Source organism: Labilibacter marinus, assembly GCF_001659685.2.
In the GTDB taxonomy this organism is placed as follows: Bacteria; Bacteroidota; Bacteroidia; order Bacteroidales; family Marinilabiliaceae; genus Saccharicrinis; species Saccharicrinis marinus.
Genome location: NZ_LXYE02000049.1, coordinates 1 through 114,704, shown reverse-complemented (window position 1 = coordinate 114,704; position 114,704 = coordinate 1). Strand labels below are relative to the sequence as shown.

At 35.5% G+C, this 114,704-nt stretch carries 78 protein-coding genes and 1 tRNA gene; 34 read left to right on the top strand and 45 right to left on the bottom strand.

Annotation, left to right across the window (positions count from 1 at the left end):
* Positions 1 to 39: 39 nt before the first annotated feature.
* From A8L32_RS19830 to A8L32_RS19810, 5 genes are all read right to left on the bottom strand, one after another.
* Positions 40 to 309 (bottom strand): helix-turn-helix domain-containing protein, encoded by a 270-nt coding sequence (locus A8L32_RS19830; RefSeq protein WP_075591327.1) that lies wholly within the window; start codon positions 307 to 309, stop codon positions 40 to 42.
* Positions 310 to 459: 150 nt separating this feature from the next.
* Positions 460 to 1,575, bottom strand: coding sequence for a hypothetical protein (locus tag A8L32_RS19825; RefSeq protein WP_143525177.1), 1,116 nt, complete (start codon positions 1,573 to 1,575; stop codon positions 460 to 462).
* A gap of 124 nt (positions 1,576 to 1,699) precedes the next feature.
* Positions 1,700 to 2,959: a site-specific integrase gene (locus A8L32_RS19820; RefSeq protein WP_075591325.1), complete on the bottom strand. Its 1,260-nt coding sequence runs from the start codon at positions 2,957 to 2,959 to the stop codon at positions 1,700 to 1,702.
* A 305-nt stretch (positions 2,960 to 3,264) separates the two neighbouring features.
* A tRNA-Arg gene (locus A8L32_RS19815) sits at positions 3,265 to 3,336 on the bottom strand.
* An 85-nt stretch (positions 3,337 to 3,421) separates the two neighbouring features.
* Positions 3,422 to 4,141, bottom strand: coding sequence for a beta propeller repeat protein (locus A8L32_RS19810; protein WP_075591324.1), 720 nt, complete (start codon positions 4,139 to 4,141; stop codon positions 3,422 to 3,424).
* A 311-nt stretch (positions 4,142 to 4,452) separates the two neighbouring features.
* On the opposite strand from A8L32_RS19810, the gene A8L32_RS19805 reads away from it, so the two are divergent.
* Positions 4,453 to 5,217 carry a sulfite exporter TauE/SafE family protein gene (locus tag A8L32_RS19805; RefSeq protein WP_075591323.1) on the top strand — a complete coding sequence of 255 codons (765 nt, stop codon included), beginning with the start codon at positions 4,453 to 4,455 and terminating at the stop codon, positions 5,215 to 5,217.
* A gap of 37 nt (positions 5,218 to 5,254) precedes the next feature.
* Here the strand turns inward: A8L32_RS19805 and A8L32_RS19800 are convergent, their stop codons facing one another.
* Positions 5,255 to 5,923: an NAD(P)H-binding protein gene (locus A8L32_RS19800; RefSeq protein ID WP_075591322.1), complete on the bottom strand. Its 669-nt coding sequence runs from the start codon at positions 5,921 to 5,923 to the stop codon at positions 5,255 to 5,257.
* 184 nt (positions 5,924 to 6,107) lie between these two features.
* Between A8L32_RS19800 and pyrH the strand changes: the two genes are divergently transcribed.
* From pyrH to A8L32_RS19770, 6 genes are all read left to right on the top strand, one after another.
* Positions 6,108 to 6,812 carry a UMP kinase gene (pyrH, locus tag A8L32_RS19795; protein WP_075591321.1) on the top strand — a complete coding sequence of 235 codons (705 nt, stop codon included), beginning with the start codon at positions 6,108 to 6,110 and terminating at the stop codon, positions 6,810 to 6,812.
* Positions 6,813 to 6,891: 79 nt separating this feature from the next.
* Complete coding sequence (gene tsaA / locus A8L32_RS19790; protein ID WP_143525176.1) at positions 6,892 to 7,377, top strand: tRNA (N6-threonylcarbamoyladenosine(37)-N6)-methyltransferase TrmO; 486 nt, start codon at positions 6,892 to 6,894, stop codon at positions 7,375 to 7,377.
* Between the two features lie 193 nt (positions 7,378 to 7,570).
* The gene (locus tag A8L32_RS19785; RefSeq protein ID WP_075591319.1) at positions 7,571 to 8,056 is read left to right on the top strand and encodes an RNA polymerase sigma factor; all 486 of its coding nucleotides are present in this window, start codon (positions 7,571 to 7,573) and stop codon (positions 8,054 to 8,056) included.
* A gap of 3 nt (positions 8,057 to 8,059) precedes the next feature.
* The gene (locus A8L32_RS19780; RefSeq protein ID WP_075591318.1) at positions 8,060 to 9,103 is read left to right on the top strand and encodes a hypothetical protein; all 1,044 of its coding nucleotides are present in this window, start codon (positions 8,060 to 8,062) and stop codon (positions 9,101 to 9,103) included.
* Between the two features lie 82 nt (positions 9,104 to 9,185).
* Positions 9,186 to 10,061 (top strand): porin family protein, encoded by an 876-nt coding sequence (locus A8L32_RS19775; protein ID WP_075591317.1) that lies wholly within the window; start codon positions 9,186 to 9,188, stop codon positions 10,059 to 10,061.
* A gap of 195 nt (positions 10,062 to 10,256) precedes the next feature.
* Positions 10,257 to 11,798, top strand: coding sequence for a WG repeat-containing protein (locus A8L32_RS19770; protein ID WP_075591316.1), 1,542 nt, complete (start codon positions 10,257 to 10,259; stop codon positions 11,796 to 11,798).
* A gap of 72 nt (positions 11,799 to 11,870) precedes the next feature.
* Here the strand turns inward: A8L32_RS19770 and A8L32_RS19765 are convergent, their stop codons facing one another.
* Positions 11,871 to 13,160, bottom strand: coding sequence for an MFS transporter (locus tag A8L32_RS19765; protein ID WP_075591315.1), 1,290 nt, complete (start codon positions 13,158 to 13,160; stop codon positions 11,871 to 11,873).
* Positions 13,161 to 13,297: 137 nt separating this feature from the next.
* On the opposite strand from A8L32_RS19765, the gene A8L32_RS19760 reads away from it, so the two are divergent.
* Complete coding sequence (locus A8L32_RS19760) at positions 13,298 to 13,726, top strand: hypothetical protein (protein ID WP_075591314.1); 429 nt, start codon at positions 13,298 to 13,300, stop codon at positions 13,724 to 13,726.
* A gap of 84 nt (positions 13,727 to 13,810) precedes the next feature.
* Here A8L32_RS19760 and A8L32_RS19755 read toward each other — a convergent pair whose 3' ends face one another.
* Positions 13,811 to 15,223, bottom strand: coding sequence for a glutamate synthase-related protein (locus A8L32_RS19755; protein WP_075591313.1), 1,413 nt, complete (start codon positions 15,221 to 15,223; stop codon positions 13,811 to 13,813).
* A gap of 201 nt (positions 15,224 to 15,424) precedes the next feature.
* Here A8L32_RS19755 and A8L32_RS19750 point away from each other — a divergent pair, with 201 nt between their 5' ends.
* The gene (locus A8L32_RS19750; RefSeq protein ID WP_075591312.1) at positions 15,425 to 16,399 is read left to right on the top strand and encodes a polyprenyl synthetase family protein; all 975 of its coding nucleotides are present in this window, start codon (positions 15,425 to 15,427) and stop codon (positions 16,397 to 16,399) included.
* Between the two features lie 76 nt (positions 16,400 to 16,475).
* Positions 16,476 to 19,250 (top strand): DNA polymerase I, encoded by a 2,775-nt coding sequence (polA, locus tag A8L32_RS19745; protein WP_075591311.1) that lies wholly within the window; start codon positions 16,476 to 16,478, stop codon positions 19,248 to 19,250.
* Positions 19,251 to 19,392: 142 nt separating this feature from the next.
* On the opposite strand, the gene A8L32_RS19740 is transcribed toward polA, so the two are convergent.
* Positions 19,393 to 21,018 (bottom strand): T9SS type A sorting domain-containing protein, encoded by a 1,626-nt coding sequence (locus A8L32_RS19740; protein WP_158027266.1) that lies wholly within the window; start codon positions 21,016 to 21,018, stop codon positions 19,393 to 19,395.
* A gap of 507 nt (positions 21,019 to 21,525) precedes the next feature.
* Positions 21,526 to 22,644, bottom strand: a complete 1,119-nt coding sequence (locus A8L32_RS19735; RefSeq protein WP_083631424.1) for a methyl-accepting chemotaxis protein — start codon at positions 22,642 to 22,644, stop codon at positions 21,526 to 21,528.
* A gap of 215 nt (positions 22,645 to 22,859) precedes the next feature.
* Between A8L32_RS19735 and A8L32_RS19730 the strand changes: the two genes are divergently transcribed.
* Positions 22,860 to 23,090: a VF530 family protein gene (locus tag A8L32_RS19730; RefSeq protein WP_075591308.1), complete on the top strand. Its 231-nt coding sequence runs from the start codon at positions 22,860 to 22,862 to the stop codon at positions 23,088 to 23,090.
* A 23-nt stretch (positions 23,091 to 23,113) separates the two neighbouring features.
* Here A8L32_RS19730 and A8L32_RS19725 read toward each other — a convergent pair whose 3' ends face one another.
* From A8L32_RS19725 to A8L32_RS19715, 3 genes are all read right to left on the bottom strand, one after another.
* Positions 23,114 to 23,983 carry a DMT family transporter gene (locus tag A8L32_RS19725; RefSeq protein WP_075591307.1) on the bottom strand — a complete coding sequence of 290 codons (870 nt, stop codon included), beginning with the start codon at positions 23,981 to 23,983 and terminating at the stop codon, positions 23,114 to 23,116.
* A gap of 123 nt (positions 23,984 to 24,106) precedes the next feature.
* Positions 24,107 to 27,943: a translocation/assembly module TamB domain-containing protein gene (locus A8L32_RS19720; protein ID WP_075591306.1), complete on the bottom strand. Its 3,837-nt coding sequence runs from the start codon at positions 27,941 to 27,943 to the stop codon at positions 24,107 to 24,109.
* 1 nt (position 27,944) lies between these two features.
* Positions 27,945 to 29,765, bottom strand: a complete 1,821-nt coding sequence (locus tag A8L32_RS19715) for a BamA/OMP85 family outer membrane protein (protein ID WP_143525175.1) — start codon at positions 29,763 to 29,765, stop codon at positions 27,945 to 27,947.
* 340 nt (positions 29,766 to 30,105) lie between these two features.
* On the opposite strand from A8L32_RS19715, the gene A8L32_RS19710 reads away from it, so the two are divergent.
* Together A8L32_RS19710 and A8L32_RS19705 are read left to right on the top strand one after the other, a co-directional pair.
* A complete protein-coding gene (locus A8L32_RS19710; RefSeq protein ID WP_075591304.1) occupies positions 30,106 to 31,977 on the top strand; it encodes a T9SS type A sorting domain-containing protein in 1,872 nt (623 codons plus the stop codon).
* A 265-nt stretch (positions 31,978 to 32,242) separates the two neighbouring features.
* A complete protein-coding gene (locus A8L32_RS19705; protein WP_143525174.1) occupies positions 32,243 to 33,253 on the top strand; it encodes a carbohydrate-binding domain-containing protein in 1,011 nt (336 codons plus the stop codon).
* 347 nt (positions 33,254 to 33,600) lie between these two features.
* Here A8L32_RS19705 and A8L32_RS19700 read toward each other — a convergent pair whose 3' ends face one another.
* A complete protein-coding gene (locus A8L32_RS19700) occupies positions 33,601 to 34,248 on the bottom strand; it encodes a hypothetical protein (RefSeq protein WP_075591302.1) in 648 nt (215 codons plus the stop codon).
* A gap of 568 nt (positions 34,249 to 34,816) precedes the next feature.
* Between A8L32_RS19700 and avs2 the strand changes: the two genes are divergently transcribed.
* Positions 34,817 to 39,037, top strand: a complete 4,221-nt coding sequence (avs2, locus tag A8L32_RS19695) for an AVAST type 2 anti-phage system protein Avs2 (RefSeq protein ID WP_198931823.1) — start codon at positions 34,817 to 34,819, stop codon at positions 39,035 to 39,037.
* 278 nt (positions 39,038 to 39,315) lie between these two features.
* Here the strand turns inward: avs2 and bglX are convergent, their stop codons facing one another.
* The 17 genes from bglX to A8L32_RS19610 all read right to left on the bottom strand — a co-directional run bounded on the left by bglX (position 39,316) and on the right by A8L32_RS19610 (position 68,260).
* Complete coding sequence (bglX, locus tag A8L32_RS19690; protein WP_075591334.1) at positions 39,316 to 41,583, bottom strand: beta-glucosidase BglX; 2,268 nt, start codon at positions 41,581 to 41,583, stop codon at positions 39,316 to 39,318.
* A gap of 187 nt (positions 41,584 to 41,770) precedes the next feature.
* Positions 41,771 to 43,207 (bottom strand): glycoside hydrolase family 30 protein, encoded by a 1,437-nt coding sequence (locus tag A8L32_RS19685; protein ID WP_075591333.1) that lies wholly within the window; start codon positions 43,205 to 43,207, stop codon positions 41,771 to 41,773.
* Between the two features lie 225 nt (positions 43,208 to 43,432).
* Positions 43,433 to 44,857: an MFS transporter gene (locus A8L32_RS19680; RefSeq protein ID WP_075591301.1), complete on the bottom strand. Its 1,425-nt coding sequence runs from the start codon at positions 44,855 to 44,857 to the stop codon at positions 43,433 to 43,435.
* 67 nt (positions 44,858 to 44,924) lie between these two features.
* Complete coding sequence (locus A8L32_RS19675) at positions 44,925 to 45,989, bottom strand: glycosyl hydrolase family 17 protein (protein ID WP_083631420.1); 1,065 nt, start codon at positions 45,987 to 45,989, stop codon at positions 44,925 to 44,927.
* A gap of 341 nt (positions 45,990 to 46,330) precedes the next feature.
* Positions 46,331 to 47,251 (bottom strand): glycoside hydrolase family 17 protein, encoded by a 921-nt coding sequence (locus A8L32_RS19670; protein WP_198931822.1) that lies wholly within the window; start codon positions 47,249 to 47,251, stop codon positions 46,331 to 46,333.
* A 174-nt stretch (positions 47,252 to 47,425) separates the two neighbouring features.
* Positions 47,426 to 48,313 (bottom strand): glycoside hydrolase family 17 protein, encoded by an 888-nt coding sequence (locus A8L32_RS19665; protein ID WP_075591300.1) that lies wholly within the window; start codon positions 48,311 to 48,313, stop codon positions 47,426 to 47,428.
* Between the two features lie 139 nt (positions 48,314 to 48,452).
* Positions 48,453 to 51,896: a hypothetical protein gene (locus A8L32_RS19660; protein ID WP_075591299.1), complete on the bottom strand. Its 3,444-nt coding sequence runs from the start codon at positions 51,894 to 51,896 to the stop codon at positions 48,453 to 48,455.
* A 462-nt stretch (positions 51,897 to 52,358) separates the two neighbouring features.
* On the bottom strand, positions 52,359 to 53,111 hold the full coding sequence (locus A8L32_RS19655) for a glycoside hydrolase family 16 protein (protein ID WP_233145511.1): 753 nt from the start codon (positions 53,109 to 53,111) through the stop codon (positions 52,359 to 52,361).
* 81 nt (positions 53,112 to 53,192) lie between these two features.
* The gene (locus A8L32_RS19650) at positions 53,193 to 54,299 is read right to left on the bottom strand and encodes a glycoside hydrolase family 16 protein (protein ID WP_083631419.1); all 1,107 of its coding nucleotides are present in this window, start codon (positions 54,297 to 54,299) and stop codon (positions 53,193 to 53,195) included.
* 256 nt (positions 54,300 to 54,555) lie between these two features.
* A complete protein-coding gene (locus A8L32_RS19645) occupies positions 54,556 to 56,046 on the bottom strand; it encodes a PKD domain-containing protein (RefSeq protein ID WP_075591297.1) in 1,491 nt (496 codons plus the stop codon).
* A gap of 28 nt (positions 56,047 to 56,074) precedes the next feature.
* Positions 56,075 to 57,598, bottom strand: coding sequence for a RagB/SusD family nutrient uptake outer membrane protein (locus A8L32_RS19640; protein ID WP_075591296.1), 1,524 nt, complete (start codon positions 57,596 to 57,598; stop codon positions 56,075 to 56,077).
* 19 nt (positions 57,599 to 57,617) lie between these two features.
* Positions 57,618 to 60,752 carry a SusC/RagA family TonB-linked outer membrane protein gene (locus tag A8L32_RS19635; protein ID WP_075591295.1) on the bottom strand — a complete coding sequence of 1,045 codons (3,135 nt, stop codon included), beginning with the start codon at positions 60,750 to 60,752 and terminating at the stop codon, positions 57,618 to 57,620.
* Between the two features lie 284 nt (positions 60,753 to 61,036).
* Complete coding sequence (locus tag A8L32_RS19630) at positions 61,037 to 63,928, bottom strand: ligand-binding sensor domain-containing protein (protein ID WP_075591294.1); 2,892 nt, start codon at positions 63,926 to 63,928, stop codon at positions 61,037 to 61,039.
* A 244-nt stretch (positions 63,929 to 64,172) separates the two neighbouring features.
* On the bottom strand, positions 64,173 to 65,195 hold the full coding sequence (locus tag A8L32_RS19625) for a DUF481 domain-containing protein (RefSeq protein ID WP_075591293.1): 1,023 nt from the start codon (positions 65,193 to 65,195) through the stop codon (positions 64,173 to 64,175).
* 69 nt (positions 65,196 to 65,264) lie between these two features.
* On the bottom strand, positions 65,265 to 66,383 hold the full coding sequence (locus A8L32_RS19620; protein WP_075591292.1) for a BamA/TamA family outer membrane protein: 1,119 nt from the start codon (positions 66,381 to 66,383) through the stop codon (positions 65,265 to 65,267).
* Between the two features lie 254 nt (positions 66,384 to 66,637).
* Complete coding sequence (locus tag A8L32_RS19615; protein ID WP_075591291.1) at positions 66,638 to 67,285, bottom strand: hypothetical protein; 648 nt, start codon at positions 67,283 to 67,285, stop codon at positions 66,638 to 66,640.
* 234 nt (positions 67,286 to 67,519) lie between these two features.
* A complete protein-coding gene (locus A8L32_RS19610; protein ID WP_075591290.1) occupies positions 67,520 to 68,260 on the bottom strand; it encodes a hypothetical protein in 741 nt (246 codons plus the stop codon).
* Between the two features lie 1,186 nt (positions 68,261 to 69,446).
* Here A8L32_RS19610 and A8L32_RS19605 point away from each other — a divergent pair.
* The 18 genes from A8L32_RS19605 (at position 69,447) to A8L32_RS19520 (ending at position 94,245) form a co-directional block, all read left to right on the top strand.
* Positions 69,447 to 70,955, top strand: a complete 1,509-nt coding sequence (locus A8L32_RS19605; RefSeq protein WP_075591289.1) for an arylsulfatase — start codon at positions 69,447 to 69,449, stop codon at positions 70,953 to 70,955.
* A 166-nt stretch (positions 70,956 to 71,121) separates the two neighbouring features.
* Entirely contained in the window at positions 71,122 to 72,153 is a 1,032-nt protein-coding gene (locus A8L32_RS19600) for an HAD family hydrolase (protein ID WP_075591288.1), read from the top strand.
* A gap of 37 nt (positions 72,154 to 72,190) precedes the next feature.
* Positions 72,191 to 73,159, top strand: a complete 969-nt coding sequence (locus tag A8L32_RS19595) for an AAA family ATPase (RefSeq protein ID WP_075591287.1) — start codon at positions 72,191 to 72,193, stop codon at positions 73,157 to 73,159.
* An 11-nt stretch (positions 73,160 to 73,170) separates the two neighbouring features.
* Positions 73,171 to 74,109, top strand: a complete 939-nt coding sequence (locus A8L32_RS19590) for a DUF58 domain-containing protein (RefSeq protein WP_075591286.1) — start codon at positions 73,171 to 73,173, stop codon at positions 74,107 to 74,109.
* A 13-nt stretch (positions 74,110 to 74,122) separates the two neighbouring features.
* Entirely contained in the window at positions 74,123 to 74,590 is a 468-nt protein-coding gene (locus A8L32_RS19585; protein ID WP_075591285.1) for a DUF4381 domain-containing protein, read from the top strand.
* Positions 74,583 to 75,572, top strand: coding sequence for a VWA domain-containing protein (locus tag A8L32_RS19580; RefSeq protein ID WP_075591284.1), 990 nt, complete (start codon positions 74,583 to 74,585; stop codon positions 75,570 to 75,572). Before A8L32_RS19585 ends, A8L32_RS19580 begins: the two co-directional genes overlap by 8 nt.
* Complete coding sequence (locus A8L32_RS19575) at positions 75,572 to 77,275, top strand: vWA domain-containing protein (RefSeq protein ID WP_075591283.1); 1,704 nt, start codon at positions 75,572 to 75,574, stop codon at positions 77,273 to 77,275. The genes A8L32_RS19580 and A8L32_RS19575 overlap by 1 nt, the downstream gene beginning before the upstream one ends.
* On the top strand, positions 77,269 to 78,624 hold the full coding sequence (locus A8L32_RS19570) for a BatD family protein (RefSeq protein ID WP_075591282.1): 1,356 nt from the start codon (positions 77,269 to 77,271) through the stop codon (positions 78,622 to 78,624). Before A8L32_RS19575 ends, A8L32_RS19570 begins: the two co-directional genes overlap by 7 nt.
* Positions 78,625 to 78,718: 94 nt before the next feature.
* Positions 78,719 to 79,981 (top strand): threonine ammonia-lyase IlvA, encoded by a 1,263-nt coding sequence (gene ilvA / locus A8L32_RS19565; RefSeq protein ID WP_075591281.1) that lies wholly within the window; start codon positions 78,719 to 78,721, stop codon positions 79,979 to 79,981.
* 62 nt (positions 79,982 to 80,043) lie between these two features.
* On the top strand, positions 80,044 to 81,645 hold the full coding sequence (locus A8L32_RS19560) for a L,D-transpeptidase family protein (protein ID WP_075591280.1): 1,602 nt from the start codon (positions 80,044 to 80,046) through the stop codon (positions 81,643 to 81,645).
* Positions 81,646 to 81,798: 153 nt separating this feature from the next.
* Positions 81,799 to 85,542, top strand: a complete 3,744-nt coding sequence (locus tag A8L32_RS19555) for a hybrid sensor histidine kinase/response regulator (RefSeq protein WP_083631418.1) — start codon at positions 81,799 to 81,801, stop codon at positions 85,540 to 85,542.
* A 132-nt stretch (positions 85,543 to 85,674) separates the two neighbouring features.
* Positions 85,675 to 86,127 carry a GyrI-like domain-containing protein gene (locus A8L32_RS19550; RefSeq protein WP_075591278.1) on the top strand — a complete coding sequence of 151 codons (453 nt, stop codon included), beginning with the start codon at positions 85,675 to 85,677 and terminating at the stop codon, positions 86,125 to 86,127.
* Positions 86,128 to 86,293: 166 nt separating this feature from the next.
* Complete coding sequence (locus A8L32_RS19545) at positions 86,294 to 86,656, top strand: DUF3795 domain-containing protein (protein ID WP_075591277.1); 363 nt, start codon at positions 86,294 to 86,296, stop codon at positions 86,654 to 86,656.
* A gap of 2 nt (positions 86,657 to 86,658) precedes the next feature.
* Complete coding sequence (locus A8L32_RS19540; RefSeq protein ID WP_075591276.1) at positions 86,659 to 87,609, top strand: helix-turn-helix transcriptional regulator; 951 nt, start codon at positions 86,659 to 86,661, stop codon at positions 87,607 to 87,609.
* Positions 87,610 to 87,714: 105 nt separating this feature from the next.
* A complete protein-coding gene (locus tag A8L32_RS19535) occupies positions 87,715 to 88,140 on the top strand; it encodes a hypothetical protein (RefSeq protein WP_143525173.1) in 426 nt (141 codons plus the stop codon).
* Positions 88,141 to 88,317: 177 nt separating this feature from the next.
* Positions 88,318 to 89,823, top strand: coding sequence for an efflux RND transporter periplasmic adaptor subunit (locus tag A8L32_RS19530; RefSeq protein WP_075591274.1), 1,506 nt, complete (start codon positions 88,318 to 88,320; stop codon positions 89,821 to 89,823).
* Between the two features lie 70 nt (positions 89,824 to 89,893).
* Entirely contained in the window at positions 89,894 to 92,980 is a 3,087-nt protein-coding gene (locus A8L32_RS19525; protein ID WP_075591273.1) for an efflux RND transporter permease subunit, read from the top strand.
* Between the two features lie 62 nt (positions 92,981 to 93,042).
* Entirely contained in the window at positions 93,043 to 94,245 is a 1,203-nt protein-coding gene (locus A8L32_RS19520; protein WP_083631417.1) for a TolC family protein, read from the top strand.
* A gap of 73 nt (positions 94,246 to 94,318) precedes the next feature.
* Here A8L32_RS19520 and A8L32_RS19515 read toward each other — a convergent pair whose 3' ends face one another.
* The 9 genes from A8L32_RS19515 to A8L32_RS19475 form a co-directional block, all read right to left on the bottom strand.
* Positions 94,319 to 95,338: a TRM11 family SAM-dependent methyltransferase gene (locus A8L32_RS19515; RefSeq protein ID WP_075591271.1), complete on the bottom strand. Its 1,020-nt coding sequence runs from the start codon at positions 95,336 to 95,338 to the stop codon at positions 94,319 to 94,321.
* 100 nt (positions 95,339 to 95,438) lie between these two features.
* On the bottom strand, positions 95,439 to 95,915 hold the full coding sequence (locus A8L32_RS19510) for an MEKHLA domain-containing protein (RefSeq protein ID WP_075591270.1): 477 nt from the start codon (positions 95,913 to 95,915) through the stop codon (positions 95,439 to 95,441).
* A gap of 2 nt (positions 95,916 to 95,917) precedes the next feature.
* The gene (locus tag A8L32_RS23340; RefSeq protein ID WP_083631416.1) at positions 95,918 to 96,766 is read right to left on the bottom strand and encodes a hypothetical protein; all 849 of its coding nucleotides are present in this window, start codon (positions 96,764 to 96,766) and stop codon (positions 95,918 to 95,920) included.
* A gap of 39 nt (positions 96,767 to 96,805) precedes the next feature.
* Entirely contained in the window at positions 96,806 to 97,417 is a 612-nt protein-coding gene (locus tag A8L32_RS19500; protein WP_075591269.1) for a 2-oxoacid:acceptor oxidoreductase family protein, read from the bottom strand.
* A gap of 2 nt (positions 97,418 to 97,419) precedes the next feature.
* Positions 97,420 to 99,225 carry a thiamine pyrophosphate-dependent enzyme gene (locus tag A8L32_RS19495; protein ID WP_075591268.1) on the bottom strand — a complete coding sequence of 602 codons (1,806 nt, stop codon included), beginning with the start codon at positions 99,223 to 99,225 and terminating at the stop codon, positions 97,420 to 97,422.
* A gap of 1,121 nt (positions 99,226 to 100,346) precedes the next feature.
* On the bottom strand, positions 100,347 to 100,898 hold the full coding sequence (locus tag A8L32_RS19490; RefSeq protein WP_075591267.1) for a YIP1 family protein: 552 nt from the start codon (positions 100,896 to 100,898) through the stop codon (positions 100,347 to 100,349).
* Positions 100,899 to 100,983: 85 nt separating this feature from the next.
* Positions 100,984 to 103,302 carry a glucosamine-6-phosphate isomerase gene (locus A8L32_RS19485; protein ID WP_075591266.1) on the bottom strand — a complete coding sequence of 773 codons (2,319 nt, stop codon included), beginning with the start codon at positions 103,300 to 103,302 and terminating at the stop codon, positions 100,984 to 100,986.
* 1 nt (position 103,303) lies between these two features.
* A complete protein-coding gene (locus tag A8L32_RS19480) occupies positions 103,304 to 104,845 on the bottom strand; it encodes a family 20 glycosylhydrolase (RefSeq protein WP_075591265.1) in 1,542 nt (513 codons plus the stop codon).
* Between the two features lie 10 nt (positions 104,846 to 104,855).
* Positions 104,856 to 106,343: an alpha-L-fucosidase gene (locus A8L32_RS19475; RefSeq protein ID WP_075591264.1), complete on the bottom strand. Its 1,488-nt coding sequence runs from the start codon at positions 106,341 to 106,343 to the stop codon at positions 104,856 to 104,858.
* Positions 106,344 to 106,502: 159 nt separating this feature from the next.
* On the opposite strand from A8L32_RS19475, the gene A8L32_RS19470 reads away from it, so the two are divergent.
* Both A8L32_RS19470 and A8L32_RS19465 read left to right on the top strand, forming a co-directional pair.
* Positions 106,503 to 107,732 carry a hypothetical protein gene (locus tag A8L32_RS19470; RefSeq protein ID WP_075591263.1) on the top strand — a complete coding sequence of 410 codons (1,230 nt, stop codon included), beginning with the start codon at positions 106,503 to 106,505 and terminating at the stop codon, positions 107,730 to 107,732.
* Positions 107,733 to 108,031: 299 nt separating this feature from the next.
* Positions 108,032 to 110,275 carry a carbohydrate-binding protein gene (locus A8L32_RS19465; RefSeq protein ID WP_075591262.1) on the top strand — a complete coding sequence of 748 codons (2,244 nt, stop codon included), beginning with the start codon at positions 108,032 to 108,034 and terminating at the stop codon, positions 110,273 to 110,275.
* A gap of 374 nt (positions 110,276 to 110,649) precedes the next feature.
* Here A8L32_RS19465 and A8L32_RS19460 read toward each other — a convergent pair whose 3' ends face one another.
* The 5 genes from A8L32_RS19460 to A8L32_RS23670 all read right to left on the bottom strand — a co-directional run.
* Positions 110,650 to 111,168 (bottom strand): hypothetical protein, encoded by a 519-nt coding sequence (locus A8L32_RS19460; protein ID WP_075591261.1) that lies wholly within the window; start codon positions 111,166 to 111,168, stop codon positions 110,650 to 110,652.
* A 436-nt stretch (positions 111,169 to 111,604) separates the two neighbouring features.
* On the bottom strand, positions 111,605 to 112,297 hold the full coding sequence (locus tag A8L32_RS19450; RefSeq protein ID WP_075591259.1) for a hypothetical protein: 693 nt from the start codon (positions 112,295 to 112,297) through the stop codon (positions 111,605 to 111,607).
* Positions 112,290 to 112,811 (bottom strand): hypothetical protein, encoded by a 522-nt coding sequence (locus tag A8L32_RS19445; protein WP_075591258.1) that lies wholly within the window; start codon positions 112,809 to 112,811, stop codon positions 112,290 to 112,292. The genes A8L32_RS19450 and A8L32_RS19445 overlap by 8 nt, the downstream gene beginning before the upstream one ends.
* Positions 112,812 to 112,865: 54 nt before the next feature.
* Positions 112,866 to 113,525: a metallophosphoesterase family protein gene (locus A8L32_RS19440; RefSeq protein ID WP_075591257.1), complete on the bottom strand. Its 660-nt coding sequence runs from the start codon at positions 113,523 to 113,525 to the stop codon at positions 112,866 to 112,868.
* Between the two features lie 372 nt (positions 113,526 to 113,897).
* On the bottom strand, positions 113,898 to 114,704 hold an 807-nt coding region (locus tag A8L32_RS23670; RefSeq protein WP_233145510.1), incomplete at its 5' end, for a DUF7079 family protein.

Here is a 114,704-nt window from a genome sequence, read left to right as displayed (position 1 = left end):
CGCTGGTTGACCGTTCTGATTCCATTTTAAGCGGCTTAGTTACTGAACCTTATTATCGGCTATCATTTTTTGAATGTCGCTGTAGTCGTAGTAAATAGTACCTCCTATTTTGGTATAAGGAAGTGTTCCGGAAACGCGTAAATGTTGTAAGGTTCCTGGAGAAATATTTAATAATTTCTTGACCTCATAGGATTTTAGCCACTTTTTAGTTTTGGAACCTGAACTTTGCTTCAATAGCTGTTCAATATCTGCTAATAGTTCAATTTTAAACTCTCTTAAATCGTCTGTTGTAATGATCTCCGCTGCCATAATTTTTGATTGATATTGATATGACACAAAGGAAAGTATAAAGGCAATACAAAAACAGTGGTTAGGGGTTGAACCACCCCAAACCACCCCATAGATTATCAATACGTTACAGCGATAATTATTTTTTTGCCGTATGAATTAATGTGATATTTAATTGCGAATTGACTTAAAAAGATCTAAGAATAATTGCTTAGTCGTTTCAGCAGCTTTATCATCAATGTTAAAGAATTTATTAATGAGGCTTTTCTCAGAAATTGAGTCACTATTTTTAGATGTAAATACCGTAGAAAACATTTTTATTGTTTCTTTTTTATTATCCGTTTCAATAATATTCGTTTCTATGAGCTGATGGACAAAGCAGGCCATTTGCCCTACAGTTATGTTGGTTTTTACTTTAATCGTTTCCGGAGGGGATTGCACTGATATTTCAGGGATTTTAGCTGAATCAGCCACATGAAAGCTATACTTGTAATAGTTTAGTTCTTGTTTAATCCAGTTGATTAATACTTGTTTTAAACTGATTTTGGAGGATCTACTTTCGGCCACTTGATTAATCTCTTTACTCAAGTACTTTAATTGTTTGATGGCTAAACTAGGATTATTAATCGTTTTGATTTCACTGGAGAACTCTTTAATGATAAAGTTGAAAATGGAGTCTGCATAAAGACATTTAGCTACCAGGGTTTTTACTATAACCAGGAAACTATCTTCGGTTTTTTGGAATTTATCAGTCTGATTATAAATGATATTGATTATTTCTTTTAAAGAGTCGCATTCACAAAAAGAATACTCTCTTGTATTTACGTCAGTAATGAATATTTCAAGCAGGTTTGTTGCAGAAGAAGATTCTAACTGCTTAATTACTGTCTGGAGCCTATGTGAGTATATAATTCGACACTTTCGGAATAATGGTAAAGGAATTAATGCTTCATTATCAAAATAGTGAGGAAACTGCTCTTTCAGAAACATCAGGAACTCCATATGAAAGTTTATCTTGGGAACTATTATATGTTTTAAACAAAGCCTTTTGTACGCACAATGATGTGCATTTTCATGAAGTTGTTTTAAGATATTAATGCTATAGTATTGGCAAGTAAGTATCCTGTTTCTAATAACTTTAGGTCGACTATCATGGATGGAGAATTCAAGAAGTTCCTTTGTGGCCTTTTGGTATAAGTTCCTAAAGTCTATATTAGCTTCTAATACTTTTTGATCCTGAAATAGGCTTTTATATGTACAGCTCTCCGGGTTCTTTATATTAGACATTACTGTCTCAAAGTAATTAATTAGGTGCAGCATAGACTTGGTTATGTAGTTTATTAGCTGTTGAATATAATCAAAAACAATACCACGAAATCAAGCCTATGCATTTTTCCAATAATTGTCTTATTTAGTTGATTTTTCGTTTACTATCCAAAGCATTAGAAACTCCTTCTAATTTACTCCTGAGCATATTCATATCGTCACTAATTTTATTCTGCAGTACACGAGCATAAATTTGTGTAGTTGATAATTTTAAGTGCCCTAGAAGTTTACTCACGGTTTCAATTGGAACACCATTGGCCAGTGTTACTGTAGTTGCAAAAGTATGTCTGGCTAAATGAAATGTTACATTCTTTTTTATCCCACAGAAATCCGCAATCTCTTTTAAATAGCTATTAATCTTTTGGTTTGATATCGGTGGAAATATGGAGTTGTTATGTAAAGATCTTGGGTGATTTTTGTACTTATCAAGTATGGCAGATGCTTGTGGTAGTATTGGTATACTAATGCTCGAATCTGTTTTCTGCCTTCTATCTTTTATCCATAATTCACCATCGATACCTATGATAATACTATCAAGGGTTAATTGTTGTAAATCAATATAGGAAAGGCCTGAATAACATGCGAATATAAATAGATCCTTCACTAGATTTAAACGCTCTAGTTTAAATGATTTTTCTTGTATGGTTTGTAATTCTTGTTTCGTTAAGAAACCTCGATCAACCTTTGTATATGAAATAGTGTATTGATTAAATGGGTTCTTTTTAATCCACTCAAGCTTGAATGCTAGGTTTATCAGTTTCTTAAATTTCGTTAGGTGTTTCATGACCGTATTATTTGCCATTTTCCGTTGATGGTCGGTTGGTTCATGAGCCCTAAGAAATGCCTCAAATTCAGTTACAAATGCATAGTCAATTCTATTTAGGTAAATATCATCGACTTTCTTAATGTTGGTAAGGAATAGTTTTAAGTAATTATTGAGCGTTTTGTATTGGGCGAATGTACGATCCGTTAGTACATTTTGTTGAGTGTTCCAATGGTATTCAACCAGGTAGGATAAGGTTTTGTTATCATCGGATTTCCCAAAGAATATGTTCTTAATAATGTGTGGAGTTATCAACTCTCTATTTAGTATTCTCTCGCGATTAATTTCGGTTAATCGGGCACGAACATGCTCTAAATAAGTATTGGATTTTCGAAAATCGGGATAGCTTGAGTTTATTTTCTCCTTTGCTGCATTCCAGGAATTTGTAGGAATGCTTTTAACTAAGGCAAACTCGGTTCTTCTTCCCTCCACGCTAATTCTACAATACACAGTTGATTGTGAAGTCCTTACTTTACTCGATCGTGTAATAAATGATATTACAAATGAATTGGTTGTTGACATGTTTTTTGTTTTTGATTGTTTGTAAATGCATCATTTCCCTTGTATGGCGGCAAGAGAATTGGCCACAAATTCTATCAATATCAATCAAAAACGATGTTTCCTTTCAGTATTTTTTCCTTTGTATAATTCTATTTTACAGATAAATACAGAGATGCTGGTGAGTAAATTTAGAAAAAATATTTGACTCACTGATTACTCACCAGTACATTCAATATATATTGGTTTATATTGAACTGATAAAAAACAAAAAAGCCCGTAAATCGTACGATTTACGGGCTTTTGATGTCTTTCATAATGCGATTATGTAGCCCCAACAGGACTCGAACCTGTATCTAGTGTTTAGGAAACACTTGTTCTATCCCTTGAACTATGGGGCCTCCTTTCAAGGTGGTGCAAATATAATTTTTAATCCAATATTTACAAAGGTTTTAAATGACGAATACTTACACCTACTTTATTCCTCTACGGAAGCCTATGCTTATACATATAAACTAATCCTGGAACTTGAGAAGTAAACTCTTTGATGTTTAAATCCTGCATATAACTCCATGTATTGGCTGAGATGTATAACCTATTCATTTTATCGATATGAATGTTATTTAAATTGTATTTCAGCGGAAAATTAAGATTCTTCCAGGTTGAATTCATATACAGCTCAACATTAGAAAAAGTTGATTCTATTTCAGGGGAGTCTGTCGGACTATAATGATGCAATCTACAAACCGAACCGCTTGTTGAATTTGCAATTCCTATGGGGCTAGATAAACGACAGAATGACTCAGGATCTTTATGCCATGTTTTTCCGTAATCTGTAGAAAAATCATAACAGTAAGTAGCGTAATCTGTATTTTTTATAGTTAACGGCCCCATGTAATTTTGTACGCTATATCCCGTTAATAAAAAAACGGTATCCTCATGTTCTGCTATATCAAGTACATTTTCGAGTAATTCTTTGGAAAGCGTCCATGTTTTGCCTTTATCAGCGGTTATATATACACCTTTATCGGTGGAAACTAAAAGCGTATCATCAATATCTCCAGCAATGCCATATGTTTCTCCAACATTAGGAATAACAAGTTCAACCCAATCTTCAAACTGACGAGGTTCTGTTACTTTTACATTTTTTTCTTGGTTACAAGCCAATAAAAAAATTCCAATACTAAACAGCAATAGTGTTTTCATAGCTTAAAATTTAGTTTGATAATTAACTATAAATTAGATTCCAAATAACACTTTGCTAATGATTTTTAATCGTCAAATCATATGACAGTGAAGTATATTGTACGTCTTTAAAAAATGCGTAAAGTAATAAGCACAACTAATGACGAATGACCAAAAACTAGCGAAATACTAATATCAGAAACCTCGAGAAACAAGGTTACTATTCTCCAAGTGTTAGTAATATAATCATTTACAAAACCAATGGCAATAAAAAAAGTGTTCTTTTCTGTTGTAATGAATTGATTTAATGAATTATTGCTTTCCTTTGTCCTATGATAGAATCTATCCTAAATCCATTAAGTACCGACTGGCAAACATGGACTATTACAGGAATTTGTGCATTAGTGGCTGGAATGAGCAAAAGTGGACTTAAAGGTTTTGCGATGATTAACATCCCCATTTTAGCGCATTTATATGGTGGGATGGCTTCTGTCGGACTCCTTTTACCCTTTCTTATATTTGGAGATATTTTTGCAGTTATTTATTACCGAAGAAACGCAGAATGGAAGTACATAAAACGTTTATTTCCGTTTGCCATAGTAGGCGTTATCATCGCAACATTTATAGGAAAATACGTAAGTGATACGCAATTTAGAATTACCATAGCCATATCTATATTAATCTGCCTAGCCATTATTATATATAAAGATATGACTGGTGGTAAAAATTCGTTTACAGATAAAAAGTGGTTTTCTGTTTCCTTGGGCCTTTCTGGAGGTTTCGCTACTATGATAGGAAATGCAGCAGGACCAATTTTCAATTTATACCTGATGAGTATGCGTTTGCCAAAAAACGTTTTTATTGGAACAGGTGCTATTTTCTATTTGATTTTAAACTTCCTTAAAATACCCATTCATGTATTTTATTGGAAATCGATAACACTAGAAAGTATTCAGCTTAACTTCATTTTTCTACCTATTTTGATCATTGGAGCCTTTATCGGTAAATACATAGTTAAGTTCATTCCAGAAAAGGCATATCGAATTTTTGTGATGCTTGTTATTGGTCTTTCTGCTATACTACTCTTCTTTAAATAGTGTTTGTAAACTCAAACCTTTTCGTTTAAGACATCCTTTAAACAGCTTCTTCACTTATAGCTTGAATCTCATCTGATTCTACAATTCCTGATGCTCGGTTTAATTGCGTTAGCTTGTGCATACAAATAGCAATAGATGTTGCTTCTATGCCTCTATATTTTTTAATTTTACCAATTAAAATAGGTTGTAAAATGGCCATAAACACAGTAGCCAAACGCTCTCCTATTCTTCGCTCATTTCTATTACCCAAGATTAAGGATGGTCGCAAAATATAGGTGCTGTTCATCTCCTGACTTAAGACCGACTCTTCCATTTTACCTTTAATCCTATTGTAGAATACCTTGCTATTAACATCTGCTCCTAAAGCAGAAATCACTATAAAGGTTGAAATTTGATTCTCCTTTGCAAGTTTAGCAGCTTTAGAAGGAATACCCACGTCAATCCTTTCGTAAACATATTTATCCTTGGTTTTAGCTGCAGTAGTTCCAATACAGCAGAATACCTCATCTCCAGTAAACTCGCCCTTAAACTCCTCTAGATTAATAATATCACCTAAAAACTCTTTTATTTTAGATGATTTCTGATGACACGGTTTTCTAGAAAATAACTTAATAGTACTATAACTGTCATCGGCTATCAGTCGTTCTAACAATATACTCCCCGTTAATCCTGTAGCTCCAATGATAATGGCCGTTTTCGCACTCATAACTTTATATTTTTATATAAATGTATAAAATCAAAACAATCAAATTGTAATAACAGTTTTGAATTGCTTAAACTTCATAATAAACCTGCTTATACTATAACGGAAATACTTTTATCAAAACCATTGCTATTCAATTCTCCTTTTTACTTAGCTTTGGGTCAGAAATTAATCAAGACTAAATATCATGTACAAAAGAATATTACTTAAACTAAGCGGTGAGTCATTAATGGGTGACCAAAACTATGGTATCGATAATAACCGACTTGAAGAGTATGCACAACAAATTAAAGAGATTTCTGAGTTGGGTGTTCAGGTAGGTATCGTAATTGGTGGTGGAAACATTTTTAGAGGACTTAGCGGTGCTGCTAAAGGTTTCGATAGATATCAAGGTGACCAAATGGGAATGCTTGCTACTGTAATTAATAGCCTGGCATTAAAATCATCGTTAAACAACAACGGCGTTAAAGCACGTGTATTAACTGCCATTAAAATGGAGCCTGTAGGCGAATTTTATTCTCAACCCAAAGCTATTGAAGCTTTAGAAAATGGCGAAGTGGTTATCCTTTCTGCTGGTACAGGAAATCCTTATTTTACAACAGATACAGGCTCTTCTTTACGCGGAATTGAAATTAAAGCTGATGTAATGCTAAAAGGAACACGTGTAGATGGTATTTATACTGCTGACCCTGAAAAAGACCCAACTGCAACTAAGTTTGATGAAATAACTTTTGACGAAATTTATAACAAAGGTTTAAAAATTATGGACCTTACCGCAACAACTATGTGTAAGGAAAATGATTTATCGATTGTTGTTTTTGATATGGATACTCCTGGAAACTTAATTAAAGTGGTTAAAGGAGAAAAAATTGGAACATTAGTTAAAAACTAGATACTTTTTAAACTCACTGGGTGAATATTTACGTGATGTTTATATTCACCTAATGAGTAACTAAATTAAACCTCACCTTATGAACGATATCACCTTTCAAGCCATAGGCACTATTTACACACCACATGCTTCATTGGAAAATATGCCTATTCAGCCCTCAGGCGCTGCACAAACCAAAGGATATATTCTATTAAAGGAAGAGTTTACTGAAGGGCTTAAGGATATAGAAGGATTCTCTCACTTAACGCTTATTTACCACTTAAATAAAGTAGAAGAACATCAACTCAGTGTAGTTCCTTTTATGGATGATAAAGCACACGGTATATTTGCTACCCGTTCCCCTAAACGGCCAAATCCCATAGGTTTGTCTACAGTTAAACTGACTAAAGTTGAAGGCAATAAACTATTTATTGAAGAAGTAGATATGCTCAATGAAACGCCTCTTTTGGATATTAAACCTTTCTTCCGACAATCTGACAATCGTCTTCAAGCAGTTTCTGGTTGGTTGGATGATAAACATCAAAATGCCGTGAGTGAGACTAAATCAGATGAACGATTTATTTAAAGAATACTTTGCAATATCACATCACAATCAGCACATTATAAGCACACACCTCGCTATATTACTAAATCCTTATATTTTTTTTCATTTCTCCTGTAACTTTACCTTAACTTGGGCGTCACACCTACAGATGACAGAATAATAAACTATTTTAAATTATTCTAATCATCTTAACATAAACCCACTGCTAATCTGGATGACAGTAAAGGAATACAATAATAGTGTAGAACAGTATTCTGATAATATTTATCGCTTTGTGCTAAAAAATATAAAAGACACAGAAAAAGCGAAAGATATTGTTCAGGACACCTTTGAGAAGGTATGGAAAAACCATGCGGATATCTCGTATGCGAAAGTGAAGAGTTATCTGTTTTCCACAGCCTATCATACACTTATCGATTCTATACGTCGCGAAAAATATAAAGCAGAATGGGATAAGGCCGATGAAAATAAATACTATTCAAACGAAAGCTATTCGGACTTAAACGAGGTATTGCACCAGGCATTGGATCGACTTCCACCAGACCAAAAAAATGTGATACTATTACGCGATTACGAAGGTTATTCTTACCAGGAAATATCCGAAATTACAGGATTAACAGAATCGCAGGTAAAGGTTTACATTTTTAGAGGTAGGCAATTTTTGAAAAATTATATAGGTAAAATTGAAGTATTAGTTTGAGTTATGATAACGAAAGAAAACTATGAAATATGGATGATGGATTACTTGGACGGAAACCTTACGGATTCTGACCAGACCATGCTGCTTCAATTTTTGGAGGACAATCCAACTCTTAAAGAAGAGCTGGATGGACTGGACAATATGGTTTTAAATCCAACCGAAGATACTTTTACTATTAAAGACCAGTTGCTTAAAACCCAAGCCGATGAGATTGGGCTAGGATACCCTGATTACATCGCCATAAAAGAAGTTGAAGAGGGCTTAAGTGAAGAAGAAAACCTTTGGAAAGCATCTTATTTAAAAGAAGACAAGCAACATAGTAATCTATTTACCAGCTATACACAAACCTTACTTAAGGCCAATAAAAATATTCGTTATCAGTTAAAAGGTAATTTAAAACGAGCAACACTTATTCCAATAATCACCATTAATAAGCTTAAAAGAATAAGTATTGCAGCAGCGGTGGCCATGTTATTATCAGTAGGTACCTTGCCATTTTTAAAAGAATCGGCGCATCAAATGAAAACTGTTGTGGTGAATGACCCACCTTCGTTAATAACCATGCCCAAAGCACAAACAGAAAAAGCACCAAATAAAGATATTCAAGTAAAAGATAAAATAAATACTAAAGCAGCTGTTAAACAGGAAACAGTAGTTCAAACTATTGTCTCCACTGAACAAAGAACTATAGTAGCATCAAATGATATGCCTATAGAAGCTTTAGGAATAGAAAGTTTTGAAACCACTAAGGTAAATGCATACGAACTTGGGCTAAATGAAATGATGCCTATTATTATTGCTAGCAACATGGCAGAAAGAGAACAGGAGTATTTAGCTATGCAATCGCAAGTTGAACAAGAAAGTGCTCGATTAAGCAAAAGTTCGAGAGCCATTGTTGGTAGTGTTAAGGTCATTAACTTTTTATCGGGCAATGAAACAAAAATGAATAAAGTATTAAATCAGGATGGACAAATGGTGGCTTACCAATTAGAGTCAGAAAATATTTCTATCCGACAAAGAATAAAAAATAAACCTGTAACAAATTAAAGCTCAAAGCGTCGTACAATAGAGATGTCCGGAAGTCTCATATTTAAGATTAGGGTACGTTACAATATTAAAACTGAAAACCATGTCAAAAATATATACATTAATCATCTTATGTGCCATCCTTATTCCAACTGGAATAATGGGGCAAGAAAAGAGCAAGGAAAAAACGAGGGACATCATTATTATTGATGATACGAACAACAGAGCCACTGTTGGTATTGCTGGTGCAAAAATTGAGGTAGACGAACAGAATGATACCATTGCTAAAATCACAATTGGTAGAAGGCGTTGGGAGTTTATTGAAACATATGGAGATACTAAAGTAAGAACTGTTAAAGTACCTCGCGACGATTTTAAAGGTCACTGGGCTGGTGTTCAATTAGGGTTTAACAATTATATAGAGCTAGACCAAGAACCATGGATGAGTCTAAACTCAGGCAAGTCGATGACTTTTGGAATTAACTTTTTGCAATACAGCATTGGCTTGCAGCAACAAAAAAACAATATTGGCTTGGTAACTGGTATGGGATGGGCAGTTTATAACTATCGCTTCGACAACGATTGGACCATTGAAAAAGATGAGAATGGAAATACCATAGGCGTTCCTGCTGAGCCTAATTCTGTAAAAAAGAGTAAAATTGTAGCTTCATATATCAATATCCCTCTTTTGTTTGAAGTTCAATCTGGCGATAAATCAAAACATGATGCCTTTTTCTCGGCAGGAGTTTATGGTGGTTTTAATTTAGGTTCGCATACCAAAACGGTGTATTACGATAGTGGAAAAACCAAATCGCGCAAGGATATAAATATAAATCCATTCCAATACGGAGTTATGGTTCAGATGGGAATTAACTTTATAAAGTTATACGGAACCTATAACTTTTCAACCCTGTACGAACGAAACAAAGGACCCGAAGTTACGCCATTTACTGTGGGCCTTACGCTGTTGAATTTTTAATCTCAACACATTAATCCGATAAAGCTGGCACGGCCAGAGCAAATTAATTGAGCAGGTAGGAGCATGACTGGAATTCGTAAGGGCTATTTAGGCTTAACTAATTTTCAAACAAATGACATAGCCTACTATAAAGTTTCTCTGTTAGCCAACCAAAGATTGGACAAAAGGAACATTTGAAGTTAAAATATTAATGAGATGAAGTTTTACTTAGCAATTATATTTTCCGTTTTACTTTCTGCGCAAGCAATAGCGCAAGAAGCAGATAAGTCGTTTTTAAATATCTACGATAAATATTGGGAAATAGAAGATGGATATTATCGTGTGATGCAACACGGTAAAATTGGTTTAGTAAACCAAAGCGGCGATGTTATTATCCCATGCGAAAACGAGCAGGTTTGGAACTTGCAGGAAAACGGAAATATTAAAGTGCTAAAAAATGGCAAACTCGGTATATATAACCTCAGCGGCGATTTAATTATTCCTCCTGTTTATGAAATGATTTGGACCTTTAGTGATGGTTATGCGCGTGTACTCAGAAATGGAAAAATTGGATATGTTAACACCAGTGGTAACGAGATAATTCCTTGTAAATACGACCAAATATGGACTTTTGAAGATGGCAAAGCCAAGGTTTTAAAAAATGGCAAAACAGGTTTTGTTAACAGCTCTGGTTATGAGTTTATTCCTTGCGAATACCAAAAAATATGGGATTTTGAAGATGGTAAAGCCAGGGTGTTGAAAAATGGTAAAATGGGATATATCAGCATACAAGGTGTTGAACTAATTCCATGCGAATACCAACATATTGGGGAGTTCAATGATGGTGTTGCCAAGGCCGTATTAAATGGTAAAATAATTTACATAGATACAAATGGAAACCCTGTCAATCCAATTATTGTTGAAGATGTAACTGACCAAGCAGATACAGTTCGTATAACAACAATTGAGGTCGATAATCCTAAAATAAAAATTGAAAATGGAGATACTACAGTCATTAAAATATTTGGCTCTAAAATAGCTGTTATTGAGGAGGATGGCTCCAAAGAATTTTCTTTTGATAGTAACAATCGAGACAAACATGAATACAAAAGAAACAGACATAGAAGATTTAAAGGGCATTATTGGGGTGTTGATTTAGGTTTTAATAATTACTTAAATGCCAATGGTGAAATTTCCTTGCCTGATGAATACCATTACCTGTCTTTAAGCTCTGCTAAATCAGTTGAAGTATCGGTTAATGCTTTGCAGCAAAACATTGGACTTGGGCGAAATGTGGGCTTTGTAACAGGACTAGGTTTAACCTACAACAACTACCGATTTGATAAAGCTTATATCCCTAATGTAGATGACAATGGGAACTTAATTGGCCAGGAAATTACAGATCCATATGAGAAGAATAAACTGATGACGCTATACTTAACTGCCCCACTGTTATTTGAAGTACAAATGGGAAGAAACCGTTTCGATTCATTTTATATGTCGGCAGGTGCGGTTGGTGGAATTCGTTTACAATCGCATACCAAAATTATGTCGAAACATGGTGGAGATAAAACAAAAACAAAAAACAGAGATAGCTTTGGCCTAAATGATTTTAGATACGGAGCCCAAGTTCGCTTTGGATTTAAATCGCTTAACTTTTACGGCACCTATTATTTTTCTCCAATGTATGATAAAGATAAAGGACCAGAGTTATATCCAATTTCTGTAGGAATATCTTTTTACCCTGGAACTTGGTAAAGCAATAATGAGTATATAATTATCAGTGAGCAATTGAATTGATGATTGATAACTGATCATTGTTAATTGCTATTACTGTGGATTATCTGCTTTTACGGAGAATACGGCAATCAGAACCAAACCGACTAAACCAGAAAGAGCTACTACAGAGTACGAACCTGAATACTCATTAGATAAACTAAATAAAAAAGGACCAATTGCACTTGAGAAAACAATCATTTGCATACTTACTCCCGAAATAGCTCCAAGATTCTTTCTTCCGAAGAAACGAGGCCAGGTAACCGATGATAATACAGCAAATAAACCGCCCATTAAACCTGAACCAAATACTAACAAATAATACCCTACAGGTAAGGATAGAAAAGCCAATCCTAAGGAAACAATTATTCCTCCTACAATCATAATGTACAATAGATTTTTAAGCTTAACATGATCGCTTAAGGCATTAAATATAAAAGAAGTAGTTACCGAAATAATCGACATGGGTACAAATATAGAAATGGCTTCTTCTTTGGAAAGCCCGACACTATCGAATATCGATACAATATGAAAAGTCATTCCTGTAACAAAATAGGCGTTAAAAGCCATCATGGAACTGTACATCCAAAAAGCTCTGGTCTTAAGAGCTTCTGTACGGGTAAACTGTTTGCGTTCCTCATCACTTTTGGTTATGGTTTTTCTCGGAGCCAGATTACCATCAGGTTTTAAATTCATTATCTCGGGCTTATCGCGATAAAACAAATATATCACCCCTGCTATACCCAACAAAATTACGCTTAATATCTGCCAGGCTTTCTGCCAGCCGTTACCCTCAATCAAGTAGTTAATCATTAATGGAGATATGGAGAATCCTAATGATACAGCGATTGAACTAAATGCATTAATGGTTCCTCTGTACTGGTCAAACCACAGCATAATCATATTCCGAGAAGCTAAAGTAAGTACCCCTTGACCTGTAAATCGAACTAGAAAGAAACATATAATGATGATGATAAATGGAATAACCCAAGAGTTTATTCCCGTTGTTTGTTGAATATATGCAGATACAACTTGGGATTGCGAACTAAAAAATAGTGCTATTCCCAAACCAACAGCTGCTGAAGTTGCTACTTTTCTGGCACCATATTTATCAAACCATTTACCAGCAATCCCTAGTAAAAATGAACTCGTAATTGTTCCTATGGTATATGCCAAGCTAAATGTATTCCTATCCAATCCTAAGGCATCCTTAACAGGATCTGTAAAAGTGCTAACGCCCATTGTTTGACCTGGAACACTGGCCCAAATACCTAAAGTTCCAATAAAAGCTATAACAAAACCGTAAAAGAATAAAGGCTTTTGAGATGATTTTTCTTTCTGCATAAAGAATAGATTATTCAACAAAAGTAAAGCAATGAAGCCTTTCCGAAAGGTTAAACAAACTTAAATCACATTTGACGCAACCTTTTATTATATCCCAGTCATTAATAACAGATAACCTAAAAAAACAATGAACGAAAATGAAAAAACTGACTTATTTATTGATTGCTTTGGCATTTATAGCTTGTGACGAAGAAGGTTGCGATTGTGTACCTCCACCTCCTAATGCTGGTAATCACGTTATAATTAGCGCTGATGAATACAAAAATACTCCAGCCGATGACTTAACAATAATTGATGCTGTTATTTATAATGATAGTATCCATATTAAATATGGCGCTTCTGGATGTGACGGTTCCTCTTGGCTCATTGCATTATTTGACGCAGATGAAATCCTAGAATCTAACCCTGAACAGCGCAATATTAGATTAGCTTTTAAAAACGAGGAAATGTGTGATGCATATTTCACAAAGGAAATATCATTTGATATTAAAGCACTACAAATAGAAAGCGATAAAATTTACTTGAATCTACAAGGTTGGGATAAACAGTTGTTGTACGACTACTAATGGTATGGAACGGTTCTGATTCCCAAATCTTATCAATGAACCGTTCCTTTTTTCTCTTGCTCAAATACTCAATTACTCAAACCATCATACATGCTCAATATCTGTATGATCGGATATTTCTTTATTCACCGTACATAAATCTTTAATATTCATTTGATGAATGTCGTTATATCCAGTCAATCGAGCAAAGTCTTTCAACTCTTCAGTACAAACTTTCAGGTAATTCTCAATACGTTTGGCCGATTTATCTATATCCAGTCGTTTGCGAAGTTCAGGATCTTGTGTAGCTATTCCTACTGGGCAGTTACCCGAATTACAAATCCTATATTGCTGACACCCCCCAGCTATCATAGCTGCAGTTGCAACAGCCACCGCATCCGCCCCTAAAGCTATGGCCTTGGCAAAATCAGAGGAAAGCCTTAAACCTCCTGTAATAATTAACGAAATATCATTCCTGTCCTGGTCTTCTAAAAAACGCTTGGCGCGATACAAAGCAAATAAGGTAGGCACCGAAGTAGCATCCTTTACAACTATATTCGCCGAACCTGTTGCTCCTCCTCTCCCATCTATGGTAATAAAATCGGCCTCTGCATAAATAATAACCGTTAAATCTTCTTCAATATTTCCAGCAGCAATTTTAACACCAATAGGTTTTCCGCCTGTCTTTTCTCTCAACCAGCTAACTTTGGCTTTTAAATCCTCTTTGCTCTTTATATCCTTAAAACTAGTAGGACTATAAATATCCTCACCTGCCTTCTTCCCTCTAATTTCAGCAATTTCTTCCGTTACCTTATTCGCAGGAAGATGACCTCCCATGCCGGGTTTAACGCTTTGCCCTATTTTTATTTCAACAGCATCTGCACGACTTAAAATATCATCATTTAAACTGTACTCATTAGGAACATACTCGTAAATATATTTATAGGCAGCATCAATCTCATCCGGTAAAACACCTCCCTCGCCAGAGCACATAACCGTTTTTACAGCAGCACTCCCTTTGGCCATAGCCGTTTTTATTTCTTTAGATAAGGCTCCAAAGGACATATGGCTAACATAAATAGGTGTTTCTATGATGAGTGGATGTTGGGCATTTTTTCCAATCACCGTTTGCGTATTTACCGCATCCGTCTTATCCAATGGAATTTTACTGAGCTGAGCTCCTTTTATCAACACATCATCCCACGAAACAATAGGCATTTTGGTTTTCATCGGTTCCGAAATAGATTCCCCTGTTTCGGCCATGGTATGAATATCATTCAAATGGCTTTCATTGGGGTCGGACGACTTTTTCCATTTTGCCAAATATTCTCCTTCTGCTTCTTTGGTTTCTGTTTTTGAGGCTGCAGGTTTCTCCTCCTCATCGCCTTCATTTTCAAAAAACGATTTGTCTGCACCGCACACAGGACAGCACCAATCATCATCTAGTTCATTCCATAAAGCATCTTCGTTTTCTTCGGTATAAAGGTGACCGCAAGCCAAGCATCTGTAAGTAGCCATAATTGTAAGTTTATTTTGTCTGATAACAAGGTACAAATTTCCAGACTTAATTGATAGGATAAGACATTTATGTTTACATATATAGGAGTACTTTATCCTTCACGTAAATATTTTACTTAAATAATGCGGCCTAGGGTGTCTCGTTCAATAAAAACATTAAATTTGGGTTTTTTATAATTTTAGTTACCGCAATACCTCTTTATGGCATCATCGAGTAGTATTAAACGCCCCATAAAAACTGAGATGGAGCGATTTGAGCCTTTCTTTAGCGAACAGCTTAAATCCAAAATTCCGTTGTTGGGTGTTATCACCAATTATATCTTACGCAGAAAAGGTAAGCAAATGCGCCCTATGCTGGTTTTTCTTTCGGCAAAAGTAACGGGCACCATTTCTGAATCTTCATATGTAGCAGCTACCTTAATTGAGCTACTTCACACAGCTACGCTTATACATGATGATGTGGTGGATGAAACCTATCAGCGTCGTGGCTTCTTCTCCATCAATGCACTTTGGAAATCGAAGATAGCTGTATTAGTGGGTGATTATTTTCTCTCAAGAGGATTAATGTTAGCGTTGGATACCGACCAAATTGGTGTACTTAAAGTGGTATCTAAAGCGGTGCAAGAAATGAGTGAAGGCGAGCTTTTACAAATTGAAAAGAGTCGCAAACTAGATATCACCGAAGAAGTTTACTACGAAATTATCACTAAAAAAACAGCTACACTAATTGCTGCTTGTACTACTGCTGGAGCTCATTCGGTGGATGCTGGCGAAGAGAAGCTAGCTTTAATGAAAGAGTTTGGAACATATCTAGGAATTGCCTTTCAGATTAAAGATGACCTTTTTGATTACGAAAAAACAGATTTAATTGGAAAGCCTACTGGAAACGATATTCGTGAAAAGAAGATGACCCTTCCGTTGATATATGTGCTGAACAACTGCGATACAAAGCAACGAAAGAAAGTACTCTCAACTATTCGTCGTCATCATAAAAACGATAAAAAAGTGGCTGAGATTATTCAGTTTGTGCGCGATAATGGCGGCATTGAATATACGCACGACAAGATGATTGAATACAAAAACAAAGCTTTAGAAGTACTTGAGAAATTTGACGACTCAGAGGCTAAACAATCATTGAAAGAACTCGTTGATTATACAACGGAAAGAAAAAAATAATTTTATTAGACGAAAGACTGCATAAATAATTCATGCCGTTGTAATTATATCTTAATGCTTTAATCTTATTATAAAGATGGAAGAAAATAAAAAGTTATTCCTGTTAGATGCATACGCCCTTATTTACAGAGCTTATTACGCATTTATCAGAGCTCCCCGAATCAATTCAAAAAAACTAAATACATCAGCCATTTATGGTTTTACCAACTCTCTTTTAGAAGTGTTGCAAAAGGAAAAACCTTCACATTTGGCCGTGGCTTTTGACCCTTCGGGACCAACATTTAGGCACGAGATGTACGAGCCATATAAAGCACAGCGTGAAGCTACGCCCGAAGACATTAAACTGGCCGTTCCGTATATCAAACAATTATTAGAAGCTTTAAATATTCCTATTCTTGAGGTTTGGGGATACGAAGCTGATGATGTAATTGGAACCATGTCGCATAAAGCTGACAAGGCAGGTTTTGAGGTATTTATGATGACGCCCGATAAGGATTATGCCCAATTGGTGACCGAGAATGTGAAGATGTTTAAGCCTCGTAGCAAAGGCGGTGGCATGGATATTCTAGGAATTCCTGAAGTGCAAGAAAAATTTGCCATTGAAGAGCCTATTCAGGTGATTGATATATTGGCCTTAATGGGTGATGCTTCGGATAATATTCCAGGTTGCCCGGGTATTGGCGAAAAAGGAGCCAAAGATGTAATTGGTAAGTACAAAAGCATTCCGGGTATTTACGAGCACATTGATGAGTTTAAAGGTAAACGAAAAGAAAACCTGATTGAATTTAAAGAACAGGTGGAACTTTCGTACACTTTAGCAACCATTAAATTGGATGTGCCCATTGAGTTGGATGAAGAGGCTTTAAAAGTTTCTGAACCGAACAAAGAGAAACTAATACCACTATTAGAAGAGTTGGAGTTTAAAAGCTTTATGCCTCGCTTTGGATTTGATACGGCGCCTACTCAAGCAGCCCCTGCTCAAGGCGATTTATTTGGTCAGCCACAAGTAGAAGAACAACCTGTTTTTGCTTCATCTTTAAAAACTATTGAAGAGGTGGAACATAGTTATTACTTAGTGAATAACGAACAAGCCTATGCCTCTTTAGCTGCAGAGTTAAGCGTACAAAAAGAGTATTGTTTTGATACTGAAACAACAGGTTTAGATACCAATATTGCCGAATTAGTAGGCATCTCATTTTCATGGAAAAAAGGAGAAGCTTATTACGTTCCCTTCCCTGAAGATAAGGATGAAGCACTGGCTTTAGCTCAACGCTTTAAACTGGTTCTGGAGGATGAAAACATCCTGAAAATTGGCCAGAATTTAAAATACGATATTCTGATATTAAAGAATTACGGCATTCAAGTAAAAGGGCAAATCTTTGACACCATGGTGGCTCATCATCTGGCATTACCAGGCTTAAAAAATAGCATGGACTTTATGTCGGAAACTTATCTGGGTTACGCTCCGGTTAAACTTGAATCTCTGATTGGTAAAAAAGGTAAAAACCAGCTGAACATGCGTCAGGTGGAAGTAGAACAAGCCAAGGAATATGCTGCCGAAGATGCTGACATCACACTTCAGCTAAAAGAGTTTTTAGCGCCTAAAGTAAAAGAAGCAGGCCTCGAAGAATTATTCTACCAAACAGAAATGCCTTTGTTATTGGTGCTAGCAGAGATGGAAGCAACAGGTGTTAAGTTGGATGTAGATGAGCTAAAATTATTTGCTGCCCGATTAACGGATAGAATTACTGCACTTGAAAAGGAAATTCTGGATATGGCTGGCATGGAATTTAATGTGGCTAGTCCTAAACAGGTGGGCGAAGTGCTTTTTGAGCATATGAAAATCGATGCCAAAGCCAAAAAAACGAAATCGGGTCAGTATAGTACTGGCGAAGAAACCCTATCGAAATTAAAGGGCAAGCACGAAATAATTGAAAAAATATTAGACTTTAGAGGTTTAAAGAAACTCTTAAATACCTATGTGGATGCACTACCACAATTGGTGAATCCTAAAACTGGAAGAATACATACAACCTATAACCAGGCTATGGTGGTGACAGGTCGTTTAAGCAGCGTTAACCCTAACTTACAAAATATTCCGATTAGGGATGAAGATGGACGCGAGATTAGAAAGGCTTTTATGGCTAGCGATGATGAGCATGTCTTCTTATCTGCGGATTACTCTCAAGTAGAGCTTCGTTTGATGGCACATTTGAGTCAAGATAAACATATGGTTGAGGCCTTTAATAATGGTGAAGATATTCACGCAGCTACAGCCGCCAAAATATTTAAAGTGCCTTTGGCCGAAGTGACCGATGATATGCGACGCAAAGCCAAAACAGCCAACTTCGGTATTATCTACGGAATTTCAGCCTTTGGATTGGCTGAACGATTAACCATATCGCGCAGTGAGGCCAAGGAGTTGATTGATGGCTATTTTGAGAACTTCCCAGACGTGAAAGCTTATATGGATAAGAGCATTGAGGTAGCGCGCGAAAATAGTTTTGTAGAAACTGTATTTGGTCGCAAAAGAAACCTGCCCGACATTAATTCCAGAAATGGTATAGTGCGTGGCATGGCCGAACGAAATGCCATCAATGCGCCTATTCAAGGAACCGCTGCCGACATTATTAAAATGGCTATGGTAACTATTCAGGCAGAATTAGAAAAACAAGGTCTGCAATCCAAAATGATGCTGCAGGTACACGATGAATTGAACTTTGATGTGCTGAAAAGCGAACTAGAGCAAGTAAAAGAGATTGTTAAAACTGGCATGGAAAGTGCTTGTCAGTTATCGGTGCCGCTATCCATTGATATGGGAGAAGGTAAAAACTGGCATGAAGCGCATTAGATCAGCAGAAAATAATACACTTTAGTAATTACACTTAGCTACTATAAAAAAAATAACCCAGTTCGACCGAACTGGGTTATTAATATCGATACTTAACCTAAGTAATTTAAATTAGAAGGTAAAGGTTATAAACACACCTCTTTTACAACTTATTAAATTTAACTCGTTGCACTCCATATCCTTCATTTATTATACTCAGGATATATAAGCCCGAAGTTAACGTAGATACGTCTAATTTCTGATTCCTATTACTTAATAATTCTTTATAAACTTCTTTTCCACTGTAAGATGTAATAATTAAAGATCCGCCTATCATTGATTCATCTGTTGTAATGTTAAGAATATCTTTTACTGGATTAGGATATACTATAAGCTGATTTTCATCAAGGAAATTATCTCTGTATGAAGTTGGTGTAGAGGATATATTTTTACCTCCAAATAATACCATAGTTCTTGTTAATATATCATCAATGCCATCACCATTAAAATCACCCCGACCTGCTGAACCTGGATCATCACTCCAATTGGTATCAAACCGAAAACCTTTTGTCCCATCAAAATAATCTAAATCTAGGGATGCCGTAAAAGAAGTGCTTTTCCCAAATAAGACCAAGGCACCATCCAATATTAAATCATCTATACCATCATTATTAAAATCACCTATAGGTGCTGGGAAAGAGAATTTTGGTAAATGAAAACCATTAGTACCATCTAGCGTTTTTTGAGATAATACTCTTGGGTAAGCGGTAGTACTTCCAAAAAACACATTACCATCCGATACGAAATCATCAATACCATCATTATTAATATCACCTGCAGATGAAGCCCTTGAAATAAAGGAATTACCTTCATTAGATACTTGAACAGCTTCAGCTGCGGTTGAATTATCCAAATCTAGGTTCGCTCCAAAAGGACCTGCATGACCATATACTAAGTAAGACATCTGAATGTCAGTATCAATATGTGAATTCGTCCATGCACCGACAATTACATCATCAAAACCATCGTTATTTACATCTCCTAAACCAGAAACTACATAGGCAGGTCGAGATCCTATACTAAAATTGACAGCTTTATATCCTTTTGTTCCATCAAAATAGTTACTACTAATGGTAGCAGGAAAATTATCTGATCGACCAAAAACAATCCATGCATCTTCATCCCAATGTGGAACACCTAAAATAAAATCATTAATTCCATCGCCGTTATGATCGCCCGCATCAGCTACACTGGTTATTCCATCTTCTTCAACAATAAAACCATTGCTTCCGTCAATATCTGTTCGTTCTATAACAGCGGGGAAGTTTCCTGTTTTACCATAGATAACAATTGCTCCATTGTTATCTATAGTCATAAAATCATCTATTCCATCACCATTCACATCTTTAATTCCTGTTAGCACTTCACCTAACCTATCTTCTTCAGCTTTGCCTTTAATAATAAATCCGTTAGATCCATCTAAGCTTGATAAATCAAAATCTGCTGGCATAATTGATGTAGAACCAAAGACTACAAATACTTTACCCGGTCTTGTAACGGTTCCATCTCCGATATCATAATCATCACCAATGGCAATATCATCGATTCCATCATTATTAATATCGCCAATAAAACTAACGGCATGCCCTAATCGACTATGTGAAGTAGCTGTGGGAGTCATGCGAAATCCATTGCTTCCGTCCAACACACTTGGTTTAAAAATTGGGTCGTATTGCGCGGTAGCGTTAAATAAAATCAATAGAAATAATAGAGTAATAGTTGTTTTCATATTAAAAATAATTTTAGTTAAATATGAAAACCCCATAAATCATCACACATTTTGAAAATGTAATACTTTATAGAATTTCATATGACAGTACTCCTACGCAAGTAAACCTTAAAGGATACTTAATTCTCAAGAATATTACGCTAAATATTCATAATATATTTTTCTTACATATGATATATTGTAAAAACCTTTATAAACCATTAACAGTCCGATTTTTAATGCAATAATGTAAATCTAATTTCTGATAGGTAAAAAAAAGCCATTCATTTAAATTAGCTTAAAAATAGGTAACTCTTGTTGGTGTGAGAAATTGTTAAAACAGGCATGGAAAGTGCGTGTCAGTTATCGGTGCCGCTATCCATTGATATGGGAGAAGGTAAAAATTGGCACGAAGCGCATTAGGAAATAATAAAAAACAACGAGCTGTTAATAATTAGCAATGCATATTAAGATATTTACTATGCATTGCTAATTATGCTCTCCAAAGATTATACTCTTCACGATGGCTTAATTTACTGTAAAATAATTCAACTTTTCGTTTAAGGTATCGGCTTGTTGAGCTAGTTGCTCCGAATTAGCCAAAAGCTCCTCACTTGTTGCCGAAGAATTCTGTGTTAATGCATTCAGCTGTTGCATAGCCGAGTTAATTTGTAAAGCACCATTCTTTTGCTCTACACTAGCCACCGAAATTTCCTGAATAAGCGAAGTAGTATTTTCAATTTCTGGCAGAATACTATCTATTCTTTCTTTGGCCTCATTGCTCATTTCGTGACTATTTAGTGCTAAGTCTATAATACTTTCGGCAGCCAACTTACTATCTTCAGCTAGCTTTCGTACCTCGGATGCAACTACAGAAAAACCTTTGCCATGTTCTCCAGCACGAGCGGCTTCTACAGAAGCATTTAAAGCCAAAATATTGGTTTGATAGGCAATGGCGGTAATTACTTGTATCTTTTCACTGATGATAGTATTGGCTTCGTAGGCCTTTTGCGATTGATTTTTAACCTCAGCCATGCCATCACGCGTGGTTAGGGACTTTTTCTCAGTTTGATCCGAGTTAGAGGCGGTATTTTCTATATTCACAGTAATCTCTTCCATGGTACTCGATACTTCTTCAACCGAAGCCGCCTGCTCAGTGGCATCCTGCGACATTTGCTCAGCACTTTGCTTTAGCTCTTTAGATGTAGATGATACAGATTGTGATACGGTTTGAAGCTCTGAAATAAGATCTCTTAAGTTATTTTTCATATCATCAATGGCTATTGACATAGCACCAAATTCATCCTTGCGCGCTTTAAGTTTGGGATTAATCTCTTTGTGCAAATCGCCTTTTGAAAAATGATCTACCAAAAAGCTAGAAAGCTCTTCAACAGCCAAACTCAAGTTTTTGCGCAAATAGAAAAGCATGGGTATTACAAAGGACAATACGATTGGCGTAAGCCATAAAAAAGTTTTTAGACCATAAACCCCTACAATATTACCAGAGGTAAACATCAAGAATGCCACAATGGCTATGGATATTAATACAATCCGAACAAAGGACTTACGTAGAAAATAAAGTAATGGTATAACAACAGAAATGATGATTAAAGAAATAACGATAGTTGTAATTAGAAGTTGATTCATAGTTAGTAGATCTTAAAAGTATTGTTTTGCTTAAAGTAGATCCTTAAGTTACAAAAAAGATTAAACACTTAACAAATAAATATGAATCTTTAAGTCCTCAACAGACTATATTTGGGCAACTTATCTACTATCCACCGGTCAATTATATAACTAATATTTATGCAGATATTAAAATAATTTGAGCTTAATTTGTACCCGCATAGAATACAAACAGGATGGAAGAAAACAAGCAACAGAATATATCCAACGACCCATTACATTGCGTTAAACTGGCTGACATAGTACAATATCTACAGGCCGTTTATGGTTGGAAGGAACTTGGCGAGAGAATACAAATTAGGTGTTTTCAGTTTGATCCTTCCATTAAATCGAGCTTAAAATTTTTACGAAGAACACCATGGGCACGAGAAAAGGTAGAGCAGTTGTATTTAGAAAGTCGCCAATAATATTAGAATAAACGGATATAAATCTATTTTACCTTTCGTTTATAAGTTCGTAGACTTTCCAGCACTACAGTAGCAAAAATGATAACACCACCAATGATAGATTCGTTGCGAGGATATTCACTTAAAAAGATAATACCTATTACAACACCGTATAAAAGTTGAGAACTACTCATTAAACTAATGGATGTAACCGAAAAGTTTTTTAGACTATATAAAAACAGGGTATGCCCAATAGCGGTAGTTAGCAACGAAAGCAGCAACACACCGGGCAGTTCGCCTACAAAATTAAAATCTTTGTAAATAATAAACATGGGCGAGAATACCACCGCAATAATGATGAGTTGGTACATCATAATAACCGAACCATTATAAGATTGCACCTTGGACTTGGTAATGATATTACGCAATGAGTAAAACACGGCAGAAATTACGCCTACCACCAATGCCTTAAAATAATCGTTCTCGAAACTAAACTCAGGCACTAAAAAATAAACACCAACTAAAGTCATCAGTCCAAGTAGGAGCTGTAACTTCTGGAATTTCTTTTTAAGCATAAGTGGCTCTAGCAAAGATGTAATAACCGGGAAAGTAAATAAAGAAATCATACCCACTGCAACGCTGGATAATACTAAAGCATAAAAATAAGTAACCCAATGAAGCCCCATTAATACACCGCTTAAAACAATTACGCCCCTATCCTTCTTGTTTATTTTAAGATTAAAACCTTTCCATCTGCAAAACAGATAAATAAACATACCTCCAAATAAAGCTCTGGAAGCAATCACAACAGGCACAGGTAATTCGATATACCTGGCCAAAGCACCAGAAGTACTCATGAATATGATTGCAATATTCAATTCAATGATATGTCGGAAAGTATTGTTTTTAGTCATTCTGTATTTGAATCATGAAAGTGATAGCTGGATAAATGCATCTATTTATCGCTGGCTGCAAAAGTAATTTATTTTAGAAAATAAATTATAAAACAAAGTATAGCCAACATTCATTGAACTACTTTACTTCACCTTTTGCTCAAATTTTATAATTACGTCCAAGCCCATATCTTTTGAGGTTCCGCTTTGTACGCTGAAAAACAGGTTTCTGTTTAACTCATATTCCAGGGTTATTTTTTCTCTTGATATCTCATCGTTATCCGTGTTTTCTCCAAAGCTTCGTTGAAACTTCACAAATAAATCGCGGGTGATATATTTACCCAGCACAAAAGAAGTATTTTTCCAATCTTCTGAGGCTTGCACTTCAATCATATCCATACCTACTCTGCCATCAATTAGTTTGCCCAATTGATTACCTACCGCTTTTGCCGCAATATTACCCATATCTACCACTCCGGTTTGACTTTTCTGATGACTGCCAATTTCATCTAAAGTTTTACCTGTAAATATAATACTAACCGCATCGGCATTGGATATTTCACTATCATCGAGCTCAAAGGAAATCTCAGGCTCCGACAGATTACCTCCAGCTATTAGGCGCAGTTTCTTTTTCTGTTTATCTGGTGCTCGATAGGTATAAATGGCTCTAAGGTTAATCAATGGGTCAGACTCTTCGCCTCCTTCAAAAACCAGCCTTCCCTCTTCTATCACAAACTTTTTACCATACATGGCATAGTAACCACGATTAATTTCAATGGGCCCAAATATTTCAAAGTACGGATTGTTTTTAATCACTTCAATGTCGCCCATCAACTCTATTTTCATCTCCTTGCTCTTTAACCAGGTGTTACGCGGTATATGCACCGTTAACTGGCCTTGAAGGGTCTCCATAAACTCATCCAATGTTTTATGGTCATCCGCTTTATCCACAATTATAGTATCCGTAGAAACTTGAAAAACAGAATCATTTTGATGCAAGGCCTCTATTAAAATAGGCTTCTCCGTTGAAGCAGGTATTTCATCTTCGGTACTCAAATTTGATAAGTTAAAGCTCGATTGCAAGATACTTATATCGCCATCGAACCTGTTTTTCTGCTCGCTATGGCTAAACTGCGTGTTTCCATCAATTAATAAAATATGGTCTCGGTAACGCGAAAAATAAAACTCCTTGGCTTGTACATCAATATTTACCTCTTTAATGTTAGCCTCTGCAATGGAGCCTTTAAACGCTACTTCTCCATCCAAATTCAACCTTCCGCTTTTGCGCTTCATTAAAAATGTATCTATGCGCACCTTATTGCTATCAATGGTATAACGCATCAAAGCATCTTCCAGTAATATACCTTTCTTTTTATCGGTGTAATTAATGTGAGTAAGGTCTATATTCCCGTATATAGCCGGCGCTTTAAACGAACCCTTTGCCAGTAGCTTGGCCTCCAGAATACCTTCGGCTTCAATATTTAGTTTTCGTCGGTTAAGGGCATCTGCAATATGAATGGAATCCACCTGCAGAGTAGCTTCAAATTCTTCTGGCATCTGGTAAATAAAGGCATCATTTACGTACTGCGCTTTAAGGGGCATGGTAAGGGTAGTTATAAACTGGTCCTTTAAAATGGGTATCTGAATTTCGCTGTACAGTTTTTGCTCCAACCACTTAATATGAGCCACTAATTCGGGTGTATAAATAGCATCAAACTGCCCTTCAGATATGCTCACATCAGCCATTAATTGGGGATTGTCGGCAGTACCCGTTAGTTTTATCTGGCTACTTATTGTATGCGTGGAGTTTAAGTCACTTAGACCGTAGTTATATAACGTTTGCATGCTAAGCGCATTAATTTCCAACGCCACATGTTCCTTACCCGAAGTACTCAACTCGCCATTCATTTTAATGGAAAAAATTGAATCTTGTGAGTTCTGAATATGAATGGGACTAAAGGCGATGTTTTGCTCAGACCATTGGGTTGATATAGGCAATCTGGTATAAAACCTTTGTTTTGGCCCACCAAAACTTAGGCTATCTATTTTAATGAGGACAGTATCCGAAAGCAAATAACTCCCCCTAAGCATTGCACTAAGCGTATCTGAATAGGTATGTAAAGAGGCCTCTAACAAGGAATCGGAATATTGTATATTTATCAGGCTTGAATCCAATTGTGCGTACTCACTCTGCAACTCACCAACGGCGAGAGCAGCTTGGGTAAAAAGTTGGTTTTCTATCCACTGTGCATCAACCTGCAGGCTAGCTTTTTTCGTTTTAACATCATAGGCATCCATGTTTTGTACAACAGAATGACCATCCATAATAAGGCTATCCAGGTTTCCAGATACATTAAAACGCGCAGTGAACATTTGGTAGGTGGCTGGCAAATCGTAAAACGGTTTTATTTCTTCAGCAGAGGAGTTGATGAGCGAGCTGCTGGCCACCACGCTACTATCCGACATTAAATATTGCCCCTGAGCATGCAGCTCCGAGTAGGGAGTTGAAATATCTACACGCTCCAGTCTAATTGTATCTAAATGAAATGCTCCTGTGGCCCGAGCAGAATCAATATTGAGCCCGTATATATTACTTTCGAATAGCTGTATGGATGAATTCAGCATTAGGCTATCCACATTAAATCCTTCTCCTTTTACAGAAACAGAACCATTCAGTATGCTCTGCTTAGCATTATTGTATTCGAGTTCTTTTACATGAAGTTTATTAAACAGCAAGTTTGCAGAATATTGCTGTGCCGAGTCAGGGTCCATTAATTCGATATTTCCTGATATACTGCTGGAATCTAAATAAACGGCAAGCTCCGAAGTAATCAACTTATGGTGCTGTTTAGCTATTGCCCAAAGGCTATCTACTTTGTAATTATAAATGGTGCTGTTTTTAAGATTCAGCTCTACCTGATGTTTGTTTAGATAATTGCTTAAGTCGTTGCTACTAAACTGCACTGTTCCGTTTAATAAGGAGTGGATGCTATCTAGTTGGTACCATGATTCAGGGTTTACATTTTGCAACTGAACGACCCCTTGTATGGGCATAGAACCTTTTGAAGAGCGTATTAAATGAACATGCGTTTCTATTCTTTCTTCTGGGATGCTTAAGCTGAGCTGAACGCTTGTGGTATCTTGCAAATCATGATACGTAAACTCCACTTCAGGAATGGTATTGAGGCGGATATCTGGCAAAAAAACATGTAAATCATTGCTATTATCCGAAACTAATTGCCCCGAAACATCAGCAGCATCTGTACTGTACTGCCCTTTATCAATGGTTAAGTGACTGCTTCCTGTTATCAACTCAAAGTTGTTCAGACTCATCCCTTTTTCAGACTCATCAAACACAAATGATATGTTTTTAATTTGCAGCTCAGGCTGATGAAGCCAAGCCGAAAGCTGTTTAAGTTCAAAGGATAACTGACGCCTTCTCATTTTAAATGAAGCAGCGGTATGCAACCCTGTTATATTATTGGGAATGAATTCGTAGGGCGTTTGGGTACTCACATGGCCTTTTGATAAGGCAATGTTTCTAATATTTATGGAGTAGGAAAATTCGGCATGATCACTCTCTTCTTCCTCCTCATTTTCTGGAAATAGCTCAGTAAAATTCCAAGTGTCTTGCTCCTGCTCAACCTTAAGGTAAAATGAGTCTAGCTTTAGATTTTTAATAAGAAGCTCTTTGTACAACAGCGCCTTTAAATTGTAATCAACACTCAGGTTTTGAATATACACCAAGGTATCCTCACGGCTATCATAAACCGTTATATCTTTTAAATGGATGCTGCTAAAAATATTCGTGGAAAAATTATCGATATCCACCCTTCCATGAATAATGGAATTCACCTCATTTAAAGCATAGGCTTTTATCTTTTGCTGAACTGGACTACTGAGCAAAAGCAGGTATATAAGAATGAGAACAAGCAATAGCGTTGCAACAATCCAAAGTATATATTTAAGTCCTTTTCTCATACTAAAATGGATGTCCTATATTAAAATGAAACTGCCATTGATTGTTATTATCGAATATCGGTCGTGCCGCATCAATACCAATGGAACCAATGGGTGTAGCGTATCTTATCCCTAATCCGCCTGCATATTTCAGATTTAAAGGATTATGCTCAAAGGACTTTAGCCAAACATTACCCAAATCAACAAAAGCAGCCAAGGTAGTTTTGGGAATAAACTGATATCTGAGCTCAACACTTCCTTCTAAAAGACTCTTGCCTCCCAATGGTTTTCCTGCCGTATCTTTAGGTCCCAAGTCGGAACGCGACCATCCTCTTACGGAGTGCGAACCTCCCGCATAAAACCGTTCTTCCGGAGGTAAAAACTGATTATCGTTGGTAGTACTTGCAAATCCTATCTTACCTTTTAAAGCCAGCGTTAAACCATATTGTAGACCATGGTATTTTTTTACCTCAAACAAGTTTCGGATAAAAGGATAGGTATGCGTAAATAACATGCCATTGGTTTTTAAGTTATAGGCAATAGAATAACCCGAAGTAGGATCTAATGCTGGCAAGGCATTGGAGTATATTAATCCCACTGAAAAACCCGACTTCATATAAATGGTTTCCGGAATAAGTTCCTCAATAATATCATCCACATTAGTGGTATCCTGTTTTACATCTTCAAAATAAAACGAAAAAGAAGTGTTTAGCTCGTCGCTAAAATTTTGCAGAAAGCTTAAGTTAAAACCCTTCTGGTCTACCTTATACCCTGGTTCGTATTTTTGCATGGTGTAAGGGTGAAGCACCATGGTGTTAATGGGCGATATAAATGCAGGCTGTGCATACTTCAAATAAACATGGTAGGGCTCTAAACTCGAATGTTTCACATGAAAATTGATACGGTCGGTTTTAGTTATTAAACCCAACTTTTGAAGCTCGCCAAAGGCACGAATTTTATCCTCGCTACCATAACCAACACCAAACTGTGTTGACCAACGTGGGGCTTCCTTAATTTTTACATTCACCGGTAAATGATAAGGTTTAGCAGATTCAGTGGTTCGTAAGGAGCTAACACGAAACAAACCCAGGTTATAAATACGCCTTTGGCTGGTATTCAGCTTTTGTTGCGACCAAACATCTCCTGTTTTATAACTGAGCTGCTTTCGAATATCCTTTTCGGCAACCTTGTTGTGGCCGCTTATGGTGGTTGAATCGAAATAACATAGTTTATCTGAAACTACATTCCATAATATTGAAGCCTGGTTGGTGATGGTATCTACCTGAACCTTATATTCCGTTTGAGAATAAGCATAACCTGCATTTTTAAACTGCTCATTAATTAAATTCTGGTCGAACCTGAATTGCTCATCATTAAAAACGTGCTTGCTCCTCAGCTCGGTATGTAGTTTTAAATGTCGGATGCTTTGGCTACTGATATACTTCGAAAAAGGAATACTGTCGTTTACCTGATATTTAATTTCACTAACATGGGTGGGGTCATTTTCTACAATACGAAAGGTGATGATTAACTTATTGTTTTTGGTGGTTTTAATAACTGGTGCCAGAAATTGGGTTTTTAAATAACCCGACTTATAATACAAGTCTCTAATGGTTTCAATGTCTTCGTTATATAATTCCTGCGTAAAAACAACGGGTTCCTTTTTTAGGATTTTGCGTGTAATCAGGTTCGAGGTTTTAAAAGTGATGTGTTCCTTTAATAATAAATTATTGAGCGAACCATTACCTTTAAACTTAACCTTTTTTAGCTCCAAATTTTCTTGGCTCCATAATAAAAGGCAAAACGATAAGAAAAATATATTTAGAACTGCTCTTTTTGACACCGCGTTTAGGTTATGGGTTCTAAAAATAACCAAAAAGATGAGTGTATTGTTTACGGCGTGGTTATTTTATGAAATTATAACATTTAAAGGACTATATATTAGATTAATAACAGGCATTGGATATTGAAATTAATACCTTTAAGGAATTCGTTTAGTATTTAAGATATCCTTTCTTGGAATAACGATTGACATATTTAGAATATATTTTAATTGATCATATGATAAGAATTATCCATCTTTACGCCTGTTAAAACATAAGAAAACACACCTATGTTTTTGTACCAGAAAATGTAATAATAGTTAGAAAGCTTTAATTAAATAATAACTAAACTATATATGTATGAAAATTTTAAAAAAATTTTTGATAAGTCTAATAGCATTGATTGCCTTAAGCCTAAATGCTCAAACAAATGTAAGTGGAGTCATCTCTACAAATAGTACTTGGCAAAAAGTAAATAGTCCCTATATAGTTGTTGGAAATGTGATGGTTCAAACAAACATTACCTTAACCATTGAACCAGGTGTTGAAATAAAATTTGATGGCAATTATCTAATTCAAGTCAATGGAAAATTAATAGCGCAAGGTACATCGTCTAATTTAATAAGTTTCAAAAGTAATAAAACTAATGCTACTCCTGGCAGCTGGGGGTCTATATACTTTTCAGATGGAAGTTCAACTGAGAGCTCAATAGATTATTGTAATTTCGAGCATGGAGGAAGCAATAAAGGGACTATAATATGTAATGAATTTATTACAATAAATGAAACTGCCATTACTAACAGCAATTCAGCGGCAATATATATAAGTCGTGGTTTTGCAAACATTACAAATTCAACCTTTAAGGATAATGATAAAGGAATTGAGTTTTATAGAGATATTTATGGGGATACTAATATTCTCAATAATAAATTTGAAAACAATAGAACCGATGCAATTTATGTTGACATATGGTCCTACAATATACTAATTCAGGAAAATTATATAAATAACTCCAAAATTGGAATTACTATTACAAACGATGGAGGATCGGGTGCAACAAACCCATGTACCATTAACTCCAACAAAATATCAAATTGTGAAACAGCAGTTTATGTGTATGGGAATGGTGCTACAATAGCACATAACCTTTTAATTAATAACCTAACTTCTATTGATATTCAAGGTGGATACAATCCTTTCAGTTATTACTTAACTGAAAATATAATTACAAACTCTAGTTTAGCCATAAATTTAATTCACCGAACTTATATTGGTATTGTTGAAATATTAAACAATACTATATGCTATAATAATTCGTCTGCCGATCTAATTTATCTAGAAGGAAATTACACCCATAATGATGGAGTTTCACCACCAGATTATAATAATTATAAGTTCATGTATAACACACTATACAGTAATACATGCCTAAATCTTATAAATACTGCTAAGTTTGCTAAAATTAATAACAATAATATTAGAAATAATGATGCTGATTATTTAATCTATCATCGCGATATTCAAGATAGATTCCTTAATGCTGAGAGTAATTACTGGAATGGGTTGTCTAATTTTCAACTATTAGAAAAAATATATGATTGGAATGATAATGCGTTAGTTGGAATTGTTAATTATGAGCCTAAACTTAACAATCCCAATGTTGATTGTCCTATATCATCACCGAGCAATGTTTATAAAAGCCCTTCTGGAAATGGTGTAAATGTATCATGGAGTTCAAATTTAGAATCTGATGTAGCAGGATACAAAATTCATTATAATATGTTAGACGAATCTACTTTTGAAAATTTCATTGACATTGGGAATACAACTAGTTTTGTAGTAAACGACATTGATATTTTGACAGAAATTGTAGTGACAGCTTATGATAATGAGGTGAATAACTTAAATGATGTAACAGAAGGACATGAAAGTTGGTACTCAGAAAAAGCTTTGATAGATAACACAACAGAAATATATTCAAACAATAAAATTGATAATGAGAAATTCGTAATATGGCCAACCCCAGCAGATAATAAGATTAATATTAGATCAATGAATTCGGAATCTATAACTAATGTTAAAATATTATCTCTTGATGGCAAGGTTTTAATAACTAACGAAAATATCGGACTTAAGTCTCAAATTAATATTTCTCATTTAAATAGTGGTATGTATTTAATTGTTATATATAACAGCCTCGAAACAAAATCGATTAAATTTATTAAACGGTAGTAGTTTAAATGTGTATAGCCATATTGCTGCTATAATACTTATTTAGCCAATTACTATGAATGGGTTTATCCAATGCATAGTAATTGGATAAATCTCTTTTCGAAATACGTGCTATTTCATTATTTCTTCTCCTTAAAGAAGCATGAGTGGGGAGGAGGTTTGAAACTACTTTTTTTATATCCACTCCTTAACTGGCATGATAAATAATTTTTATACGTTTACGCGCAATTTCATAAATACAATAATCTGAGAATTCAGACCATAAATGAGTAAGTATTTCTTGAGTAAGAAAATATATATACCAGTTGGAATAGTATTATTTATCATACTATCTTATTTTATTTCCGGCTCTTTTTTAAGCTATAATAAACCCATCAACTCGTCCTATCTGTTGTTAGAGGACTGGGCATCATATGCCGTGGCGGAGGATGCACAGAATTATTTTGTAGAAAATAACATCGATAGCATTTTTATTATCGGGATGAAATATCCAGATTCTACAGTAAGTCTGCAAGAATTAAATACTGCCAGAAAATTAAAGAAAAGGGAAAACACCTACTCTATGTATTGGAGTGGAATACTAGGATTTGAAATTTCTTCTGAAAAATTGAAAGACCCCTCCGTTTTAAGCATTAAAATGCGTGGTTCAATAGGTGACAATACATATCCGCATTATAATATTTATGCCAATAAAACTTTAATAGGTAGCGGTTTTGTAAACGAAAAGGATTCTGTTTATAAATTCAATATTTCTAATAAAATAGACGATCCTTTATCGCATGTATTAATCTATTTTGATAATGATCATTTAACTTCTACGGGAGACAGGAATTTATATGTTTCTGAGCGTTATATCGATTCAATAAATATTGACTCTATAGCTACAGATAATTTCTTTATTATAAAAGCAGAACCCTTTAATTTCAAGTTTATCTCAAACTTACGTTCGGTAAAATGCTATTTGAACGACCTGGGAATTGATAGCGCAAGAGTAAGGCTTGTGGAAACCCCATATTGTCCAATTAATAAGACTCTGGCTATGGCTAAAGGGGCAAAAGAGTATTTCAATAAAACAGATATTCAAAACCTGAATATTATAACTGCTACTGAACACTCAAGCAGGACTTACCTAAATTTTAAAAATTGTCTTCAAGAAAATATGGAGGTTGGATGTATCCCTAGCGAAAAGAGTATTCAGAATAAAAAGTCTTTTTATAGTGGTATTGATGAAAGAATTAGCCTGACCTTAACCTGGATGTATTGGTGGTTTAATTAGGTTGTTGCAAGGCATTAGTCACTACAACTTTATGTTTTAGCGCTGTAATAAACCCATTATTAGATATATTCAAAACCATATTCTTGCTTTACGCATATAACTTATCACTAGGCATGGGATTTATCCCATGTAATTTAGAAATAAGTAAATCGGTTTTAACCTAAACATATTTGGGCTAAAGCCCTTTTTTGCGCCGCATATTTCCCGAGGATAAATCCTCGGGCTAGTGATAAATGCATTGTTTTAAAGCATTTGCATGGTAAAAGAACTTGTTTTTTTTACTCTCCCGATGAGGATGATTATATGAATGCTTAGAGTTAAATAAGGAGAGCTTCTTTACTACAATCCTAATGATCTACCACCATGCGGGCTTTTTGGTAACCAGCATAAAAAGTAGCATTACGGCGTTTAAATATCTTGATTAAATTATCGAGCTGACCTGATAATATCTTGCTCGATTCTTCAAACAACTCATCTAAGGATTGCGTAGCCATTCCCGATTGTATTTGGAACTCACGGGGCTGTCCGTGTAAGGTTAAATAATGATCGTAGTCGCCCTGTATATCTACTATCTGCTCTTCGGTTAAACCATATTCTTGCATCAGGGCGTCTTTGTTTTCAATGGCCGACTCAATGATGAATTTCACTCTGCGTAACATATCATCATTCTTTAGTTTAAATATATCAGAAGCACTATCGGTCATTTTTGAAGCCAATATTTCGTTACCATTCATTAGTGCAAATACTTCTACCAAATCGTTAATGATATCGGCTTTTTGGCATAAGGTATGTTTTAGGTTCGTCTTAATACCTCCTACAGTTACCTGCGATACCTCTTGATTATCTGCAGCAGCATCTATAGCTATACTAATACTGTTTAACTTGTTTTTTACTTCACCAATTTTAGCAATGCCTTGCCATATGGGATTGTTGGTGTTTAAATAGTTTAGCGTAGCATCAAGCATATGCTTTCTGTTCATCTGCTTTTGATTCATGTTTGTTTATTTTTAGTTATACATGGACTATTCCATGTTGGGATTTATTTCTATGTGGCGAGTATGCATTTCGGTGTGGACAGCGAATATTTCCATACGGTCAGCATTAATTTCGATATGGACAGCACGTATTTCGGTCCCGACAGCATCAATTTCGGTGCTGACAGCGAGCATTTCGGTATGGACAGTGGTTATTTCGGTGCCGACAGTGAGTATTTCCTTGTGGTAAGCACCAATTTCGGTATGTTAAGTGGATATTTCCATTCATAGAGCAGTTATTTCGTTATGTTTGGTTTACATTTTACAAGCACGGTTAAAGGCTGCGTTACCAAGCTCACCCTTTATTGCGCTTGCCTATATTGCTGTAGTTCAATAGTACACACAAGTTAATATGCTTTATTTATAATTCAAAACAAAAGTTAGATTTTTACATAATAGGTAACTCACTGCGTAAATAAAATAAGCCTTAGCTGGTATTAATAATCAATACAGATTAACATATATAGCCACTTTGTTTTTGCGCTTATGATATGTATTGTGCACCTTTAAGCTTCTTAAAAGAAAAAGAATGGATCCAATTTCACTTACAGCTTTAACATATGTTTCTTTAAAGTTTCTTGACCAATTTTTAAAAGAAGAAGGATATGGAAGAATAAAAAAATGGCTTTTCCCTACAAAAAAGTATTGTAAACAATTACCCATTGTAATCTCTAATACAATTGAAGAATATGAAAGGGATTACCCTATTAAGTCTGAAGGGACTAAATTTCCTTTTTTTCATTCACAACTACTTTTTGAAGAGTTTAACAAGCATATTCTATTAAAAACAGCATATTCAAATGAACAATTAATATTGAAGCTTGAAAAGAATCCTAATATAATAGTACCATCTTCAAAAGAGCTAAATGAATTCTATGATAGACTGGTAAGTAATATTAACAATGACAAACTATTAAAATCTCTATTTATTGATGAATACTACAAGTCAAAAATCTTCGATATTGATAAAACCATCATTAACATAGAGAAGAAATTATCCCTACTTAATGAGCAAATTGTATTTAATCCAAACAATGTGTGGTTTAAAAAACAATGTGAGGCATCAATATTAGATTTAGGAAAGAGGTATACACCTGAATTAAATTTTAAACTTGAAGTGTCGGAAATTTTTGAAGGAATTGGAAGAACAGAAAAATTCCGAAAATCTTTTACTGAGAAAATTGATAATCTAATTATAGCTGGAAAAAAGGTTTTAAAAGATATTCCTCAAATAAAGGAACATATTTTACTCTTAGAAAAGTTCTTTGATGATATTCTAGAATTATACAATAAAACTACATTTTCGGGAATTCAAGCCCTTCCTTTAAAAGAGTTTCAGGAACTTATTGAAGATGCACAAAATATAACTGAAATAATTCAAGACTTTTACCAAGACGAAGAAAGAAAAATTCAAAAAGAAAAAAAAGATTATCAATTCTACCATAAATATGGATATGAAATTAAAAACCTTCGAGAATTTGATAGTATACTATCAAGTTTTAGCCATTTCATAAATGGCAATGCAGTTAAATTAGCAAACAAGCCATATTTAATTTTAGATGGAGAAGCTGGTATTGGTAAGTCACATTTACTTGGTGATGTAATTTCAATCCGAACTAATGTTGACCACAATAGTATATTTCTTCTAGGCCAGCATTTTGTTTCTGAAGAAGACCCCTGGACGCAGATATTTAAAAGGCTACAGGTTAATTCAAAATCAGGTGATTTTTTACATAAATTAAATGAATTTGGCAGAAATTCTAATAAACGAGTTTTAATTATTATTGATGCCATAAATGAAGGAAAGGGTAAAAAGTGTTGGCTAAATTTTATTAATAGTTTTGTTGAAGAGGTAAAATCATATGAATGGCTTGGTTTAGTATTATCTATTCGCACATCATACAAAAAACTAATTTTCCCACAAGATCGAATAAATTCTTTGGGAGTAATAGAACAAACTTTGCATGGATTTAGAAGCGTTGAATACGAAGCAAGTAAATTGTTTTTTGACAATTACAATATTGAACAACCAAATATACCTTTATTACATCCTGAGTTTCAAAATCCACTATTCCTGAAATTATTTTGTGATGGGTTAAACAAATCTGGATTAACACGTATTCCTGATGGTTTACAAGGTATATCATCAATTATTAATTTCTTTATCAATAGTATTAATATAAAACTTGCAAACCCTAATAGACTTGATTATTCTGAAAGAATAAATCTTGTGAAAAAATCTATTGAGAAGGTCGTTTTATATAAGGTTGAAAACAAAGTTCGATATGTGCCATATGAAAAAGCTTATGAAATAGTAGAAGATACGGTTTCAATATTCATTAATACGAGAGGATTTTTAGATGAATTAATTAAAGAAGGAATTTTCTCATTAAATCTTTTCTGGAACCCAGACAAGGATCCTGAAGATGGAATATATCTGGCATATGAAAGATTTGAAGATCACTTAATGGCTCAGTTTTTAATCGAAAAACACCCCAAATTAGAACTTGAATTTGAAACGGAAGGTCAATTGTATGAGTACATACAAGATGAACATGCAATTAATATTAATAGAGGACTCATAGATGCTTTCTCAATACAAATTCCTGAAGTTACGGGTATAGATTTTTTTAATTTCGTGCCAGCTTTTAAAGATAATTATACCATAATTGAATCTTTTGTCGAAAGCTTACTTTGGCGAAAAATTGAAACCATCACTGATGAATCAAGGGATTATGTCAACGAACATGTTTCTAGTTATCAGGGAACTTATGACTTTTTCTGGGAAACAATTCTTGCAATTACAGCTATACCAAAGCATTACTTTAATGCGTATTCTCTGCATAATCACTTAATGCAATTCTCATTGGCAGACCGAGATGCAGGTTGGTCTCAATCCTTAAAGTATAAATACAGTGATGAATCAACAGTTAAGCGGCTGATAGATTGGGCATGGAGTAATGGCGATAAATCTCATATTTCAGATGAATCAATAAAATTATCAAGTATCACATTAGCTTGGTTTCATACTACTACAAATCGACAACTAAGAGATTGTGCGACAAAAGCTTTAGTTTCTATACTTCAAAACAGACTTCATTTAATTGTTGAATTACTAGAGTTATTTGAAGATGTGAATGACCCATATGTATATGAACGATTATTTGCGGTAGCATATGGCTGTTCTCTTAGGTCTTCAAATAGTGAAGATCTATCCAGGTTAAGCGAATATATTTTCACAAAAATATTTAAAGAAAAAGATGAAATATATCCACATGCGCTACTTCGTGATTATGCAAGAGGCGTAATAGAGTATGCAAATTATAAAGGTTGCAAGCTTTCATTTGATATTAGTATAGTTCAACCACCTTATAAAAGTTTATTTCCTGATAAGTTACCTTCAAACGAGGAAATTGACAATAAATATAAAATTGATTATGGATCAAAGGGTTTCAAACAGCACCATGCCGCTCAAAATAAAATTTTAAGTTCGATGGTTACAGAATATGGTAGAGGCATTTGTAGTTATGGTGATTTTGGTAGGTATACATTTCAAAGTGCATTAAGTGCATGGGATGTTGATGAAAATGCTCTAAGTAATCTATCGGTTAAGTGGATATTTGATAAATATGGTTACGATTCTAAGAAACATGGAAAGTACGATAATGATTTAGATTATTACGGAAGAGGTGGTGCAACAATTGAAAGAATTGGAAAAAAATATCAATGGATTGCACTTCATGAAATGGTAGCCAGAGTATCTGATAATTTTAAAAAGTATGAAAGTTGTAGTTTTAATAATGACAAGGAAGATCCATATGTAGGGCCATGGGAGCCAACAATAAGAGACATAGAACCATCCATAATATTATCAAAGACAGGTATCTATAGTGAAGATGAGTTTTCTAATTTTTGGTGGGAGAATAGAAATATTTTTAATTGGGATTGTTCGAATTCTGAGTGGGTTAAAAACCGAGAGGAATTACCATTATATGAGAATTTGGTTCAAGTAAAAGATACTGATGATGTAGATTGGTTGGTTTTAAAAGGAAATCCAGAATGGGCGGAACCAAAAAAAATTGGAGAAGAAAAATGGGATTACGCTCATAAGCGCCTTTGGAGTCATATTAACGGCTATTTGGTGTCTGAATCAGATTTTGATAAGTTTAAAAACTGGGCTTGTGAACAAGATTTTATGGGAGATTGGATGCCTAAGACAAATGAGAGGTCTGAATTATTCAATCGTGAATATTATTGGTCGCCAGCTTATAAATATTTTGAAACGGAATATTATGGTGGCATTGAAGAACAAGATGTAAATGATAGAAACACTGGTGAGTTTATTTGTAAAGTGATTGTTCCAACGGAAGATTATGGTTGGTCAAAAGAAATTGATAAATCTAAAGATGATTCAGTTGGTTTCTTAAAGCCTTGCAAAAGACTCTTTGAAAAAATGAATTTAGAATATAGTACAAATGAGGGTGAGTTTAGGAATGCTAATGGAGAATTAATCTGTTTTGATACCCATGTATACAACAATACCAAGTCATATTTTCTAATAAAAAAAGATTCTTTTGTTGAATTTTTAGAAGAAAATAAATTAAGAATAGTATGGTCAATCTTGGGTGAAAAGCAAATTATAGGTGGAAGAACCTTTGATGATAATTACGTTGGTAGATTAGAGGTTAGTGGAGCGTTGTATTTAAATAATGATACAATTGAAGGAGCAATAAATACAAAAACATCATAATTTAAGAAACCATAAACTTTGTTGAGTCGCTAAAAATACCAAGTACTAAATAAAACAGTGTGTCTACCTCATAACGAGCTAAAGTAATAAATCTCTTGACTTTGTAGCTGTGTCAGCGCAATATTGGTTTAATAGTTAAGCTAATTACCCAGGATTAGGAAATCAGAGTGGGGATAAATTATTCTAGATATCGGTTCTTAAAAATTTTAAAATAATAAAAGAGGCTGTCTCATTTGAGACAGCCTCTTGTGGTAGTAGTTGTTTTAGAGTGACAATAATTATTTTAATTCAAAGCTTCCGCTTAATCCTTTTACAGAGCTGGTGCCCACCATCACATCAAACATACCTGGTTCTACTATAAAGTTGCCTTGGTTATCGTAAAAACCTAGTTCGGCATCTGTTAAGGTAAATGTTACTTCTTTCGATTCGTTAGCGGCCAAGGTATATTTCTCGAATCCTTTTAATTCTTTGATTGGGCGAACTACAGAGGCTGCTTTATCGCGAATGTATAATTGAGTGACTTCTTCTCCCGATACACCGCCTGTATTAGTCACCTTAACCGATACTTTAATGGCTTTTGGGTTAGCGTCATCAATCTTTAAATCGGCATATTCAAAGGTGGTATAACTAAGTCCATAACCAAATGCATATAAAGGATCATTTTCCTCATCGGTATAGTGCGACCAGAATACATTTTTCTCGGCATTGACTGGACGACCCGTGCTAAATTTGTTGTAATAAATAGGACACTGACCAACGCTTCGAGGAAAGCTCATTGGCAATTTACCCGAAGGATTATAAGCACCGAACAATACATCTGCGATGGCATTACCCGATTGTGTACCCAATTGCCAAGTTTCAACAATGGCTGGAATATTATCTGCTGCCCAAGGCAAAGCTAAAGGGCGACCATTGGTTAACACCAATACAATATTCTGGTTTACCTTATATACCTCTTCCAGTAATTGCTGCTGAACCCCTGGTAAATCAATTTTAGTACGGCTGCGGGCTTCTCCCGAATGGAAACCATGCTCGCCTAATACCATCACCACAACTTCGGACTTTTTAGCCAACTGAATCGCTTCCTTAAATCCACTTTTATCAGTAGTATTTTCGTTTAAATGAAAAACAAAATTTACATCGCCTGCTACCACATCGGCACCTTTGGCATAAGTATAGTTAGCGGTATGTTTATTTAAACCCTCTAACACCGATACAGCCGTTCCATCGTCAGATCCAATTCTCCAACTTCCGAGCATACTTGTTTTGTCATCCGCTAAAGCTCCAATAACAGCTATCTTCTTTTGATCTTTTGCTAAAGGCAAAATGCCTCCTTCATTTTTTAAAAGCACAACTGATTTGTGTGCCATATCTAAAGCTGCTGCTTGATGATCATCGTGATACAACAGTTCCTTTTCTCTGGCTTCATCGCAGTATTTATAAGGATCATCGAATAAGCCTAATTCATATTTCACTCTTAGAATACGTCCAACAGCTTCGTCAACAATAGAAACATTTACTTTCCCTTCTTCAACCAAATCAACCAAGTGATTAACGTAAGTATACGATTCCATATCCATATCGCAGCCAGCCTCTGCTGCATGTAATGAAGCCTCTTTTAAGTCAGCAGCAAAACCATGATTCACCATTTCGGCACCACTAGCCCAGTCTGATATTACATAACCTTTAAATCCCCATTTACCTTTTAAAATATCGCGTTGTAAAAACTTGTTTCCAGTAGAAGGAACGCCGTTTACAATATTAAAGGCATTCATCACTGTTTTTACATCGGCATCAACAGCCGCCTTAAACGGAGGCAGTACTATATTGTATAAAGTAGAAGTTCCAAAATCAACGGTATTATACTCCTTCCCTGCTTCTACAAAACCATAACCCGCAAAATGTTTGGCACAAGCTGCAATGGTATTATGGGCCGATAAATCGTCTCCTTGAAAACCTTTGATTCGAGCTACACCAATTTTAGCGCCCAAGTAAGGATCTTCGCCAGCACCTTCCATCACTCGTCCCCAACGGGCATCTCTGTAAATATCAACCATAGGAGCAAAAGTCCAGTTAATACCAATGGCAGAAGCCTCGATAGCAGCAACGCGAGCTGATTTTTTAATGGCCTGCATGTCCCAACTGGCCGATTCAGCCAATGGAATAGGCGATAACGTTTTATGACCATGAATCACATCTAAACCGAAGATAAGCGGAATCCCCAATCGGGTTTCTTCTACGGCTATTTTTTGCAATGCTCTTACTTGTTTTGCACCTCTCACATTTAAAAACGAACCTACGCCGCCTTTTTTTAGATTGTCGTATTTTTCCTGTGCATTACCTTCGGATGGTGCTGGTCCTGTGGCATCGTAAAAACCATTGTACTGAACCATCTGCCCCACCTTTTCTTCAATGGTCATTTGCGCTAGTAAAGCATTCACTTTTTTATCAATCTCGTCTGCTCTTTCCGCAGGTTTATTGGATACACAACTACTTAAAACAAGTGCTCCAGTTAATAAGGTAATTAAAAAATTGCTCCGTTTCATATGTCTAAAAATTAGCAAAACTTGATAGCCAGAATGCATATTTAATATGCTTTAGCTATACTCATTTTATCTCATAATTATTCAATCATTATCGTATGCAAGCTAGATTATATATGTATTATATAGCCTTTCTGCACCTCACAAAAACCTCATTTTGTGATTTTATACTACACACAAAATACACTCTCTACTTTATGACTATTGACTGAATGGCATTTCCTTCAATTGATAGGTCAACTGTTTTATCGTGCAACGAAATATTAATATCAGCTGGTGTTGAATCCATGTTTAAAACAACAAGTACAATGGACTCATCTGGATTTTGAATGGCGGTTACCATCAATCCTGTTTCTGAAGTTTCAAATCCTATTCTTTTGGCTCCTGGTCGGATGTATTTGCTAAAGTGAGCCATGGTATAATACAATGGCGTAAAGTAGACTTCATCTTTATCCGGATCAACAATAACGGGCGCTACACACCAATTTTTAAACCAATTAGGGCCACCTTGTCTGTCTAACACCATATTCCAATCAATCCATCCATCAACCATGTTATTTAAACTGCCAATAATATTTCTGGCATAACGGTAAACAGGTACATACTTAGGATGTAAATGCTTTTGGTCATCAGGCGCCCAATCCCAACCCCAATCGGTAGCCTCTTTCGACCAGTACCAGGCATCATCTTGCCAATGTGGTACTTCAGCATCCACACAAGCTTCTGAGTTAATGATAGATTTTTGCGGAGCCAATTCGTGGGTAAAATTCAATGATTCTGGAAACCAATCGTAGGTACTGCCATACCAATGAATAGCCATTCCATCAAAGTATTTGGATGATTCTTCATCTTTATACATCACTTTTGCCCATTCTTTTAATTCCTCTCCTCGGTTTTGATCATAACCATAAATTTTCACATCGGGATGTGTTTTTTCTAATTGAGGTCCCATGTGGTGATTAACAAAATCCACCATTTCTTCAGGAGAAAAATGCATGCTTTCCCAGTTGTTGTTATTTCCTAATGGTTCGTTCTCTACTGTTAATCCCCAAATGTCTATTCCCTCAGCTTTATAGGCATCAATATATTTTGAGAAAAATAAAGCCCAAGTATCGTAATACTCTGGCAATAACTTACCGCCACGCCAATCCTTATTATCTTTCATCCACGGCGGAGCTGTCCATGGCGAAGACATAATTTTAAATCCATCAGTAGAGATAGCCATGGCTTCTTTAATCATGGGAATAATATCATCCAGGTCCTCTTCAATAGAGAAATGTTCCAAATCCTTATCTCCCTCAACAGGTGCATAGGAATAGTTACTCAAGGAAAAATCGCAAGAATTAATATGCGTTCTTGTTAAGGAATAAGCAGCTCCTTGGTCGGAGAAATAAGCGTTTAATATTTTTTCTCTGTTTTCTTTACTCAGCTGATTTAAAAGATAAGCCGATGCCTCCGTAAATGATCCTCCAAAACCAGTAATGGTTTGGTATTTTGATTCCGGAATAATTTTAACAGTTACTGGATTTTCACTTTTTTTGAATTCGCTTACTTGTTCAAGTTTTTTCCCACTGGCTGATGTTTCGTACACCTCAACCTCCAGGTTATTTTGGGAAGTACAGCTCATAATAATGAGAATTAATGTAATGAAAGTGGTAGTTTTCATGGTTTTAAAAATTAGTATCCTGAGGCAAGCTTCAAGATTGTTTTATGATTTGATTGTTATACCAATTTTACTTTGAGATTAGCGTTAAATAATTTTAGTGTTTTTGCGGTTAATCAAGACGTAAAATATCGACGAGTAAACGTAAAAGAATAGCATTATAATGCTCATTTCAATGGAGTATTAGTTCTAAGATTCCTCTTTTCGCTTCACTAAAGCAGCTCTTATTTCGTTGGCTCGTTCTTCGGTAACATCATAATTACGCATCACAATAATGGCAATTAAGGTTCCTGCAATGGGTATGCCTGTATAAAAAGCACGGAGCCCTGTTATAGCATCTTCTGGTTGAATGGTCAGATCAGCATCGAAACCCACTGCCGACATAATGGCTCCACTGGCTAATCCAGCAATAGCAAAACCAAACTTTACCATCCACCAATAAATAGCCCCGAATATCCCCTCGCGTCGTTTACCTGTGTTGAGTTCATCTAAATCAATTACATCTGCTGTCATCGACATCATCAATGTAAAAAGACTACCAATACCGAATGAGAAAAAAGGCAAGGCATAAATGAACATATATGGTTTGCCCGGTATAAATAGAAACCATAACATGATGTAACCAATAATGGAAATACCTTGCGATAGGATAAATGCCTTTTTCTTTCCCATTATTTTTGACATTCGGGCCACAATTGGTATAACCAGAAAAGTGGTGACCAAAGAGGCTATACTACCAAAAAGAGTAGGCCAAATACCCGCTGCACCTGTATCCCCGTTAAACAGATAATACACTATAATAAAGAAAGAAAATGCAGCAATAGTATTGAATGCATTGAAGATAAAAAAGGTAGAAACACAAAGTTTTACAAATGGTTTTGATTTAAAAGCTTCAATAAAGCCTTTCAGAATTTCTCTTAATCCACCACCTACATTTTTTATAGTTAAAGGCACATAATCTTCATTAACCGTGGATTTACTTTTTAGGAATATGGCTGGAACCATAGCGAAAAGCATACACACAATCCCCACCCATATGGCTAGTTCTCTGGTGGCAATTTCTGCCGATGCAAACCAAGTTTGGTCGTACATAAATACCCAAAACCAAGGCGCAACAACCCAGGCCCATTGACCAATCCATTGTGCTACTGCCATGATACTTGTTCGTTCATGAAAGTCGGTACTCATTTCGTAACCCATAGCCACGTAAGGCACACTAAAAATAGTTAGGCCTAAATAAAACACTAGCGACAGAATAAGAAAGTATATAAAATTATAATCCACTCCATTTTGGCGATATAACTGCCACATGGCAACAAAAGAAATACCTAGAATGATGGCTCCGATAAATACATATTGTCTTCGTCTTCCCCAGCGCGATTTTGTATTGTCTGAGATGAAGCCCATAATGGGATCTGTTAAAGAGTCGAACACGCGAGGCACAAAGAACAATATCCCCCACATCCATCCAGGAAAACCAAGATCCTGAACTAGAACAACCATAAAAATACTAAGTACCGCAGGAAACATTTGGTTGGCAAGCATTCCCATTCCAAAGGCTACCTTTTGTCCAAAGGGTACTTTATTCACTTGTACTGATTTATCATGTGCCATATATGTAGATTTTAATTATAAGTTCTAGGTATTCACTGATGGTCCATCTCACGTGTTTTTACACTCTTTATTTTAGTGCTGGATAAAACTCCTGCATAACTAACTTAGGCTTTCTGTCCACGGTGAAAATTCCCCAATGTTTTTCCGCACCCAAAGGGTTAGCCGTATTTCCTTTCCAATCTTCGTCAAAGGCTTCAAAAAAGAAAGTGGTGATATTATTCTCTTTACTCCAATCCATCATCCAGTTATAATACTTCAACTGCTTCTCTTCACTAGCTCTTTCTCCAAATTCTGAAGCAATAGTTGCCCAACCTGCTTCGGTTATAACGATAGGTCTACCAGGTAATGCCGCTTGAACTTCCTTTACATTTTCAATGGTGTAGCTAATGCCTTCTTCCAAATCTTTTCCTTCCCACACGGGATAAACATGAATAGAAACAAAATCCACTGCCTGAGCTAAGTCTGCACCATGATTTACCCACCATTTATAATTATCAGCCACAGTAACGGCTTGTTCTATCTCACTTTTAATATGATTTACATAGCTTATGATGGAGTCTGTATCTACTTTATGATCGTTCCACTCTACTAAAGATTCATTACCAACATTTACTGCACAAACTATTTGAGGATAGGCATTGGCCAAACGTATACCTTGTGCTATTTCCTTTTTGTTTTTCTCTTTGTTACTATCGAGCTCTGCTTTAGGTATAGGTTCTGTTAGCCATTCGCAGGTTTCGTGTGCACTTAACTCAGCATCCAGCCATATTCCTAATAATACCTTCATGTTGATATTATTCTCCTGTATTACTTTAAGTACCATTTTGGAGTTTACACCACTGTCGTACAAGCGTATTAGCTGAAACATAGAGTCCTGAGAAAGGATAGTTAAGTCCTCCAGTATTTCTTCGTATGATGGATTTTTAGCTCCCTCTCCTCTATCGGGATGCTGACCACTGCGAAAGCCCGAATAACAAATAGCCTTTGACAAACCTTCTAAAAGCGCATCTTCTGATTGAGGTAACTCCATCTTATTTTTTTCCGTTTTCCCTACCTCTTTTTTTTGTTTTGGGGCTTGACAGCTAACCGTGACAATAAGAAGTAATAATGATATTTTTAAAAGTATTTTCATATGTTTAAAAATTAACAAAACCGTGATAATCAGCGCAAATCCCAATCGTCTTCCTGTGTGATCCAATTATTTGCTCCAGCCATGCCGGTTTCATCTGTTTATAATTTTTGTATTAGTAAAATGTGCCGAAAATTTCTGCACATTCAGGAACCCGCCTATATATCCAAAGCAAAGCTCTTTAGTACATTTCTCACTCAAGCGATGCGTAGATTTGGTTTTGGTTCATATTCCCAGGACCTTGTACTGAGCTATTATGATATCTCCCTTTCAAGGCTTGATTTACATCTCTAATACTTGCGCATATAACTGCCTCCTTTTAACTCAATAGTTGAATATTTACCTTAAAGCAAATGATTCATTACCTTTTTTGGTTTGCGATCTACAGTAAATAAACCCCAATGTTTTTCTGGTTCGTTGGCATCTGGCGAACCCTTCCATGGTTCGTCAAAAGCTTCAAAAACAAAAGTTAGTATCCCTTCCTTGTCGCTCCAATCGACTAAATCGTTATAATAAATAGATTGTAAATCCTCACTTACATTACCAGGGTCAATTCCTCTCCCGTTTGAGTTAGTGGCCCAACCAGCTTCGGTAATCACCACAGGCTTATGTGGGTACTTATCTGCAATACCATAATAGTTTTGTTTGGTATACTCTAGGGATTCATGAATGTGTTTGTACTCCCAAACTGGATAAGTATGGATAGAAATAAAATCAACCTCATCCACCAATCGTTTTAGCTTATCGTGCCAAGGCACATAGTTTTCGCAAAAAGTAACTGCTTGCTTACATTCTTTTTTTACCATCCTTACATATTCAATCACACTATCAACAGGAACATAATGATCCGTCCAGTGAACCGTGGCTTCGTTACCTACAGAAAGTGAGCATACTATGCTTGGATATGCATTGGCTTTTTTAATCAACTTCTTTATCTGAAACAGATTATTTTCTTTATTGGCGGCTAACTCCTCTGGAGGATATGTTCCTCCCCAAGGACAACCAAAATTATTCATCTCAGCTACGATATAAGCTCCCAACATCACTTTAAAATCAAGCTTTTCGTTATTGATAACTTCCAGCACTATGTCGGTATGCTCATCACAATCGTATAGTCTCAGATATTTCCAATGACCTTGCAAAATCAATAAATCCTCTTTTATTTGATCGTAGCTTGGATATACAGCTCCAGGCGCTTGTCCTTCTCGGAAACCCGAATAACAAATCGCCCTTCCTGGCTCAATATTTATATCTTTTATTTTCATATTTTTCAATAAGTATCAACTTGTTTGTTCACTATTTCTAGTTTCCGACGCAAAGTTTCATTGTTGATATAATAAACAGGCCATACGTCGGGTTGATTCTGATAATCAAGCTAGGACCCTGTCCTAAGCTATAACATTGCGCCTCTCTGGTGCTTTATTATTGATACCTCTTTCTTACAAATACTTTAGCTTCTCATCTTTATCCCAAATACCCCAGAATGCACCAACATCACCTTCAGCAGAGGTCTTCCAAGCTTCATCAAAGGATGAGAAATAGAACATTTCTATATCCTCCTTATTGGACCATGATTGTGCATTGATAAAATATTTGATCGCATTTTCAGTCGATGCTTCTGCACCGTAATAACCACCACCTGCATTGGGCCATCCTGTTTCTGTAATAATTACCTTTTTGCCTTTGGCTGCCATCAAGGCTCTTCGGTACATATCTTTCATGTAGAGGAATGAATCTTCTAACGAACACCCTTCCCAGAAAGGATAACAGTTAGCTAAAATCACATCGCAAGCATCTGCCACAGTTTCTCTATTACAGAACTCATAATAAGCATCTACATAACCCACTGGTATACCGGGTAATTCATCTTTCACTCGTTTGATAAAAGCTAACAGTTCTTCCTCTGATAAATCCTCGCGATAAAGCACTTCGTTACCTACAGCTACTATATCAGCATGGCCTGCTTTAGCTACTTTTATCACATTGGTAATTTCTTGCTCGTTGATTTTAGAATCCGTTCCTAACCATGCACCTACCAAAGTCTTCATTCCTTTTTGCTTGGCTATTGAAGGAATCAGTTCATTCCCCTCTGTACAAGAAAAAGTCCTTACCCATTTGGCATAAGGTTTTATAATTTCCAATCGACGTTCAATTTGCTCTATACTTAACTGATCGCCTGGCTCTTGACCTTCTACATAGGGGCTCATACATATGCCATGCATGCCTTGTTGTAAAGTATCTTTGTACAAAGGCAATAAATCGCTGATGTTTTTACCTGAAAAATTGTTTCCGTAAAGTGACCTTATGTATTCTTTCCTTGCTGACATGACTATTAATAATTTGTTTATACTCCTGTTATCAATGCGATTTCATTTCTCTACTATTTATAAAAACAGTAAGCTATTTTGATATTAATACTCAGCGATTTTAAGCCCTGAGTATTAAATCACCTCGGATGCACTACCATTATTCCGTTAATACAACCTTAACTTGACTAACTTCACCGAGGCGATTAAATATTTTATTACTAATCTCTGTATCGATACAGTTACCTTTAAAAAGGGTGGATTTTCCGTTTGCGAATAGAACTTCTATTTGAGAACTTACACCTTGCGTATACACCACGGGCACCTTACAAAAAGTATAAGCCAATTGACCCGATTTTAAAGCAAGCTCTTTTCGTTCTCCTACTATATTGTAAAACTCAAAGCTGGTTGCTTCAGTCAGTACATCGTTATGATTGATTAAGGCTGTGTTAAAATGGATTTTTCCATCTTTAACTGACACCCCCAGCTCGGCCAAACGAGCAATTACATCTTCTTTCACTTGACCCGTCATACCAGGCTGTTTAGCTCCTGCTCCTCCAGGCGAATGAGAATATGCATCAGTTGGAAATGCACCATATAATTCTGGAGATTTATAAATTCCTATACCCGCTTTTATCTCGTAGTAATGTTGTTTTATTCTACCTTGCAACTCGGCATTGGCGCCTTCTTCAATGGCACCAAAGTAGCTTTCTTGTGTTGCTAATAAAAGCTTAGAAACCATATGCCAATAGATACTTCCTAAACCTTCGTATCCATAAAATGTACCTGAACGTCCTGTGAATGATTGATGATCAAACATCTCTTCGTAAATATCTAATACTTGGTTTTTATCAGATGCTATTAACTTAGCGTACTTTGCTTTATCTAAATCATCAATGGCTGTTTTTAAAACATCGGCATTACGCAAAGCTCCATTTAAGTGATACGCTCCGCTTAAATCTTTCTTTAAAATAGATGTATCTCCATCTTTTACTAGCTGGCTCAATAATGCTGAGCTTTGTACTTTTTCTGTAGGGATGGTGTTTTTATCTTCAAAACGGGCTAGTTGCCTATCTGGATAAAGGATATAACTATATTGATCTTCTCTGAATAATGCACTTGCTTTAAGGGCATCCAATACTGAAAGACTCTCTGAAGCATTTAAATAACCAGAACTCAATACAGCTACTTGACCCTCTAACATTTCGTATAAATAACGGATAGATGTAGTTTTCTCCGCAAATGAAATAAGGTTATATGAATGGTATAATCCATCGCTACGTTTATTCGCGTTAATGGATTGATCCATATACGATAACGCTACATTAGCAAAGTCAACCAACTGACTTACGGCTATGGTTTTCTTATCACCAGAGAAGCCATACTTGTAAATATTATTTCTGTATTTTTCTCCTGCTAGGCCAAGAACATCTGCAAAGTGTCTTCTATCTTCATCAGAAAATCCAACTTTAAGAATATCTTTTTTTGTATCGAACAGATTATGAATGGTACTGAGTAACTCAACAACTTCTTCTGAGATAAGAACTTCTTGCTGCATATTTTCGGCAAACTGCTCCGACCAAAATTTTAAGAAACGACGGATATAATACAAGGTAACCATAGAAACTCCATTACCTACCAATGCATTGTTGGCATCATTCCACTCTGGGCGCTGCGTATTTAACCAAATACCTGCTTCAGGAATAAAGTTGCTTAGTTTAGATAATAGGGTAACCAGAATCTTTTCGCTAAGATTCACTTTGTAAAGCTCGCCATCAGCACTCCAAAGCATACGGGCATCCGCTCCAGTATCTGCAACACGCTCCTTTATTTGGGTGTTTAAATCAACATCAAAGGTGATGGTGTCTTGCGGATTAGCTACAATATCTTTATATGATTTTATACGATACGGAACATTGGCGTAAACAAACATCTCCTTAGCAAGCAGATCGTTTAATTTACCTGGGTGATAAGCTTTTGATAACTCCAGAAACTTTTGCAGATAAATAATCTGATGATCGCCCCAATAACCTATGTACGCCCATGGATCTTCAGGATCGGGACATTCCCAATCAATACCTTCGCGTGTAATTCGGTATGGATTATAACCATCTGCTGTGGAAGCATTCACAAATTTACTAATCATACCTTCTACAAACTCTGGGTATGAAACAGCCAATGCTTCCCAATTCTGAAAGATATCGCGCCAGTTACCTTGATAGTTTAACTTTGGTGAACCGTCTTCATTTTTTGTTTCTATAGCAAATTGATTCCAAGGACGACTTGGGTCGCCATGCCTACGACTAAACGTTAATGGTAAATACTCATTGGCAATTCGCAATAAATCCACATCACCACAATCCATTGCCCAAGCACATAATTCTGGATAATTAATTTCTACAGGAAGTGCATCGATAGCATCTGATACTCTATTTAGAACTTGCTTATTTGTTTGACCTACATAAAGTTTAAAATCGGCACTATTTACTTTATAGTCTTTATTAAAAATACCGCCACGCATAACGTTAAACATGGTATTTGAAAAATGACGTGCAGATGAAAGAGTATCATTTCCTAACTGTAAACCATCGGCATCAGAAACAATCTTAATTAGATTTTCGGTTCCTAACTGTATGTCATTTTTTACAGATTCAACTATATTAATATTTCCCAGCTGGGTGTTTAAATTTGCTACAGCAGCACTATCCTGATTAATTTCAGCTACTATCATCCACTCCTGCGAAGTTTTTCCGTTAAGTAAAATTTCAGCATTTAAATAATATGCACCTCTGGCAGCTCTAATATCTATTTCAGTTTCAACTGTACAACCCTTTTTAAAATTGGCTACCTGCTTATCTGATAATAGAATTTTTCTATCCGCTAAACCATGCGACCAAACCGTGGTTGTTTTTAATGATTCACTGGGCTCTGCTCTATCAACAGGTATAGAACTGAGCATAAATAAACCCAAGCCTGTTTTTTCTAACAGTTCATTTTTTTTGTAAGCATCTAATAAATTACTGTAGGTATTCTGAAAATCAAAATCAATTCCATAAGGAAGTATATTTTTAATTCCATCTAGAAACGATAGCTGAATTTGCTTATCCGTTATATTACTAAGCTGAGATTGCTTTACAAAACCAAACTTTTCGGTATAGCTCCACTCATACTTAAAGGCGATACCTAGATCATAATTGATTTCTTCAAATATGATTTTATTACCGTAAATGTTTTTGTATAAGTTCCGTTCTATTTGGTATACACTTAGCTCTTCGATAAAAGGTTGCCACAATAAAGTTTTATCTTCTTGGTCAACCAACAATATGGTATTACTTCCTGTTTTTCCTTTGTAATCGTGAATTTTATCGTCGGTGTAATAAGGAAACAAAGCATTATCTCTGTTTTTTCTACCAGCCGACAATGACCCATTGCTTGATATAAACATCCAGTGATCGGAATCACTTACAATGCTCATAAAAAAGTCAGGCATTTTATCATAGTTATTGATTTTGTAAAACTTCTCATTATCAATAATTACAAATTCCCCTTTTACTTCTTTTTCTGTGTTATTCAGATTCGTATTTCCTAAATAAATACTTTTCATTTTTCTGTGTTTAAAAATTAGTATCAAGTATCAGAACTGATAAAAATGGAGGTGTCCAATTTCTATTCTCCATCATATGTTTTTAATACTTAACCATGTCTTCATCCTAAAAACATTATTGGTTTATTATAAATCACTTATAAAGGGATTCCATAAAATGATTTAATGAACTGTATATGTAAATGGTACTTTTTTGTACACTTTAAATGTCTAATCAAAATAGCCTATTTAGTGTTTGATTATAAAGTCAACTACTTCATTATGCTTGTCATAAAAACAGTCATTTACAAAAAGTATACTCCTTGATTTTTATGACTTCACAAGCCTGATATTTGAACTTTATAACTCAAACCTTTTATCTTAAAAAAGACTCGGTTGAGGCCATACTTTTTCACTTTAGTTTAGGGTGTAAGATTCCTGTAAAGCAGCAGTATTGCTCCTTTTGTCAGCGAAATTGATTCGTTACTTTTTTTGGTAAACTCTTACATAATCCACCTCCATGGCTTGAGGAAATATGCTGTTATCAACGCCATGTATACCTCCCCATGTTCCTCCAACTGCTACGTTGAGTAATAGATAATAAGGGTGGTTAAATGGCCACTCATCTGTATTATCAGATTCTTTTTTAAAAGTGAAGACCTTCCGGTCATCCACATAGAAGTCGCATTTATTTTCTGTCCAATCTACCGTATAGGTATAAAACTCCTTTTCGGCTTTTGGTAAAAATACTTTACTCGATTTTTGTGTTCTATGCATTCCATTAAAGGCTCCAGTATGCACAGTAAAATGTATAGTATCAGGATCGTAACCAACGTGTTCCATAATATCTATCTCACCGCTTTTAGGCCAATTCCCATATTTATTTTCGCTTGGTAGCATCCATATAGCTGGCCATATTCCTGTTCCCTGGCTAACCTTAGCTCGCACCTCTATTCGGCCGTATAACCAATCGCCTTTTCCTTTGGTCATAAGTCGAGCCGATGTATACTGAGTTGGAAATCCTTCTTCTTTTAAAGCACGAATATGCAATTTACCATCTTTAACTATTGCGTTTTCTTTTCTATAAGCTGTGTAATGCTGGAGTTCACTATTACCCCATGCCCATGCATTACCCAGCGTATCATATTCCCATTTTTCAGGATTCGGTAGGCCTTCGTATTCAAATTCATCACTCCACACTAATTCGTACCCCTCTTTGTTTTGACAACTTGCCATGAGCAAGCAAACAAAAACTATATATATAATATTAAACCCCTTCATCTTATTTCAAATTACAGGAACTTGTATTCCTATTTTTTAATTATCCAGTTCGTAAACTCTCACATAATCAATCTCCATGGTTTGCGGAAATATGGAGTTGTCAATACCTTGTGCTCCACCCCATGTTCCTCCTACTGCCATATTGAGTATGAAAAAATGAGGTTTGTTAAATGGCCAGTTGCTATCATTTTTTACAACAGGCGCATAAGTGTGTACCACATTTTCTGGCGAATCGATATAAAAGGTAAGTGCATCTTCCTTCCATAATAATCCGTAAATGTGGAAAGCTTCTTCTGCCGTTTCAAGTGTTTTACTGCCTCCATTTCCATTGCCTCCAGAACCTGATGTTGTATGCACAGTACCATGAACTACATTAGGTTGGTAGCCCACATATTCCATAATATCTATTTCGCCACATGCTGGCCAACCTACACTATTTAAATTGGCACCTAACATCCAAATGGCTGGCCAAACGCCTTTACCCGATGGCAATTTTGCACGCACTTCAATTCGTCCGTAGGTAAACTCTTGCTTGCCCCAACTAATCATTCTAGTAGATGTATATGAGCCTTGAGCTTTATTATCATTCACTTTTTTTGCGGTAATGCTTAACATACCATTTGCTACACTAACATTGTCTCCCTTTGTATAATATTGTAATTCTTGATTACCCCAACCGTTATCGCCTGTACCTTCTTCAAAAGTCCAGTTCCCTTGGTTTACAGCGCTGCCTTCAAACTCATCTGACCAAATTAAATTGCCACCTGAGTAATCCGGATCATCTTGCGCTATTTCAATGGTTTGTGTTATGGTTTTAGTATCGCTACTATTATTGGTTGATCCCCAAACAAGCAGCGTAACTTCATAGCTTCCCTTAAGGGGATAATTAATAGAGCGAACCGATGTTTTATCAGACTCTTTTGCCCCTAAACCAGCATCCTTGCCGTAGTCCCATTGCAGATATAAATAATCTCCTTTCGAAGTATTGGTAAAATGTACAAGGTTTGGATTTTCACCATCTATCTCATAGGTAAAATCAGCAGTATATTCAACTGCTTCATCATCACCTGAGCAGGCATGAAGGCCTAAGCTTATAAATGCAATGAATGATAGTTTTAGAAAATTGAAATATTTGATTTGCATTGTATTAAAATTTGAACCGTTCCAAAAACGCTTGTCATTTGATTGTTTATAAGATGAGGGTGTTTAAAGTCGACATCTGAAAAAATTAAACCTTACGATTTATAAGTTTATTATATGTAACCCCACCAAACCTCCCTAAAGCGGGAGGCTTAAGTCCTTTTTAGGGAATTTAGGGGTTTATAAGAGATGTAAACTTTTAAACTGAAAGAATCTAAAATATTCTATGTGGTTTTTAAACACGCTCATCTCTTTATAATTATTTAATTACAATAACATTATTGCTAGCAGACTTAATTGTTGCTACAGAATTTTCCATTCCTTGAATGTCATCGAAATAAGCTTCTATGTTATTGGCATAAGCCCATCCTTCTCCACCATATTGAATAATGAACTTACCTAACTCATCTTTGTCTCCATGAGCTGATCCAGCATATTTCTCGCTAAAATCAAATATAAGTGTTACCCACTGATCTTCGTAGTCTTTAAGCACATCCGTTTTAAGTGTCATTTGAGTTTGCCAAGCGTTTCCACCTAAAGCGTCATTCTGAAATTTTAACTCAAGTGTCATCTTTTCTTCATCTGTATCAGGAATCGTAATCCAATCTCCAGCAACTACACCAGAAGGCGTATAATCATTTGAACTTGGGATGTACACTTTCATCATCACCTTAGAACCGTTTACAAAGTCAATGGCTTTGCCTGTAAGGTTTGTTCCAAAGTTTCCGTAAACATCGCTACTTCTTGTAAATTTACCCACGGTATTTTTGTTGTTAACAGGATCTTTTGCTTCCGCGTTAAACATGGTTGAACTTCCCACAGGATCAGTAAGCCAAGTTAATGATGAGTTACCTTCAAATGCATCAAGTAATGTAGTGATAGATATAATTTCAAGCGGTTTTGCCTCTGGCTCTTCCGTCAGCTTATCTACAGGAACCAATTTAGTGTACCAGAAAAAGTTGGCATTTGTATCCCAGAAAGCTACTTCTAATAAATCATCCGTAACCGTAATTAATTCATAATTCATAGCTCCTGCATAATATCCTAAGAATGCAGTTCCTGTAGATAATGTGGTTCCTGCCACCACGCAAGTACTTGTGGTACCATCATAAGGCATAATAAAATCACCACCATCTGGTTCTTGGTTTCCTTCGGTATCGCCTAGGTCGGCAGCCCAACCGCCGTTGGCATAAACATCACCGTTAGTTACTTGCTCAACAGTTAATCCTGCTTCAGTTAATGAAAAGGTAAAACGATCGTCGTATAAACCTTTGCCTTTACGTGCTCCAGGTCCATCCGCATGCCACTCTGTAGGATTAGCCAAGGTAGGTCCTAAGCCAAAAGCACCTGTGGCATAACCATCAACCGCCCATGTCTTTGATCCATCACCAATCAATTGATCGTAAGGATATCCAGATAGAAATGCTGGGTTATCTTCCGTAAGAGTAATATCTTCTTGAACGGTTACTGTACCTCCTTGCGATATTAGCGTTAAGCTAATGGTATAAGTTCCTGCTAAAGAGTATTGCGCAACTACTTTATTTCCGTTAGCAGATACGCCATTTCCCATATCCCAAACTGCAGAAGTCCCAGGGGTATTATTAATCAGATTAAACTCATTAACCACACCTGTATTTTCATAAGTCCATTGCGCATCGTCAGCTGTAATATTCTTTGGCATGCTGTACTCATCAGGAGAACACGCTCCAAACGCAAATGCCAAAACTATGATATATATAAAATTCTTCATTTTTATTTCTTTTAATGTTAGCTATAGACTAGTATCCGTCGTTCTGAACTAATTTAAATTCTCCCTCAGTCTTATCAATTTCCGATTGAGGAATAGGAAGATATTTCCAGTTGTCATTCCAAGTTCTTTCTGATGAATATTCAGGAACACTCTCGGTTAATACATCGGTATCACCCCAGCGAACGATATCCCAAAAACGCATGCCTTCACCAACAAACTCTCTTCTTCGTTCTAACTTAATATTTGTAGCAGAAGCAACAATTGAAGGAACACCTGCTCTTCCTCTAATGGCATCTAAGCAAACTTGTGCAGTTAAGTCGGTAGTTGGTGTTTGACCATGGATTGCAATTAGCTCGGCCGCATTTAACAATACCTCAGCATAGCGAAAAATACGTACGTTATTTTCGTAGTTCAAATCTTGTCCGTATGGCGCATCGTTATAATCTTCGCGAGCAGCATACTTAGCCATAAAGTAACCTGTATTTTGAAAACGTGCCACATAAGTTCCCTCTTCAAAACTATTGATAGAACCAGCTAATCGGGCATCTCCATCTTCATAAATAGAAAGTAGTTCAGTACGAACAGGACCAAAACCCCATCCGCCAGTGTAAAACTCTTCTCCACTTAATAAATCGCTAGCATCTTTTAGTGAGTTAGGAGAAATGAAAGCAGGTAGGTTTGTTCCAAAACCATTCCAAGCTGCACCCCAGTCTTTCCCTTCAGGAAGTTGGTTAGCCTCGAAAATTGAACCTGCACCAAACTCACCTTCTCTATCCCAAATAGACGCAAAGTCAACTAATTCAAATTCACTACTTCCGTAAATCGCTTCCATATCTTTTAAAACTTCGGCATATTTACTTTCGTCTTTTTGATACATTACAATACGTGCTTTCAACATCATAGCTGCAGCTTTGGTAGCTCTACCATCATTGGCAGCTGTTGTTTGCATGGGCAACTTGTCGCCTTCAATGGCAAAATCAACATCTTCAATTAACTCAGCATAAATTTGATCAGCCGTAAATTGCGGAGCCATATATGGCGCATCTAAATCGGCCTCGAAATAAGGAATATTACCCCAGAATTTCCATAACCAATGCACGTAATATGCTCTTAGAAAACGTGCTTCAGCTCTGTACTGTGCTAAACTTTCATCGCTTACGCCAACTGAATTATCACAAGCATTTAAAACATTGTTACATCTACTTAAACCTGAGTAATAAATGCCCCATAAACCTGATGGTGTTTCGTTGGCATTAACATTAAACTGCGACATTAAATAAAGTACTCGCTGGTCGCCAGCATCACCACCACCTTTGTAAATATCATCCGAACGAAGATCGGACATAAATGGTACCGAGTTATAGTTGTAGTCTGCATAACTATCAAACAATAGAATTTTGTATGCAGAACCAAGGTTCGATAGGATAGCTCCTTCCGTTGCTACACCACCCGCTTCTTGAGAATCGGTAGGCTCAACGGTTAGGAAGTCGTCACTACACGAGCTAAAACCCATTAAAGCGACTAGAAATATTGATAATATATATTTATTCATAACTGTGAATTTTATAAAATTAAAATGTGATGTTAGCACCGAATGAAATGGTTTTAGATTGAGGATAAATTCCTTTATCTACACCAATGGTAGTGTAACCGCCAGAAGCAATTTCTGGCTCAAAACCATCGTACTTGGTAAATGTTAGTAGGTTTTCAGCAGCTACATATAGTCTCATTCGTTGAATGATTTTCTGACTTAAAATACTATTAGGAAGTGTATAACCTAACTGAATATTTTTTAATCTTAAGTACGATCCATCTTTGATATATATATCAGATGAACGCCAGTTGGCATTAGGGTTTTTAGCAGTTACACGAGGTAGCTCATTTGATGTACCCGGTCCTGTCCAACGACCTAAACTCCACGAAGGTTTATTCATTGTTGAGATATCACCTCTTTGGGATAAATCAAAAATATCGTTACCAATACTACCTTGGAAAAAGGCGCTAAAATCTAAGTTTTTATAATCAGCAGCAAGTGTGAAACCATAGGTCCAATCTGGCATACCTTTACCAATTTTTGTTCTGTCCGAATCGTCTAATTCACCATCATTATTTGAATCTACAAATCTTACATCACCAGCTACAGCAGATTGTCCGTACATGGTATTGTATGCATCGGCATCAGCCTGCGTTTGAAAAATTCCGTTTGTTTTGTATCCGTAAAAATAAGGGAATACTTCGCCGTTCTCACCTTTTACAAAACTGCCCACACCTGAGGCACCAGAGGTTTCGTAAATATTTTCACCCGACTCATTACCCATGTTAATTAACTTATTTTGGATGTATGAAGCTTGAGCAGAAATGCTGTAGTTGAAATCTCCAATATTGTCTTTATAAGAAATCTCTATTTCTATACCTTCATTCTCCATGTCACCAGCATTGGCAATAGGTGCACCTAATCCAACATACTGAGGAATTGGTTGATCCATTAACATACCGTTGGTTTCCTTTTTAAAATAGTCAACACCAAACGAAAGAGCATGTCTGAAGAATCTAAAATCGGCACCAATATTAATTTGTTCTGATTCTTCCCATTTTACATTAGGATTTGCAATGCGAGATGGATTACTACCATACTGCATAGTAGAGTAATCGCCAGAACCGAAGTAATAGTTTTGTCCGCCATCCATTAAGCTGGTATATGAGAAAGCATCAATATTTTCGTTACCATTTTTACCCCAGCTACCTCTTAGCTTGATATAACTAATAAAGCTTGGTGCACTTTCCATAAAGGCTTCGTTGGTTACATTCCAACCTGCAGAAACAGAAGGAAATACTGCCCATTTGTTGTTAGGTCCAAAGTTTGAAGAACCATCTCTACGAACGGTTGCCTGAAACATGTAACGCTCGTCGTAGTTATAATCTAAACGACCGAAATAAGAAGCTAATGTTCTAGACGTAAAACCACCTGTTCCTCCGGTAACTCTTTCGTCATCTCTGTCGGCTATGGCATAATCAATAACCGCTTTGGTTGGATTTTCTTCCAATAAATCATAATCATCACCTGATAAGTCGCGCACGGTATATTCTTTTGCAGACTGACCTAGCAAGGCAGAGAAGTTATGTTTTTTGTTAACTGTTTTAGTATAATGTAAGGTGTTTTCAATTTGATATGTAAAACCTCTGTGCATGTTCGACCATACATGGCTGCGGGTAACTTCTTTACCTTGACTGGCTAAAAAGTATGGGTAGGTATATCCGTCTCCACCCCAAAATGCAAGGTCAACACCGTAACTGGTTTTAAACTTAAGATCTTTAACTAACTCTAGTTCGCCCCAAAAAGTAGCTACAATTTTATCTGAGTTATCCTGAGATCCCGAAGGCTCATTTAACATAGCCACTGGATTAGCAATCTCTTGGAATCCGGCTGGAGGCAATGAAAATACTCTTCCATCCTTATCGGTAACTGCTGTAGGATATTCTGCTAAAACAGCATCAGGGTCTTCAGCATAAACAGAAACTGTTGGATCAAATGCCAAAGCACTACCTAATATAGAACCAAACTCCGAGTTGGTTTCGATACCTGAAGATAAGATACGGGTATAACCTGCATTTACACCAACCTTAAAATTCTTAAATAAAGTTCTGTCTTCTTCAAAAACATTATACGTATTGTTTAAACGAATGCTGTAACGCTCGTAATTTGAACGACCGTAATCACCACCAACAATACCTTCTTGATTAAAGTAACCAAACGATAAAAAATAGTTGGAGAAATCGTTTCCGCCGCTTAAGCTAACTTGATGATTTTGAACAGGTGCATTTTTGTTAAAAACTTCATCCTGCCAATCTGTTCCGTCACCTGCATTTGCAATTTGGTCTGCTGTATACCTAGCATCATTACCATCATTTAATTCCATTTCATTCATGATGGTCATGTATTCATTTGCCTTAAGCATATCTTTGGTCGTCCAAGGGTTTTGGAAGCCGTACGAGAAATCGTAACTGATGGTAGCTCTTCCTTTTTTACCTGACTTGGTGGTTACCAAAATAACACCGTTGGCAGCACGTGCCCCATAAATAGCTCCAGAAGCAGCATCCTTCAACACCTCTACTGACTCAATATCGGAAGGGTTTAGATAGTTGATACCACCGTCTACAGCCATACCATCCACAATATAAAGTGGATCACTGTTATTTACAGTACCAATACCACGAATACGTACTTTAGAATCGGCCCCTGGCTGACCAGAGCTTTGTGTAATCTGCACACCAGACACTCGACCTTTTAGTACATCTTCAATACGTGATGGAGTTGCTTTTTCAAGCTCTTCGGCATCTACACTACTAATAGCAGCAGTTACCACACTTTTTTTCTGAACACCATAACCTACAACAATTACCTCATCAAGATCTGAAATTTCATTTTGTAGAATTACATTAAGAGTAGATTCACCAATGACATGTTCTTGCATTTCCATTCCAATAAAGGAGAAAATCAATGTTTCACCTTTATTCGCTTTAAGAGAATAAAGACCATCAATAGTAGTAATCGTTCCGTTGGTTGTTCCTTTTACAACAACACTTACGCCGGGAACTGGCATTCCATCCTCTGAGGATGTAACCGTACCTGATACTGTTATATCCTGTGACCATATAAGGGTGGTAGAGCACAGTAGCAGGATTAATGTTCCTAATAAATTTTTCATTTGCTTTTTGATTTAAGAATTAACTTTCGAAAGCAAATATCTAGCTAAATGTTAATGTTTGATAATTTATTACTTCATATAAAACTCATATTTACACCAATTACACCTCATATAAACCTCACACTACAAAATACAATAGTCTATGCTACTGCGTTTTAAAAAATACAAATACCATTTTTACACTACATTTAAAACTTCATAATTGGGCATAACAAGGCAAAATGCATTTTATACATTTTTTAACATTTAATCTCTTTAAAATAAGGGAGGATAATAACGTTTAATTAAAGCTTCGCTATATATGAGGATAAATTATGACCTTGATCAATACCAAGCTTTTGGCGTAATTTATAGCGGTTGTTTTCAACCGCCCGAGTAGTGATATTCATTAAAGAAGCAATTTCTTTTGAAGACATACCCATTTTAATATAGGCACTCAACTTTTGTTCTCTTTGGGTTAGTTCAGGATGTTTTTCAACTAATCTTTTCAGGAACTCCTCATGTACTTGTCCAAAGTGCATCTCAAAAACTTCCCAGTTATTCTCATTATCAATATCCTTATCAATCTTACGAATTAAAGAAGACATCTTTTTATCCGCATCATGATGATCTTTAGTTTTAATGATTCTTTTTAACTGAGCCTTAATATCTGATAGCAGCTCGTTCTTTTGGATAACGTGTATGGTTGAATTAGCGAGTTCTTTCTCTTTAAAAACCATTTCTCCACGCAATTTATCATTACGTGTTTTAATCAATTCTTTTTCCGATTCTAAGGCTGCATTTTTTAAACGCTCTTCTTTGTCTTTAAAACGCTGTTGTTGCTTAAGTTTTTCCTTTTGCCTACTTAGCTCAACACGTTTTTGAATAAAATAAAACAGACCTAAAGCAATTATAATTAAAAGCACCGCATATAATACTTTAGCCTTGGTAGACCTATGCCATGGAGGTAATACAACAAATTTAAACTGAACAGGTTTAGCCTCTACCCCATAGCGATTTTTAGCACGTACTATTAAGGTATATTCTCCCTCACGAAGGTTCGAATAAAATTCTGTATCCTGCGTTTTCCACTCAGAAAATTGTGAGTCTAAACCTTCTAGTTTTGTAGCATACATCACGTCTACACCCTCCATAAATGAAGCAGCATAAGTAATTTGAAATGCATTTTTCCTAAACTTAAAATGAGGTACATAACTTTGTTCTGGTGAATCGTCTACGCTTATAATGCTATAATCCACAGAATCATTTTCGCATACAAAACGCTGTATATGAACATCAAATGGAATTTGGTAGTTTTTTATTTCGTTAGAGGAATAATGTGCGAAGCCATCTTCAATACCAAAAAAGGCATTGTCTTGATTTAAGATGGAAACAAACTCAAAGCCGCTTACTAGCTTGCGCTCCAAAGCCAAAAATGGGTATTCAATCTTTTTATAACTACCATCTTCAAGATATCGCAACACCCCCACACTAGCCTCATGAAAATACCATATATTATTAAATTGATCTTGTTTAATAGAGTTTGGATAATTAGAAGAATAAAAGAACTGATCTAGCACAGTATATCTGGCAAACTGATTATTATTCTCATTGAAATAATAGATACCATCCTTACTTGTAAACAAACATTGATCATTAATTTTAGTTAATACAAGACTTGAACTATTATCGGATACATCGGTATTTTTAAAAACCTTTTGGCTTAGTACTTTTGAAAAATCTTCATTGAATTTTAATCGATACAATCCTTTATATCCGTGCGACATCCATAATTGTCCATCATCATCCCACTCTAAAAATCTACTAGATTCATTAAAGCCTTCTACCATACCCTTAAACTGCCATACACCATCTATTTTCTCAAAAACACAAAGGCCTTCGTAAGTTCCAGAAATTAATAAATTAGGATGATTAGGGATAGGTTTAAAATTCCATACCCCATTAATATCATCTGGCGTTAATTGATTTACTTGTTCGTTAACCCATGAAAATGCACCCAAATCGTGACCGAAAAGTAAATTTTCCTCATCCTTATAAATACTCCAAACTTGTCCCTCAGAGCCTGGAATCCTTATGAAATCATCTCGCTTTTTAAGCGGATCGGTAAGCACTTTCTCTGAAATTTTATATAAGGCTTGATTGGTTCCAAAATAATATTGTCCGTTAAAACTTTCGATAACGTATCCTGTTCCAATATCATAATATCCCTGAATAAAGGTAACATTAGAATTAAAGTTTACCCGAGCAATACCATTATCTAATCCACACCATATATTTCCTTCTTGGTCTGAAAAAGTACTTAATACTGTATTATTTTTAAGTCCTTTATCTTTATCAATCTGCATATAAATATCTCCACGTTTAGAGATGATAACCAGCCCACCTTGAATGGTTCCATATACCAGAAAATCATCCAAATACTTTATTCCAGAAAAGATATTTACTTGTTTTAAAAGCGAATTTGCAGGAACTTCCCAAGCTATTATATTTTCCATATCCCACTTATAAAGGCCCTGCTTCATAGTGCCAATAACAATGGAACGTTCTGATAACGCTAAAACAGATTTTACCTGTTTATCGGAAAAAACCTTACCTCCATTAATGGGGTAAACAGCTTCTCCTCTTAGCTCCATTAAACCTTCCTTTTCATCGTGTATAATAAATAAGCCATTGACTATATAACAGGATAAAAAACGAGTAGCTGCAGGTACAATTCTCACTAACTCATCATCTTTAAAAATACATAAACCATTATGCGAATGAAAAACTACTTTATCATTCCAGGCATATATATTCCAAAAGTCGCCCATCTTTTTTATATCAGAACTGGATAATGACTTATAATTATTTCGGAATAATGAATCGTATTTAAAATATCCTATCTCGCCAAAAGAACCCGCATATACCCTATCTCCAATACTTTTTACACTTCTAATAATAAAATCGCCAGCCTCATCATACATTCTCCATCTTTCGCCATCAAACTCTAGCACACCATCGTTATTGGCAAAGTACATAAAACCTGCATTGCTTTGTGTTATCTGCCAGTTTTGAGTAGCTCCGTTATATTGTCGCCTATTGAAATATTCTAATTCAGGAATTCCATTTTTTTGTATTTGTGCAAATACACTTAATGTGGATAAAATAAAAAGGATTGTATATAGTGCCTTACGCATTGTTTCGGGATTTTATGAACGGAGTTACAAATTAACAATTTTACTTTCTTTTGCAAAAGGAAGGTTGGATAGTCAGTAGAAATGCATTGAAACAAATCTATAATATACCACCCTGCCTAAAAATCAAGAGGGGAAAGCACTGCGGAGTTCTCCTCATTTTTAAGAATGAGTAGGGAGCTGTTTTCAAGAATATTAAACACAATTACCTTGGTGTATAGTAAAAACTAAATCCATTAACATCACTTTACCATTCCCATCCAAAACCAGTTTGAAATACGTAATCGTACTTACTTGAACCTTCTGATGGTTGGTTATCAAAGTTCATTGAAGTCCCTATTTTTACATAGAAATCTAGCGGTAAGTCATATTTGAAGTTAATATTAGCATCCGTCCTGAAACGTCCTTTTTCTGTTAATCCAAAATAAGATATAACCCCAACACTTAGGCTCAAGTCGCCCACATCATACAAATTTAGCTCTGTACCCAAGTATGACTCCCATGAATTTTTACCTTCTGGTTCATTGGAGTACTTCTCCATATTTCGGTTAACGCCTATTTTACCTCCCCAAAAAGCGCTGTTTGTTCGAGTAAAAAAATGACCAAAACCTTGTTGCATATTATAACGCATATCTATTTTTTGCTCGGTATTTGATAATATAGATAAGGTAGTTATGCAATACCAATTTTTAGGAAGCACATATCTAAAGTTTGCCGAGCCATCACTACGCTGTATGGGATCCGTATCATCTTGAACACTTTGTAATGTATTAAACAATATATCAGAAGACCACTTGTTAGTTTTATAACCCATCTGAAAACTACTTGTCAGTTTTCTCATTTGGTTTGTTTTTGCCAAATCAATACCAATATCTATAGCGGCGCTAAACCTATCCTTAAAACCATCATCGTATGAGTTTAAGTATACTATTGATTGTATTTTAAAGGTTGTAAACTTATTTTCGTTATTAATGGCCTTAACAATTGAATCATTTTCTGATACCAAGGTGCTATAATATTGATAGCCTTCCTTAAGCATAATAAGAAAATGTGATTGTGTTTTTACCCAAGCAACTTCTTTCCACTCAATTAAAAAGTCCTTATCACTATAGTCCGTTTTCATGGTTAGAACGCCCTTATCCATCGTTTTTATTTCGCCAACAATAAGGTCTCCATTAGAAAAACGTACAGAATCCTTTTGAGCGTGAACATGATGATGAATAGTACTCAGCGCAAAAATAAGCAGTATAGCGTGTAATATTGATTTCATGAGATGAATGAGTAATTACTTTTTTATTGGCTTCGGTTTAACAAATCTAACAACATTTTAAATCAGATACTATCTTCCAAAAGTTTCTCCAATCCTAAAGGATAAACTCCAATCATCCTTTCCTGCTCCAACATCAATCCCCACGTTAATTTTTTCTTTTTCTATCATACGATAGCGTACCCCAACACCTACGCTAGGGAGGAATTCAGAATGTCCTATTTCCGAAAATTCATTTGTGGCGGTACCGGCTCCTAAAAAAGCAACCATACCAAACTTTTTGTACAGATGCTGGCGTAACTCTGCTTGAATCGCATAAATCTGTTTGCCTCTATATTTGCCTTGCGTGTAACCTCTTAAGTCATCGCCTCCAATGGTATTTTCTCCTTGAAAAGGCACATCACCTGCTGATATATCTGCGAATACACGAGGTACCAGTATCGATTTTTCATTGTTTTTTATATCCCAAAAATAATTGAAGGACATTTTATAATTTTCATAATCGCTTGAAGCACCTAAACCTTCGCGAATAAAGTTATTGCTGAATTGTATAAAGTAACCTTGGGTTGGATAATTTACATGGTCTCGATTATCATAAAGTAGATTGTAGCCCAACATATTAATGTCAGCTTCTTGGGTATACTTTTCTCCCGTTATAGGGTTTTTAATGTCAAACTCGGTTTTAGCTCTGGAGATGGTGGCTTCTAATCCACCATAAAAATGAGGAACAATTTGTCGTTTCACATCGGTGCGAAAGAATACCATGTTGGTTTGATAATCAATCCAGATTCCATTATCGTTATAACTGCCATAACCTCCCGTAAAGCCTGGCAGACCCTGAAAATATTGAAAAAATATTTGCCCTGTACCAGCAATTACTTTAATCCGCCATCTATCTTCATTTAAATATAACTGTTGAACGGCCAAACCAAAACTACTTTTACTGGTGGTATAAATACCCATGAGCATAGTAGATGAAGATGGCGAAATAGTATCTTTTTTATTGATCTTATAATACATCGATCCCATAGCGCCAGCAACCAACCCTAGGCTTCTATTGTAGTTGATAATAGGTATAGCTGCATATCTTACCTTTTTAGCAGAATCCGACTTAGCTTCGGTTGAATCCTGTGCATGAGTAGATAGGCTAATACATGTGATAACAAGAAGGAAAAGTGATTTCCATTTCATACGGGATCAATTGTTAGGTGAAATTACGAATGTATAAGCAAATATAATTGTTTATTCATTATTGTAAGGCAAAATGGATGTTGGCATTAAAGAAATAACTTGTTACTACCAAAGCTATTTTATCATTGAACATTAACTTGTCAATTAAGCTAGAATAGAAATTGACGAATTAATAAGAGACTCATGAAATAAGAGCTTCGCACACGTTTCTGGGAAAGGGTTAAGGGGTCAAGTTCTCTTTTTTTGCGAATCTACTAGCGCATACTATTAATTATACTCATCGGTATTTCAATTTTATCATACCCAAAGCATTCTCCTTCTCCTCCAACATATATTACGAACTTATCCTTTGTCATTCCCCAAGTTATCCTATAATTACTGTCTATTTCATAAGCTAAAAGATTTATACTCTTATTGTTTAACTCATTGAATTTCTTAACATATGGCTTAAGTATTCCTCTGTCAAATTTGGGAAATATAAATTCAGGACTCAGTTGAAAATAAGAAAACTCCTTTTCATTTATTTTATTGGGATTCATCACTATTGAATGATAAACTGTATCCATTCTATTTCCTCCAAAATGGACAATTAGTGTTAAAAATTCAATAGAGAGAATCGTGTCTTTCAAAAGTGCTATTTCAAAATCTCCTTTAATTATAGTCTTTTCATTTTTAGCTTCATCACACCTATGAGTATAATACTCTAAATCCGCATACTTTTCAAGAATTTTATTCAATTCAGAAACATCGCCTTTTGCAGTTGTTAATTTTGGGAAATACAACTCAATTTGACAATAATCATTATCCACAAGTGATTCAAATACTTTATCAACTTTATAATCCAATGGTTTTGAACAACTAACTACTACTATGATTATCAAAATGCACTTTAAATACTTCATTATTTAAATTTATAACCCTTCTTGCCTGAATTAACCTTAACGTACTATGTAAGATTCGTGGGATGATTTGAAAAGCCAAACTACCATAGTTACACATGACCGAAGCTTTTGTTTTGGTTATAAATTTATTCTTTTTACTGCCGAAGCAAAAGTTTCGGCGAACTCATTCAAAGAGCTAAACCATCAAATTTATGCCGACAGCCTATGCCTTTTATTTATTGTTAGCAAAAGTACTTAATTTCTCCAGACACTATTTTCCTTGTTTGGAAGTCTAAAGTTATTTGCATTTGACTGCTCTATTATCTTATCATCGTTTCCTAAACCAATTGCTAAAAATGTTTCAAAACCCTGATAGAACATCAAGTCTTCGTTATTTAGAACATTTTTAATAATTTCTATACTTTGGTTTCTTCCTGTCATTGCTTGCAATGTTGAATTTATACATTCTCTTGCATTTATATTCTGATGAAAAAATATTCGACTTTCAATTCCCTGTATATCATTCAATGCTTTTAACACAATATTACAATCAACGCTGTTTGTCTTTCTTATTATTTCCTTATTAATCTGAATAATTAAATTGTCAAAATAAATCAAATAATCTATTCCAATTGGCATTGAACCAATCTCGTTTGCCCATTCTTTTTGCGATTCTGTTATTTGTTTAGGATATCTATTGAAATTCAATGTTATATACCTTAAAAAATCTTCTGAAACGGTTAATTCTTCACCTATTTCCCATGAATCCATGAACTTCTTCAACGCTAATAAATCATGAGAGTTCTTGCAGGCTTTAAATCCTTTTTGAATTTCGTTGGTTTTATATTCAGATATCAATGCTTTAAATCCAACTTCAATTGCATAGGATAGAAGTAATATTCCAGAGGTAAACAAACCATCAAAAAACAGCCTTCTCCCTGAAATATAGTAATCATATCTTAATTCTGTCCAATGTGCTTGTTCTCTGTTCTTCATGTATTTTTGCTAACTTCCAAGCATAATCACCTTGGTGCGTTTATTTTTCTTTTAAATTATCTAAAGGTGTACAATACATGCCTTATGGGCATAAATAACACACCTAAATTGTTCGATTATTTAATTTAAATCTCTTAGCTCATATAATTCCTAGAGCAAAATACACCCACTCTGAGGAATTATCTCCATGCAATTTAGTATTTTACACTACTAATCATATAGATTATTTCATATCAATAAATATTCTAAATAAGCCTTTTTTGTTTTTATTTACCCGAACACAAAACCAGTCAACCTGTCACCCAAACCAGCCAACCCGTCATATTAACGGACGAAAACATAAGCTAAACCAGCCAACCCGTCATATTTACCAACTGAAACACCAGTTAAACCGGTCAACCTGTCATATTTACCATTAAAAACACCACTAAAACCGCTGTACTACTAGCTTCCAGACATTTACCATGCGCTTATTATAGATAGTTAACCCATAATTGATAAAAACCAATAAATAAAACAAGGGTTGAATAGCTTCAACCCCTGTTTTAAATTCTCCATTATCTCGTAAAACTATTCTCAATTGAAATAACTTCTTTTGTCTCAAGCCGACAGGCTTTTCCTTTAGCTCACAAGGCTTATTTTTTTGAGTTCATGATTTACGTTATACTCCAATTCTTCCTTCAGTCGAAGAAAGGAAACAAAGAAGACCGCCACTACTGATAAAATGGCTAAAAATCAAATCATTTGACTAAAATCAAAGAACTCGCTTCGCTCAAACAGCTTTGATTTTTATGTTACATTTTTCGATTTTCTTAACGCACTTTATCAAAGGTGAAAAAGCAACTTCTGTTTGTGTGATACAAACTATAGACCTTACATTACAGCATCCTTCAACATATCTAAAAGGTTTACTACACATCAATAATTTATAAGTTTAATAATTGAATATTATATACAACAACTGTCCATACAAATGGATAGTTGTTGTATATAATCAAACGCATATCAGATGCATAACGCAATACCGTATTAATGAACAATAAATGCATCAATGAAGTTTAATAGGCAATTAAACATATTCTGAATTGAATATACACTAGCTATTTACATTAACATTTTTATTACAGATATTTGTTTTAACCTATAAACATATTGATCAATACATTTTAAACTTAAACTTTAAAGAATGAAAACAACATTTTTAACGCTTGCACTTATAGCCTTAGTTAGTATGGGGCAAGCAAAAACTAAGAAACCCAATATCCTAGTTATTTGGGGAGATGACATAGGATACTCAAACATTAGTATTAACAACCAAGGTATGATGGGATACCAAACACCAAATATTGACCGTATTGGTAAAGAAGGTGCGGTATTTACCGATTGGTATGCACAGCAATCGTGTACTGCTGGTAGAGCCGCTTTTGTATTAGGTCAGCACCCTTTCAGAACAGGTTTATTAACCATTGGTATGCCTGGCGCAAAGCAAGGTATACAGGACGATCAACCCACTATTGCTGAGCTATTAAAAGAGCAAGGATATACTTCTGGCCAGTTTGGTAAAAATCACTTAGGAGATAGAGATGAGCATTTACCTACCAACCATGGTTTTGATGAGTTTTTTGGTAATCTATACCACTTAAACGCAGAGGAAGAGCCAGAGACTTATTATTATCCAAAAGACGAAGCGTTTCATAAGAAATTTGGTCCAAGAGGAGTTATTCACTCTTATTCTGACGGAAAAGTTGAAGATACAGGTCCATTAACCAGAAAGAGAATGGAAACTGCCGATGATGAATTTACCGCAGCTGCCATTAAATTTATTGAAAATGCACACAATGCTGGCAAGCCTTTCTTTGTTTGGTTGAGCGCAACACGTATGCATGTTTGGACGCATCTAAAAGATGAAAGTACAGGCGTAACAGGTATTGGTCTTTATCCAGATGGAATGGTAGAACATGATAAAGCCATTGGTACGGTTTTAGCAAAATTAGAAGAACTAAAAATCATTGACAATACCATTATCATGTATTCAACAGATAATGGAGCGGAGAAATTTACCTGGCCTGATGGAGGTACCACTCCTTTTGCAGGAGAAAAAGGAAGTACTTGGGAAGGTGGATTCCGTGTTCCTTGTGTAATTAGATGGCCTGACGTAATTAAACCAGGAACCATTAACAACAACATTCATTCGCATGAAGATATGATGCCAACCTTATTGGCTGCAGCAGGTGTACCTGATGTAAAAGAAAAACTGTTAACAGGTTACAAAGCAAACGATAAAACATTTAAGGTACACTTAGATGGATATAATATGATGGATGCTTGGAAGGGTTCAACTGAAGAACATCCAAGAAAAGAGATCTTTTATTTTGACGCAGGCGCTAACTTAAATGCTTTAAGATATAATAATTGGAAAATCCATTTTACTATTATGGAAGGATCAATTAATGAGGCTTACAGAAAAACACCGGCTTGGCCATTGGTAATTAATTTAAGAGCTGATCCTTTCGAAGTATCTTGGGAGTCGGCCATGTATACTCGATGGTATGGTGATAACATGTGGTTATTTGTACCAGCACAAGAGTTAGTGGGGCAATTTTTATCCACGTTTAAAGAATTTCCTCCTGTAAAAGGTGGTTCTTTGGGAATCGACAAAGTGGTTCAATCACTTGAATCACGACCTCAGAATTAAAAACAACACGCTTATCTAGAATGTAATTTTGGTTAGGCACATAAAAATTATGCAGAGTTCGCTTATTGTACTTCAACAGTAAGTGAACTTTGTGTATTTTTACCTTTAGCTCTTACATTTATACTAATTCTAGTTTTGAACAATTCCTTTTTAAACCCTATAAAATATGACCCAAAGATATTTACCCATTATAATTGTTGTTTTGGTAAGCCTTATTACGCTTTCCGCTTGCCAAAATAATCCTACCCAAACTAAGGTGGTAGAAATTAAAGTTACTGACCCTCTACCATCGTGGAATGATGGTGATACAAAACAAGCCATTATAGACTACGTAACAAGCGTTACTGATAAGCAAAGCAACCATTATATACCCATTGAAGATCGTATTGCAACCTTTGATAATGATGGTAACCTTTGGGCTGAACAACCGGCCTATTTCCAATTGTTTTTTACGCTAAACCGTATTAAAGAATTAGCTGCCGATCATCCTGAATGGAAAACAGAACAGCCTTACAAGGCGGCTATTGAAAATGACATGCACGAAATTGCCAAACAAGGTCACGATGGATTGCTTAAACTTGTAATGGCCGCTCATGCAGGAATAAGCACGGTTGAATTTGATGCTATCGTAAAAAAATGGGTGACCACAGAAATGCATCCAACAAAAAACGTTCGTTTTGATCAATTGGTTTATCAACCTATGTTAGAATTACTTCGTTACCTCAGAGATAATGATTTTCAAACCTACATCGTTTCTGGCGGAGGAGTTGATTTTATGAGAGCTATTGTAACAGAAATATATGGCATTCCGAGTGAGAAAATTTTAGGAAGCCGAATTGTAACAGAATTCCAGTACAATGATGGAGACCCAAAGATTATTCGATTACCAGAGCTGGAGTATAATAATGATAAAGCTGGAAAACCATTGAATATCCAAAAGATAATTGGTAAAAAAACTGTTTTTGCTTCGGGTAATTCCGATGGTGATTTACAGATGATGCAATGGACCGCCTCCAATGATTATGAATTCTTTAATTTGTACCTCCATCATACGGACTCTGTTCGCGAATGGGCCTATGATAGAGATTCGCATATTGGAAGATTAGATAAAGGTTTAGATCAAGCCATTAAGGATGGTTGGACAGTGATTGATATGGAGAAAGATTGGAAAGTTATTTTTCCTTATGAATTAGATTAAGCAATTTGTATAAGAATACTTCAAAAACCAAATGAGTATGACTCCATTTGAATCAATTTCAATATTAAAAGAACAAATGTCTAAGTCCATCATAGGGCAAGACAAACTCATTGACAGAATTATTTTAGCGCTATTGGCAGATGGCAATATGTTGCTCGAAGGTCTTCCTGGACTTGCAAAAACACGTGCTATCAAGGCTTTGTCTAAAAATTTAAATTGTGGCTTAAGCCGAATTCAGTTCACACCAGATTTACTTCCTTCTGATATTACAGGCACCGAAATATATGTGCCCAACGAAACCGAAAAGTTTGTGTTTCAGAAAGGGCCTATTTTTAACAACCTAATACTGGCCGATGAAATAAATCGTGCTCCAGCTAAAGTGCAGTCAGCCTTGCTGGAGGCCATGGAGGAGCGACAGGTAACCGTTTCGGCCAATACCTATAAAATGGAAAAACTTTTTATGGTGATGGCCACGCAAAACCCCATTGAGCAAGAAGGTACTTATCCCCTTCCTGAAGCGCAGATGGACCGATTTTTAGTTCACACTATCATCGATTATCCTAATGATGATGCTGAGTTGGAGATTATGCGTTTGAATAATCAAGAAGCCGCAGCTGAACATGAGGAAAAGCAAGCACATATCATTGAACAACAGGTTGTTTTTGATGCTAGAAAAGAAATTGCCAAAGTAACCACATCTGAAGAAATAGAAAAGTACATGGTTAGCCTAATCTCTGCCACCCGTTATCCCGAAAGGTATAGTGAGGAGCTTGCGCTGATGATTGATTTTGGTTCGAGCCCGCGTGGCACCATCGCTATTAATAGATGTAGCCGCGTACATGCCTGGATGAAAAACAGGGATTATGTAATTCCAGAAGATATACACAGTGTAATTAAAGATGTGCTCCGCCATCGTATAGCCATAAGTTATAAAGGCCGTGCCGAAGGTATTACTGCAGATCAGGTCATTGATAAAATAATTGAAGCTGTTGCCGTAGTTGCTTAAACCAGTCCAAAATGAAGTCCAAAAAATCAGATAAAAACCCCAATATATTTCTCAGTCTTGAAGATCTTTTAAGGTTTGAGTGGCTGAGTTCTGTAATTAATCTGGATTCAGGAAAGCAGAAGTCGAATAGTGTTTTGGCGGGCCGTTATGCTTCACGACTAAGAGGCAGAGGTTTGGATTTTGAAGAAGCCAGACCTTACGTCATTGGCGACGACATCAGAAATATTGACTGGAATGTAACAGCTAAAACTGGAAAAACACATACCAAGGTTTTTACCGAGGAAAAGGAAAAACCAGCCTTTGTATTTGTCGACCAATCCGCGTCCATGGGTTTTGGATCTAAACACAAAACCAAGGCAGTTATTGCTGGCGAGCTGGCTTCTATCATAGCCCATAAAATTAAAAAGGGAGGTGATAGAATTGGAGGTTTAGTATATACCGGTTCCGATTACGATATCATCACACCCAAAAGAGACCCAAGAAATATTATCTATTTCTTGCAAAAAATAATTGAGGCTAATAATTCCATTTATGAGCATAAGGACTTTGATTTTGAGAAATCCTTAACAGAGGTAATAGCCAAAGTAAATAATATAGTAACGCATGATTTTGTGGTGTTCATTATCAGCGATTTTTACAGATACAGCCATTCGGTAATGCAATATTTAAGTCAACTAGCACTGCATAACGATTTAGTTTTAATTAAAGTTTATGATGAGCTAGAGGAGCAAATTCCTGCTGAGGAAATTACCATTACCGACAAAACGCATCAAATTAATTTAAACGGAAAGAACAAAAAGCTCAAAGAAAACTTGAAGGAATCCTTTTCGGAAAATTATGCTCATTTTAAGTCTGAATTAGAAAAATACAATATCAGCATCTTTAAAATAAATACTTCAGAGCCTGTCGAAAATCAATTGCTCGAAGTCTTTAGTCATTATAATCAGTAAAGCATCTGTATACATGGTACAAAGCGAAAACATTCAATTAAACCCAATTATAGAGGCCACCCCCGCTCCATTTACGATGGATGCAATCGGTTGGAAGATATTGTTGGGCATATTGATTTGTACTATAGTTTATTTCCTTTATAAGCAATGGCTACAATACAAACGTAATGCGTACAGAAGAAATGCCATTACGAATATTCAGAAAATAGCCTTATCAAGCAACCTAGATTTATGGCAGTTAATTGCACAAACCATGCTTATACTAAAAAGAACCGCCTTAATCACTTACGATAGAAAAATGGTGGCTTCCAAAGAAGGGGATGAATGGCTTCATTTTTTAGATGCCTCATTAAAGGACGCTTTTTTTATCAAGCACAAAGAACAAATTATGAGTGCCGTATACAAAAATAAAATAGAGCAAGACTTTAATAAAAACGAATTTACGCAAGCAAGTATTAACTGGATTAAGCGCCATGCCTGATAACTTTCAATTTGCATATCCTTATGTGGCTTTTGCAGCTATTCTACCCTTATTGGTTGCCTTGCTACCTGCCATTAAGTATCGCAGTTCTGCTTTAATTTATCCTTATTTTAATTCGAGTGCACAGGTTTCTAAACAAAAACCTCGTAAATCATCCTATATAAAAAAAAGAAGTTGGGTGACTTCTGTGCTCATGTATATTATCTGGCTATTGTTATTATCCGCCATCGCTTCGCCTGAGTTGGTTGGCAAGCCAGAACGCAAAGTAAAAACCTCCAGAAACTTTTTAATACTTGCCGATTTATCTTTTAGTATGGCCAACAACGATTGGTATATCGATGGCGAACGTGTTACACGATGGCAGGCGGTAAAGGATATTATGCAGGATTTTATCGTGAAGCGTGAAAGTGATAAAATGGGGTTGATATTTTTTGCTACCAACTCATATATTCAGGCTCCGTTTACCACCGATTTAGAAACCGTAAAAACCATGCTAGACGAAGCTGATGTGGGCATGGCAGGACAAATGACCAACATTGGAAAGGCTATTGTAAAAGGTATGGATATGTTCGAAAGGGATACCATCGAAAGCAAAGTGATGTTGCTTTTAACGGATGGTGTAGACGGGGGGACAGAGATACTACCACTAGATGCGGCCAATATGGCTAAGGAAGATTCTACCATTATTTACACCATTGGCATTGGTGATCCGGGTAATAGTTCTTCCGATTTGGATGAAACCACCTTAACCGAAATAGCTGATTTAACGGGAGGAAAATATTTTAGAGCAAAAGATGCTGAAACATTAGAGCAAATTTATGAGGAGCTGGAAACCCTGCAACCTATAGAATATGAAGAAGAGAGTTATACACCTAAAACATTGCTGTATTATTATCCGCTAGGAGCAGCATTGTCATTGGCTCTATTAATGGTTTTCATCAATCATCTAATAGTCATTTTTAAACGATTTACACAGAACTAATGGAAACAAGCTTTGAAAATATCAATTGGGAAGCTTTTCATTTCTTACGCATAGAATATTTATGGGCAGGGACCATTGTTTTGCTCATCATATTTATCGGGTTTCTGTTCTATAAATCATCTGATGCGTGGAAAAAAAACATCAGCAAACAACTACAACCCTATGTTATTCAAAAAGGTACTAACTGGAAACCACGATTAATAAGAATCTCCATTGTACTAATGTTTACCTTGGGCTTTTTATCTTTTTTAGGTCCCACCTGGCACCAAGTTAAAACCCCTACCAAACAGGTTGAATCTAAACTTATTATTGCACTGGATTTATCGCAAAGTATGTTGGTTAAAGATATTTCTCCCAACCGATTAGAACGAGCTAAATTTAAGATTCAGGACTTGCTAAAAGCTAACCCAAGAGCGGAAACCTGTTTGTTAGTTTTTGCAGGATCGAGCCATGTAGCCATTCCATTTACTACAGATTACAAAATAATATTGGATCAGCTGGATGGCTTACAACCTAAAATGATGCCTATTGTGGGCACTGAGTTTAATGCCTTATTTAATAAAATAGGAAAATTGCTGGGTAACAATAAAGCACAGGCCAAAATTCTATTATTAACAGATGATCTAGAGGATATTTCGTTGGAGCAAGTGAGCATCTTTTTAGGGCAACGAAACGTGCAACTCTACCTTTATCCTTTTGCTACACCCACAGGCGGAGTGATTCCTAGCTTTAAAAAGAATTCAGCTATAGATGAAGCTAAACTCCAGAGTTTTGCTGAAATGGATAGAGTAAATATATTACAAATGACTTTGGATGCCAGTGATGTTAACGATTTGGCCAAGGCCATTAGTGATGATTTGGTTTTTGAAGATGAAACAGAAAAGCAAGAAGAAAATTGGCAAGATGATGGATATTGGTTAGTCATTCCTTTGGCCTTTATCTTCCTATTGAGTTTTAGAAGAGGGTGGACAATCAATGGTTTAATACTGCTTGTAGGTTTAAGCTCTTGTTCAGGTGATAACAAGCTAAATAAAGCTAATTTTGAATTTAAAGATTTGTGGTACACGAAGGAATATCAGGCTCAACAAGCGTACGATGCTGAAAAATATTATACCGCTGCTGCCGAATTTAACGACCCCATGCGTAAAGGTGTTGCCTATTTTAAAGCTGGTGACTTTGTGAGTGCACGCACGGCTTTTGAGCAAGACACTTCGGTAAATGCTTTATACAATTTAGGGCTCACTTACGCGCAAATGGGCGAACTGCAACAAGCACAAGCTATCTTTGAAAAAGTACTGGAACGCGATCCTAATAATAAGAATGCTTCTCAAAATGTAGAACAAATTATTGTAGCTAGAGAAGAACTAGGCAATCAGGAGTTAAACAACGAAATGGTACAAGAGAAGGATTTGGCCAAAAATGAGAGAAATGATTCGCCAGAGGATTTAAGTGGTGGTGGACAGGAAGCCACTAAAAAGGATATGGAAAAAAGCCGTAAAGAAGAAACGGCAGAAACAGATCAAAGAAAGGCTAAAGAGATGGAGGAGTTGCCTGATGACTTTAAACCCGGTCAAGGAGCTATGCCAAAGAATATTCTCATGCGTAAGGTAGATGATGATCCTGCTTTATTCTTAACTAAGAAGTTTCATTATCAGGTAAAAAAAGGAATTGTTGAAGTTAATAAAACCAGTAATAAATGGTAAGAAAAATTATTCTACTCTTGGTTTTAGCTTGCATTCAGCACCTTACTGTTGGGCAAGAATTAATCACTCATGTTAAGGTTAATAATAATGAGGTATATATTGGCCAGCCTATTGAGTTAACCGTATCAGTGCACACTTCAACATGGTTTACCTCTGGAATTAATTTAGGAAACATTAATGTTGATGGAGCATTGAGTGTATTCTTTAGATCAGTCAGTAATTCTAAGCGCATCAATGGCAAACAATATGCGGGTGTCTCCTTTTATTACAATGTATTCCCTACGCGAGAAGGAGAAATAACCATCCCAAGTTTATTAATCCAAGTGGAATCTCCTGCGGAAGGTGGTTACAAAGGAATTAAACAACAAGTTAAAACTAAAGAGAAAAAAGTAAATGTTCGTGGCATTCCATTGGGCTATTCTGCCAATAATTGGCTAGTGGCAACAGGATTAAATGTACGCCAGAACTGGAATGCTAGACCTACCCAGATAAAGGTGGGTGATGTTTTGCAACGTAGCATTACATGTTCCGTTGAATCCACTTTATCTGAGTTTTTACCCGAAACACATTTAGATAGTATTAATGGAGTTAGCATTTACCCCAGAAGGGCAATCGTTAACAATCATAAAACCAAAACTACGATTTCTGCTACGCGAACAGAAACCTACAATTACCTCTTTGAAAAAGAAGGAGAAGTGATCATTCCATCCATTCAATATATTTATTGGAATTCCGCTAATAAGCGCTTTTATAATCGAGTTTTAGACTCCATGGTAATTATGGTGCAAGCTAATCCTGATTTGCACATGCTAGAAAGTTTAAAGCAATCCTTGCAGAAAGAAAGCGAAGAAGAGCTCGCAGAGGAAGAGGGTCCTTTCCAAATTTTTGGATTAAGTCCTCAACAGTTGGGTATTTATTCGCTTGTAGCTATCTTGTTATTACTATTTATTATTCTGCTTTTTAAATACCTTAGTATAGCTTTCAAGCAGGTAATCCTTCGTTATAAAGAATCTGAAATAAATGCATTCCGATCACTAAAAAAAGCGGTTGAAGAAAAGCAATACTACACTTTTCTAGTAGCTCTCAAAAATTGGACTAATAAGATGGGAATTGACATTGATTCAGTAGATGAGTTGGTTTTAAATTATGGCTCGTCAGCCGCAACTTCTTTATTTGAAGCCATAAACAAAAGTAGGTTTAAAGATAATGAAACAGGTATGTTACCAGATACCAATCAGATAAATGCGGAACTCAATATGATTCGTAAAAAGATCAAGCAAAAGCAAAAAGCAGCAAAAGCAACTCAAGTCAAGAACACGGAATGGTTAAATCCAGTATCTAAACCTTAATCCTTTGTGTAAGCTTTTTAAAGAACTAATTTTGTTACCTTATAAAAGGATGAAATAGCTATTTGCCACAGGTAAATAGAAAAATTGAAAGTATATGGAACAAGGGCAACAGGAATACTCTCCGAGAATTGAAGATATAAAAGCAGCGGCAGATCGCTTAAAAGGCATCATTCGCAGAACACCGTTAGAATATAACCACACATATTCCGAAAAATATGAGGCGGATATTTATTTTAAAAGAGAAGATCAACAGGTAGTTCGCTCGTATAAAATTAGAGGTGCATATAATAAAATGGCCTCCTTGCCTATTGATCAGATTCAACTTGGCGTGGTATGTGCTAGTGCTGGAAATCATGCACAAGGAGTAGCTTTATCTTGTTTTAAACTGCAAGCCAAGGGCATTATTTATATGCCCACAACTACCCCTGCTCAAAAGATTAAGCGCGTAAAAACGCTGGGCAAAGAATGGGTTGAAGTAGTTCTGGCTGGTGATACCTTTGATGATGCTAATACAGAAGCTTTACAATTCTGTGAAGAGAATAAACTCACTTTTATCCCTCCTTTTGATGATGCTAAAGTGATTGAAGGACAAGGAACTGTTGGAATTGAAATTCATGAAGATTTACCCGATGCCGATTTTATTTTTATTCCTGTAGGCGGTGGTGGATTAACTGCTGGCTTAGGAACTTATTTAAAAGAGTTGTCTCCTAATACAACACTAGTAGGTGTTGAGCCTGCTGGAGCGCCAGCCATGTATAAATCTATAAAAGCTGGTCAGTTAGTTACTTTAGATGAGATAGACAAATTTGTGGATGGAGCGGCTGTGCAGCGAGTAGGTGAACTGACTTTTCCGGTCTGTGAAAAAGCCTTAGATGATATGTTGTTGGTGGATGAAGGTAAAGTATGTACAAAAATCCTGGAGTTATATAACAACGAAGCCATAGTGGCCGAACCTGCAGGTGCACTTTCTATAGCTGCACTAGAACAATATAAGGATCAGATTAAAGGCAAAAAAGTTGTTTGTGTTATCAGTGGTGGTAATAATGATATTACACGAACGGAGGAAATTAAGGAACGCTCGCTATTGCACAGTGGTTTAAAACATTATTTTATTGTACGATTCCCACAGCGACCAGGTGCACTTAAAGAGTTTGTAAACGATATACTTGGCCCCAATGATAATATTGTATTGTTTGAATATGCCAAGAAGATCAATCGAGCTAAAGGCCCTGCTTTAGTGGGTATTGAGCTAAAAGATCAAGCCGATTTTGAGCCTTTGTTAGAGCGCATGAAAGCCAAGAACTTTTTTGGTGAGTATGTAAATAAAAACCATGATTTGTTCGCCTATCTTATTTAATCACGGTATGTCTAAAACCAATCCTGTCTTTGCTTTTATATCTATTTCTCTATTTTTGCACCATGCTTAAAAGGGGATTATATTTATTGGTGCTGTTGGTATTACTATTCGCGTGCAAGTCGAAAGAGGTTGTTGTTGAAATTCCTGAAGTAAAAGAAAAGCCTTTTGTTTTTCCTGAAGATGAAATTGCTCATCATATTAAAAAGCAGTTTGAGTCCTTATCGGATTCTTCACTTATAAATTTATACAAAGGCAATAATTACAAACCATTTTGGCAAAGTGATTCAACTATCCAAAAGGGGATTCACTGGCTTAAAAACAGTTTATATCACGGTTTAAACCCAGATGATTATCATGTGCAAAAGCTTTATAGTTGTTTAAAATACATACGTTGGGATTCTACTTTAAATCACCAAAAATATGCCGAGCTTGACATTCTATTATCCACATCGATTAAAAAGTGTGGAGCGAATATACATTATTCTAAACTAAACCCTAAATCATTTCACTCCGGTTGGAATTTTGAAAAACCTCATCAATTGCCCCATGATTCCATCTGGATAAACCTACTAAAAGTAGGCAAAACAGAGGAACTGAATACGTATTTCCAACCCAACCATGAGCTATACCACGCATTAACTCAGGAGCTAAAACATATATTACTAAACCCCATACAGAACTATCAGGCCATAAGTAATCCCGACTTTCTGTTACAACAAGGAGATTCCAATATTTATGTACTACCTATTAAACGGCGTTTGCTAAACATTCATCCTGATTCGAGTATAACGATGGATTTTAATCAGGAGTTGAGCTATAAGGTAAAACAGCTTCAGCAAAAGCACGGATTAAGCCCAGATGGAATTGTTGGTAAACAAACCTACTATTTTTTAAACTGGAACCAACAACGGTATATTGACGCCATAAAAGTCAATTTAGAACGAGTAAGATGGTTGTCTGATATTTCTTTAGGGGATGGTGTTGTGGTTAACATTCCTGCTCAACAAGCCAACTTATACCATAACGATTCTCTGCTTATATCTTCGAGAGTAATAGTGGGTAAGTCTAAAAATAAAACGCAAGTTTTTAGCTCCAACATAAATTATTTGGTTTTTAACCCCTGCTGGACCGTTCCTAAATCAATAGCTACCACTACCATTCTTCGAGGGATGAAGCGCGACTCCTCCTATTTGCAAAAGCGCAATATGTTTTTAATGCATAATGGTGATGAAGTAGAAATCGATAGCCTTGATACCAGTTTATTAACAGCTAACAACTTCCCCTATGTAGTTTTTCAAAATACCGATCCAGGTAACGCTTTGGGGCAAGTAAAATTTATGTTTAAAAATCGCTACAGCATTTATATGCACGACTCTCCACAAAAGCGATTATTTAATAAAGAAGTTAGAGCATATAGTCATGGATGTATTCGACTACAAAATGCATTATCGTGGTCAGAATTAATACTAAAGAAAGTCGATCAGCAAAGTAAACCCATCAGTTACCACCTTAAAAAAGGTTATCCCGAAAAGGTATATTTAAAAAAGGAAATACCTATAAAAATAGTATACCTAACTTGCTGGTTAAACCCTGAAAATAAACAACTGGTTTTTGGTCGGGATATATACTCGTACGACTATAAGGTTTTATCACAGCTACCATAGCCTACAGCAACTTTTTACATTGAAAACTAACACCTTACCTAGTAATGAGGTATGAATGTTATTCCAATATTTAGTATGTTAAAATTTGTAAATCATCGCGTTTTTTCTATTTTTGATGGCTGACTTTTTCTATTAACTGCTAAATGTGATTTCATGAAGAATGCTCTTTTGGTGTATTTTTTGCTTTTCTTTAATTGCCTCGCATTTAGCAATAAATTCAGCTACTTCCCTTTTAAACAACTCGACCTAGGAGGAAGAGTTGGCATGATTGAATATATTTATAGAGACAAAAATGATTTTCTTTGGATGTCGAATAGCCGTAAAGGACTGATAAAATACGACACCAATACCACACAATTTTTCAGTAACAATCCTTCAGATTCTACTTCCTTATCGGAAAACAGAGTTTATAAGATTATTGAAGACCATCAAGGAACCCTATGGATTGGTACAGGTAATGGGTTAAATCGCTTTGATGAGGATTCCGAGACCTTTACACGATATTACAGTAAGCCAAACGAAGTTATAGATAAACAGGAGTTTTGTGTTTACGACATAATTGAAGATAGCAATAATAGATTATGGTTAGCTACCAACAAAGGCCTTTTTGAGTATGATCGACTACAAGACACTCTGATTAAACAGATTGATTCGGCACAAAAAAATATAACCATGGACTTTTGTGCAATGGACATTGATCTTAACGGAAATATTTGGCTAGCTACTTTTACAAATCAAATTATTAAATACGAAATAGATCAACCTCAATTTAAGGCATACTCTATCGATGGCCTAGGCGATAAAGCAACTAACATTAAATGCTTATTAATTGATGTAGAAGGGAACATATGGTTGGCCACTAACGAGTTTGGCTTTTCATCTATTCAACCCGAAAGTAATAAGCACACCCATTATAAAGAGAATGATAATGGTAAAGGTTTATTTGAAGATGATATAAAGCAACTGTTGGAATATGACGATGAAAATATTTTTATAGCCACGGATCAGGGAGGTTTAAATATTTTTAATAAAAAGACCAAACGATTCTCGTATGTAAGTAATAAACACCGGAATAGTGGCGAATTATCTTCAGATGGAATTTTATCATTTACCATTGATAAAGAAAGGATTCTTTGGGTTGGAACTTCGCGTGGCGGTGTTAATTATTATAACCCCAAAGAAAACCGCTTCTTCAAAATAGAAAAGTCGCCTACCATTTATTATCCTACTATCAACTATTACTTATCTGCAGGTATGGCTAGTTGCTTTCATGAGGATTCAAGAGGTGATATATGGATTGGTACAGATGGTGGCGGCGTAAATTTAATGGATGGAAAGACTGGTCAAATAAAGGTATTTACCTCTAGAAATTCAAACCTATCCTCTAATACTGTTAGATCCATCAGTGAAGATAGTGAAGGAAATATATTTATACTTGGTTGGAAAGATCATATCGACAAGTATATCCATAAAAAAGGCAAGTTTGAACCGGTAAATATTCAAGCCAATCTAAATATTGGCATCGCTAATAATGCATTGTGGTCTATTCATGTAGATGATAAAGATAGGTTGTGGATAACGTACGTAGAAGGGCATATTTTACTGCTTGACAAAAAAGGTAACGAATTATATAAGAGAACCTGTGATTTACGTAATCATCATGGTTATAATTATGTATTTAAGGATAAGTATACCTCAAATGTGTACTTCTTAGGTCAGGATGGATTGCATAAATGGAATGAGGAAAAATTTGACTTTTCAGAACATCTTATCAAAAGAAGAGACTTGTTGTCGGTTCAAATAGATCAGGATGAAAACTATTGGGTAGGAACCAGTAGTATAGGGATACTCTTATACAATAAGAAGTTGGAAGTAATAGAAAATTACGATACAGAATCAGGCCTTACATCCAATGAAATATATGCCATGTTATGCTCCGAGAAAGGTGACGTATGGGTTTCTACATCAAACGGACTAAATCAAATTAATCGCAGTACGAATTCTTTGTTTACTTATCGCCAAGCAGATGGTTTATTAAATAGCCACTTCTTCAGGCAATCTGCCTTTCAAACCAAAAAGGGGATTTTTTATTTTGGTGGTGATAAAGGGGTTGATGTATTTCATCCAAACCGTATTAAGCAAAACAAGTACAAACCCAAAGTATACCTGCAAGCCATTCATATTTATGATGAAGATGGCGTTTTGGTTAAAAGCATTAACAAACCCTGTGGCAATGAAGATATTTATTTAAAATGGAACGAAAACAGGCTTGAGTTTAAATATTACGCCACCAACCATACTTTTCCAACTGAAACCAAATTCAAATACAGCCTTTTAGGTTTTGATAAAACCGTAAAATACATACAAACTAAGGCTAAAAAAGCAAGCTATAATAATATTACATCAGGTAATTACTCCTTTCATGTGATGGCAAGTAACAACGATGGTGTATGGAATGAAGAAGGTGTTAAAGTTAACGTTGTTATTGCAAAACCGTATTGGCTTGAAACATGGTTCTTAGCCCTCGTGATATGTGGTTTAATTCTTACTATTTATGCCATTGTCAAGTGGCGCTTAGCTAGAGTTAGAGTCATCAACGATCACCTGGAAACTAAAGTGAAAAATCGCACCAAAACCATTGAACGACAAAATGCCAAACTCATTGAGCAACGAGAAGAGTTGGTAACGCAAAGCGAACTTCTACAAACCCATAAAACCAAGCTTGAGGTTTTAGTTGATGAAAGAACCGAAGAATTGATTAAAGCCAAGGAAAAAGCAGAAAATTCTGATCGTCTTAAATCATACTTCTTGGCTAATATGTCGCATGAAATTAGAACACCGATGAATGCTATTATTGGGTTTTCCGTTCTCTTGGAAGATGATGGTTTAAGTCCTGAAGAAAGAAGTAAATTTACTCGAATTATTGTTTCAAACTCCAATGCCTTACTTCATCTGATTGAAGATATTTTAGACTTCTCGCAAATAGAAGCCGACCAACTTAAAATAGCTATCAATCCATTTAGTGTTGGTCGCTTGCTCGATGAAGTATATTCATCCTTCTCCTTGAGAAATGAAAATGAAAAGCTTGACATTATTAAGAAGAATGAGATTTCGAGTGCGGATATTCAATTAATATCGGATGAATTTAGAATACGTCAGATACTGGTTAATTTAATTAGTAATGCGCTTAAATTCACCGAAAAAGGCAGCATTACATTAGGTAGTAAAATAGAGACAGATCAAATTAAATTTTACGTTCAGGATACTGGGCTTGGTATGAACGAAGAACAGCTGAAGGTTATTTTTAATCAGTTTGTAAAACTCGATAGAGATCAGTTTAATGCAAAAAGAGGTATTGGTTTAGGCCTAACCATAAGCAAACGTTTGGCCAAAATGCTTGGTGGAGATCTAACCGTTCAGTCCGAACAAAATGTAGGTTCTATATTTGAATTAACCCTTCCTTTAAAGGTGTCTGAAAATGGTAATCATAAAAAACTAGTAGAAGAGCTAAAACATATTGAAAACGTCAATTGGTCGGATAAAAAGATATTAGTGGTTGAAGATGAGCAAACCAATTACACATATTTAAAAGAGGTTTTGCAAAAGTCGGAAGTTCAGTTAAAACACGCCTCAGATGGCGATATGGCAGTGAGTAGTTTGGAACAATGTAAACAATTTGATGTGGTATTGATGGATATTAGAATGCCTAATTTAAATGGCTATAAGGCGCTAGAGAAAATTCGTTCCGTTTGTAAAGATCAAGTCATTATTGCCCAAACAGCCTATGCCCGACCAGAGGATAAAAAGAAGATTAAAGAGGCTGGCTTTAACGACTATGTATCTAAACCCATCTTACCCGAAACCCTTTATAATGTGCTTCATAAGTACCTTTCTTAAATAATCATCTTTTGATTTTACTTATTAGGCATTAGATTATTTCCAAAAAAATATTCCTTTCAAAAAACTACTGACATACTGTTGTCACAGCTATGCTTTTTCTTTGTATTACATTAATAAAACTTAATCAAAATGGAAACAAAGAAAATTGAAAAGACACTGGTTGCATCTCATTCGCTAAAAACTACATTATCTAAAATTTACGAAGCTGTTGGAGTTATTCCAAACAAAGTGAAAGAAGGGATAGAAAAACAAAACATTTCGCCTGTAGCTCCACAAATCTGGAACTATATTGATTGCAATGGCAGCATGGATGCTGAATTCACCCTGGAAGTTTGTATCCCCGTGGATAAAAAAGGAACGGATACCGAGTTTATTAGCTACAAAGAACTGCAAGATTTTTCATGCGAAGCACATACGCATAATGGACCATGGAGCGATTTCGTTGAAGTCTATCCTAAACTATTTGGCGAACTGGAAAAACAAGGCAAAGCCTATACAGGTAATGTACGCGAGGTATATCACAATTGCGATTTTGAAGATCAGAACAAGTGTGTAACTGAAATTCAGATTGAAGTAAAATAGTGCTTGCCCCAAAAATCTAATTTCTTCGTGATGCTCTTGACCGTAAAGCTTTCGATTCAAGCACTTAGGAAGATTCGTAGTTTTTATTGACATTAAATAGCCATTGAAGGATTCTTTTCTGAGCTAAGGTTTAGAAAAGAATCCAACTTTATAAAAACCCACTCCCATGACAAAATTAAGATCCGTTCAAGATCCAAAACTAGTTGCTTTTTGTGGCTTGTATTGTGGAACATGCCGAAAATATTTAAAGGGTAAGTGCCCTGGATGTAATGAAAATACCAAAGCAACCTGGTGTACAATTAGAGATTGTAATCTCGATAATAAACTCAGCAATTGTTCGCAATGTAATATGGAAGGCATAGAAGCTTGCAAAAAGTTGAACAATCCTATCGGCAAAGTATTCGAGTTTGTATTTAGAACAGATAGATTGGCAAGCCTAAAATATATTGCAGCAAATGGAGAGCAGCTGTATTCGGAGAAAATGTGTAGTTTAGGGCTAATGTCTATTAAAAAACGACAAACCATTTAATTGTGAACCGCATTGACCGACTTAGTGCAATTTTAATACAATTGCAGAGCAAAAAAATAGTAAAAGCACAAGAAATAGCCGATAGGTTTGAAATTAGCCTAAGAACAGTATACCGTGACATTCGTGCCCTAGAAGAAGCAGGTATACCCATTGGTGCTGAAGCTGGCGTTGGTTATTTCTTAAGTTCCGAATTTCATCTACCGCCTGTTATGTTTACCATTGAAGAAGCAAGTGCGTTTTTATTGGCTGAGAAGCTGGTAGGTAAACTATCGGACACGAAGGTAAGTAATGCCTTTGAAAGCGCTTTATTTAAGGTTAAATCGGTATTAAAACACAGCGAAAAGGAACATCTAGATAAACTGAATAATAAAATTGCGGTTTTTAATAATGATCCAGTAGGTGGTAAAAAGGAAAACCTTTTTTTATTTGATATTCAAACTGCCTTAGCCAATAGGCAAGTGCTTGAAATTACATACACCGCTAACTATAACAAGCAGTGCACCACACGCATTGTTGAACCCATCAGTTTGTGTAATTACGATATGAAATGGCATTTAATAGCCTATTGTAGATTACGCAATGATTACCGCGATTTTAGATTAGATCGATTGGAATCGGTTAACATGCTAGATGAAAATTATGACGAAAAAGGTCATCTCTCATTAACTGAATATTTCGATAGAATGGCTAAAGAAAATAGCCTATATACCATTGAACTCAAATTACATGAAAGCCTTATAGAACAAGCTGGGTCTACCAAGTATTGGTTTGGGCTTACAGAGGAAATTAAAGAAGGAGAATGGATACACATGACATTTGCACATTCTGACATCGAGCTTTTTGCCAAATGGTTACTTAGCATGGAAAACAAAGTGCAAATTATATCTCCTCCTGAATTAAAGCTTATTATACAAAAGAGAGTAGAAGAGTTGAGTCGTTATTATCTAACTTAATAGGTTTTCTGAACTCATTTTTCACTATCCCAATATGTTGGTATTTTTCACTTATTAGAATATCATTAACTGCATCTCATCTTTTTTATTACTATTTTTGTATCGATGAAGAATGTACGGAAGCATATGGCATTTATGTTATTAGGCATTTACCTTGCGGTATTTGCCCATAATGCTATCCCGCACCATCATCACACACAATTTGTAGATGAGTTAGTTCATACTCTATTGCAAGATGATGATCATCATCATCATGAGCCAGACCATCATCAACATGAAGGCTCTGAACATCACCAACGAGAATATGGTAATCATTGTCATGAAAGCCACAAACACGAATATCATCAATACGAAACTGTACTTTCGGATGTAAAAACAACATTTGACTGCTTCGATGTATTTGGCGGGTTTGCCGAGGGTGGTGCTATTTGTCGTGAGAAAGAGGTATTCTTATGTATTGAATACTTAATTCAATTAATTGCTTGGGATAAATCTGTCCAAACTCTTCGTGGACCTCCTATAGTAGCATAAGAGCTTTGTATACCAACTTCTGGGTATACTATAATCATCCATAATTACTGAATTTAATCTCAGTACAAAACCGTTTTAACCATAAGGTAGCTATAACAATTCTATCATTAGAATAATGTTACATGCCCTCCTTATAGGCTAAATATTAGGTTCTGAAATATTACAATTTACAACAATATGCTACAACTTAAATATATTTTCCTTTTAATAGTATTGCTTAAAACAATTAGTTTAGGTGCTCAACACAATCATCAACATAGTGAAGAAATTCCAACTATTAAGTTTAGTCAGATTATCAATAAGGTGGAGATATTTGCAGAATACACTTCGCTCGTTCTGGGTCAGAATTCCCGATTCATATGTCATTTTACATCCATAGATCAATATAAACCCATATCAAATGCAACAGTAGAGCTTTATTTTAATGATATATTAATTGAGCAATCAGACAAGGTATTGAGAAATGGAATTTTCGTTTTAAACTTTACTCCACAAACCACTTCCTCTGGTAATTTAATGGTGGTTTTAAAATATAACCAACTCTCATATGCATTTAGTTTTAAAGACTCTCGAATTTTTACCAGTACACATGAATCTATTCATGAGGTAAACACAGTAATTGAACCTGATATTGTTTTTTTAAAAGAACAAGCCTGGGGAGGTGAATTTGGTGTAATTCAAATAAAAAAGAAACCTTTTGAAGATGTCATCCACACATCTGGAGAACTTCTCTCTTCCGTTGATAATAAAATTGCCATTGTTGCGCAAAGTGATGGAATCTTAAAACTCAGAAATGAAGTATTACTCGGGAAGCGTTACTTAAAAGGGCAGTCACTAGGTATAATTAATGGCAAAAATATGGAGAATAGCCGTGAACTTTCATACAAGACTGCGTACGCTATCTTTATAGATGCTGAAGCTAATTTTATTATGGCCTCACAGCTTGTTCAAAAACAAACTATTTCGCGAAAAGAGTACCATAGAATAAAAGCCATTTATGAACAAGCCAAGGCTAAAATGGAAGTTTACGGTTACTTTAATAACGACGGAAAATATGTGGCAAACGATCAACCTGGAATTACAAATATATTGAGCCCGAGAGAGGGCTATATTTCTGAGATAAAAGCAATAAATGGCACTTACATACAAAAAGGAGAAGTTATCGCTCAAATAAATGTGGGAGAATCATACCTACTAAAGGTTGATTTTCCGAAACATGAGTTCAATAAACTTGCACAAGTAACAGATGCCAATTTTATACCTGAATATCTCGAAGAAGAAGAGGTACTGTCTGTTTTAGAGTTAGGAGGCGTTCCACTTAAAAGCAATCAGAAAGCGGCTACAAGTTCACCATATATTCCTTACTATTTTAATCTCCCTAGCCACCATAAAATCATTCCTAATTCCTATGCTTCTGTCAGTATTAAATGCAAAAATATAGGCAACAAAAAAGAAATGGTCATCCCTATTTCAAGCTTAATTGAAAAGGAAGGAAGCTATTGGGTGTTTGTTGAACTAGAAGGTGAAAATTATACAAAAAGGGAAGTGACTATTGGCGATGATAATGGTCAAGATGTAATTGTTTTATCCGGTCTTACAGAAGGTGAAGTTGTTGTAACCAGAGGAGCTTACCGAGTTAAACAAGCAGCATTAAGTAGCGATATTCCTGAACATACGCACTAGATTAATAAGCACTTTTTGGTATGAAGGTTATTGCCCTATATAGCCTTCGCAGATTTATTAAGACAAAGTCATGGTAAAAAATATAATCAAGTTTTCTTTAAATAATAAGTTATTCATATTGGTTTTAGCCATCCTCGTCTCTATAGGAGGTGTGTATACTGCCGCCAACATGGATACAGATGTATTTCCTGATTTAACCGCACCAACTGTAGTTGTTATGACGGAAGCGCGAGGTATGGCACCCGAAGAGGTAGAACGTTTAATTTCGTTTCCGATAGAAACCATGGTTAATGGTTCTACAGGAATAAGAAGAGTACGTTCATCATCCGCTCAAGGCTTTTCTCTAGTTTGGGTAGAATTTGATTGGGATATGGATATATATAATGCCCGACAAATTGTAAGCGAGAAACTGCAAATGGTATCAGACCGAATGCCCAATGGTGTTAGTAAACCTACTTTAATGCCACAATCATCTATCATGGGTGAAATTTATATTTTAGCATTAAGCTCCGATTCTATTTCGAATATGGAATTACGCTCATTAGCAGACTGGAATATACGAAACAGACTACTAGCAATAGAAGGAGTAGCTCAAGTAAGTACCTATAGTGAAGAAAAAAAGCAGTACCAGGTCAATATTGATCCACATAAAATGGCGTATTACGATGTTGGTATTGGTGAATTACTTGAAATATTAAGCGAAGGAAACAAGAATGTATCTGGAAGTTTTATTGAAGCACATGGGAACAGATATGTTATTCGAGGTATGGCACGCACATCCGATGTGAAGAAATTAGGCAATAGAATAGTCAAAACAACCAACGGTAAACCTATCTGCCTCAATCATGTAGCTGAGGTAACTATTGCTTCGGCTCCTACCATTGGAGGCGCTAGTTACGAAACCCTTGATGCTGTTGTAATGTTAGTAACCAAACAACCTAAAACGAATACCCTTGATTTAACAGAGAAAATTGATGCTACACTAGACGATATTCAAGCAAATTTACCAAGTCATATAACTATTCATCGCGATATATTTAAACAAGCTAGTTTTATAAAAAGTGCTGTAGGCAATGTGGGTGATGCTTTATTCGAAGGAGGTATTTTTGTGGCTATTATACTCTTCATATTTTTAATGAATTTTAGGGTAACCATTATTTCTCTTATTTCTATTCCCGTTTCCTTACTAATTACTGTAATTACCTTAAAACTAATGGGACTAGGCATTAACACCATGGTATTAGGAGGTATGGCCATAGCAATTGGTTCTTTGGTTGATGATGCCATTGTTGATTTAGAAAATGTATATAAACGACTGAGAGAGAATGCCCAAAAACCTGAAAAGGAGCAACAAAGTCAGATAAAAGTGATATACAATGCTTCTTTAGAAATTCGTTCATCCATTGTAAATGCCACCCTCATCATTATGGCAGCTTTTATTCCTTTGTTTTTTCTAAGCGGAATGGAAGGCAGAATGCTTAAGCCTTTGGGATTTACCTACGTAATTTCTCTCTTTGCTTCTTTAGTGGTTGCCATGACATTAACTAATGTTTTAGAGGTGTATCTATTAACCAATAAACGCTTACTAAAGAAACATGCCAATGGAAGTTTTGTAGAAAGAAAGCTAATACAGTTCTATCGTACAATTTTAGAAAAGGCCATGCATCTTAAAAAGGTCATTTTAATATCTGTGGCATTCATTTTCCTGGTTTCTATGATAATACTAGGTCAATTTGGACGTAGTTTCCTACCAGAGTTTAATGAAGGTAGTTTTACTATTGTAGTCACAACTTTGCCTGACATATCATATCCTGAGGCCAAAAGAACCATGCGCGAAGTAGAACGGGTACTCATGTCTATTCAGGAAATAGGAAGCGTTGAAGGGCGATTAGGAAGAGCTGAGTTAGCAGAACATTCAGCAGGTTTAAATACTATGGAGTTTGATATGCCATACCAGTTAGGTGACAAGAATAAAGAGACATTTTTAAATGAAGTACGAAGTAGGTTAAATACAATTCCTGGCATCGTTTATGAATTAGGACAGCCCCTTACTCATCGTATCAACCATATGATGTCAGGCACAAGAGCAGTTATTGCCATTAAACTTTTCGGCCCTGAGGTGGAGAAACTACATGTTTTAGGAGAAGAAATAAAAAAATCTATTTCAGACGTAGAAGGAGCTGTTGATATAGCCGTCGAGCAGCAGGTAAATGTTTCTCAAATTAAAATCATACCTAAAGAGCATAATTTAAATAGTTATGGCATAAGTATGAACGAGTTTAATAACTTTATTGAAACTGGCTTTGGTGGAAATATTGTTGCATCGGTATTTGAAAAGGAACGAATGTTTGATTTGCAAGTTCGTTTTAAGAAATCTTTTAGAAACAATATGGAGCAGATAAAAAATGCACGGATATTTACTGCTTCAGGAAAATCTGTTCCTTTACGTTATGTCGCAGAGGTAAAATCATCATCTGGTCCAAATGTAATTAACCGCGAAAATGTTAGGCGCAAGTTGGTGGTATCTGCCAATGTAGCTGAGCGAGATGTGCACAGCGTGGTATTAGACATTCAAAGTAAAATTGCATCTAAAGTAAATATACCTGACGGATACTTTATTGAATATGGAGGTCAGTTTAAAAGTGAAGAAAAAGCTTCCAGAACACTTTGGATAGCCTCCATATTTGCCTTACTTATTATTTTTTTGCTCTTGTATCAGGAGTTTAGAAACACTACAACAACAGCCATTATATTATTGAATCTTCCCTTGGCATTAATAGGTGGTGTTATGGCTATTTGGATGACTTTTGGAGAACTTAACATTCCAGCCATCATAGGGTTTATTACCTTGTTTGGTATAGCCACTCGGAATGGTATTTTATTAGTTTCTAGATATAATACTTTAAAGGAAAAAGGTCTTGATTATTATGATATAATTATAAAAGGTTCCAGTGATAGATTAATACCAATTTTAATGACAGCATTAACCGCTGCTTTAGCTTTAATCCCTATGGCTTTAGCCTCTGATGCTGCAGGAAACGAAATTCAAAGTCCAATGGCTATTGTAATTTTAGGAGGTTTACTAAGTTCTACCCTGCTTAACTTATTTGTACTACCTATCATATTTATGATACGAGAAAAACGAATGGATAGATAATCTACTATCCACGCCAAAGTAACCCTATAAGATTCATTATACCTTAATATAAAACATAAAATATGCGATATATAGTAAAAATAACAACCATATTTATACTCGGTGTAAATTACATGTATAGTCAAGCTCAAGAATTACCCTTTAATCAGGACTTTATAGATTTAGTCGAGAACAACAGCTCTACCCTTAATGCTTATAAAGAGAAAATTGAAGCTGATAAACTAGTAGCAAGAGTAAACTTAAACCCGCAAAATCCCGAAGCCAGAATCAGCAGAACCAATAACGGAGATAGTTTTAATCAAGAAATTGAAATTACCCAAGAGCTAGACTTTCCTACTGTATACTCCAATAAACGTCACATCTCAAAATTAGAACAAGATCAACTTGAAACCTCATTACGTTTTTTTAAGCGTGATGTAGTATGTAAGGCCTATAGTAAGCTGGTATATTTTACTTACTGTAAAAACATGTTTAACATACATCAAGAAAGATCTTCTCGTATATCAAACATTAAAATGCATATGCAAGAAAAGTTTAAACTTGGAGATATTTCTGGTATAGAATTAACTAAGGCTAACATGGAAGCTAGCATTCTGCAAAGCAAAGTCAATAAATACCATACAGAGCTCATTAATGCGAAAAAAGAATTAGCCTATTACATTGGAGATGTTGATAAACAAGAAGGAGTTATGCAGCTTATCTCTTCAAAAAATATGGTATTTAAAGATGATTCTTTAAATAAAGCATCATTAAAATCTAAATGGGTAGAGCAAAATACAGGTGTAAATGAAGCCATATTTATGTATCTGATCAGCGATAAAAATATAGGCTTGGCAAAAGCACAATCTTGGCCTAAGTTCTCTATAGGTTACCGAAGAGATGAGAACCAATCAATAGCTATGAATGGAGTAGCGTTAGGTATGTCTATTCCTTTATGGGAAAATAAAAACACTGTAAAACAAGCCAAAGCTAATAAAGCATTTGCACAGAGTTACGAAGCAGACAAACGTATTTTGGCAGAACTGCATTTTGAAAAGCTTTATCAGGAAATAGTCGAGAATAAACAAATCCTGCAGTTATTAAAGAATAGCTTTCGTGAAGAAGAAATAGAAAGTCAGCTCTCATCATCTTTAGAAGAGGGATATATTTCTGTGTTGGAATATTTTAATCAACTAGAGGCATATCATCAAATTGAGGATGAATTACAAGAAAGAGAACGTTCTTATAAATTAGCCTACATTGAGTTATTAAAAGTGGAATTGTAAATTACCTTTCATCTTCTGCAAGAGAAAATATTTTAAAAGGCTTATGGTACTGTATACTCAAACAAAGTATTAATTAAACATGCTTCTCGCAAACCCATATTTTACGGGTAAACTTTGCCTTGCCGCTTTTTTTGATACTACAACTATCCAGTAAGGTCAACCCAGCATGGCTTATTTGTTCTTCAATATCTACTATTGAAACTATTACCAAACGCTTGCTAATATGAGCCGTAGATTCAATAATATGAGCAATACTATCATCATGGGCATAGCTAAAATGATTGTAAGGTAAATCAATTATAGCCGCATCGTAATTTTTACTGATATCTTTGATATCAGAATTATAAACCTCAGCGGAATAATTAAAATGAGCTAAATTCTTACGTACATGCCTACATATTTTTGCATTAATATCGCAACCTTCAATATCTACTCCAGCAAAACAAGCTTCTAACATGATGGTACCTACCCCGCAACAGGCATCCAACAAAGTTCTCTCTTTATCCCTTTCTGCAGCAATATTGATCAATGCCTTAGCTATATTTATATTGATGGAGTTACTATAAGAACAAGGTTTTTCTTTGTGCTTAAGCCAATCGAATTCGTCCTTATTTAAAATGCCAAAATACCAAACTCCCGCCAAGTAACATAAACCATAGGTTACGGTAGGTTTATAATAATCGGGCGTACCTTCAATGCTGAAACCAATGTCTTTAAGTTTTGTTAATCGCACAGGATATTCTGTAGTATCGCCATGTAACACCACATATTCTACTTTAAAACCTTCAATATGTATATTTTCATTTTTGATTTTAACAATCAGTTCAGCATAATCCTCCGAAGCCTCCATAACATCCAAGCGACTTTTTATAAAGGCACTACTAGATGGTTCTACCTTTATAGTTGATAAAAGTAGTTTATCCTTTTCTTCCTCATTAAAGATATACTTCGATTCGAGTTTGCATAAATCACCTTCCGTAAGGTCGTAGGTAAAAGAATAAATGTATTTGTTGGTAGGCATATATTGCTTAAGTATTTGAGGCTTATAACCGTGATATCGGTTATTAAATGCTGGCCAAAGGTAATTATTCATTTTTATCCTTTAGGCTAATTTTATTCTTTTGTTTAAACCAATAAAACCTCAAAAGCAACATGGTATATTAGCAAGTCATTTCTCGATAATGTAAGCGAGTTTACAAATATTCATATTTATCGAACATAGCTGCTTGACCAATTCTATTTCCCTCTGAATCATATACATTCCAAAGGATTACATTCCTTATTTCAAATCTTTTACCTGTTTTAGATATTCTAATACCAGAATAGTTTTTTGAAAATCCTTTCTCGGCAACCTCAGCTAAAAATTGTTCTCTTGTAGCTCTCTCATCACTTTCTGCAGAATACTTAGATGGCATATTGGTAAACTCATCCCAAGTCATTTCAAAGAGACTAAGTGCTTTTTGATTTGCGTAGTTAAATGTGGGATCGTTTGAACCATTATGAGCTAAGAGTACGTAATCGGAATTGAAAACTTGTTTGGCTTGTTCTTCTATGCTCAATGAAAAGTCAACTATCTCAATATTAGCCAACTTTTTCAGGCTACTGGTGATTAGATGAATATATTCTTTTAGGTAACTATTTTCACTATTCGATAAACCAGTCTTGTTCATTATTAGAGTATCAATTTAACTGCTTCTATCACCGTCATTTTTTCTTTGATGTTTCTGTCTTTAGCTATTTGATTACAAACAGAAATTATGCCATTAGTAAGTACATCTTGCCCATTAAAAATCTCTGCACTCATGCAGTCAACAGTACATGCTAGGATTCCTGCATCGGTTAATGATTCAAGGCTTTTTATACCTGCACTATTTTTACCGATTCCTGCATCATTAAAAAATACAGCTTTAACCTTACGCTTCTGGGCATAATGTCCTGCACTTAAACCGCCATGTGATCCACACACAACAATATCATCAGCATTACTCTCATTTAAAAAAGTGATGCTATCTGTAACTGTAACATCTATTCCGTCTATTTGAGTTTGAGTCTGTTTTTTTAAGTCTGCCTTGTTATCCTTTGCTTCGCTCTCTGAATAAGAATCTATTCTCCTATCGTTTTGTGTAGATGGAATGAGCTCAACAATTTGGGCTATTTTGATAACGGCCTCTTTTACAGAATCACCGATTTTAATTCCTGCAGCTTTAGCTTGAGGTGTAGCGTGACTGATGATTCCACTTTGCCAGGTATCACGAGAAATGCCGATCTCAGCACTATTGTGACTAACAGAGCAAGCCAGAATATCCTCAGCCTCATAATGGGTAAGACCTCTGATTCCTGCTTGATTTTTTCCTACTCCCGCATTGTTCAAAAAAACCACTTTTACATGGCAGTTATTTACGTGCTTGGCCAAATCCCTATTACCTCCGCAATGAGATCCGCAGACCAGAATTGGATTTGTATTGTTAGCTTGTAAATCACCTAAACTATCCAGTAATACAACACCTTTAGGTAATTCCATGATCATTTCTCTTACAACTTAACTATTATTGATTGATGACTATCTGGATGCAAGTTCAGCGTTAGCAATCTCTGTTCCTTTTTTGTATGCTATTATATTTCCTTCAACAAACTTTTCAGGAACACTTTCTCTTACAATTTGAATCATCTCTTCATGAGAATAGCCCCTGAACTCAGCGTAATAACCAAGCATAACAACATTCATCATTTTGTTGATATTAAAATCAGGACTTTTATGTACTTCAGGATCTACAATAAATGTTTCGTTCTCTGAGCGTTTTATCATCTCTGTTTTAGACTCAGGCAAATCTTTTTGAAGTCTGGTGTTTACACTGGTAGAAGTTAATTCATAAGTACTTGAAAAAACCACGCCATCTTCTTTTAAGCCATGCAAATGTCTAAGCGTTTCCGTTTGCTCAAAAGATATGACGTAATCCACATCTCCCGCTTTAATAAACGGCGACAGCACAGGTTTATCTGAATACCTAAAATGACTTTCAACACCCCCGCCACGCTGACCTAGGCCAATCACATCAGATATTTTTAACTCGTACCCAAGTTTCATATAAAACTTACTTAAGAGGTTACTGAAAAGCAGAATACCTTGTCCTCCTACTCCAGCAATTATAATATTTTTTCCTGTGTCCTGCATTTTTATGATTTTATAGCTTCAAACTTACATGCAGTAGAACATAGCCTACAGCCCGTACATATATCTTGGTTAATAACTATCTCAACCGATCCATCCTCTGCTTTTTTACTCTCAATAGCTAAACATCCAACATCTATACACTTTCTGCATTTAACACATTTGTCTTGGTCAATGTAACTTGGTGTTTCTTTAGGAAGTTTGAATTTTGTAACACATGGTTTTTTAACAATGACTACAGAATTGGTTTCTGCACTTACCGCATTAAGGATGGATTTCTCTAAATCATCAAACTCGTAAGCATCAACAGTAACAATATCTTTAACACCAATGGCTTCGCATACCGTAGCAATATCCAGTTTGTTTTCAGGTTTGTAATTAAACCCAAACTCACTAGAGGCTACATTCTGTCCCCCCGTCATAGCAAGACAGCTGTTATCAACAATAATTACGGTTGATTTACTGTCATTGAATATCAGGTTCATCAATCCATTGATTCCTGTTGCCCAAAAACCACCATCGCCAATCATAGCCACAAAGTTTTCCTTGTGATCCTTAGCTATGTTGTATCCATGAGCCAAGGCAATACTGGAACCCATACATTTTTGTAAAGAATAGGACTCCATATGAGGAAAACAACCGATTAAACCACAGGTAACATCGGCAGCAGCCTTTATTTTATGTTTTCTTAAAATTTGCGAAATAAAAAGGTGAGAACAACCCGCACAACTTACCGGAAGTCTGAAAGGAACTCCTTCTATCGGCGTTCTTTTAGGTGCATTAGGAACAAGTTTTTCCTCAATAACATCTGGTGTAAAACGCATCATATCAGGAAACTTAGGAAATAGTTCTTTTCCAATTACTGAAACTCCTAAATCCTTGATGTTCTTTTCCAGAAGATCATGGCCATCTTCAATTACATAGAGTTCATCTACATGTTCGGCCAACTCTTTAATCATCTTTTCTGGAAGTGGCATAACCAATCCCAGTTTTAAAACCGAAGCTTCAGGTAATACTTCCTTAACGTAGTAGTATGGCGTACCTGCAGTTATAACACCAATCTTTTTATCGTTAAGCTCTAGCCTATTCATATCAAAGTCATTGCTATTCTGAGCTAAGCGCTTCATATTAGCCGTAAAGTCATTAAAGCATTTGGTCAACTTTGGATGTTCAGAACCTTTAGCTTTAGTCATAATGGTTGTCATTATAACCTTACTGAAACTTACTGGATATATTTCTCTGCATTTGACTTGATAAGTATAGTCTTCGTCATATTCAACTTTACTAGTTGTTTTACATATTACAGATGTAATTTTTAAGATAACTGGAGTACTATATTCTTCGCTAATTTCGAATGCCTTAACCATAAGATCTTTGGCCTCCTGACTGTCACTTGGCTCCAATACCGGAATATTAAACATATTCCCATAATGGCGAACATCGTTATAATCATCACCTGCAATACGACCCACATCATCACCTACAACCAATACCAATCCACCATTTATCTGACTACCTGCAGCACCTCCTAAAGCATCAGCAGCTACGTGTAAACCCACCGTTTTCATTATGGCCAGACTCCGATAACCAGCGAATGAAGCGCCAATAGCTACTTCTAAACCCACTTTCTCGTTAGTCGACCATTCACAATAGATTTCTGGATATTTATGTTGCGTATAATCCATTACCTCCGTGGAAGGAGTACCCGGAAATCCGGCAGCAACTTTCACACCTGCTTCAAACGCTCCTCTGGCAACGGCTTCGTTACCATTCATCATTTTTACTGCGGTAAACTCATTTCCTGTCTTCATATTAAAAGATGACTTATATCAATGTTTTGTAACAATCGCCAAAAATAGATAAATTATAGTCTGCAACAAATTCGGATAGCACTTTAATTAAAAATCAACGGTATTATTATGCGTAAATCATTAAGTTTTTATAAAGTCACTGTGCTGATAGACATTTAAAAATACAATCTAACATTTTATAACGAGAATAGAAATATCTTCTTTTGCGTTAACATTCTTTTAAAACATCTGAAATGGTGTTGAATATATAACTGTCTTCATTAAATAAATGATCAGAAAACAACCTTACTCTTTTTGCTATAGTAAATATACATCTTACAAAACTGATCAGCTGATTATTTTCACTCATTTCAAAAATCAGGCAATAAGAGCACCCATCTGTTTCCTATCTTCCCCATTTATTATCATATCTGTTGGATTTATATAAACGAATGTACAGAAAGTCATTCGCAAAATAAGTTACAGTAATATTACTGTAACTTTTCACACCTGTAACTATATACATAGCAATAGATTGCATTTTTAGACATTAAAAAAAGAACACAAAACTAGCCTAAAACACCCCTATATTCCACTTTTTAGGCCAAAATGAGGGTTTTGATCCCACTTTAGGACCAAAAATGGCTATTTTCATTCCACTTTTGCTTGTTTTTCGCATTTTGTGTGACTTTTCTTCGGGACCGCTTCGCAAAAGCTTCGGGGCGACTTCGCACTTCTTCGCAAGCTGTTCGCAAAATGTACACAAACGCTTTGCCTTATAGTTGCGAATAACAGGTGTAACTTTTATGAACTAACTGCAATGCTGTTTCAAGCAGGGACTGAGCAAAGGCAAATAGTAATTATAAAATGAGCTGTTAGTATCAAGGAGGAAATTAGGCAAAAAATAAGATAATAATTTGTAGACAATTCTAAAATACGCTATGCAGAATTTTAAGGCACTTCACTATCAAACCGCCAGTTTGTATATTAAATGCTTTACTGTTCAAAATTTACCAATTCCCCCCAATTTAGGAATATTTATTGTTATAAAATATTTTTAATCAACTCATTCTCATAGCTGGTATCAAATCCAACATAAGTAATATCGTCAATATCAATTTCTTTATCATTATGCGAGGTGGTCATATTCCAAATCCTGCAATTGCACATTTAAACATTATTTCAAATCCTAATAATGTTACAACCACTACAATCGCTTTTGAAATTCGAACTTTAGAAATAGAATGTATTCCAATAAAAATAATAGTTAGGCTCCAGATTTTAGCAATATAAACTACCAAGAAATTATAATTATTAGATTGAATAAGTAGCTGAACAACTAACATTACAATAACTGGTAACATTGCAACCCCTACCACCATTCCCACCTTTTTATAATCTAATTTGTATCCAAGTTTGTTAAGTAAAGCAGTAATGAAATATGTTCGAAATACAAATGATAGAATAGTTCCAATTAAGAACGAAGCTGTATATGCTATAATACCTACACCAAATTGAAGTCTAGATATAGTTTTACTTTCTATCAAATGAAAAATTGTAAGTGTTGGGAACATCAATAGGCACAATAAACATAAATCTCTTAAGCCTAATTCTTTACCTAATATATTTTCAGCAAAAAATTTACGAGGCTTAGTTAGTAAATCAGGTATATGAGTTAGAATATCTGTTGACATTTATAAGTTTATATTGATTCTATGCGTTTATGAGATTAAATTTAAGATAATTTATTTTTTAAATCTGCACTAAAAACAGGGAAGCTTACCCTTCCATTGATTTTTCCAGTTCACGAGCATGCAACAGAAACTCTTGTACATTCATTTCTTTAAAGAAAATTAAACCATGACTAGCTCTTATGCTTTGATTTGCATTGGTATAAAAGAACTCTTTTCCTAAGAGGTACTGAATATTATCTAGTTGTTCTACCCATATATTTTTTGCTAAGGTGCTAAACTTTCCATCCAGTTCGTAACTTGGAAATGAAGCATTTACTTGACTCAGGTAACAATCGCTAAATGATTTGTCCAAAACATCCATGGCATTCAAACTAACTGGCACCATTACATTAACATCAGAAGGAGCAAACTTAAACCATACATTCCTATAACCCCAAATTCTCAAATGACTCAAATCCTCTTCTTTGCTCCAAGCCCGAATAGCTTCGGCTATAGCCTGTAGTACTTTATAATGAGTATCAGGACCACTCCCCTCTGGATCTAAAGCCAAACTAATGACACTTGGCTTTTCTTTTCTAAATTCTTCAAGAATAGGAGCCACATCACGCTCTCTGTTGGGTTGCTCAGTAAAAATATCGCCTGTATAAAAACCCAAACGAAGGTGTCGAACGTTTTTAACCTGAACACCCGAATGAGCCCAAACCAACTCTTCCTCAAACTCACGAATCATTCCTTTTAACTTCTGTATGTTAGGTGGATTTTTTTGTCCGTCGTAGCTATCTCTAATATTGGAAAGAATGGCGTTGATGGTATTTCTTAAGTGCTCACTATCCTTTACCTCCCATATTTGCACAGTAGCCCTAACCACCCTATGACAAAGTCCTCTCACTTTTTCCAATGGTTCTTCAGATGCTACATTCAACAAGAAATGATAAACATCTTTATCCCATTTAAATAGATAACCCGATTCATAAAAGTCAGCATATTCAATCATTTGAATCCTACCCTGATTTAAAAGCTTTTTTGTAGAATTAAGAATATCTATAACAAAACCATTGGTTACTGCTGTAAAGCCAGAGGTAAGTACTGAAAAGATGGACTTATTGGATGTCTCCCTCAACGTTCTGTTTACATGTGGCTGAATTCCCAATTGAATATCATCGTGATGTGGACCTGTATGATAGAAAACCTGATTCTTTTCTGGCTTTAAGCCTTTGTATATTTTGGCCTGAACCGATTCAATAACTTCTTGTACAGTATCTATTGATAAGTTAGGTATCAAACGACAATACATATCTAATTTTAAATCAGAAAGCTCCAATTTTGGACCATACTTATTCATTCGTTTACACAAGTCAATAATGGCTCTTTCTGTTTTTTCTTGTGTCCACTCCCCTGTTCTATAATAAGCTTCAATACTGTCGTTCAGTTTAACACTCGAACTTTTTGTAATATAAAACCTACTGTTGGGCAGATTTTGTAGTGCCGTGGCAGGATACAAAACAGACGGTTTACTCTCCAAAGCATTTTTAACTACAGGTGCTTTGGCTTCTCCTGCAGCAAATATCAACGCGACAGCATCCTTATTGTAGGTAATTGACCCCAAACCGATGGTTATAACCAAACGATTTTTGGACACCTCAATGCCTCCTAAATCACCAGCAGCTTGTGCTTGTGTTTCAAAGTTAGTTTTAGTCAGGCGAGTAGTTGAAAAATGGTCAGAGCCACGGGTATTAAAAGCAATGTGACCATCAGGGCCTATTCCTCCAAGAAAAAAGCCTATTCCTCCTTTTTCCCGGATTTGACGCTCATAATTCACACACCAGTCATCAATCATAAAAATGGACTGCTGCTGTTCTTTCTCTTGCTTTGTTTTGGCTTCTCTATAGCGCAACGAAAGGTCTACAATACTATCAGGAAATACCTCCGCAAAAGTCTTTCCTTCTGCCAACGCTATCTCATCACAATTGATGAGTAATGCATTATCTATGCTTAAGCCAAATCCTTTGATGTAATATTCATTGACATAATGGTAGAAGCTATTTTTTTGATTCGAACTTATCGGGTAAAACTCATCGATTTGAATAAAATGCAATTTGCTCAAATCGGGCTTCTTTTCCACCTTTAAGCCATTCTCCTCTCTTATTTTCTTTCCGTTTGCATTATTCCAGTTCTCCAACAAAAATTGCGTCCAACGTATAAAATACTCTGGTGTTTTACCCGTAGGCAAACTAGTTACGCCTTCAGGATTTTCAGCAACCCACTCCAAAAACCTCAATGCAGCAAACATTCCCAACTGAGGAAAATTATCCACTGTAATGTATGGTATAGCGGTGGAATTTTTTTCAATTCCTGCCTTTTGAATATATACTTTCTCGACTTCGGAGAAACCGTTATTTATCATTCTATTTTATTTTTTCATAGTTATGCCCTATCAATAAGGTGTCCTGTCTATCATCATTAATAAGAATGGAAAGGCGCTTATCTAAGAAAAGCATTCTTTTCATTAGCTCATCATAGGATATTTTCTCTTCTGTATTCCAGATTCTCTCAACAAAGGCTGGAAGACGTTTTCTTAGGCTTGGAATTTCATCCTCCTGCGCCTGTTCCCATGCACACATTTGAGCACCTATAACTAAATCTGATTTAGAGGCTTGAATGGGTTCGAAGGACGGAGCCTTATCCCACCAGTTTTCCCAGCGCCACATATTCCAGTCATAAATAGTCTTTGGTTCCCATTTCTTTTCATTAACCACATAAAGAGGTTTCCACGACACATTAACAAGCGTATAACCATCGTTTATTAATTCAGTTGGAAGATAACGATTTGTTTCAAATGGAAATACAATAATATCTTTAGAAATTTCAATATTTGCATCAGGTCCGAATCCTTCCCACACGCACATTTGTTTATTATATTTTTTTACTATGGAATTCATCCTGTTTATAAAGTGATTAAATAATTCATGAACATCTATATCCAATTTATTTTTCACCATATATTTCCGAACATCTGGGTCGTCCATAAGGCCATTAAACTTAGCTTCGTCACCTCCTATATGAAAATAAGGTGTAGACTTAAAGACCGATAGAGTTTCACCTATAAGAACATCAAGCGCTTCATAAACTTCTTCTTTACCCATATTAACAATCGATGGGTTGTTCTCATCGCTTTCTATGGCAAATATCTCCCCATACTTTTTAGTAAACTGTTTAGAATGACCTGGTACATCAATTTCAGGAATGATGGTGACTCCTCTTAATTGTGAGTAAGCTTCAAGTTCCTCCAATTCTGCATAACTATAATGTTTTTCGGCGGTAGATAACTTAGGGTACTTTTTTGAAGGAAGCGTATAAGATTGATTATCGGTAAAATGCAATTGTAGAAATCCGATTTTATAATAAGCAGCCAGATTAATTATTTTTTTGATTGTGCCTACATCGTGCCATTTCCTAGCTAAATCAATCATTAAACCCCGATATGCTGCATCCGGACTATCCCTTATTTCTACGATTGGGAATACCACTGAGTTTTCACTCATCTTGACCATATGCAACAAGGTATTTTTGGCATAAACCAGAGCGGTATAGCTTCCTCCTGAAACCATAACTATTTCGTTAATATCAATGTGGTATTCTGAGCGCATTAATGAAGTGTCCATTTTAAAAACAATATCAGCTTCATTATTTTTTGACGTTGTTGTTGCCAAACCAATCCCTGTGACCAACTCAATTTCTGAAGATAGTAATTCTAGCAGAGGATATACCTCGGCATGAGGTGAATAGAATTTACTATCCGTTGATAATACAACTTTTTTTTGCGCTACTTGAAGATGCTTTGGTTGTGGAAGAATTGAAACATCGTTTGCTTCATCCTTTATTTTCGTTGTGTTATCACATGAAACCAATAAGATAAGCACACTAAGTACTATGAATACTATTTTCATTTTTACCTCTTTATTTGTTAAGTGTCATGCGAAATACGTTGGCAATATCATCCATTTCGGCATCCGGAATAGTTAATACAAAATGCCTGTCCTCAAAATGCCATTTAACATCTGCATTTGAACCTAGGTGTGTGATCTTACTTAATCCTTCATCGGGATAATATAAATGCTTGCCAAGTTTTTTTATTTTAATCTCGGTACCAGGTTTTGGTTTGCCGAGTAAAAACAGATATAAATTCTTCCCATCTTTTGACACCATAAAGCGACCATCATTTGGGGTATACTGAACCCTAATCGATTGCCCGCCATGTGTACCATCGACAGCTTTAGCATATCCAAAACCATTGGTGGTAAATGGGCGAGTTTCATATACTGCTTCACTATTTTTTTTCATCCATTGCCCAATGCGAATTAAAATATCGCGTTGCTCCTTATTTATAACACCATCTGCTCGTGGCGCTATATTTAAAAGAACCACACCGTTCTTGCTCCAAACATCTATAAAGTTTCTTATAAGAAGTTCAGGTGAGTAATAACTGTCGCCCTCCACATGGCTCCATGATTTGTGGGTTAGGGTTACATCGGTTAACCACACCGTTTCAGATAAATCTTTTTTGCCTCCTTGTTCGATATCGAGCACCCCAACGGTTTTAGGAATAGCAGCTTGTTTATAGGCAATTACCACATCTTGATTCGTTTTTTTTGCTGCATTTAAATAGTATGCAGCAAATTTTTTGCGATACTCTACCGGTATGAGCTTAAGCCAAACATCAAACCAAACAATATCAGGTGAATATTGGTCTATTACTTCTTTTATTTGGGCAAACCAATACTCATGAAACTCATCAGCGGGCATATTTCCGTATAGTTTAGCCAGCTCAGGGTCTGTTGATGCTGTTGCGGTTCCTGGAACATGAGCAAAGTGACTATGGTAGGTAGCAAACTTTGCAGTATCACCTCCATGACGTTGTAAATTACGGGCGTGATGAAAGGTTGTTATGAATTTCATATCGTTACCTTTAATCGCTTTCTCCAAATATCCTGTGATGTCTTTCTGGGGACCTTTATCAGCAGCATTCCAAGGATTTACTTCACTATCCCACATAGCAAAACCATCGTGGTGTTGTGCACAGGGGCCTGCAAACTTAGCTCCTGCATCTTTAAATAGTTGTGCCCATTCGTCCGCATCAAACTTCTCAGCTTTGAACATTGGAATAAAATCGTGATAGTTGAACTTAGATAATTCTCCGTAAGTTTGAATGTGATGTTTTCTTTCTTTTGTATCTCTGTACATAAAATACGGATACCATTCTGTTCTAAATGCAGGCACGGATATAACACCCCAATGGAAATAAATACCCAGTTTAGCATCAGAAAACCACTCTGGTGATTCGTTGTGTACTGAAAGAGATTCCCAGTTTTCTTTGTATATTTTTTTTTGTGCCAATAAACCATTCGTCATTAATAAAACGAGGTAGATGAATAGAACATGCTTCATTTTTACCGCTTTTAATGTTTTACACAATAGTATGGTATCTAATGTGGCGTATCAAAAAACAACTATAGTTTCGTGTTATAAAACGGCTATTGCAACGTTCTATTAACTGTTAAAACAAGTGCGTAACACACACATTATCTGAACCTATCATATAAGGTAATGATTATAACAAGTAAACTAATTTATATTGATATTTCTCTTATTTTTGTGACTATGAATAAGGTGATGGAAAATAAGAATATTGAGGAGGCATTAAATCATATTTGTACTCATAAGCTTTTTATGAATTCTCCTGCTCTAATTGAATTACTGAAATACTTAGTTATTAAAACGCTTGATAAGGAAGACTTAAATGAGATAAAAATTGGCAGCGAACTGTATGGGATTGACTATTCTATTAATAAGAGCAATAGCACAGTTCGTTCGTACATGCATAAATTACGTGGTAAATTACACTTATACTATGATGAAGTAGAAACAAACGAAGCCATTATATTTCATATCGAAAAAGGAAGTTATCATGTCAGTTTTATATCGCCTAGCAAACATAAAAAACTAAAAAAGAGCCAATCAGAAACCATAACTATTCCAGTAAAACATATAAAGCTCTTTGTTGGAGTTTTGCTAATTTCAGTAATAGCCATTGTATCTACTAAATTCTTCATTTCTAAACCAAGCCCTATCTGGGAAAATTACTTTAAAAATCAGGCCGAAAATATGGTTATTGTTTCTGACCAGTTTATGGTTTTTGGTAAAGTGTGGGATGACAAAATGTATGGCGTTACTTATCCTAAAATCAATAGTCACAACGAGTTTATTAACTACACGCAGGAAAACCCTGATATTCTAATTAAACCAGCCGACTACACCATGATGTCAAAAATGGCTCCAATTACTATAAAGATGTTAAGCCATTGGTTTTATACGAATAATAGCGATTTTAAGCTTCAATTTGAAAGTAAATTAAAATATGAAGACAATCAAAGTCACAACATTATCTTTGTGGGCCAGTATAAAACCATGAATGTTTCTAAATCACTGTTTCTAAAAGATAGTAAGGTATTTAGTACTTTTGGTGATGGGTTTAAGTATGCGAAGAATGGTATCGAAAAAAAATACAATACTTCCTTTAATACCAACAATACTGTAGAATATGCTATGGTATCTTATCATTCCTTAAATAAGGATAAAAGCACCTTATATTTTATTTCAAACAACGACATAGGGGTTATTGCCACGCTCAAAAATTTCACCAACAAAAAGTGGCTCAAAGCTTTTTACCAACAACTACCTTCTAATTCTAACCATTTCAATGCCCTGTTTAAGGTTAAGGGAATACATAGAAACGATGTTAGTTGCGAACTCATAGAGATTGAAGTATTAGATTAGAAAAAATCATACCTCATAATTTAACGGAACCTTGTGTAATTTATCTGATGGCTTTTTGTAGTTTGAACACATCAAACTGTAACATTTGAAAAAAGCCTTAACGTGGATCAATTCCATAACATTAGCAAGTATGAAGTATTTGCTCCAAAGATAGTGTGTCGATATTTCTTTTCTAGTTCAGGCAAGGCTTGAATATTCCTACTGTGCGATAATATATACCCTAAATAGCGGACAAAATGAACTCTTATAGTCGTATTAATTTTATTTACTTACGCCTTCGTTTTTAAATAATTTTTCTAATGAAAAGTATCGCATATTCTATTAAAAATTGGAGTAGATTACTATTTATTTCTCTTATCTTTTCAAGTAATTATGTATTGGCAGATAATCCTCTGGTGACCCATATATATACAGCCGACCCAACTGCCCGTGTTTTTAATAACGTCCTCTACATTTACCCCTCTCATGATATTCAGGAGTCCGATGGCCTTTCTGGTAAAAATGGTTTTATGATGGGAGATTATCACGTATTTTCTACCACCGATTTAATCAATTATACAGATCATGGTGTCATCCTCGACCAAAAGGATGTAGATTGGGTGGATAATGATTCATATGCCATGTGGGCGCCAGATTGTAATACAAAGAATGGTAAATATTACTTCTATTTTCCAGGCGATTTTAAAATTGGTGTTGCTGTTGCAGATGATCCCGTAGGTCCGTATATTCCAGTACAACAACCTATAGAGCATGCCAATGGCATAGACCCATGTATGTTTATTGACGATGATGGTACGCCATATTTATACTTTGGAGGAGGAGAAAATTTAAAGGTGATGCGTATGAAAGAGGATATGATTACGCCAGACATGAACCCTATTACCGTTACTTCTCTACAAACACAATACAAGGAAGGTTCTTTTATGTTTAAACGTAATGGAACCTATTATTTCACCTATCCTGTGGATCTTCATGGTACTGAAGAGATTTATTACGCTACAGGTGATAATCCTTTAGGCCCTTTTACACAGAAAGGTACAATTATGGACCGTTGGACCGACTGCTGGACCAACCACCACTCCATTGTTGAATACCAAAACCAATGGTACATTTTTTACCATCATGAAGATTTATCAAGCGACAAAACATTACGATCTATGTGTGCTGACAAGTTGTTTTTTAATGCAGATGGCAGTATACAAAAGGTTACCCCCACACTGCGCGGCATAGGCATAAGAAAAGCCTGGGAAAATATTCAGGTGGACAGGTATTCGGACAAGAGTAATGTAGAGGTTAATGTTTTAAGCGACAATGAGCCTGCTGGGTTTAAAACAGAACAAATAAGAAACAATGGTTGGATAAAGTATAATGATGTAGATTTTGCATCTGAAAACTATTCTAAAGTTTTAGTGCGAGCAGCCAGCAATACTTCTGGAGGACAGATAGAGATAAGGCTGGGCTCAAACTCGGGACAGCTATTAAGCACTATTGATGTACCTAATACTGGTGGATTATCAAGTTGGCAAACCCTATCTGCTAGTATTAATACGCAACCAACAGGCATCAATAATTTAGTATGTGTTTTTAAAGGAAGTGATAATATCATGGTATTGAATTGGGTTCAATTTGTAAAACAAAATTCAATTATTATTTCAAAAAACGGTACAGGTAATGGGATAATAAAAATGAATAATTCAGTAGTTTGTGATGAATCAAACATGACTAAAACATTGCCATTCTCAGCTTCTGAATCCTATAATTTCACCATTGAAACTTTGGTGAATCATGAATTTGTAGGTTGGCAGCTAAATGGTGCAGCTGTAGATGAGATCACTGATATAGAAAACGGAGACGAGATTGTGGCTATTTGTAACTATAGCCCTCCATTGCGTCTTGCAACATCAACGATTGAAGCTGAAGATTTTGATGTTCAATCAGGCATTAAAGCAGAGAACTGTAATGAAGGTGGGCAAAACATAGGCTATATTGAAAACGATGATTATATCAAGTTTAGTCAGATTGATTTTGGAGTGGGTGTTAGTGAAATAAGTGTTCGCGTTGCATCTGATGCAAGTGGAGGTAACATTAGTTTATATATCGACTCAAGAGGAGGTTCTCCTGTATGCACTATTCCTATTTCAAATACAAACGGATGGCAAACCTGGGTCACCCTAACAAACACCATAAATAACATTAGCGGCGTACATGATATATTTTTAGAATTTACAGGCAGTGGCGGTTACTTATTCAATTTAAATTGGATATCTTTTAAGGAAGCAGAAACCTCTGCGGTTAATCAGAATATGGATACACAAGTAAATGTATATCCTAACCCTGCTAATTCGGTATTATACATTAATAATTTACATGCCCCAGCTAAGTATGATATTTACAATACGGCTGGCAACAAACTTAAAAGTGGGAATGTTATTAACTTCTATGGTATAAATACTTCCGAACTGGAAGATGGCTTATATATTATACAAATTACAATCGGTCATAAAAAACAGAATATTAAATTCAATGTAGATAAAAGCATATAAGCAATAAAACTATTTCAACTATGTCTATTTTAGAAGATGCGCGTGATTAAAACAATACCTCGGAGTAGATCGACTACACAGCATATGCCATCATTACTTTACATGCTTATGCAATAATCTTAAATTAACTCAAGGTAACTTCATGAAAATGGAGAATGCAATAGTGCACGCCTATTTGTAAGTTTTGACGTCTTTTTTTTAATCTAAATGACAATAAATCAATGATCAATAGGCTTAATACTATAATTGGATAAATGAATACTTCTCAAATTTAATGCTAAAACACATATAACCTTCGATAAGTGCATAGACAATCCGGGATAGAGTTCAACCGGAACTCATCGCTGGGTCGTGCCGACCACTCATAGTTCTATTTATTGCTCGCTGGCATTTTTTAGTTCATTTATTTCTTTAATATATTTTTTAATTCTTCTAAATGAAGGCAATGTAAACTTTGAATCCCAATAATAAGTATTAAAATAGATTTCATTGTTTTTTATTATAAAGTTTAATTCCATTCCAAACCAATTAGTCCTGTTTCTACGAAAACTTTGGATATGATTATCATTATGGTACCTGTATTCGAATCCTTTTATTTCTATGAATTTCTCTATTATTTGTCTGTTTTCCTTTTTAGTTTTGGCTGTACTAATTTTTTCAAGTCTCATAGTATAATTCCATTTTAAAACGGATAAAACTGAACTTAATAAAGCAACCAATGTCAATGTTATTATAAACTTAATCAAATTGTTCTCAAATAACTTTAATGAAAAGACAAACCCAATAATCACTAGTAAAATCGCAAAAGAGGAAATATCCAAAATCGTAAAGTTTTTATTCTTATAAATCAACCTACTTTTTAAAAGACTCTTATTTAAGTCAACCTGTTCCATTTTTACTTTGATATGAAGTACTTCTCACAATGGCTGTTAACGTATATGAATATGAGGTCGTAGGGCACTTTGGAACACAGACCTATCAAACCGTTACAATTTTTATTAAATGTATTAAACTCAAATATAGCACTTTCCGCCCTATGCCTTTTATTTATTGTTGTATGCTGGGCTTTATTCATTGTCAATCAGTTACCAATTTACTACAATCCAAAATCCGCTCAATCAAAGCACTGCTGTTTCCGAAAAAAATAGTTTTTAGGGTTGGCAAAAAAGCGGTGGCAATCAGGCAAGCTCTTTTGCAATTTTTGGTTGCGTGTCGGCTTGTGCGAATTGCAAATGTGCTTGACTGTGTGGGCTGGCTTAAGAGAAATATCTTCTATTTCAACCTCAATCCATCCCTTAGGTAATTTATATGTTTGTTTACCTTTCTCCATTATTCAATATCTGCAATACTTTGGATTAATTCTATAATAATTTCAGTAGCTTCTTCCTCTGAGCCGTAAGGTAAAGCACTTTCAATGCCCTCCGTTAGTCCTTCATTTTCCAATAGTTTGGTGCATTCCTCTTTTAAATATGCTTTCACAGATTCATTTGTGTTTGAAATATTATCAAGAATATCAGAGCAATTATCTAATATGTAAATGATATCTTCAAAATCATGGCTTTGTCTTAAATCATTTCCACCACGCCCTTTATGAGCTTCAAACTTTGCTGCTAAATAATATTCTGGTGGAAATACGAATACCTCAGTTCCATTCGGAAGTGTTTTTGAAATCTTGTTTTCAATACCTTCATCGTACCATAGATTACTAAATCCCAATATATCGGAATCAGATGGCATTACATCTACCATAATATCCTGATAAACCCATCTGCAAATTGGAGCTCCTTTTGATGTGTCGTTTGCAAAACCCAAAGCTCTCAAGTCCTCTTCTAATTTTATATGTGCTGTTTTTGAACGTAATTCAATTACACAATCCACATCGAGAGTCGGTCTTATTTCGGATATGTCGGGATTGCTTGCATACAATTCAGCAACGGCACCACCTACAAATACCATATCTTCTTTTAAATCACCTAAACCATTAGCTACTGTTTGTAGCATTTCAATATTTGTACTAGGCATGCTTTAATCGTTTTTCAAGTTCTTCTTTGGCAATCTTTATCTCTCTCACTCTTCCTACACGTATAGTATCGACAATAACTAATAGTTCATAGAATAATTTATCTTCTTGAACTATCTGAGGTATTGATTTAAAAAGAGGTTCTATAGCTTGTCCTCTATGAGTTCCTTTAGCACTTGACCACACATAAATGTCTGAACCACTAGAAATATGCTCTTTAATTGGTGATGCTGAATGTGCAGTAGGTATTCCCTTTACAATTGCGCTTGGCTGTGTTGGAAAAACATACCTTAATCCATAGCTTAGAAATTCTATAAAGGAATTAATATTGACCTTTCGTTTTTTTGAATCTATTAAGCCTGCGATTTTACACCTATTCAACACTTCTGATATCTCAGATGGACTAATTTTTAGTGATTGTGCTAAATCAGAGTTATACCAATTATCATGCTTTAACGCAATAATTTTTAATAAAACCACTATGTCTTGGGGGCGCATCCCATTATGCTTTTTCATATTGCTTGTTTTCAATTCGCGATTCGCGAATTAAGAATAATCAAATATATAAAATTATATGGAGAATAGCATTTTTGAATACAATTCAATTGCAGTTAATTTTCCATAACCAACCTTTTCCTTGTAAACGCATCCTGTGTCAATGTTTATTACTTGTGCATTCTCATCAAGCTGTTTCTTGCAATGCTTTATTGTAATTGGTCTATGTCCGTGAACGATAATCTTATCAGAAAGTAGGGGATTAGAATACGTAGCTTGACTTTTCCATATCATCGAATAAGTATCCTGAAATGGATTAACTACTTTATCATTAAATCCTGCATGAACAAACAAGAATTCTTCAAATGAATAATAGTTCTGTAGACTTTTAAAGAAATCTAAATATTTTTGGGAAATCTCTTTTATTGATTTAATCTCAAAGCTTTTTAAAGTCTCCGCTGCACCATTTTGAATCCATTTAGATTTATTCTTTTCATCCTCAAGAGTTTCTAAAAGTAGCATTTCATGATTCCCAATGAGTGAAATTATATCAAAATCTTTCTCTTGTAGGTCAATAATGTAATCTATAACCTCTTTACTCTTATTACCTCGGTCAATGTAATCACCCAACAAAACAAGCTTATCATTTTTATCAAGTTGAATCTGATTTTCAACTAATTCTAGCAGAGAATCAAAACATCCATGAATATCACCTATAGCAAAGAGACGTTTCATATTAGCAGTGTTTTGAGCGATGGTAAAGATTGCACTCTTTTGCAAATTTCGGTTTGCGGGTCAGCCAGTGCGATTTGCAAATGTGTGCAATGTGCGTTGGCTTCCCCAACTGTCCCGAAAGGCAGAAGCGGGCGGGCAAAAACTAATTTTTCCTTGCACCAACCTTCAATCAATGAGCCAATATTTTCTATCTGGTTTTTCAAATTTCAATTCAATTAGTTCTAATCAAGTTGCTCATCCTGCCTTGCATACAACGGTTGGTGCATGTTGCGTTGCGGATTTCGGAGCGCGTTCATGTCCGATAGGACTGAACGAGATGCGAGAGCCGCGGCTGGCAAACCACCAAACCCCGCTATGCAATATGGCACTTTGTTATGTGTTGGTTTTTATATGTTTATTTATTAATTCCCAATGAATCTTTCTCATATTAAAAAAGAGCTTGTTTTTCAATCCAACTGTAAGTCTAAATATGAAACTGTCTTTTTTATAATAATTCTGTAAGCAATTTGCTATTAGCAATTCTTTGTTAAAACCACTCCATTCTCCAGTTGTACTATTCAGATTGTTTTGCAGAGTAGGAAATACTTCGAACTTGTCAATTTCCATTAATTCTTTAACTGAGAAGCCTGAGTCTATGAAAACTGAAGAGATGTTTTTGTAATCAACATCCTGCAATTCTGTGTCCAGATAAAACTTTGATATAGCTTCCCATACTTTCGCTCTTTTTTTTACAATCTCCTTTTCAAAATAATCATTAGTCCAAGGATTTATATATTTCTTATAATCCAACCATTGATCTTTTATTTTTCCAATTAGGTCAAATCCAGCAAATGCAATTGTGCTTTCATGAGTAATGTAAATAATCCAGTCTACATTTTCGTTTGTATAAAAAGTATCTAGTCCAGGAAAACTTTGCAATTCTAACGTTGGGTAAATTTTAATTTCTTTGGTTTCATTTAATTCAACTAATTCACCATCAAGTTTCTCATTAATAATTGAATTCAGATTCTTAAATGAAAAATATTTTTCAAAATCTTTTGTGTCAAAATAGCAAGTATTGGCTAAGACTTTTCCAGATAGCGGTATCCAAAAATCAAATGGATTAATTTCCCATTTTTCTTCTAGCAATTTTTTAATACTCTCTATGTTCATATCTTGCGTTCTTTCAAACTGACACAT

Bases quoted from the DNA above. Each gene is read 5' to 3' on its own strand.
- A8L32_RS19830 (WP_075591327.1), bottom strand. From the start codon at position 309: ATGGCAGCGGAGATCATTACAACAGACGATTTAAGAGAGTTTAAAATT.
- A8L32_RS19825 (WP_143525177.1), bottom strand. From the start codon at position 1,575: ATGTCTAATATAAAGAACCCGGAGAGCTGTACATATAAAAGCCTATTT.
- A8L32_RS19820 (WP_075591325.1), bottom strand. From the start codon at position 2,959: ATGTCAACAACCAATTCATTTGTAATATCATTTATTACACGATCGAGT.
- A8L32_RS19810 (WP_075591324.1), bottom strand. From the start codon at position 4,141: ATGAAAACACTATTGCTGTTTAGTATTGGAATTTTTTTATTGGCTTGT.
- A8L32_RS19805 (WP_075591323.1), top strand. From the start codon at position 4,453: ATGATAGAATCTATCCTAAATCCATTAAGTACCGACTGGCAAACATGG.
- A8L32_RS19800 (WP_075591322.1), bottom strand. From the start codon at position 5,923: ATGAGTGCGAAAACGGCCATTATCATTGGAGCTACAGGATTAACGGGG.
- pyrH (WP_075591321.1), top strand. From the start codon at position 6,108: ATGTACAAAAGAATATTACTTAAACTAAGCGGTGAGTCATTAATGGGT.
- tsaA (WP_143525176.1), top strand. From the start codon at position 6,892: ATGAACGATATCACCTTTCAAGCCATAGGCACTATTTACACACCACAT.
- A8L32_RS19785 (WP_075591319.1), top strand. From the start codon at position 7,571: ATGACAGTAAAGGAATACAATAATAGTGTAGAACAGTATTCTGATAAT.
- A8L32_RS19780 (WP_075591318.1), top strand. From the start codon at position 8,060: ATGATAACGAAAGAAAACTATGAAATATGGATGATGGATTACTTGGAC.
- A8L32_RS19775 (WP_075591317.1), top strand. From the start codon at position 9,186: ATGTCAAAAATATATACATTAATCATCTTATGTGCCATCCTTATTCCA.
- A8L32_RS19770 (WP_075591316.1), top strand. From the start codon at position 10,257: ATGAAGTTTTACTTAGCAATTATATTTTCCGTTTTACTTTCTGCGCAA.
- A8L32_RS19765 (WP_075591315.1), bottom strand. From the start codon at position 13,160: ATGCAGAAAGAAAAATCATCTCAAAAGCCTTTATTCTTTTACGGTTTT.
- A8L32_RS19760 (WP_075591314.1), top strand. From the start codon at position 13,298: ATGAAAAAACTGACTTATTTATTGATTGCTTTGGCATTTATAGCTTGT.
- A8L32_RS19755 (WP_075591313.1), bottom strand. From the start codon at position 15,223: ATGGCTACTTACAGATGCTTGGCTTGCGGTCACCTTTATACCGAAGAA.
- A8L32_RS19750 (WP_075591312.1), top strand. From the start codon at position 15,425: ATGGCATCATCGAGTAGTATTAAACGCCCCATAAAAACTGAGATGGAG.
- polA (WP_075591311.1), top strand. From the start codon at position 16,476: ATGGAAGAAAATAAAAAGTTATTCCTGTTAGATGCATACGCCCTTATT.
- A8L32_RS19740 (WP_158027266.1), bottom strand. From the start codon at position 21,018: ATGAAAACAACTATTACTCTATTATTTCTATTGATTTTATTTAACGCT.
- A8L32_RS19735 (WP_083631424.1), bottom strand. From the start codon at position 22,644: ATGAATCAACTTCTAATTACAACTATCGTTATTTCTTTAATCATCATT.
- A8L32_RS19730 (WP_075591308.1), top strand. From the start codon at position 22,860: ATGGAAGAAAACAAGCAACAGAATATATCCAACGACCCATTACATTGC.
- A8L32_RS19725 (WP_075591307.1), bottom strand. From the start codon at position 23,983: ATGACTAAAAACAATACTTTCCGACATATCATTGAATTGAATATTGCA.
- A8L32_RS19720 (WP_075591306.1), bottom strand. From the start codon at position 27,943: ATGAGAAAAGGACTTAAATATATACTTTGGATTGTTGCAACGCTATTG.
- A8L32_RS19710 (WP_075591304.1), top strand. From the start codon at position 30,106: ATGAAAATTTTAAAAAAATTTTTGATAAGTCTAATAGCATTGATTGCC.
- A8L32_RS19705 (WP_143525174.1), top strand. From the start codon at position 32,243: ATGAGTAAGTATTTCTTGAGTAAGAAAATATATATACCAGTTGGAATA.
- A8L32_RS19700 (WP_075591302.1), bottom strand. From the start codon at position 34,248: ATGAATCAAAAGCAGATGAACAGAAAGCATATGCTTGATGCTACGCTA.
- avs2 (WP_198931823.1), top strand. From the start codon at position 34,817: ATGGATCCAATTTCACTTACAGCTTTAACATATGTTTCTTTAAAGTTT.
- bglX (WP_075591334.1), bottom strand. From the start codon at position 41,583: ATGAAACGGAGCAATTTTTTAATTACCTTATTAACTGGAGCACTTGTT.
- A8L32_RS19685 (WP_075591333.1), bottom strand. From the start codon at position 43,207: ATGAGCTGTACTTCCCAAAATAACCTGGAGGTTGAGGTGTACGAAACA.
- A8L32_RS19680 (WP_075591301.1), bottom strand. From the start codon at position 44,857: ATGGCACATGATAAATCAGTACAAGTGAATAAAGTACCCTTTGGACAA.
- A8L32_RS19675 (WP_083631420.1), bottom strand. From the start codon at position 45,989: ATGAAAATACTTTTAAAAATATCATTATTACTTCTTATTGTCACGGTT.
- A8L32_RS19670 (WP_198931822.1), bottom strand. From the start codon at position 47,251: ATGAAAATAAAAGATATAAATATTGAGCCAGGAAGGGCGATTTGTTAT.
- A8L32_RS19665 (WP_075591300.1), bottom strand. From the start codon at position 48,313: ATGTCAGCAAGGAAAGAATACATAAGGTCACTTTACGGAAACAATTTT.
- A8L32_RS19660 (WP_075591299.1), bottom strand. From the start codon at position 51,896: ATGAAAAGTATTTATTTAGGAAATACGAATCTGAATAACACAGAAAAA.
- A8L32_RS19655 (WP_233145511.1), bottom strand. From the start codon at position 53,111: ATGGCAAGTTGTCAAAACAAAGAGGGGTACGAATTAGTGTGGAGTGAT.
- A8L32_RS19650 (WP_083631419.1), bottom strand. From the start codon at position 54,299: ATGCAAATCAAATATTTCAATTTTCTAAAACTATCATTCATTGCATTT.
- A8L32_RS19645 (WP_075591297.1), bottom strand. From the start codon at position 56,046: ATGAAGAATTTTATATATATCATAGTTTTGGCATTTGCGTTTGGAGCG.
- A8L32_RS19640 (WP_075591296.1), bottom strand. From the start codon at position 57,598: ATGAATAAATATATATTATCAATATTTCTAGTCGCTTTAATGGGTTTT.
- A8L32_RS19635 (WP_075591295.1), bottom strand. From the start codon at position 60,752: ATGAAAAATTTATTAGGAACATTAATCCTGCTACTGTGCTCTACCACC.
- A8L32_RS19630 (WP_075591294.1), bottom strand. From the start codon at position 63,928: ATGCGTAAGGCACTATATACAATCCTTTTTATTTTATCCACATTAAGT.
- A8L32_RS19625 (WP_075591293.1), bottom strand. From the start codon at position 65,195: ATGAAATCAATATTACACGCTATACTGCTTATTTTTGCGCTGAGTACT.
- A8L32_RS19620 (WP_075591292.1), bottom strand. From the start codon at position 66,383: ATGAAATGGAAATCACTTTTCCTTCTTGTTATCACATGTATTAGCCTA.
- A8L32_RS19615 (WP_075591291.1), bottom strand. From the start codon at position 67,285: ATGAAGTATTTAAAGTGCATTTTGATAATCATAGTAGTAGTTAGTTGT.
- A8L32_RS19610 (WP_075591290.1), bottom strand. From the start codon at position 68,260: ATGAAGAACAGAGAACAAGCACATTGGACAGAATTAAGATATGATTAC.
- A8L32_RS19605 (WP_075591289.1), top strand. From the start codon at position 69,447: ATGAAAACAACATTTTTAACGCTTGCACTTATAGCCTTAGTTAGTATG.
- A8L32_RS19600 (WP_075591288.1), top strand. From the start codon at position 71,122: ATGACCCAAAGATATTTACCCATTATAATTGTTGTTTTGGTAAGCCTT.
- A8L32_RS19595 (WP_075591287.1), top strand. From the start codon at position 72,191: ATGACTCCATTTGAATCAATTTCAATATTAAAAGAACAAATGTCTAAG.
- A8L32_RS19590 (WP_075591286.1), top strand. From the start codon at position 73,171: ATGAAGTCCAAAAAATCAGATAAAAACCCCAATATATTTCTCAGTCTT.
- A8L32_RS19585 (WP_075591285.1), top strand. From the start codon at position 74,123: ATGGTACAAAGCGAAAACATTCAATTAAACCCAATTATAGAGGCCACC.
- A8L32_RS19580 (WP_075591284.1), top strand. From the start codon at position 74,583: ATGCCTGATAACTTTCAATTTGCATATCCTTATGTGGCTTTTGCAGCT.
- A8L32_RS19575 (WP_075591283.1), top strand. From the start codon at position 75,572: ATGGAAACAAGCTTTGAAAATATCAATTGGGAAGCTTTTCATTTCTTA.
- A8L32_RS19570 (WP_075591282.1), top strand. From the start codon at position 77,269: ATGGTAAGAAAAATTATTCTACTCTTGGTTTTAGCTTGCATTCAGCAC.
- ilvA (WP_075591281.1), top strand. From the start codon at position 78,719: ATGGAACAAGGGCAACAGGAATACTCTCCGAGAATTGAAGATATAAAA.
- A8L32_RS19560 (WP_075591280.1), top strand. From the start codon at position 80,044: ATGCTTAAAAGGGGATTATATTTATTGGTGCTGTTGGTATTACTATTC.
- A8L32_RS19555 (WP_083631418.1), top strand. From the start codon at position 81,799: ATGAAGAATGCTCTTTTGGTGTATTTTTTGCTTTTCTTTAATTGCCTC.
- A8L32_RS19550 (WP_075591278.1), top strand. From the start codon at position 85,675: ATGGAAACAAAGAAAATTGAAAAGACACTGGTTGCATCTCATTCGCTA.
- A8L32_RS19545 (WP_075591277.1), top strand. From the start codon at position 86,294: ATGACAAAATTAAGATCCGTTCAAGATCCAAAACTAGTTGCTTTTTGT.
- A8L32_RS19535 (WP_143525173.1), top strand. From the start codon at position 87,715: ATGAAGAATGTACGGAAGCATATGGCATTTATGTTATTAGGCATTTAC.
- A8L32_RS19530 (WP_075591274.1), top strand. From the start codon at position 88,318: ATGCTACAACTTAAATATATTTTCCTTTTAATAGTATTGCTTAAAACA.
- A8L32_RS19525 (WP_075591273.1), top strand. From the start codon at position 89,894: ATGGTAAAAAATATAATCAAGTTTTCTTTAAATAATAAGTTATTCATA.
- A8L32_RS19520 (WP_083631417.1), top strand. From the start codon at position 93,043: ATGCGATATATAGTAAAAATAACAACCATATTTATACTCGGTGTAAAT.
- A8L32_RS19515 (WP_075591271.1), bottom strand. From the start codon at position 95,338: ATGAATAATTACCTTTGGCCAGCATTTAATAACCGATATCACGGTTAT.
- A8L32_RS19510 (WP_075591270.1), bottom strand. From the start codon at position 95,915: ATGAACAAGACTGGTTTATCGAATAGTGAAAATAGTTACCTAAAAGAA.
- A8L32_RS23340 (WP_083631416.1), bottom strand. From the start codon at position 96,766: ATGGAATTACCTAAAGGTGTTGTATTACTGGATAGTTTAGGTGATTTA.
- A8L32_RS19500 (WP_075591269.1), bottom strand. From the start codon at position 97,417: ATGCAGGACACAGGAAAAAATATTATAATTGCTGGAGTAGGAGGACAA.
- A8L32_RS19495 (WP_075591268.1), bottom strand. From the start codon at position 99,225: ATGAAGACAGGAAATGAGTTTACCGCAGTAAAAATGATGAATGGTAAC.
- A8L32_RS19490 (WP_075591267.1), bottom strand. From the start codon at position 100,898: ATGTCAACAGATATTCTAACTCATATACCTGATTTACTAACTAAGCCT.
- A8L32_RS19485 (WP_075591266.1), bottom strand. From the start codon at position 103,302: ATGATAAATAACGGTTTCTCCGAAGTCGAGAAAGTATATATTCAAAAG.
- A8L32_RS19480 (WP_075591265.1), bottom strand. From the start codon at position 104,845: ATGAAAATAGTATTCATAGTACTTAGTGTGCTTATCTTATTGGTTTCA.
- A8L32_RS19475 (WP_075591264.1), bottom strand. From the start codon at position 106,343: ATGAAGCATGTTCTATTCATCTACCTCGTTTTATTAATGACGAATGGT.
- A8L32_RS19470 (WP_075591263.1), top strand. From the start codon at position 106,503: ATGATTATAACAAGTAAACTAATTTATATTGATATTTCTCTTATTTTT.
- A8L32_RS19465 (WP_075591262.1), top strand. From the start codon at position 108,032: ATGAAAAGTATCGCATATTCTATTAAAAATTGGAGTAGATTACTATTT.
- A8L32_RS19460 (WP_075591261.1), bottom strand. From the start codon at position 111,168: ATGGAACAGGTTGACTTAAATAAGAGTCTTTTAAAAAGTAGGTTGATT.
- A8L32_RS19450 (WP_075591259.1), bottom strand. From the start codon at position 112,297: ATGCCTAGTACAAATATTGAAATGCTACAAACAGTAGCTAATGGTTTA.
- A8L32_RS19445 (WP_075591258.1), bottom strand. From the start codon at position 112,811: ATGAAAAAGCATAATGGGATGCGCCCCCAAGACATAGTGGTTTTATTA.
- A8L32_RS19440 (WP_075591257.1), bottom strand. From the start codon at position 113,525: ATGAAACGTCTCTTTGCTATAGGTGATATTCATGGATGTTTTGATTCT.